The organism is Pseudomonas tohonis (assembly GCF_012767755.2).
GTDB classification, from domain to species: domain Bacteria; phylum Pseudomonadota; class Gammaproteobacteria; order Pseudomonadales; family Pseudomonadaceae; genus Metapseudomonas; species Metapseudomonas tohonis.
Map to the genome: position 1 here is coordinate 3,428,926 of NZ_AP023189.1, position 112,766 is coordinate 3,541,691.

The window sequence follows — 112,766 nt, forward strand, 5'->3', positions numbered from 1 at the left end:
AACGAAAATACCCCGTGGCAACAGGCCGACTGCCACGGGAGACCCGCCTCTAGAGATAGCCCTGTAACGACACCCGCCGTATCCGCCCATCCAGCGGCACCGTCCCGCCGCCGGGAAGGGGCAGGGGGCGGCCGTGGAGGCCCATGCCTTCGCTGACCAGCACGGCGTCGTCGAGCAGGCAGAGGTTGGATGGGGTGTCGAGACCGGTGGCGAGGACACGGACCGTGCCGCTGGCCAGGTCGCAGTGCAGCAGGCGGCCGCTGAAGCGTTCGAAGCCGCCATGCCGCGCCTCGCCTTGCCACTGTGCATCGAGCGGTTGCAGCAGGGCGCGGCAGAGTTCCAGGACCAGCAGGCCTCCACCGGGTGTGAAGGCCAGGCCGGTGGGCAGTTGCAGGCCGTCGACCAGTGGCTGGATGGAGCCGTCTTCCGGCCAGACGCGGATCACCCGGCCGGCCCGCTCGACGAAGTCGATGCCTTGCCGCGTCGGGTCCAGCCGGCGTTCACCGGAGAACAGGCTGACCAGGACGGCGCCGGTGGTGGGCTCGTGCACCAGGGTGACCGGCACGGCGTCCTGGCCCTGGTCCATGTCGGGTATCTGGGCGACGACCCGTTCGCCCCGGTCGTCGAATTCCACCACCTGGTTGGTATCGGGCTTCACCGACAGCCAGGTCCGTCGCCCGGGGTGGAAGCACAGGGCGTTGAGGTTGCCGCGGCTGTGGAACACCGGCGCCGGTGGGTCCTGCCCCAGGTCGAGCACGCGCGAGCCGTCGACGTAGTCGGTGAGGCTGGCCAGGCAACGGCCATCGGCGCAGGCCACGTCGGAGAGCCCCATGATTTCGTCACGCAGCATGCGCACCTGCATGTTCATGGAGCGGTAGCCCCGGGCCACCGGTTTGGGCGCCAGGTAGGCGCCCGGGCTGCCAGGGGACGGGCGCAGCCGGCTGATGCGCCCGCTGAAGGGCGCATCGGGGTGGCCGGAGCCGGCTTCCACCAGCAGCAGGCTGCCATCGGGTTGCCGGCACAGGCCCCGGGGGTTGAGCAGGCCCTCGGCGACGACGACGGTGGGGCGCAGGTCTTCATCGGGGCTGTGGGGGATGTGGATGCTCATGTGCGCCTCCTCAGGGCTGCCAGGGCGTGCTGGTGAGATAGGCCTTGAGCAGGGCCCGCTGGCTCGGCGACATGGAGCGCACCACCGGCATGTAGAGGGTGGTGCCGCGATAGGCATCGGCGGTGCGCGCGACGATGGCCGCGCGGGCGTTCCAGATGGCGTCCTGCTGGTTCAGCGGGATGAAGCGCGACATGGCCGGGAAGGCCAGGTAGTGGAAGCGCAGCACGGCCGGGTAGACCTGGTCCCAGGTGGGGATGCTGCCGGCGGGGATACCGAAGTCGGTGTGGGAGTAGAAGCGGAAGTTGCTGAAGCCTTTGCCATCGCCCAGGGAGAAGGCGAGCTTGGTGTAGCCGGCCTTGGCGTCGGTTCCTTCCTTGCGCGACAGGGGGATCGACACGCTGGTCTGGCCCTGGCTGATCGGGACCGTGGCGCTGTACTGCAGCAGGTTCCAGTTGTTCGGGTCGACGATGGCCCCCGGGAAGGAGGTCTTCAGGGCGATGCTGCCGTTGGCCGGCACCGGCCCTCCCAGGTAGCGCACCTGCAGGTCGAGCGTCACCCCGCCCGGGTACTCGTCCATGTACAGGTTGCGCTGGTCGCTGTAGAGCCGGTAGGCCACTTCGGCCACCGCCAGGGTGGTGTCGTCGACGGTGTTCGGTGCCGTGATGGAAAGGGGCGTGGCCTGCGCCGCCGCCGACTGGGTGGAGGTCAGCGGCAGGTCGACGATGCCGCCATAGAGGGAGTAGTCCACCAGGTAGGGGCTGGTGTCGGGCAGCGTTGCCAGCAGGGTGCTGCCGGCACTGATGCTGACCGGGCCGTAGTCGATGTTCGGGCCAATGGGGCTGGTGATGTCGGTGCGTACCGCGCGGAAGTCGGCCTTGGGGATCAGGTTGACCATGTCCAGGCTCAGCATCGCCTGGCCGCTCTGGCTGTACTGCTGGGCATAGCCCGCACCGCCGGTGCCGCCGTTCACCAGTTGGCGGCCGACCGGGCAGATCAGCGGCTCGCCGGCGAAGGCCGGGGCCAGGGTGCCGATGACCCGGCCGATGCTGGGGTTGGGGGTGTACTGGCCGGCGGCGTAGTCGGCATCGAGCTGCGGCGTGGTCATGCCCGGGCACATCTCGAACATCACGAAACGAACCACGATGCCGGTGGCGCCGGGCGCCTGGATGATGGCCTTGAGCATCGCGCTGCTCTGGTTCCAGCTGACGATGGCGCTGAGCGGGAAGGTGACCTGGAAGGTGCCAGACAGCGGCGATGAGCCCGGGGCGTCATCCTCGCCATTGAGCAGCCGGGGGGCCACGTCGAAGCTGCTGGCCACCACGTCGGCCTGGATCACCAGTTGCGGGTTGCTGGTGCCGCCGATCTGCAGCCCGCCGATGTAGATCTGCGTGGTGATGCCGCTGGAGGGGTCGAGGTCCACCATCATGGGGCCGGAGACCGGGGCCTGGCCGGTCACCGGGTCCCTGGAGCCGAGCAGGTAGACCGGTTGCCCCACCAGGTCGCCCGTGGTGCTGATGGCCCCCGGCGTGCCCTGGGAGCTGACCAGCACGTTCTGCATGTCCACCACGTGCTGGCCATAGTGGTTCCAGCCCCCTGCGGTGTAGTAGTCGCCGGTCGGGGCGTTGATCCATTCATTGAGCTGGTCGTCGCTGTAGCCGGCGGCTTCGGCCGCGACTTGGGAGTTGGGCAGGTCGAACAGGTGCAGCTTGCGATTGCCCTGGGGAATGGTCGGCGAGTTGTTGGGCAGGCTCACGTCGGTGCGGATGCCGCCCCAGAAGTTCAGTCGGGGTCCGTTCAGGATGCTCATGGGTCATTCCTCGTCCTTGTGGGGTGCCGTTGCCGGCGCCTTGGCGAATTTGAACAGGTAGGAGAAGTCCGATTTGTAGGGGCTGTGCACCGGCGTGGCCATGGAGTGGCAGTTCATGCAGCTGCTGTTGGGCTGGATGTAGCTCTCCATGGTGACGTTGGCGGACAGCGCCGGAGTCGGCTGGCCCAGCGGGTTGCTGGGGTTGTCCGGCATCAGCGGCCGCTGGGTGGTGACCAGCTGGTAGTAGCGCAGCACGTTGCTGCCGAGGTTCTGCTGGTAGAGGCCGTTGACGGCGGCCGTGGTGCTGGCGATGGGGGTGACGCGGCTGAGCGGGTCCGGGGTCTGGAAGGTGGCGCCGGGCTTGGGCGTGCACACCAGCTGGCTGCCCTGCTGCTGCCAGTTGCAGGGCGACTGGTTGACGCTGGCCGCCGGCGCGCTGGCGTTGTAGTAGCTGTAGGTGCCGTTGCCGGCAGAGGAACCCGGGACGTTGTCCACCTGCTCGAAGGTGGACCAGATCCACTGCGGGTAGCCCGGTGCCTTGACGATGATGTGCAGGCCCACCAGCCCGAGTGTGGCCGGTGCCGTGCTGCCGGTGGGCTGGCCCTGGGCGTTGAATTGCGCCACCTGGGCCTGGGTGGTCAGGTAGCGGCTGGCGTCGTCCTGGCTGGTGAGTACCCGCCAGGCGGCCTTGACCTCGGTGGCCTGGGCCGGGAAGGCGATGTTCTGCGCCCTGGCCACGGTGTTGGCGTTATAGAAGCCGTTCTGCACGATGTAGTCGTAGGACGCCTGGTTGGCGGAGATGTCGTAGTAGGTTGGGTTGCCCTTCTGGTCGATGAGCCAGCCGCCGACGGCCTGGTCCACGGCCTGTACCACCGAGGTGTTCTTCAAGGCGGCGATGTTGATGATGCCGAGGCTGCGCGTGCCCAGGGGCGAATTCCAGGGGCCGGGGTTGGCGCCGTTGGGCAGGAAGATCTCGCTCACCGTCTTGTAGCTCTGCCAGACACTGGGGCCGGCCCCGCCGAGGGGCTGGCTGCAGTCAGGCTGCCCGCGCTGGCCGGCCATGGCGGGCCAGTTGAGGGCGATGAACAGCCGCCAGCTGTAGTCATCGAAGGCTTGCTGGCTGGCGTTGGCGGCCGGGGCGGTGGTGGGGGGCTGGCACTGTGCGTTGGTCGGTGCGGGCGTGGTGGGGGCGGGTGATTGTTCGCGCAGGTTGCAGCTGGCGCAGGCGAGGGCCAGCAGTGCCAGCCCGGTGAGACGGAAACTTGGATTCATGGCGGCTCTCCTTGCCGGTCAGGGCTTGCGGGACTGGAGCTTGTTCCACTGCGCCTCGGCGCCGTTGTCCTGGGACGCCGGCGGGTTGAACAACTGGCAGGGCTGCGGGTTCACCGGGCACTTCTTCGCCACCTGGTCCCAGGTCTGCGCCGGGTCCGGCTTGTCGGTGCGGAAGTTCACGTAGTTCTGGCTGACGATGGGCGCGTTGGCGACGCTGGCGTCCCCGGAGAAGTAGAACGACTGCGGGTGGCGGAAAAGCGGCTGGCCAGGCGCTGCGCGGGTGGCGTCCTTGTAGAAGGCGTAGCCGAACAGGATCGGCCCCTGGGGCGACTGCACGTCCAGCGCATAGGCCTGCAGGCTGCCGCCCAGGTTCTGGCTGCGGGCCGGGCTGTAGGGCAGGTGCTGGACGAAGTCCTGGCGTGCCGGGTGGTTCATGGGCGAGAAGGAGCAGCACTCGGGCATGTCCTTGGGGCGGTCCTCGTAGGTGAGGAAGAAGGCCTTGTTGCCCAGGGAGACGAAGGAGCAGGTGTAGTTGTTGTCCTTGATCGGGAAGATCGGCAGGCAGTATTTCTCGTAGTGCTCCATCATCGCGCCGTAGCCGTCGCCATCGGCGGGGATGTAGGTGGTGTCGTAGTAGCTGGTGCCCTTGGAGACGGTGTAGTCGGCCGGCTTCAGGGTGCTGGGCGGGTTGCTGTAGGGGGGCGGGTTCTTCTCGTAGTTCTGGGTGACGCGGAACATGGTCCAGTCGCTGATCCAGGTGGCGGGGAAGAACGGATCGCTGGGCTCGCCGGGCTTGCGCTCGGCGATGCAGTTGCCGTTGCTGGCGTCGCACCCGAGGGTGTTGTGCACGCCGTTGGTGAAGAACACGTCGCCTTCGTCATCGGCGGCGAGGGCGGGTTGGCCGAGCAGTGCGAGGGGCAGCAGCCAGGCGAGCAGATGGGTTTTCTTCATGGGGACACTCCTTCGTAACGGGCAGGGCGGGCGAGCGGCGCCGGCCCGCCTGCGGGTTCCAGGTCTACGACGGTTCAGGTCAGGGGCCGGGGCGGGTAGTTGAGCTTCACCAGCTCGTTGGCCCAGCGTTCCAGCACCGCGCGCCGGCTCTGCGGCAGGTCGCGGGTGATGGGCATGGCAAGGGTGCTTTCCTCCTGGTAGGGCTTGCTGACCAGGCGGATCAGCTGGTCGATGGCGCCCTCGATGCGCTGCAGGGAGTTCAGCGGCATGTACTTGTCCATGATCGGGTAGAGGTAATAGAACGGCTCGAAGATGCGCGGGTAGATGAAGCCCTCCCAGATCTGCACCCGCGCATCCTGTTGGGTGCACACCTTGTTCCAGGCCGCGACGAACTCGCCCATCAAGCCGGGCTCGTCCGGCAGCACCCGCAGGGGCGCGAGGAAGTCGGTGTAGGCCTCCGTGTAGTCGAAGCTGAAGGGCACTGCAGGCGCCGCGCCGGGGCCGTCCTGGACGAAGAAGCGCAGGGTCGGGAAGCCGGCGGCGATGGCCTTGACCGTCACCTGCGCGATGCCGTTGGCGTCGGTGGTGATCTGCGTGAGGCTGTAGTCCACCGTGGTGCCGTCGCCCAGCACGCCCGTGCGCGGGATGGACGGGACGTACTGCAGGCAGGGCGCCAGGCTGACGCCGGCCGGGGTGGCCTTGACGTGCTGGTAGTTGATCGTGCCCGTCGAGGCGTCGCTCGCCGGCAGCATCCGCTGCAGACTGCGGCCGGCGCCCTCGCTGACCAGGCTGGCCGGCGCCTGGGTGCCGACGAACTGCGGCAGCAGCGTGGCATTGTTGTTGCGGTTGGCGGGGTCGTCTGTGATCAGCCCGAAGTCCACGTCATTGCTGAAGGCCAGGAAGTAACTGCTGGTGGTCAGCATGTAGGGGTTGTTGTACTCCGCCACCCACAGGGTGGTGCCGGCCGGGGCGGGCAGGCCGTCGTACTGCACCATGATCTGCAGGGTGCGGGTGTCCCCGACGTCGATGAAGGTGCCGCTCTCGATCACTTCGGCGGTCCACATCTGCTGATCGGCGACGAGCACCGGCGTGGCGGGTGCGGTCACCTTGGTCCGTATCGCCAGGGCGCCGGCCTGGAGCTTGTCGGCGGCGCCGGGCAGGGGCAGGTCGACAAGGCCCGAGCGCTTGTCGAAGGCGGCCTGGGCGTACTGCTGGTAGCTCAGGTCGACAAGGCCCTGGAAGTTGCCGTTCTGCTGGATGCCGACCTGGAAGTCGCCGAGCTGCACCCGTTCGCATTCCGGCACGGTCGCCTCGCTGGCCGCCAGGGGATAGAAGGGGAAGCCCGTACCCAGGTCGAGGGACAGCACGTCATCCTGGGCCTGGGCGGAGATCACCCCCAGCGGGAGCGACTTCAGGTTGTGTGTGTTGTCGGGTATCGGTTGCAGGATAGGCGCCGGATCGGCGGCGACGAGCCGGCGGCCTGCCGGGGCCGTGGGGTACTCATCCGCGAACCACAGGCCCAGCACCCCGGAAGTACGGCTGTAGGCCGGGTTGAAGAAGATGTCGGCGACGTTGTCCAGGCCCTTCTGATACATGTCCTGCAGCGCTTGCTGCTGCACGGCCAGGGCCTTCAGGCACTGCTGGCAGTCAGCGCACTGGGGATCGGTTGCGCAGGTGTCGCAGCCGGGCCCGCCAGTGCGGGTCACCACCGGTGGGTAGTCGTTGAAGATGCCGTTGCGGTCGTAGTAGGTCAGGTAGGTGGTGAAGCGGAACATCAGGCCCTTGGCGTTCTGCGCCTCCATCTGTTGCTGCAGGGCCTTGAGCAGGGCCGAGTCGCCCAGCTGCCACTGCAGGTTCTCGCGGGGGAAGCAGGTCTGCCAGGTGGTGGTGACGGTGTTCAGGCCCTGCACGGCCCCCCAGTTGAAATTGAGGAAGCGGTCGAGCATGCGGTAGGCGCGCTTGGCCGTGAGGCCGCAGGTGGCGTCGCCCAGCACCAGGCGGTCGAAGTAGAGCGCGGTGAAGGTGTTCTGCCAGGGGCTGATGTCGACGAAGCGCGCCGGGGTGGGCTTGTCGCTGCCGAAGGGGTTGCCCAGCAACTGGAAGCCCTTGCCCACGATGGGGTCCTGCTCGATGTAGCTGTTGGCCTGCAGCTCGCCGCCGATGACGAGCGAGCGGATGTCGTTGTAGTCCACGGTGCCGCAGGCGTTGTCGCCGAACAGGTCCCATTCCGCGGGGATCTGCGGCAGGCCGCTGTTGGCGCTGTTGTTGGGCACCTGCAACACGTATTCCGGCACCTGGGCCTCGGGCAGCGGGGCGATCAGCCAGGGCAGCACCTTGTCCCGCGCGTTGGCGGGGTTGATGCCGAAGCTCTCCAGGAAGGGCCAGTTCAGGTCCATCTTCGCTGCGTCGTAGAGCGGGTAGATGTCGTTGTTGTTGGCCGTGGGCGGGTTCCAGAACATATGGCCGTTGAGGTAGAGGCGGGGGAAGTTCAAGACGCTCATTGCTGTCCTCCTTGACGCTTCCACTGGGCGCGTTTCAGCGACCAGACGAAGTCCAGTTTGTTGTAGCCGGCGAAGGCCGAATCCGGCAGCGGCTCGGTGGGGTAGACGATCCCGTCCTGCTGCGGCAGTGCGAAGTTGAAGTAGCCCTTCTTCGCCGAATAGGCCGCGGTGTCGTGGCAGGCGAGGCACGAGGACTGGCTCTGGAAGGCCGACTCCAGCTGGGAGTTGGCCAGCAGCTTGGGCGCACCACCCGCCGTGTGCTGCACGCCGATCAGCTCGTACTGGGCGAGGGCCGGGTACTGCGACTGGAAGCTGGCGTTGACCGGTTGCGCGGCGCTGGTGGGCCCGGTGCTGTTGGTCATGGGCTTGGGCGGGATGTCGTTGGTGACGGTGTACTTGCTGTTGTTGCGGTTCTCGAAGGTGGTCCAGGCCCAGTCATCGGTGAGCTTGTTGATGACGTGCATGCCGCTCAGGGCCGCGTAGCCCACCTGGTACTGGCTGCCGTTTTGCAGGTAGTAGGCCTGGACGATGTAGTAGCCGTCGTTGGCCAGGGTCTTCATGAACGCCTGGTCGTTGCCGATCCAGATCCACGAGGTCTTCAGCTCCCAGGCGGCGGCGGGAAAGGCCAGGTTGGCGGTGAGCGCGGCCTGGCCGTCGACGTTGTAGACCCCCTTGTCGACGATGTAGCCGAAGGTGTCCCTGCCCATCAGCAACTGGAAGCGCACCGGCTGGCCCCTCTGCGCCGCCGGCACGTTGCCGCCCATCTCCAGGATCAGGCCGTCGACCTGCTGGGTGCTGTCGAGGTTGTGGAAGGTGCGCGCGGTGTCCATGCCCATGGCCTGCGCGGCCTTGACCACGGCGACCGGCGTGGGCTCGCGCTCTTCATAGGGCAGCGGCTTGCTGCCATCGGGCAGAAATACCTGGTCGGTGGGCTTGAGGCCCTCCCAGACACGGTCGGCGCTGTCCTGGGCTAGTGGATGGTTGAGGCAGACGAACCAGTTCCAGGCCAGGGTCTCGGGGGATTGTTCGAATGCCTTGCGCACCTCTTCGGGCTTGCCTCCGTATTCGAAGAAGGCGGTGCAGTCGAAGGCGGGTTGGCTCTGGGCCTGGGCCAATCCGGCCAGGGCGCTCAGTACTGCAAGGGGAAGGGCTCGTTGCATGGGGTCTCCTTGGCTATGGCCTTGTCGAGAGTTCGGTGCCCCAGGAAGTACTGCAGGAGCAACTGTTTTACCGCGGTGACCGGCAGCCGGTCCGGTAAAGGCAAGTCGCAATCGGTGATGAGCAGCGGGCCATCCTGGTCGCTGCGGGGAAGTCGGCCGTGGCTCCCGCGTACCAGGCGGGTGTCCAGCGGGATCAGGTCCATGTAGTAGCGGAACCCCAGTTTCTTGCGCAGCAGGCGCCGCGCCACCCTGAGCTTGGGCAGGGTGATGGCGGGGTCGATGAACAGCTCCAGCGGGTCGTAGCCGGGCTTGCGGTGGATATCGACGGTGCGGGCGAAGTCGGGCGCCTTGTGGTCATCGAACCAGTACTGGTAGTCGAACCAGTGCCCGGGGGCGGCGATCGCCACCAGGTCGCCGCTGCGTGGGTGCTCCAGTTGCCAGGCGCGCTGCTCGACGCGGTCCAGCACCCGCTCGATGCCGGGTTCGCACTCCAGCAGCCTGCGCACCCTGGGCAGGTCCTGTCCGCGACGCAGGTAGATGTGCGCGACCTGGTGGTCGGCCACCGCGAAGGCCGCGCTGGCGCCCGGGTCCAGCAGCTCCCAGTCGAGGGACTGGCGCACCTGCAGCCAGCCATCGGCACGCAGCAGGCGGTTGATGGAAACGGAACGCTCGACCGCCTCGATGCCGTACTCGGACACCAGCATCACGGCGGCGCCCCGTTCCTGGGCGAAGGCCAGCAGGCGGCCGACCTCGGCGTCGATGGCGCGCACCTCGGCGGCGATGCCGGGGTGCGTGGGGCCCAGGCGCTGCAGGTCGTAATCCAGGTGCGGCAGGTAGACGAGCTGCAGGTGCGGGCGGTTGATCTCGAACTCGGCCATGGCGCAGTCGACTATCCAGCGGCTGGAGCCGATGCCGGCGGCCGGCCCCCAGAAGTGCTGGAAGGGGAAGGTGCCGATGCGCTGCTCGATCTCCTGGTGCAGGCCGTCGGGGGAGGAGTAGAGGCCGAATTCCTTGCGCCCGTCGGCGGGGTAGTGCGGGCGCGGGGTGATGGAGGCGCCGACGTCGGCGTACATGTTGTACCACCAGAACAGCTGGCTGCAGCGAAAACCCGGCAGCTCGCGGGCCAGCACGTCCCAGACCTTCTCGCCCTGGACCAGGGCGTTGGGCTGCAGCCAGAAACGCACCTCGGCCTGGTCGCGGAAGTACCAGCCGTTGCCGACGATGCCGTGCCCGGAGGGCGGCAGCCCGGTGAGCATGGACGACTGCACGGTGGTGGTGACCGCCGGGAACACCGGCTGCATGCCGGCCATGCGCCCACGGCCGAGCAGGGCGTTGATGTGCGGCGTGTTCTCGCCCAGCAGGGCGGGCGTGAGGCCGACCACATCGACCAGCAGAAGGGGCCTGGGCTCAAGCATGTCGCACCTCCCGCAGCGGCTCGCCGGCGAGGACGCCATGCCGTTGCAGCTGCGCCTGCACCCAGTCCAGCTCGGCGGCGATGCCCCTCGCCAGGGCGGCTTCGGAGCCGGGCCGCAGGGCCTCGGGAAGCACCATCCAGCTGTAGGTCTCCACCTCCAGCGCCGGGCGGAAGTCCGGGTGCTGGGCCAGGTACTCGAACACCCGCCCCAGGGCCTGCTGGCTGCCGCCGAGTTCCGGCAGCTGGAAGCGCTCGCTGAACAGGGGCACGTGGAAGTGCACGCGCAGTTCGCTGCAACCGGCCAGGGCCGGGTCGAGGAGGGCGGCGGGCAGGTCCGCCCAGGCCAGCAACTGGCCGCTGCGGTGGCGCGCCTTGACCTGGTGCAGGTAGGTGCCCTCGGCGAAACCACCGAGCACGGCCAGCACCTCCTCGCGGCGTTGCCCGTCCCCGGGCAGGCGGCACACCAGGGCGTTGGAGAGCTGGATCTTGCCGATGGCGATGCCGGCCTGGCGCAGGCACGAAAGGGACGCGTGGCAGTCCTCGAACAGCACCGCCTGGTGGCAGACGTCGAAGCACAACGCCAGGTGGTCATGGTTGGGGTCCCGGGCCTGCCAGTGGGCGAAGAAGGCCAGGGCCTGGTCGGTGTGTTCCAGCACGCAGTCGGGCTCCATCTCCAGGCACAGGCGGATGTTCTTGCCGGTCCTGCGCTTCAGCTGCGCGAGGGCTTCGGTCAGTTGCAGCAGGTGCATCTCCGCGCGGGCCAGGTGTTCGATCGACCAATCGGCGGCATAGCCCAGGGGAACGCTGGAAATCACGCCCTGGTCGCAGTCCTCGGGCAGCGCCTCGGCCAGCAGCGCGGCCAGTTGCAGGCTGTAGTCCAGGCGTGGGGATTCGGACCAGTCCGGCCGGTAGACACCGCTCTTCACGTGGCCGCCATGGAAGCGCCCATGGGGGAAGCCGTTGAGGGAGGTCAGGCGCAGGCCGCTATCTTTCAACAGCGCGAGGAACGCCGCGCGCGGGCCGGGCTGCTGCAGTTCGGCGGCGGCGCGGGCGCTGATCCACAGGCCGCTGTCCTGGTAGGGCAGGCCGCGCTGCCGGCGCACGGCCTGGAAAGGCCCGGCGATGGAGGCGCGCAGGGCGGCCAGGTCATGGGCCGGGTGCACGTTGCCGCAGTAGCCGAGCCGGGGCGGGGTCCATCCCATTGCCGGGCTCATCGCACCACCGGTTCCTGGCCCCGCAGGGCGGAGTTGTCCTGCCATTTTCGGCGCTGGTCGATGGGCAGCAGGGTGGCGACGGCGGCCTTGTCCAGCTGGCCGCTCTGGGCGAAGAAGTCCACCGGGTTGTGGAACAGCACCTGTTCCACCTGGGCTTCGCTGAAGCCTGCCTGGCGCATGGCGTCGGCCGTCTTGGGCACCTTGAGCGGGTCGCTCACGCCCCAGTCGGCGGCGCTGTTGACCACCATCCTCTCGGTGCCGTACTGCTGCAGCAGGGCGACCATGCGCTGCTCGGACATCTTGGTGTTGGGGTAGATGGAGTGCCCGCGCCAGCAGCCGCTGTCGAGCACCAGGGGCAGGGTCAGTTCGTTGAGGTGGTCGATCAGCACGCGGTCTTCGGCGATGCCGACTTCACGGATGACCGCCAGGGTGCGCTTGGTGCCGCCGATCTTGTCGCGGTGCGGGGTGTGCACCAGGACCGGCAGGTCGAACTGCCGGGCCAGCTCCAGCTGCAGGGCGAGGAAGCGGTCTTCCTCCGGGGTGATGTCGTCGTAGCCGATCTCGCCGACGCCGACCACGCCATCCTTCACCAAGTAGCGGGGCAGTATGTCCAGTACCTCGTTGGCCAGCCCGTAGTTGTTGGCCTCCTTGGGGTTGAGGCCGATGGTGCAGAAGTGGTGGATGCCGAACATGCTGGCGCGGAAGCGTTCCCAGCCCACCAGGGTGTCGAAGTAGTCGACGAAGCTGCCCAGGCTGGTCCGCGCCTGGCCTTGCCAGAAGGCCGGCTCGATGACGCCGGTGATGCCGGCGGCGGCCATGTTCTGGTAGTCGTCGGTGGTGCGGCTGACCATGTGGATGTGCGGGTCGAAATAGGTGGGCATGTCGGCGTCCTTTGCGTTGTCGTTATCGGTGTTGGAGAGGCAGCTCGCCGGGCAGCCAGCCGCTTGGCAGGCGCCCCTGGCGGTGATGGGCGTCGAGGCGCTGGAGCTCTTCGGGCTCCAGCAGTGGCCACGCCAGCAGGTGCGAGATGCCAGGTGGCGCGGGGCGGTCGGCGGCCAGGCGCTCTTCCAGCATGTCCAGCGCCAGTTGGTTGAGTTCGCGGCCGCGACGCGGCGCCAGGCCCTGGACGTGGCGCAGGTCCAAATCCATGCCGACGCCCTTGAGCATGAGGAGGTGGAAGGCCCGCTCGGGGTAGTGCCGGGCCGGGTAGGGGTTGTCCAGGGCGAGGGCGGCGAACACCTCGCAGCTGTTGGTGCGCCCGGCGAACAGCGCCAGTTCCAGGCTGGCGCCCTGGCCGTCGAGCCAGTCCAGGGCCCGCAGCGCGGCAGCTTTCTCCTGGTCGTCGCCCCACTCGAAATACCGCTGCAGCAGGGTGGCCCGCCCGGGACCGGCGTCGGCTTCCAGGGCCTGGGCGAGGAGCAGGGCGCGTGCCAGAGCCGCGCGCGTCCACGGCAGGCCGGCCACCGGGGCATCGCCGATCTGGCGTCGGCATGGGCCACTGAGCCGCATCAGCGCCTGTATGTCGGGTTGTGCGGCGAGCCGTTCGCGGGCCTGGTGCCACCAGGCCAGGGCGGGGCCGGTCAATTCGTCGCGCAGGGCCTGGTGCAGGTCGGCGATGCGATCGCTGCCGAGCTGGAGCGTGGTCGGGCTGTTCATGTCGGTTTCACCCATTGCTGCAAGCGCGGCAGCAGGAGGAAGACGCCCACGCAGGCCAGGCTGCCCAGCGGATAGCCGGCGAGGGCCAGGACCATGGCGTCGATCAGCGGCAGCGCGGTCAGCCCCGCGCCGATGAAGGCGCGCACGTTGCGCCGTTCGGGCGCCGCCAGGTGGCGCCGGTAGCTCAGGCCCAGCCAGCCCAGCCACACGAGCAACATGAGCCAGAACCACAGGCCTTGGGCGTAGACCGCCAGGGCCAGCGGGCTGAGCATCAGCAGCACCGGCGCCAGGCTCGCCAGCTGGTTGAGATGCTCCTGCCGGGCCACGTAGGTCAGCCCGCTGATGTAGGTGCCCAGCAGCAGGGCGCACAGCCACAGCGGCGCCGGCGGAGCGGTGAGGCTGGCCGCGGCGGTGAGGTAGAGGGCCGCGCGGCAGCCACCCATGAACCAGACGCTGTGGGCGTGGCGCTTGTGCAGCAGGTTGTAGGCGAGGATCAGCCCGAGCAGCAGGGCCGCGCTGGCCAGCAACCAGCCGGGCCGTGCGATCAACTGGCTCAGGCCCAGCAGCGCGGCGGCGGCCAGCAGCAACAGCGCGGTGCTGGCCAGCGCCACCTGCTGCCGGGTGACCAGCCCGAGGGCGATGGGCCGTGGGTTGTGGTGGCGGCTGTCCCAGTCGGCGTCCATCAGGTCGTTGAGCAGCATGCCGGCCAGGTAGAGGGCGGATGCGGCCGCCAGCAGCAGGGCCCAGGCCAGCGGGGAGGGCGGGGCGAGGGCGCTCGCGCTGCTGGCCAGCAGGGTGGCGGCCAGGGCGTTGGTCCAGACGGTGGGGAGGTTGGAGATGCGCCCGAGGGTCATCCAGGTCCGCAGGCTGGGCATCGGCTGGCTCATCGCGCGTAGCCCTCGGTCCAGACCGGCTCGCGTGGGCCCATCTCGACCAGTCGTTGCAGGGCCAGCTCCATGGTCGGCTGGTCGATCTGGTGGACATCCACGGCGCGGCCGATGCGTTCGAGCATGGGGATGGACAGCTCGCCCCCCAGGTGCTGGCGGAAGTCTTCGAGCCCTTGCAGCACGCACAGGTTGCCCTGGTCATCGCGCAGGGTCAGTTCGGGCGGCGACAGGTTGAAGCCGAGCCGGGCCAGGAGGCCGAGCAGGCGCTGGGCCTCGTGCTCCGCGAGAAGCCCGAGGGCCTTGGCGTAGAAGGCATCCAGGGCCATGCCGACGGCCACCGCTTCGCCATGGCGCAGGCGGTGCTGGCTGAGTTTTTCCAGCTTGTGTGCCGCCCAGTGGCCGTAGTCCAGGGGGCGGCCGTTGCCGCGCTCGAAGGGGTCGCCGCCCCGGGTGATCTGCTCCAGGTGCAGCTCGGCGCAACGGCGGATGGCATAGCGGCTGGGCTCATGGGAGAAGGCGGAGAGGGCGTCGGCGTGTTCTTCCAGCCAGGCGAAGAAGGTCGCGTCCTTGATCGCCGCCACCTTGACCGCTTCCGCCAACCCGGCCAGCTGGTCGCGCCGGGGCAGCCCGAGCAGCAGCTGGAAGTCGTTGATCACCGCGTTGGCGGGCTGGAAGGCGCCCAGGAGATTCTTCTGCTCGAAGGCATTGATGCCGTTCTTCACGCCGACGCCTGCATCGTTCTGCGCCAGCACGGTGGTGGGGATGCGGATCAGCCGCACGCCACGGTGGAAAGTCGCACAGGCGTAGCCCACGGCGTCCAGCAACGCACCACCGCCCAGGGCGAGCACGTAGCAGTGCCGGTCGAGGCCGTGCTCGAGCATCTGCCCATAGAGGCGCTGCAGCACATCGGGCGTCTTGCAGGACTCGCCGGCGGGCACGGCGATGGGATCGGCCAGCAGCTTCAGCTGACTCGCGCGGGACTGGAAATAGCCCTGGATCTGCGCGGCCAGGGCGGGGTTGCTGCGCAGCAGGTCCGCGTCGGCGAAGACCATGGCGCTTGCGGTACGGGTGCCGTTGTCCGTCAGTTGGCGGTGCAGGCAGTCGTTGTTCGCAGCGAACAGGTGCTCGGTGAACAGCACCGGATAGCGGTAGGTGACGGTGAAGGAGCCCTCCAGCTGATGGGCGTCGGAGGCAGCCGTGGTGAGGCCGCGACGGGCCAGCAGGCCACGGCCCGCCAGGAACAACGCCGGCAACAGCATGCTGGCCATCACCGCCAGGAGCAGGACCTGGTCCTCGGCGACGAAACTGCCGAGCGCGCTGTAGACCGCGGCCAGGCCCGCATTGGCCAGGGTGGTGATGACCAGGAAACGTCGCAGCGGATAGCGCTGCATGCCGGCGGCGAGCACCGAGGTTTCCGCCAGCACGGGCACGCCACGCAGGCAGATCAGCGACCAGGTGTTGAGCCGGGTGGGCAGGCGCCCGGCCTTGCGCCAGTCCTCGATGTCCAGCAGCCCGGAGGCGATGCGGAAGTACCCGGCTCCCAGCCAGTAGCCCAGCAACGACCCCAGGCACAGGCCGATGAAGATCACCAGGTAGCCGCCCACGGCGCCCAGTACCGCAACCGCCAGGAGCGAAACCATGCTGGACGGCACCGGCAGCACCACGTCCAGGGCCAGCAACGCGATGACGAGAACGGCGAGGTTGAGCGCACGCACGGGGTCCGCAGGTTGCTGGCCAAGGCTCGCCAGCAGGCGCTGCATGGGCTCTTCGAAAAGGAGGAAGCTGACGATCACCAGCACCGCGAACAGCGCGAGCGACAGGCACAAGTGTTCCCACGGACCTCTACGCGAGAGGACATGACTCATCAGGCGCTTCATCAAGTTCCCTTTGTGCTTCTGGTTGATTTCCCTATCCCCGACGAGGCTGTGCTTCGTCAGGTCCAGCGTTCACGTCCTGAGCGGCTGGGGCGCATGTCCACGGTGACTGCGTAATTGCAACGTAGACAGTGGGGTTATTTTTGCAAGCAAGCGGATGGCGACGACAAAGGCCGAAGACAACGTACTGAAAGCTGCCCGGGCGATCAGGAAATGTCGGGGGCAGTTGCAAGCCACGAAATCCGGGACCTGTGGTGAAGCGCGAATTCGTTTGCGGGATGCAGCGTCAGATATCCGGTTATGGATAGCCGAGAACTGATGAGGAATGGCTCTAGAAAATTGCGGTGGCGGTGACTCAGGCGCGTTACAGAAACAACAGGTGCAGACACACGTTACGCCGAGACAAGGTGACTGTCGTTGGTATCAGCCATGCTGGACCCGCAAGCGAGCAGCGGCAACGTCCAGTGCGTGGTAGATCCTGTCCCGAGCTTCGTCGAATTGTTCCCGGCGTCCGTGCCAGAAAGCACACAGGAACCAATGGATGTCCTTACACATATCGAGAAGTTCTTCCATGGTTCGTGCTGCCTCCAATCGACGGCATAGCGCGTCAATATCTCTGTTGTTTTGCGCTTCGTTATCAAGCGCATACAGCACTTCATCTGGAAGCAGCTCGGTTACATCGCCTAGATCTATATCGAAATTCATCCTTGCTCTCCGGGAAGATGACTCAGGGGAGCAATTTTCTGATCAGTTTGATAGTGCTTGCAACGTGCTGAGCTGTTTAGCAATCGCACTGAAAAAGGGAAGCTTGGGAAATAGCCATTTTTGTGACGATTTTTGAAAAAGTAGACTCATCTAAGTCACTGTTTTAATGGTGTATTTTTTTAAAAAAAGAGACAAAAGATCTCAATGGTGCATTTAGTCTACCTTTTTGGCGATCCCGGTGAACGGCGCATAGCGGAATGAAGCCTCCTATATTTGCGTCGCTGAGGAAAAACATCTAGGTCCATCTAGAATCTGATATCAAGGCATTTATAGCTATCAGCGCTCTATAGAATGGTATTACGACCAAAAAGCTATAAGGTGGCTCGCCTAGATTACTATATTCATTAATACAAGCGCTCTTCTCGCAGCGGGAGGGGAGATGAAAGCCATTGATATAAAAAAGACTTACTGGTTGTGGCCAAAGGTTTGCTGTGTCGCATTGAAAATCAACTCCCTCATTTAGATTTCCTAGTTGTCTCGCAAAAAGATAACTCGAGATTTATTGCCAATATCAAAGAGATCGAATTCATAAACTTAAGTAGCAACGGCGCTTCAGAAGTTGTCTGTGATGACACAGCAAGGCCGTCCACTTTGGAAGAGATCGAAGCTGCGCAAGAGCGGTTCTCTGTAATTGACGATTGGCGCAAGGGGCTTTGCGATATTTCATACGCCATTAGCAAGTTGAGGGTCTCTAGATCTTATTTATTTAAGCTTTCTAAGCAGTATGATGCGGAGGCGGGATATGTTTCTCTATTGCCGCGCAAGAGAGGGCGGCAACCCAAAGAAAGCAGACTGTCGGAGGCTGTTGAGGAGATAATAAAAGAGAGCATTGATGCTGGTTACCACGGAGCTGCGGCCTCTATTTCTGGCGTGTGGCGGGCGGTGGAGAAAGAATGCATTAAGAAACAAGAGAGCGTCCCGTCTCAGACCGCCGTGCGGGCTCGAATAAAAGAGCGAAGTGAACGGGAAATGCACATAAAGAAATATGGTTCGGATTCAGCATCACAGATATTTCAGGCGCGCCCAGGGAAGAAGGAAACTCATCGGCCTCTTGAATTTGTGCAGATGGATCATACGCTGGTAGACGTAATTTTAGTTGATGATGAACGTAGAGAACCCTTGGGCAGACCTTGGCTTACGGTAATTATTGACATTCATACAAGAATTATTCTTGGATATTACCTCAGTCTTCACCATCCATCTACGGTCTCTGTTTCTTGTGCGATTTACCATGCAGCACTACCTAAGCATACATTTTTAAATAGACTGGGTATCGCAGAAGGGAAATACCCTTTTTATGGTGTGCCAACAGTTATTCATATGGATAATGCTAAGGAGTTCAGAAGCACAAAATTCCAAGCTGCCTGTAAGAGAAATCTCATCACCCCCCAGTGGCGGCCGCTCGGTAGAAAACATTATGGGGGACATGTAGAAAGGCTTATCGGCACATTCATGACGACCAAGGTTCATTTTTTACGAGGCACAACATACTCCAACACTCAAGCTCGAAAAGGGTATAACAGCGAAAAAATGGCATCTATGACCTTTTCTGAGTTTGCGAGATGGTTTGCGAATGAAGTTTGTATTTATCACGGACGAAAACACGCTGCTCTTGATTGCTCTCCTGCAAACAAATGGCTCAACCATTTCACTAGGGAAGATGGAAGTGTCTCATATCCTCCCATAGTGGGGAACGCTCTAAATTTCAGATTAGACTTCATGCCAGAAAAAACCAGAGCAATTAGCCCGAAGGGCATAAAATTGCATGGAGGCATATATTGGAGTGGTGCCCTTAGGTCGCTTGTTGGTCAGGGAAAGATGGTGGTGAAGTACGACCCATTTTCTATGCGAATGATTTGGGTTCGTGTGGATGGCGAGTATATACCCATCCATTTCTCGGATGTCACAAAGTCAGATTTTTCACTAGAAGAGTACAATGCCTTCAAAATGGGCAGAAAGGGACGCAGTAACATAAAGCCGGGTTGCCTGGAAGATATGCGCCTGATACCTCTTATGGATGAAAATTCCGCAATTATAGAAAATAGCGAGAAACTAACCAAGCGACAGAAGAAGGCCAATGCAGCAAAGAATATTTATCTAAATGAGCATGGGTTGGCGGGCAATGAGGACGAGCATTTTGTAAGGAAAGAAGCAGCTCGTCCGGACTACTCAAAACGCGCCTCTCGCTTTAAGGAGTGACTACGAATGCTAGAGGGTGAACATCTAGAGCCAGAGCGCCGGAGACTTCTATCGCTCGACGATGCCGCCCGAATAAGAGAAATTCAGAGCGACAGCCTATGGATAGATTATCCATCGTCAGCCAAAGTAATGAAGGTGGTGAGAAATATCCTGTCTGTTCCCGACCGCAAGCAGGCACCATGCTTGCTCGTTAAAGGGGATGGGGGAACGGGGAAATCAAGCATCATAAGGCAAATCAAAGCTTGTAAAGATCTGAGTGGTAGTTTGTTATTTTTAGATCTGAGTCTTAATGCTTTGAACCTGAATATGTATGAACTTTTGGCCGATGCGCTAGGTGTTCCTCTGCCTACGAAAAGGTCATCCCTCCCAAGAAAGGCAACTATGCCTCAAGAACTGGCGGCTGTTCTTCGGCTTAGACAGATTAAGGGTGTCGTTGTAGATGAGATTCATGACTTGCTGCTTACGCAGCGTAATGAACAACTCAGAAGTCTGGTGTGTTTTAAAAGCATGAGCAATGCGCCTTTAGGTGTGTCCATCTTAGGGTTTGGCACGATTGAAGCTAAAAACGCATTGTTTGCTGACAAACAATTCAGTCGACGCTTCCATATTATTGATTTGACTGATTGGTCTGAGACTGAAGAGTTTCGATCTTTTTTAGCTGGGCTAGAGGAAAATATACCTCTGAGGAAGCCGTCGTTTCTAGACAGTGAAGAGACAGTCAGGTTTCTTCTAGAAAAAACGAACGGCCGAATGGATGATGTGCTCAAGCTGATCAGGGCTGCGGCTTGCTATGCAATAGAAAGCAGCGAAGAAAAAATTACGACCTCGCTGCTTCGTAAAGCATTCACAGACCCATGGGGCTACTAAGAATATGAAGGTCTATGGATTTCCAAGAGCACAGCACGATGAGTGTTTTTCCTCTTGGTACTTTAGATGTCTGCAGGTCAGCAACGAAGATGCGCAATTATTAGATATACCAAAATATGCTATTGAGCCTGATTTTTGGCTAACAGGCCAAGAGTCTCTCCGCTATACATATGGTAGCGTTAATGCAAGAACGTTGATGATTTTCTTTCGCGAGCAAAGTTCTTGGGTATTGCCTTGGGAACAGCGAAGAGCCTACTGCCACCATTGCTTTTGTGACGACATTAAAGCTGGCCTAATCCCGTATTGGCGTAAGCGGTGGTGCTACTTGCATTGCCCTATCTGCGCGAAACATACCTGCCAACTTGAGGAATTTTCGGATTTTTCAATAGGAATAGATAAGTCTTGGGCGGCATTTGCTGGCTACTGCAAGAGTGCCGAAAAATCTACTAGCAGGGCGCTGATTTCTCGACCGCCACAAAGAATAATTTTTTTGGCTCTGCAAGTCCAATTGCTGTTAGAGCTCGCTCACAAGAAAAATTGTTTACGTTTGCCAGGTGACTGTGCGGTTTATCATAGCGAAGAAATAAAGACCCTTTGTAGGTTTTTGTTTGAGAGTTTCCTCTATCCTAGGTTTCGCTTTGCAGATCTAGATGGGCTGGCAAGAGGCTGCCAGCGTCATCGGCATCGGCTGGATCCTGTGATGAATTATCAACAAGGTGCTTTACTAGGATGCTCTCTATGCGATATTTTTCCTCGTATATCCGCATTAATTCTAATTGGCTGCGTGCTTGGGGTGTTTCCCGAGCAGCAATTGATAGCTATAGATAGATTACTGCTGATTTCTGACTCACTTCTAAATATAAACCCATTTGATATCGGCAGGCTGGGGATTCGTTTTGATTCTCTCGAGCACCATAAAGCTACGATGACTTATCTGGAAAATCTATCGGCGAGCTTATACAAGCGCATTGAGCCATTTGTTGCAGGAGTCGCCAGAATTTATGCGGTACGTGGTTAAATATATGTCTGGTCAGATTTTTTGGAGTTTTTTATGACTATGGCCTCTGAGCGCTCCCGCGCTGTGGTAAAAGCTCGGGAGTTTTTACTTCAACTGTCTCGTAACAGCGATTTACCGGAGAAGCTCCGTTACGACGCAAAATTTCTCTTGCGTCACTTTCCAACACGAGATGATGTCGTCTTAGCTGGGCGAATAGAAGAGCAGTCTGAGACCTTACCGCTGGGCGCTATGGGCCCAGTCTTTAGCTCTACCTTTACAGAGTAATGAAGGCGGCCACAATGAACGGATTATTCAGCGCTTCCCAGCATCTGGTTTCGTGACTAGCAGACCTAAAGGCTACATAGATGCGATCGTCAGTTAGCTAAGGGGCTAGCCGACTCGCCAGTATGAAGCTCCCACCGATGTTACTCTGGAGCCCAACTAATCATCTGCAGTCCCCACAACCAAAGTTTCCATACCTTGAGTGCACAAGGCGATACTCTTGTTTGAACCTAACGCAGCATAGCTAGCACGAATCAGAGCCTTTCGAGTTGGAGTGCTCTGGCAGTATGGCAATGTGCCGCTTTCACTTAGCGCTGTCCATGACAAAGAGGCATTTGAGGGGGCGGGCTGCTGTGACCGCCAGGATATGGCGACCTGGCTAATAACTGAGCAATTATCTATAGCGAGATAATTACAGATAATTCCTGCGATTCGAAAGCGGCCTGAGGGCAGGAGGTCTCCTCGCAAGGCTCAATTTAGAGCACTTCGGGACAGCGGAGCCGAAGCTTTATTCCGCATCAGCGTGCTCACAACACAGCCACGACTGAGGGCTGGCCGACTGCTCAGCTCGGAAATGCTGTCCCAGAATTGACAAAGGCGGCCTCAAACTCTTGGGCAGGGGCCGAGAATGACACCGATCAAGGCTTCACTGCGGAGACGATGCCGCCACGCCGAGTCTCCTTCAGGTAGACCGTAGATTCGAAACCTCAGCCTGAATATCGCTGAGGATTTGATCTGCTTCTCCCTCCGGTGCCTGTTTTAGATAGGCCAGGATGAGTAAGGCGGCTGGGTGAACCGAAAGAATTGCTGCGACTTGCTCAATCTTATCCAGCGAAGGCTTCCATTTGCCTCGCTCAATGGCACTGATGTAGCTCTGGCTGGGACCCAGTCCTTCCTGGGACAACTCCCTCTGTTGCCGAAGCTTTTTAATCACCAGACCAAGCGCTTCATTCAGTTCCACTTTTGCTGCCTCGCAAAAGGAACGATGAAGCCTTTTCGAGGGCGAATGAGCTATGCTGTATATAGCTTAAATGTGGAGAGCCATCGATGTTCACCACCCACCGACATGCCGAGATTCCAGTCGCGCCAGTATTTGGGGAACCTTACCAGCTGTGGCGCTTTGTTGAGCTCGAGCAGCATCGTCCTTGGTTTTGCGTGACCCTGAACATAGGCAGGGGTAGAGCGAACTGGAGAACGATGTACCTTGTTGCGTCCGAGGCAGAGCTAGAGCAGATGCTGGAGCGTGTCGCTGCCCACGCCAAGGTAGAGGATGTGCAAGTCATCACTCCCGCGCGCCTGAATGGAACCGGCGCATGGCAAATGGAGCCGCTTGCTGAGCTGGTTCGCATCTCCGATACCAATGAAAAGGTACTGGGCTATGACCTCAAAACCGCGTCAGGGGCTATCTACTCGGATAGAGATCACATCAGCTCGTCCGATGTGGGGCGCGCTCAAATCTACCGTTCCACGGTCACCTAACTACACGTGTGATGAGCAGCCTCTCTGAGGAAATCCTCAAGCGAACTCATTGCCTATCTGAAGGAAGCTTGTTGTGGGCTCAAGACCTTCTTCATCTAGGTAGTCGCAGGGCAGTAAATCAGGCCTTATCTCGGCTAGCGAAGAAAGAGCACTTACTACGTGTGGCACGCGGCCTATACGTAGCGCCAGTGGTTAGCCGATTTGGTAGGCGTTCTCCTGCACCGGAGATGGTGATCCGATCCCTTGCTGAAGCAACCCGTGAGGTTATCGTCGTCCACGGTGCGCGGTCAGCCAATGCCTTAGGCTTGACGCGACAGATGCCTGTCCGGCTGATATTCCTCACCAGTGGTAGATCAAGAATCCTGCATTTGGGTAAGAGCGAGATCGTGATTAAGCATGCGCCGAAGTGGCAGATGGCTCTCGGGGCTTCCTTCGCGGGAGAGGCGGTCAGAGCACTGGCCTGGATGGGGCCACTTCACTCACATGAGTCTGCGGCGAAGTTAAAAAAGCTGCTGCCTGCTAGCGAATGGCTGGCACTGCAATCAACAAGATGCCTGCTCCCGGCTTGGATGGCGGAGCTGATCTGACACGCAAGGTGGGATCTCTGAGATATGCCAGTCGGAGCGCTTCATCGTCCCTGGTCACCTGGTTCACCTTCCTGCCGCCGTTCCTGTTCATTCTCGCCGGCGGTCCTCTGGTGGAGTCAACGCACAATGAGCTCAAGTTCACGGCGCCATTGACTGGCATCACGGCGGCCGTGGTGGGCTTGATACTCAACCTTGCACTCTTCTTCGGCTACCACGTGCTCTGGCCTGCTGGTTTCGCAGGTGGCTTCGACTCCGTTACAAGCGGGGAGTGATTCAGGTGTTGGTAGGATGCGCGGCCAGCGGCTTGCTGGTCCATTTGCTGAAGTGATCTGCGGGGAGAAGGACTTCCGAGCTGTGCGGAAGTCCTTGGCACCAAGGCATCAGTGGCAGTGATAGTCACCGGTCTTGTGGTTGCGGTGGCAACCCTTGGAGTCGGTGCCGCCACTGTGGGCCAGCGCCGAGACGGACACGCAGGCGACGAGCAGGGCGAGGAAGGCAGCGGACAGTTTCTTCACGGTAGAACTCCTTTTCTAGTTGGGTGCCAGAGCTGGCCAGCTGACGATATGGCAGCTGGCCACTATCTCGCAACCCCTCCTTTCGGCGTATTCAGGGCCAGCGCCGATGCTGGTCGTCGATCACATAGTCGTGGGAGTGAGTCTTGCCCTCTGCAACGTGCTCGTGGTCTTCCGCGAGGTTGTCATGGGTGTGCTCGATCACTGTCCGATCATGCTCGGGCTTCCAGATCCGGAAGCTGACCACCAAGGAGGTGGCAGCCAAGGCACTCAAGCCTATGAACGAAGCCTGCAGGCTGACATTGGCGCCCAGCCAGCCGGCAAGGGGATAGGTGATCAACCAGCAGGCGTGGGACAGCGCGAACTGGGCGGCGAAGAGGGCGGGGCGGTCCTGCGAGCTGGAAGATCGGCGGAGAATCCTCCCAGAGGGTGTTTGCGCCATCGAGTAGCCCGCGCCCAGGAAGAACCAAAGCCCGAGCATGAAGGTGTAGCTAGGCAACAGGATGCCAATGCAGAGGCCGATCACCAGCGCGCTGGCGCCGCCGAACATCACCTTGCGGTCATCCATGCGATCCAGCAGCCGGGGCAGAATCAGAGCCACCAGCATGGAGCCGCCACCGAAAGCCATCAACGCGGTTGCGGTGGAAGTTTGCGGCAGGCCGAAACGCGATTGCACCAGAACCACGGTGTTCACGATCACCATCGCACTGGCTGAGGCGATGGCGAGGTTCAGCGCGAGCAGGCCGCGTAGACGTGGAGTGGCGAGGAAAATACGCAGCCCCCGTGTCGTCCTGTCGTAGATGCCGCGCTTGGGGCCTGGTTGGGCTGTGGGCAGGGTGACGGAGACGACCATCACCGCCGAAACCAGGAAGCCGACCACGGTGCCGCCGAACAGGCTGTGGAAGCTGACCACTGTCAGCAGCAGGGCCGCCAGCATCGGGCTGATGACGCTTTCCAGATCGTATGCGAGGCGCGACAGCGACAAGGCACGGGTGTATTCGCGCTCATCAGGGAGGATGTCCGGGATAGTGGCCTGGAAGGTGGGCGTAAAGGCTGCGGATGCGGACTGCAGCACGAAGATCAGCACATACACCTGCCAGATCTCAGTGACGAAGGGCAGCAGCAGCGCTACCGCCGCTCGCACCAGGTCCAGGGCTACCAGCATGGCTCTGCGTGGCAGGCGCTCGGCGAACGCTGCGGCGATGGGAGCTACACCGATATAGGCAGTCATCTTGATTGCCAGGGCGGTGCCGAGCACGGCCCCGGCCTGGGCCCCGGCCAGGTCATAGGCAAGCAGGCCCAGAGCGACTGTCGCAAGGCCAGTGCCTACCAGCGCGATGACTTGCGCGATAAAGAGGTGCCTGTAGGTGCGGTTGGCGAGAACGGAAAGCATGTCAGCCCCCTTGTGACGTTGGATGGATCATCCCCTTGGGGGGATTGGTGAAACGGTTGAATTCGGATTGGTGCTACGCCACCACGTACCTGAGCGACGCCAGAGCCAGGAGATGTCCTGGGTAGAAGAAGTAGCCCCAGCGGGTGACGGGCGGGACCTTGAACGGCCAGTCCTTTCTCAGCAGCCAGAGCCCATAAAGGGGAGCACTGAACGCGATGACCGCCACTACGACCGGGTAAGGCTGAATGCCCCACTGCAGCATCCAGCTGTCCCTGTTGTTGGCCATTACGCAAAGGATGGCTGGCAGCAGGGCGCTGAGGCCGGGTTTGCGGATGGCCAGTACCATGGCCGCCGGGATCAGCACGCCACTGACGCCGTACATGAACAGATCATGGAAGGCGACGCTGCTGGCAATGGCTATGGCAGCAGCAACGATGGAAACGGCATTGCGGTGGTAGCAGCCCCAGGCAACGATCAGCCCCAGCAACAGAGTGGGCATGACGCTGAAGGTCGAACTGCCCGATGACAGCATCCTGTAAGGAAGCTCCGAGATGACAACGAACAGCAGCATCCAGGTCAGGTAGCGTACGTTCGCTTCCGTGTAGAGCTCTCCACGGCGACTGCGTGCCACATTCGCAGCGATGGCGAGGCAGAACAGGGGGAATGACAGCCTGCCTATCAGGTAGAGCGGTGCCATGTCGTGCCAGAGGTAGCGCAGATGGTCTAGCACCATGGTTGCCATGCCCAGCCATTTGACGATGTCCAGGCCCGAATCCCGGTTCTGGCGGGCTTCGTTCATGCGAGCCACCCCAGGGTGAGGGTCGTGAGGACCAGGTAACGGGCTGTCTTGGCGAAAATCACGATCAAGAGAAAGCTCCAGAATGGCTCGCGCAGCACACCGGCGAGCAGGGTAAGTGGGTCGCCGATCACGGGCACCCAGCTCAGGAGAAGCGACCACCGGCCATACCGGTGGTAATAACTGCCCGCTCGCTCCAGATCCTTTTCCTTGAGGGGGAACCAGCGATGGGACCCCCAGCGGGAGACGTGTCGTCCGAGCCACCAGTTGACGCTGGAGCCCAGAACATTTCCGAGGCTGGCAACCAGCAACAGAAGCCATACCGTATAGTTCTCTGTCAGCAGCAGGCCTACCAGGACGGCCTCCGACTGCAGTGGCAGCAGCGTCGCGGCGCCGAACGCGGTTAGAAACAGGCCTGCATAGGCCGACATCTCCACTGGTCTTCAGCTAGTAAGGTTGAGCCAGCCATGCCAGCCGACGTACACGCCCACCGCGATGATCAGAACGCTGGACAGGTAGGGTGCCCGACGGGCGACGGCGCTGAGCCAGGGCCAGCGGTTCGAGGCATGCCGTGCGCCCAGCGCTGCGGCGACGCCTACGGCTACCAGCGTGAGGGCAAGACCAATGCTGAAGCACAGAACCAGAACTGCCCCCAGCGCTACTTCCTTCACCTGCAGGCAGAGCAGCAGGACCGTGATAGCAGCGGGGCAGGGGATTAGACCGCCGGTGAGGCCGAACAGGATGACCTGGGTCGTGGTGACGTCGCGGTTGGCGAAACGGCGCTTGATGTCATTGGCATGAGCCCTTTCATGAGCATCCTGATAGCCGTCAGCAGCGAGTTCGAACCCTTCGAGTTCACCATGGTGGTGATGGGCGTGCTCCTTGTACTCGACGTCGTAGTCGTGGGAGTGGCCGCCGTGGCCCAGGCTGACCCGAGCACTGAACTCGTGGGGCTCCGGGATCTCATCGCGGGACTCGAGGAAGCCAACCTGCTGGACGAAGGTGAACGACTGCTCCACGCCATCCGGGCGGCGAGTCATGAGGTGGGTTTCTTGCGTTGCCCAGGGCGAGCCACTGAGTGTCTTGATGCGCCAGCGGGGCGGTACGCCTTCCTCAAAGATCGATAGCTCGATCCGTCCATGCCCGGTATCGATAACCCGAGTTTCGTCATGGGCGTGGTCATGCTGATGATCGTGATCGCTTTCTGCCAACCAGCTGCGTTCACCCCGCCAGGTGCGCCAGAGCATCCACAGGGCGATGGCGATGATCAGTGCGGCAGAGCCCAGTTGAAAGTAGGGTTCGGTGGTCTCCGCATCCAGGCCCTGACCCAGGTACATGCCGCCGACGGCCACTGCCCAGACTACGGCCGTGTGGGAGACGGTAGCTGCCAGTCCGAGCAGGATCGCCTGCTTGGCTGTGCCGCGAATGGCGACGATAAAGGCCGCCATCATCGTCTTGGAATGGCCAGGCTCCAACCCGTGCAGCGCTCCAAGAAGGATGGCGCTGGGGAAATACAGCCAAGCGTGTGCCGCTCCCTGCTGCAGGAGTTGCGAGAAACTGCCCATGGAAGGACCTCAGAGGTATTTGGTGATCTGCTTGAACTCTTCAAGCGGCGCCCGCTCATTGCTGGTCATGGCGCCGATGGTGTGTTCGAGGCAGTGGTCGATGTGATCCTGAATCAGCGTCCGTTTCGCCTGGCATACGGCCTTCTCGACTGCATGCATCTGTTGGGCGATGTCCACGCACTCGCGGCCGTTTTCGATCATGGTGATGATGCTGCGCAGGTGCCCCTCCGCTCGCTTCAGTCGCTTGACGATATCGGTATGGCTTTCGTGGCGATGCCCATGCTCGTGGGTCTGATCAGAACTGCTCATGGTTGACTCGTTGTTTGGTTACCGGTGATGGCATCCTATCCCCCTGGGGGGGATATGGTCAACGAGTCTCATGGACCGGTCGTCAACAAAAAAGGCGCCTTGGCGCCTTGAAGGGCCCATCCCCCAGGAGAGGATGGCGCCAGGAGGAATGGAGACGATCAGGGTTTGTTGATCTGGCCGTCCTTTTCACGAGACAGGGAGCGTTCGGTCTTCTGCTTCTCGGTGTCGTTCTTGTCACCCCAAAGCCGCTTCTGGTCAGCGCGGAATTGCTCGTTCATCTTCAGGGAGCGGTCGTAGCCGTCTTCAGAGAAGGCAGGGGCGCTAGCGCCAGCGAGCAGGGCTCCGAGCAGCATGATCTTGATGAGTTGCATATGAGGTCTCCAGGCAGTATCGGCCTCTGTCGTGAAACCGATTTCATGACCCAGATGCTACTCAGGCGAACCTGACGCCAGCGTGAGGCAAGAATTACAATCCTGATAGTCAAGCCAGTTGCTTGATACATCTGGAGAAGGGCGGGTGCTACTTTCGTCCCTGTAACAATTGGCACTTGATCCTATCCACCCCCAGGGGATAGATTGATAGGCATTCAAACGTGTGCCGATCAATGATGTCCCGTGCTGCTTCCACCCGAATAGCCTTCACTCTGGTATTCGCGCTTTTGATGGCGTGGGTCGGGCACACCTATTCGCTGCTTTCCTCGGCTGGTCAGCAGAACGCTGGCATCGAAGCCCACCACCATTCCCACGATGACGATTCGTTCAGCAACGCCGATATTGGCGACCACTACCACGCGCCTTTCACAGCTGATCACGTCCACGAAACTCCATACCTCGGCTCGCTGATCATCCTGCCCCCGATGAGCGGGCCTGGGCGGCTGCAGTCTTCCCCCCGCTTCACCATGCCCACCGGGCCCATCTTCCTTATCGAGCGCCCTCCGCGCGACACGTCCGTGCTTTGAATCGGGCTGCTTCGCAGCTCTCGTTTTCAGCAATCTAGGACGTAAGCAATGAATGCACTTCTATGGAGTGGCGCGGACGCATTTCTGCGCCGCCCGCTTTTCCTGCTGACCCTGGTCGCGGCGCTGTTGCTGCTCGTGACTCCGGACGCACTCGCCCATGGCGTTGCCGAAGGTGATAAGGGGTTCATCCAGGAGAGCACCGGCGTGATGCTCATGCCGTTTATCTACATGGGCGCCAAGCACATGATCACCGGGTACGACCACCTGCTGTTCCTGTTCGGCGTGATCTTCTTCCTGTACCGCCTCAAGGATGTGGGGCTCTACGTAACGCTGTTCGCCGTCGGCCATTCCGTGACGCTGCTGTTGGGCGTTCTGGCCGACATCAGCATCAGCTCCTACGTGATCGACGCGATCATCGGCTTCTCGGTGGTTTACAAGGCGCTCGATAACCTCGGTGCCTTCAAGCGCTGGTTCGGCGTACAGCCCGATACCCGCGCCGCCACCCTGATCTTCGGTCTGCTCCATGGTTTCGGCCTGGCTACCAAGATCCAGGAGTTCGAGATATCCCCGGACGGGCTGATCGTCAATCTGATCGCCTTCAACGTCGGTGTCGAAATCGGCCAGCTCCTGGCGCTCGGCAGCATCCTCATCCTCATGGGCTACTGGCGTCGCACTGCCAGTTTCTGGCGGCACGCGTATTCCGCCAACGTCGCCATGATGAGCGCCGGCTTCCTGCTGATGGGCTACCAGCTCACCGGCCTGGTCATTTCCCAGTAAGGACAAGACATGTTCAATTCCAAGCTTCCTACCCTCAATGAGCTGCCCAGCAGCAAACAACTGCTCCGCTCCACCGTTATCGCCATGGTCGCCGCCGGTGTACTGCTGGTCACAGTGGTCATGCCATCGGAATACGCCCTTGATCCCACCGGGGTTGGTAGCGCCCTGGGCCTGACTCAGATGGGCGAGATCAAGATCCAGCTTGCCGAAGAGGCCCTGGCGGACGCCGCTGTCGACAGTGCTGCACTGCAGGCAGCCGCTCCGGTTCAGCAAACGGCGCCGGCCGCTCCGGTGGCGCCCGTACAGCCGGCCATCGCGGCAACCCCTGCACCCGCTGCTGCTCCGACGGCACCGAGTGCTCCTGCCAAGGCGGCTGGCCAGCAGCATCAGATGAGCATCACCCTGGCCCCGAACCAGGGGGCAGAAGTGAAGCTGGAGATGCGCAAGGGTGCTCGTGTCGATTTCACGTGGAGCGTGGCTGACGGCGTCGTCAACTACGACACCCACGGCGATCCCTACAACGCGCCCAAGGGTTTCTATCACGGCTATGGCAAGGGCCGTGCGACCCAGGAAGACAAGGGCACGCTGGAGGCGGCGTTCGACGGCAAGCACGGCTGGTTCTGGCGCAACCGTGGCAGCGAGCCGGTAACCGTCACCCTCAAGACCGATGGCGACTACCAGCAGATCAAGCGCGTGATCTGACGTGCTAACGACCGGCTCTTCGGAGCCGGTCACTTTCTCGTCGATGGAGACATACGACCATGATGAAGATCGTCGGGATGATCGTCGTGCTGGCGAGTGTGATTGCCGGCTACATGCTGTCTGGGGGCGCTATTGCGGCGCTCATTCAGCCTTACGAGGTGCTGGTGATCGGTGGTTGCGCCCTGGGGGCTTTCCTCCAAGCAAACCCTGGCGGAACCACGACGCATGTCTTCAAGAAGTCATTGAAGATGTTCGGCAGCCGCTTCAACCATACCTACTACGTCGAGATCCTCACGGCGCTCTACGAGATCCTCAACAAGTCCCGCCGGGAAGGGATGATGGCCATCGAGTCGGACATCGAGGAGCCTGGTTCGAGCCCGATCTTCAGCAAGTACCCGCGCTTGGTGCAGGACACGCGCATGCTGGCGTTCACCTGTGACCATCTCCGGATCATGGCATCCGGCAACATGGCTCCGCACGAGCTGGAGGGGCTGATGGATACCGGCCTGGGTAGCCTGAAGGAGGAGCTGGAGCACAACTCCCACGCGGTGACCCGAGTCGCAGATGGTCTGCCTGGCTTCGGCATCGTTGCCGCGGTACTGGGTATCGTCGTGACCATGGGGTTGCTGGGGGAGGGGGATCAGGCCGCAATCGGCAAGCACGTGGCTGCTGCGCTGGTGGGGACCTTCCTCGGCATCCTGGCCGCTTACGGTTTCTTCGGCCCCCTGGCAACCTGTCTGGAGCACGATGCCAAGGAGGAGTTGAATGTGTTCGAGGCCATCAAGGTGACCTTCGTGGCTGCGGCCTCCGGCATGCCGCCTACGCTTGCCGTGGAGTTCGGCAGGAGCGTGATTCTCCCGGCGCACCGGCCCACCTTCAGTGAGATGGACCAGGCCTTCAGGGGCGCCAAGTAAGGCTCAAAGTGCTTCCAGGCAGCTCGCCAGATCGTCGCCGAGCTTGCCGATGAGTTTTGTGTAACCGTCAGGGCCGGGTTGGATGTCGAAACCGAGGGCATCCAGTTCAGCGAAGCGCACCGGCAGGCCCTGGCTCAGTGTTTCGGCCAGGCGAGGGCGCACAGGGGGCTCGTTGAAGAGGCAGACGGGCCCAGTTGCCTGCAGTCTGGAACGCATCTCCGCTACGTGGCGAGCGCCGGGCTGCACTTCCGTTCCTATCGCTAGAACGCCTCTGTGGTTCAGGCCGTAGGCGTCCTCGAAATAGTCGAATGCCTGGTGGAAGACGAAGAAAGGTCTGTTCTTGACCGCTTCCAGCCGGCTTTTCAGGCGGGCGTCTTCCTTGTCCAGCCGCTCGTTGAATGCGGCGAGGTTGGCCTTGTAGCGGGCTGCCTCGGTGGGGTCTAGCTGGATGAGGTCGGCCGTTACACCAGAGGCGATTACGCGGGCATTGCCTGGATTGAGCCACAGATGCGCGTCGATGGAGCCTGGGCGGTGAAGGTCGTCGTGGTCTTCTTCTTCGGCATGCTCATCCATGCCGCCTGTGGTCAGTTCTCCGAAGTGGCGGATGCGTAGGCCTTCCATGTCCTGTACTGGCACGGTGCGGCCAGTGCGGCCTTCCAGGGCGGGTTGCAGGAAGGTCTCCAGATCGGGGCCGATCCAGTAAACCAGGTCGGCACTGCGCAAGGCTCGCAGGTCGGAGGGGCGCAGGCTGAAGGAGTGCGGCGAGGCTCCTGGTGGGAGCAGTACGCGAGTCTCCCCGGCGCCGTTCTGAATGGCCGAGACGATTAGTTGCAGGGGCTTGATGCTGGTGACGACTTCTACTTCGGCGTGAGCAGGTGATGAGACCAGGCCGGCAAATAGCGATGCGATGAGGGCGGTGGTTGAGGTGCGCATGGATAGAGGCTCTTGAAAAGATATATCATAACATTTACAAGAGCCTCATGCTTCTTTCAGGAGGCCAGTGCAGGGAACTCCAGATAGAAGCGTGTGTAGCCGTTGGTGTCCACTTCGACCCTGGCGCTTCCCTGGTGCAGGCTCATGATGGAGCGCACGATGGCCAAGCCCAGGCCAGTGCCGCCTACGCTGCGTGCACGACTCTTGTCCACCCGGTAGAAGCGCTCGAAGAGATGCGGCAGGTGCTCGTTGCCTATCCCCTGGCCGGGGTTGCCGACCGCGAGACGCACCAGGCCGTCGCGTTGGTCGATCTTCATCGAGACGCTGGCTCCAGGAGGGCAGTAGCGGATGGCGTTGGACAGGAGATTGGAGATTGCGCGCTGGATCATCAGGCGATTGCCTCGTACCAGGCCAGTGCCTGAGTACTCCAGGCTCACTCCTTTTTCGTCGCCGCTGAGGCTGAACAGATCGCCTACCCGTTGCAGTTCGTCATTGAGGGTTACGGTGTCGAACTGAACTTGTGAGGCTGGATGGCTTACGTGCGCAAGGAACAACATGTCCGAAACGATTCGAGTAACCCGGTCCAGCTCTTCGGTGCAGGACTCAAGCACTTCACGGTATTCCTGAGTGGCACGCTGGCGGGACAGGGTCACCTGTGCCTTGCCCATCAGGTTGGTGATGGGAGCGCGGAGCTCGTGGGCCAGATCATCGGAAAACTGCGAGAGCTGCTGAACCCCGTTGTCCAGGCGATGAAGCATGAAGTTGATGCCGTTCGCGAGTTCGCGTAGCTCTGCAGGAAGCTTGTCCGTCGGGAGCCGATGTTCGAGGTTGTCGGTGGAGATCTTGGAGGCAACCCGCAGGAAGCTGGTCAGCGGACGCAGGCCACGACGGACTGTCCACCAGGCCACGATCAGGATCAGCAGGAGCAGGAAGGGGGAGGCGACCAGCGTCCACTTCAGCAGGTCGTCCAGAAGGGCAGCATCCGCTGATTGGTCGATTGTCAGATAGACGCCGACTTCGGTGCCGTCCTTGAGCTGCATGATCTGGGCAGCACTGAGCATCGGTCGGCCGAGTGGGTCGAGCCATTCGTGGAAGGCCAGTTCCTTGTGGGCGGGGAACCGATGGAGCTCGAAGGTGATCGACTTCGAGCCCAGTGTCAGTACGGGCTGGGTGCTTTTCGCTGAATCGAAGATGCTGACGTAGAGGTTGTTATGCCCCATGGCCAGGTCTACCAGCACGTGGGACTTGGAGTTCACGTCGCTCAGGTTCAGGGCGCTGGACAGGCTCTGTGCCACGCCTTCCATCTTGTTGCCGACGCTGGCCTTGGCAATGCGTTCCAGGCCTTGATCGAGCATTACATAGCCAAAAGTGGCAATGAGCGCCACAAGGGCGACGCTCATCAGACCCACCTTGAGACCGAGGCGGGTCGCGAGGCTGTCTGTACTCATGAACGGTCCTCGAGTACATAGCCCACGCCACGCAGCGTATGGATCAGTTTGACGTCGAACGGGTCGTCGATCTTGGCGCGCAGTCGGCGGATGGAGACGTCAATCACATTGGTGTCGCAATCGAAATTCATGTCCCAGACCAGGGAGATGATCTGCGAGCGGGTAAGCACCTCTCCTGCCCGGCTCATGAGCAGGTGCAGCAGGGTGAATTCCTTGGTCGTGAGGTCAATCCTGTTGGGGCCGCGATAAGCACGGTGACGACCGGGGTCGAGCTCCAGGTCAGCTACGCGAAGCGTGGGCGTGTCAGCCACCTCATCCCCACGGCGCAATACGGAGCGCACACGAGCCAGTAGTTCCGGGAACTCGAACGGCTTGACCAGGTAATCATCAGCGCCGCCATCCAAGCCCTTGACCTTGTCACTCACCCGGCCTCGGCCAGTGAGCATCATGACGCGGACGCGGCTCGTTTTCCGGATGTGTTCCAGCACGTCCCAGCCATCGAGGCCGGGGAGGTTCACATCGAGGATGACGAGGCCATAAGTGTTGTGACTGAAAAGATGAAGAGCGTCGACTCCATTCCCGGCCCGATCAACTACATACCCACTTTCTGATAAACCCTGTTGAAGATATTCGGCTGTCTTCGACTCATCTTCTACAACCAGTACACGCATGTTTTGATTCACTCGAATAATTTAAAAATAAGTTGAATTACAAAATTATTAGAATTATCCGGATGGGCCTTTCAATTAGTTGCGGTCCATTGCGTCAAGGCTCATCCATTCCTGTCGAAATGATGCAATACCCAAACTCCGCGTCAGTTTGTCGCACTCTGCGATGGTGCCGTATCGGCAGGCTCTTTCGCTGAGTGAAGTCCTTGTCCTGCGGGGGTCTTGGGCGATTCTAGCGCGAAAAAACTGACCGTGGATGAACCCTACAGATTTGTAATTCAAGCGCCACGTTCCTGACAGTCGCTGGCACTTAGAATTTCCAACGTAGAGAAATTCTACGTCATCAGCTTATCGCGCAATGGGAAGTACGGATGAGTGGAGATGCCACTCGTCATGGTCGGTCCTGCCGCACTGCATCCCATCTCCTTTTACAAGAAACAGGTCGAAATCATGTCCTTTACATGGTGCTGCATGGGAGTTTTCCGATGAAAGTGAATAGACAGTTGGGCTATGTGAAAAGTTTGTCGCTCGCCTGTGCATGTCTCCTGTCCGGAACCGCTCTTGGTGCCGAGAAGTTCACTGTCTCCGAGGAGCAGATGCAGGCTCTCGGAATCAAGCTGATCCCTGTGCAGAACGCCATGGGCGAGGTGCGTAGTCGGTACCCGGCGCAGGTGGTGGTGCCGCCCAAATCGGAGCAGGTCATCAGCTCACCGCTGGAGGGGTTGGTAACTCAACTGCTGGTGGGTGAGTTCCAGGCGGTGAAGCGAGGTGAGGCGCTGGCGCGGCTATCCAGCCCGGCCATGAGCCAACTGCAGTTGCAGCTGTTGCAGGCCTCGGCTCGGGCGACTCTGGCGCGCCAGGCAAACGCTCGTGAGCAATCGCTTTTCGAGGAGGGGATCATCCCCCAGCGACGTGCCCAGGAGTCCCTGGCTGCGTTGAAAGAGGCAGAGGCGACCCTGGCTCAGGCGAAGTCTGAGTTGGCGCTTGCAGGGCTTTCGAAGGAGTCGATGGAGCAGGTCATTCGTACCGGGATCCCCTCGGACTCCATCACTCTGACCGCTACACAGGACGGGATTGTCAGTTCGATTTCGGTACGGCCAGGCCAGCGCGTGGATGCGGCTACCGCGCTGCTCAACGTCACCCAGGTCGACACCCTGTGGCTCGATGTGCAGATCCCCGCGTCGTCGAGCCTGAGTGTCAAGGCTGGTGCTCGCGTTGAAGTCGCCGACAAGCAGGTCTCTGGTCGAGTGCTGAGCCTCAGCCCGACCATCACGGCCAATAACCAGTTCGTAGTGTTGCGCGCTGAGATCGATGGTGCATCGGCAGGTCTGCTGCGCCCTGGTGAGCTGGTGACTGTTGAGATCCCCGTTGAGTCATCTGGCCAGGCCTGGTCGTTGCCGCTCACTGCGGTTGCGCGCAACAAGGACGACTCGGTGATCTTCGTGCGCACCACCGATGGTTTCTTGGCGAAACCGGTGAAGGTACAGGCCAGTGCCGGTCAACTGGTGCGTGTCGAGGGCGATCTCGGCCCGCAGGACCAGGTCGCCGTGAGTGGCGTCGTTGCCCTCAAGGGTGCCTGGCTTGAAGAGGACGGTGAGTGATGCTGAGCCGTCTCGTTCAATTCTCGTTGTCACAGCGGCTGTTCATGCTGCTGGCGACAATCCTCATCGCTGCGGCGGGCTGGTATGCCTACCGCGGTCTTCCCATCGATGCATTCCCTGATGTCGCCAGCACCCAGGTGAAGGTGATCATGAAAGCCCCGGGGATGACCCCGGAGGAAGTTGAAAGCCGGATCGCGGTACCGATCGAAGTCGAGATGCTCGGCATCCCGGACACCAAGATCCTGCGCTCTGTCACTAAGTACGGCCTGGTGGACGTGACCATCGACTTCAAGGATGGCACCAACATCTATTGGGCGCGCCAGCAGGTAGCGGAGCGGCTGGGCAATCTGACTGACAGCCTGCCTGAAGGCATCTCCGGTGGCATGGCACCCATCACCACGCCATTGGGCGAGATGTTCATGTTCACCGTCGATGGTGAATCCATGTCGTTGGTGGAGCGTCGTAGCCTGCTGGACTGGGTCATCCGCCCAGCGCTGCGCATAGTGCCCGGCGTCGCCGACGTCAACTCCCTGGGCGGGCAGGTCCGCACCTTCGAGATCATGCCTGACCCGGTAAGGATGGCCGCCAATGGCGTGAGCCTGGAGCAGCTGTCCGAGGCCGTGAACGGCAACAACCGCAACGACGGTGCCGGCCGCCTGGGGGAGGGTGATGAGGTCCTTCTGGTTCGTAGCGAGGGCAGCATTCGCACCCTGGATGACCTTCGTGCGGTGGTAGTGAGTGCCAACGGCTCTTCGCCCGTGCGGGTGGCCGACCTGGCCGAGGTGAAGATCGGCACGCTCACGCGCTACGGCGTGGTCACCCAGGATGGCAAGGGCGAGGCGGTACAGGGGCTGGTTCTCGGCCTGGCCGGCGCCAACGCCAAGGAAGTAGTCAAGGGCGTTCAACTGAAGCTCAAGGAGCTGGAGGCAACGCTGCCAGAAGGCATCAAGATCACCAGCTTCTACGACCGCTCCTCCTTGGTAGAGAAAGCCGTAGGTGCCGTCTCCAAGGCGTTGCTGGAAGCAACGGTACTGGTGATCGTGCTGCTGGCGCTGTTCCTCGGCAACATCCGTGCAGCGCTTACCGTGGCGCTGGTGCTGCCGCTTGCCGCGTTGATCACCTTCATCCTCATGCGCTTCTTCGGGATGTCCGCGAACCTCATGAGCCTTGGAGGGTTGGCCATCGCCATCGGTATGCTGGTGGATGCGGCCGTGGTGGTGGTGGAGAACATCGTGCAGCGCCTTGCCACCGATACCTCTGAAGGCAAGCTGCCGCGTCTGCACATCATCTATCGGGCCGTGCGTGAAGTGGCGGTGCCGGTGACCTCCGGCATCCTGATCATCATCACGGTATTCCTTCCGCTGCTGACGCTACAGGGGCTGGAAGGCAAGTTCTTCGTACCCGTTGCTCTGACCATCGTCTTCGCGCTTGCTGGTTCGTTGCTGCTGTCTCTGACCGTGATTCCGGTGCTCTCGTCCTATCTGTTGCGCGAGGTGAAGCACGAGGATCCCTGGCTCGCCCGCAAGCTGTTGGCAATCTACGGCCCGGCACTGGAATGGGGGCTGCGCCAGCAGAAGCTGATCGGTGTGATGGCCGTTGCGCTGTTGGTGGTTGCCGGGCTCGTCTACACCCAGGTGGGCAAGACCTTCATGCCGACCATGGATGAGGGGGACCTGATCGTCGGTATCGAGAAGTTGCCGTCGGTAAGCCTGGAGCAGACCGCTGAGCTGGACAAGAAGATCCACAAGGCTCTGATGGGTGCCATTCCGGAGATCCGCGGCATCGTTGCACGAGCTGGCTCCGATGAGATCGGCCTGGACCCCATGGGACTCAACCAGACCGATACCTACCTACTGCTCAAGCCGACCAGTGAATGGCGGATGGACACCAAGGAAGAGCTGATGGACGAGATCCGCAAGGTTCTCGACCCGATGCCCGGTATCGATTACAGCTTCACCCAGCCTATCGAAATGCGCGTATCCGAAATGATCATCGGCGTGCGTGGTGATCTGGCGGTCAAGGTGTACGGGCCAGAACTGGCCAAGCTCAACGAACTCGGTGGGCAGATCGAAGGGCTGCTGAAGACCGTACCCGGCAACCAGGACGTGTACACCGTGCAGAACGACGGCGTGCAGTACCTGCGGGTTGAGATCGACCGCCTGCAGGCTGGCCGCTTCGGTCTCTCCGTGGAAGCCATTCAGGATGCACTGCGTGCCCAGATCGAGGGGCAGCGTGCCGGTACCGTTATCGAGGGCAACCAGCGCACCCCCATCCTCATCCGTGCGGATGAGTCGGTGCGTGCGTCGCCGGCCGAGTTCGATGCCGTTCGTATCACCACCCCGGATGGCAGCACCGTACCGCTGCGCAGCGTCGCCAAGCTGGAGCGTGCCGAAGGTCCGGTGAAGATCGACCGTGAGATGGGTAGCCGTTACAGCGTGGTGATCGCCAATGTCGCAGGCCGCGACCTGGTGGGCTTCGTTGAAGAGGCGAAGGCGCTGGTGGCCAAGAGCGTCGAGCTGCCCAACGGCTACCGCATCAGCTGGGGCGGCCAGTTCGAGAACCAGCAGCGTGCTGCCGCTCGCCTGACTGTGGTCATTCCCGTGGCCTTGGGGCTGATCTTCGTGCTGCTGTTTTCCACCTTCGGCTCCGTGCGCCAGGCGCTGCTCATCCTCAGCAACATCCCGTTCGCCTTGGTAGGCGGCATTGTCGCCCTGTGGCTGACCGGGGAGTACCTGTCGGTACCCGCATCAGTCGGGTTCATCGCCTTGCTCGGTATAGCCGTGCTCAACGGCATCGTCCTGGTGAGCTACTTCAACCAGCTGTACGGCGAAGGCATGGCGTTGCGTGATGTGGTGGTGCAGGGCGCGAAGCGCCGGTTGCGCCCGGTGATGATGACCGCGTCCATCACTGCCTTCGGCCTTGTGCCGCTGCTGTTCGCCACCGGCCCTGGTTCCGAGATCCAGCGCCCCCTCGCCATCGTAGTCATCGGCGGCCTGATCACCGTAACGGCATTGACCCTGATGCTGCTGCCAATCCTTTACCTCCGCTTCGCTCATCCCAAGAGGGAGACCGCTGATGCCTAATATCTGGCTGACCCTGCTTTGCCCACCGAGTCTTGAAGAAAAACTGATCGACCAGTTGCTGGTGACTACCGGCACTCAGGTATTCACCAGCACGCCGGTTGCTGCACATGGTCTCTCCACTTCGGCACTCGACCCCGTCGAGCAGGTGATGGGGAGGGCGCGAGCCGTGCAGATACAGCTCGTGGTTGACCAGGACCACGTCATCCACCTGCTGGACACCTTGCGTGAGCAGTTCCCGAGAACGGGGCTGCGCTTCTGGACGTCACAGATCAACCTGCTCGGAGAGCTCGCGTAATGGAACGACTCCTTCTTCTGATGCTGCTGATGGGGGCCAGTGGTTCTGCTGCCTCGCAGACGCTGCCCATTCAGGAAGCCTTACCAACGTCTATTGCGACATCCCTGCTTAATTCCGACCCTCGGGTAGCGTCGGCGAAGGCAAGCATGGAAGCGGCTCTGCAGGAGGCAGGCATCATCCGGCGCTCGCCCTACGAGACGATCGTAACGGCTACCGGGCAGCAGCGTCGTGTAGATAGCGGCCCCAACTACAACGAGTGGAACGTCGGCGTCGAGCGCACCATCAGGCTGCCTGGCAAGGTGAACGCGGATAACGACATCAGTAACGCTGTGGTTGAGGAGGCGTACGCCGGTTACGGTGAGGCAAGGCACACGGCGGCGCAGGAGCTGATGGCGCTCTGGCTGGACTGGCTTGCGGCCGAGCATGCGCTCGACATCGCCAACAAAGGGCTGGCATCCGCCAAGGAGAGCCTGGCCGCGGTGGAGAAGCGCAGCCGTGCCGGTGATGCCTCGAAACTTGATGTGAGCTTGGCTCGTGCTGAGCAGGCGGAGCTGCTACGGCAGGGAAATGACGCGAAAGTTCTGGCTGCATCCAGTTGGGCGCGCCTGTCCAATCGCTTCCCGGGAATCGAGCGTAACAAGGTCGCACTTCCGGTACCGTCCAAGGAACTGGGCGACATGGAAAGCTGGCGCGAGCGGATTCTGCAGGAGAGTGATGAGCTGCGTCGCGCCGAGGCCACTGCACTCAAGTCGCAGGGGCAAGCCAGCCGTGCCAAGGCCGACAAGATCCCCGATCCGACGCTGGGGCTCTTCACCACTTCGGAGCAGGGCAGCCGGGAGCGGATCTACGGTGTGAGTGTCAGCATGCCGATTCCCAGTGGTACCCGTAGCGCTCGGTACAGCCAGGCACTCTCTCAGGAGGAAGCTGCACGGCAGGATGCAGCCCTGGTCAAGCGTGAGCTGGAGATGCGCATCGCTCGTGATGTCACGCAGGCCTCCGGCGCCTATGACAGCTACATGATTGCGAAAGATGGAGCCGAGGCGATGGCACAGAACGAGGCGCAGATGCAGCGTGCCTACGAGCTGGGTGAGGCCGACCTGCAATCGTTGTTGCTGGCCCGGCGCCAGGCTGTGGCTGCCTCGACAAACGCCTTGAGTGCGCATGTCGAGACGCTGCGGACTCACCTTTCCTTGCTGATCGACGCGCACAAGATCTGGAAACTGGACGAGTCCTGATCCGCTCCAACCGCTCTAAAACACCGGCCGGGCATACCCCGGCCGGTCGTCTTTCAAAATTGTAATTCTTCAATCATCTTGCAGACAGCTCCGGGCAGTAAGGATAGGGGGCGGCCGACTACACGCAGTGCAACAAGAAAACAGGCCGCCACGAATCAACAAGAAACTGCCGATCAAATGGAGCAAACATGAACTCAAAGACCAAGCTGTCGCTTGCCGTCCTCGCGGCACTGGCAGGTATCAGCCCTCTCGCGAACGCCGAAGAGCAAAGCGAGGGCTTCATCGAAGGCAGCAGCCTGACCGTCCTCAACCGCAACTTCTACTTCAATCGTGACAACCGCAACGGCGAGAACGGTGCTGGCGGTGCTGGATACTCCGAAGCCTGGGCGCACGGGATCATCGGCAAGTTCGAATCCGGCTTCACCCAGGGTACCGTTGGCTTCGGTGTGGATGCGTTCGCCATGATCGGCATCAAGCTCGACACGGGTGGCGGTCGCAACGGTGCGCGCAGCTCGTTCGACGTGCTGCCGGTGAACAGCGAGGGTGAGGCTCGTGACGAGTACACCAAGGTTGGGGGCGCCGTTAAGGTCAAGGCATTCGATACCGAGATCAAGGTGGGCGACGTCTTCCCCGTGACCCCTGTGGTCGCCTACGGCGATTCGCGCCTGCTGCCGGAAAGCTTCCGCGGTGTGACCCTCACCAACACCAGCCTCGAAGGCCTGACCGTCCAGGGTGGTCGTCTGCATTCGATGAGCCAGCCTGTCTCCAGCGACATGCGCGATAACTTCGCGACCTTCTACGCAGGCCCGGTGGCGGCACCGTGGATCGGCTACTTCGGTGGCGATTACACCCTGAATGAAAACGTTGGCCTGAGCCTGTACACCAGCCGCCTGAAAGACGCCTGGAACCAGTACTACTTCGGTACCACGTTGAACTACCCGCTCTCCGACAGCCTGTCGCTGATCGGTGGGTTCAACTACTACAAGGCCGTGGACGAGGGCAAGAAGCTGCTCGGTGAGTTCGACAACGATATCTGGAGCGGCAAGATCGGTGTCCAGTTCGGTGCGCACACCGTGGCTCTTTCCCACCAACGCAACAATGGCGACGACGACTTCGATTACCTGCGCCAGGCAGACTCGATCTTCTTGGACAACTCCATCCAGTACAGTGACTTCAACTCTCCGAAAGAGCGCTCTTGGATGGTGCGGTATGACCTTAACATGAAGGAGTACGGTATTCCCGGTCTGTCCTTCATGACTCGTTATGCCAAAGGTACCGACGCCGACTACAGCAACGCCAACAGCGTGTACATGCGCCGTGATAGTGACGGTAACCCGCTGACGAACCAGAAGCGCTGGGAGCGTGATATCGAGGTGAAATACGTGGTGCAGACAGGCTCGCTGAAGGACATGTCCTTCCGCATTCGCCAAGCCAATACTCGCGCCACGCAGTACGAGTCGGATCTGGACGAGTTCCGTCTGATCGTCGAATACCCGATCACTGTCCTGTAACGCAAAAGGGGCCGCAAATGCGGCCCCAACTGAAACTTTCAGAATTGTAATTCTTCAATCACGGTCCTGTCAGTTTCAGTTTCTTATATTGGTATCGCACAGAACGAAACGCATCCCTGGCAGGTTCGCATGGAGTTCTTTGCGCTGGATCTCACCAGATGTACCCATTCACCTTGGTAGCTGATTGCTCCTTTGGAAGAGGTGAATCCTGCGGCGCCTTGCAAAAGGCGCCTTTTTTATTTCTGACAATCAAGTTTCAAATAAGTAATTGTCACGCAACGGTCGTGTAAGGCGCCGGTTGTTAACATCCGTCTGGAATAAACAACCGGAAGAATTACATATGAAACTTGCGAAACTGATTGTTCTCGTGGTTGCACTTGCAAGCACGCCATACACATTCGCAATCAATACCGGCAACTCCACCAGCGCCGAAATCGAAGCGCAGTTCGAGAGGGCCAACCTGAAGGAAACCACCAGCTACGCCGCCCTGGTCAAGCAGCCCATACCTGAGATCAAGGACTACAAGTACGGCATGAAGCTGGATGTCGCTAAGGTCATCTACCGTTCGCCGAGTGTGAAGTACTGCGGCACGGTGAAGAAGCTGCTCAGCTACGCGGACTCCCAAGGCAATCTCCACGCCATCCGCTATCTCGCCCAGGGCGAATGCCAAAACCAGCGTTGATCGCTTGAATCCGATCCTAGGCCAAACCCACCGTTGGAGGTTCCCCATGAAGAAAACCAGCCTTCTTTTCGCCGCCGCCTTGGTGGCGCTGCCTGGCTTGACCATGGCCAAGGGGCAGGAGCTCAAAGGCGTCCGTGAGTACATGCTTAAGGTTTATCAGCAGGAGAAAGCGGCAGAGGCGAGCAAGGCGAAGCAGGACAACGGAATTCAGAAATGACCCGCTTGTGCAAGTCAGTCAGGGCGGGTTGGCGATATTATCATTCGTCGCTTGAGCCTTAGAGTTATCCCTTCCTCGTTGCGCTCAATTACCAGCTAGTCCCCCAAGGACCAGCCAAGTGTCTCTAAAAGCTCTGGGGGGAGCTCAACGACGGCATCTCCGCTACCATCTCCTGGATCTTGGCATACTGCGCGCCAGGTGTTGGGTGTGGCCATTGCTTTGACTCCGCAAGATGAATCCAGTCCAGTATGGCTGTCCATTCCCAAGGAAGCAGCCCCCTGAAACCACTTCAGGTTATCCAGATTGTCTTGTGTACTGCTCGAAACCCACCGGCTGATAGAAAAGGAGCTTCTATGTCCAACGCGATGCAGGCCTTCCAGTACTCGATCAAGGATGCCGAAGAGCTTCTTGAACATTTCGATGCGCTTAACAGCAGCGCGCCTCCAGCAAATGCCGAGGTGCTGAAGCGTGCAGGGCTTGTGATGGCCCTCACTGCCTGGGAAACCTATGTTGAGGATCGCATCAACGAAGCCCTTCGCATTCAACTTCGCTTGATCGCCGGCAGCCACTGTGGAGATTTCATACGCAAGAAGCTCGAAATTGAGCTCAAGCGTTTTCACAACCCTGATTCCAGCAAAACCAAGCAGCTTTTCTTGGACTACTTAGGCGTAGACGTCACGGAAGCTTGGGTCAGTATCAACGCTGATGCTGCAACGAATAGAAAGGCCCTCGACGGCTGGATAGGTAAACGAGGAAGCGCCGTTCACCGCTCAAAAGTGATGCTCAACGGGCCGCCAGCGGCACACCTCGTACGTCGAGATGATTTGGAGCGTGCAATTCGGTTCCTCAGGATGCTAGTAGAAAAAACTGATCAGTATTTAGATCAACAGATGTAGAGGGCCAGCCGCATGCTCATCTGCAAACAAGCTTTGGCTCATGTGGGTGTAGTCGATATCGGTCAATGCGCTCTAGATAGACCAACCACTACAAACGAACGATTCCTGTACGTGGTTGGCCGACTGTAGACGGAGCAAAAGCTGAAGAAGGAAATATTTTGGAGATCATAATTCCCTGCACCCAGTGCTCAGAGGCAGCAGCTGAAAAGAATGGAGGCTTTGGTCCTGATGGCATAGAAATTCTGACTAGAGCAATGCACGTCCAAGATCATGGGCTATACCGAGCCATGTGCCCAGCAGGACATCAGCTTGTGGTGATGCTCGATAATCTCCCCTTCCAGTTGCTTTTCGAAAGCGGTCTGGAGGCTCTTGTGGATGGCTATTTTCGAGAGTCTGTTAGCAGTTTTGCGGCTGCACTCGAGCGCTTATACGAGTTCTCAATTCGCATCCAGCTAAGGTCTGAGGGGGTCGACCCCAAGGCGTTCGAGCGCATGTGGAAACTGGTATCGGTTCAGTCGGAGCGACAACTTGGTATGTATATCGGCGTGCGCACACTGAAAGAAGGTAAGGAACCTCCGACATTAAGTCAATCTCAAATAAAATTCCGCAACCTGGTTATTCATAAGGGGTACTTCCCAAGTGGGGAGGAGTCTTTCGAGTTCGGCTGCTCAGTTTTTAGATTAATTATGGATGAAGTGATGCGACTAGATGCGGTCTACAAAAGCGCAGTTGCTGATGAGACCCTATATCATCGAGTGAGGAATAGTGACCTGCTAAACGAAGGGGAGAATCCGGTGTTTCTTTTTCTTGGTATGGCGGTGGCAGATCGATCTCATCGTACGTTTGCGGACGTTGTAGCTAGGGCGCAGGCGTCGATGCAGAGAAGGCGAGTTAGTTAGCACCCACGCAGAGACTGTCCGAGAGAGGTTTTCCCTGTTGGGTTTATTAAGTCAGAGGCCGATAACACCATATCGTGCACAGGCTGCTTAAATCCACTTGCGAATTCTACATCAACACAGATGGAAGTTTTAATGAGCAGACAGCAGGCAGAAAATGCATTTTCAACGTTGCTCGATCAGAAAATCCGAAGCTTCGTAGCGTCCTTTATTGATAGTTCGCGACAATTGTTTGTGGATGAGAACGGCAAATTGGTGCACTCACAAGAATTTGGCGTATATCGCGAAAAAATCGTAAGTGAGTTCCTCAAGTTGTTCGCCCCTGAACGCATGGGCGTGGATACAGGCTTTGTTGTGAATTCCGGGGGTAAGATCAGCACTCAGTGCGACATCATCCTATTTGATAAGACTGTCACCCCGTTGATTCGGGATGATCATCACCAGCGTTTTTTTCCAATCGAGTCGGTCTGTGCCGTAGGAGAGATCAAGTCACATCTGACCCTGGCGGAGTTGAAGAAATCGCTGCGCAAGCTGGCGAAGCTCAAGTCGCTTCGGGATACGCTCTATCAGCCCGCGTACGCGTATACGCTCAAAGCAGGAGGATTGCATGGCAGCACATTCGAACCCGAATGCGATGAGCGAGACCAGCTCTTCACGTTTCTAATCTGTGAATCCTTCAACTTTGACGTGAAGAAGCACTTGCATGATATCGTTGGCTGTTACAACGAAGAGCCCCCTAAGCATCCCTTCTGCCACCGCCATAACATCATTTTGAGCTTGAAAGACGGACTGATGGCTTACTTGCATCCGAGCGGCGCACTTTGGAGCTTTCCTTCCACCATGCATACGCTAGTCAATCAGGACGGCGCTATCTCGCGCCGAGTTGAACGTAAGCGTCCGGCCAACTCACCTTCCGAACTCCAGCATTAAGGGCGATGGTGTCCGCGTATTTTTAAGCGGACGCGATAGCCCTTATCGCCGGGATTTCCATGCGCCAACGAAGCTCTTACCCCAAACCGTTCAAGGCCCAGGTTGTTCAGGAGTGCCTGCAACCCGGTGCGACCGTTTCCAGCGTTGCCATCCGCCACGGCATCAATGCCAACGTCATTCGCAAGTGGCTACCGCTTTATCGAGATCAACTGCCAGCGGCGTTGCCGGCGTTCGTTCCTGCGAGAGTTACGCCAAAACGACCAGTTGAACCAGCTGTGATTATCGAGCTACCGCTGGGCGAGCAATCGATCACAGTGAAATGGCCAGCTTCCGATCCTGAAGGATGCGCCCGCTTTGTCCGGGGGCTCGCCCAGTGATCCGTATCGATAGTATCTGGCTCGCCACCGAACCCATGGATATGCGCGCGGGCACTGAAACCGCGTTGGCCCGCGTGGTGGCGGTGTTCGGTGCGGCGAAGCCGCACTGCGCCTATCTGTTCGCAAATCGCCGCGCCAACCGCATGAAAGTCCTGGTGCATGACGGCGTGGGTATCTGGCTGGCCGCGCGGCGATTGAACCAGGGCAAGTTTCACTGGCCAGGCATCCGCCACGGCTCGGAAGTTGAACTCGACACCGAGCAACTTCAGGCGTTGGTACTGGGGCTGCCCTGGCAGCGGGTCGGTGCGGGCGGCGCAATCACAGTGCTGTAGCACCGGCCATTAGCCCATCGGTGTATCTGCGCAGAGCGTCTGCTCTGGCACAATCAGCAGCATGAACTCCTCGCCCAATCTCGACCAACTGACACCTGACCAGCTGCGCGCACTGGCCGCGCAGTTGCTCACGCAGGTCGACGTGATGGGCAAGAAAATCCACCGTGATCAGACCATCATTGAGCAGCTCACACACGAAATCGCTTGGTACAAACGGCACAAGTTTGCCAAGCGTAGCGAGCAACTGAGCCCTGACCAGGGTAGCTTGCTGGACGACCTGCTCGACACTGACATCGCCGCCATCGAGGCGGAGCTGAAAGCCGTCAATCCCCCGGTTGCTCCAGCCGAACCCCGCCAACAGCCCAAGCGCACACCGCTGCCGGCACAATTTCCGCGCACTGTGATCCGCCACGAACCGGAGAACACCCAATGCGCCTGCGGCTGCCAGCTGCAACGCATCGGTGAAGACATCAGCGAAAAGCTGGATTACACGCCGGGCGTGTTTACCGTCGAACAGCACGTGCGTGGGAAATGGGTCTGTCGCCAGTGCGAAACACTGATCCAGGCCCCCGTGCCGGCCCAGGTGATCGACAAGGGCATCCCAACCGCCGGCCTTCTGGCTCACGTGATGGTGGCCAAATTCGCCGACCACTTGCCGCTATATCGGCAAGAGAAAATCTTTGGCCGTGCCGGCCTGGCCATCGCTCGCTCGACACTGGCGCAGTGGGTCGGACAAACCGGCGTGCAGCTCCAGCCGCTAGTCGATGCCCTGCGCGAAGCCGTGCTGGGCCAACGTGTGATCCACGCTGACGAAACCCCGGTGCAAATGCTCACCCCAGGCGAGAAGAAAACCCATCGGGCTTACGTCTGGGCCTACAGCACCACACCCTTCGCCGATCTGAAGGCCGTGGTGTATGACTTCAGTCCCAGCCGTGCCGGCGAGCATGCGCGCAATTTTCTTGGTCAGTGGAATGGCAAGCTGGTCTGCGACGACTTCGCTGGCTACAAGGCCAGCTTCGAGCAAGGCATTACCGAAATCGGCTGCATGGCCCACGCCCGCCGCAAGTTCTTCGATCTGCACGCTGCAAACAAAAGCCAGTTGGCCGAACAAGCACTGCACGCGATGGGCAGCCTGTACGAAATCGAACGGCAAGCACGGGACATGAGCGATGAAGAACGCTGGCGAATACGACAGGAAAAGGCCTCACCGATCCTCGATACACTGCATGACTGGATGCTGGCCCAGCGTGATCTTGTGCCCAACGGATCGGCCACGGCGAAAGCCTTGGATTACAGCCTTAAACGCTGGGTAGCGCTGACGCGCTACCTGGAAGATGGAACTGTGCCCATAGACAACAACCAGGTCGAAAACCAGATCCGGCCCTGGGCACTGGGGCGCTCGAACTGGTTGTTTGCCGGGTCGCTACGCAGCGGCAAACGCGCGGCGGCGATCATGAGCCTTATCCAGTCGGCCCGCATGAACGGGCATGATCCGTATGCCTATCTCAAGGACGTGCTGACACGCCTGCCGACGCAGCGGGCGAGTGAGGTCGGCCAACTGCTGCCGCATCAGTGGGCGCCTGCCTGAATCACGCAAGGTGAGTTCGGCGGACGCTTACAGTTGAACGACTGAAGCATAGACTGGTATTAACAATGGAAGAGCAGTCGATTGAGCATCTACGGCACTTCTGTACTCTATTTCACCTTGGGCTTATGTCGGTATCCGTATTCTATACAGATATGGGGCGCTACATTCATAGCAAAGAAGATGTAATATTTTTAGACCTCAATCATGAGTATTGATCGATAGCTCTGGCTCATGCTCGATTCAGATGAAATCGTTACAGAATCAGGCTCGCGATAAAATCTATTAGCTTTAGTTTAGTATCTTAGCGCTATTGATGCTTGGGCCACGACCTAACAGTCACCCAGCTTGGATTATCTTCCAAACCGCCAAAGCTCATTGTCGAGTCGAGATAAGGCAGTGCGCTCCGCTCGTCCTGCCATCCGACATAGTTCATCAGTGCGTGAAGGTTCCAGCCACATGAGAATACCCAGTCGGATATTCCCCTAGAAGCGGTGGGCACATTGTGTTTAAGCGCAGATTGGAGCACTCGAGTCATTGATTGACGCGTTAAGGCCGTCTCGCTCAATTTTCCCCATCTATTGATGGCCTGAAACACCGGACCATGGGTGATATCTGCCACGTCAAGCCAATCTGCATAGGCTTGTACCGGGCATAACCGATTTAGTGCTGGTAGAGAAAAGGCCTGCTCAGCAAAGCGGCGACCAGCCCGGACACGCGGCAGATACACACGTATCGCGACCCTGGGCTCATATTGAATATGTTCAACCCGCAGGCGGCTGAGCTGATCACCATTAAAGCCGCGCCAGAACCCAATAAGCAGCAGCGCGATATCCCGCCGGCATCGCAGCAACTCAGCCCTATCATCAGCTTTTTCAGCTACTCGCGCTTGCATCGCCATCCAGCAATGCACCAACTCCAGTTGATCTAGTTGCGTAGGGGTCGCCAGCTTTGTGGGGGCTGGGTCTGGATGCAGGGTACGAATGCCCTTGAGTACGTCATGAACCACCACTGCATTGGTGGGATCGGCATAGCCTTGATCAAGATGCCAGCGTGACAGCGCAGCCACGTGCAGCTTGAGCACAGAAGTGGCGAGCTTACCTGCATAGCTAACCAAGTACTTGGTAATGTCTGAGGGGGTTGCTGGTAGATACCCACCCCAAACTGCCTCGAAGTGCTCGATTGCCTGCTCGGTCGTTGCGTCAGGCGCTACAGGTCGACGCACAACTGAGGGCAAGCGCAAATTAGCGTCAACTAGCTGTGAAAAGCCGTATTTTTCCCTCATGCCTGCGGACCTCCGTTCAATTGGGTACTGAACAGTTTCTCCCGAGCTTACTAGTCGGATGAGTCCGTGAGATCAGAAGTGGGAGGAGGGGACTGCAACAGCATCGAGGCACGGCTCTTCATAAGGGATCCGGCCTGGAAATACCCCATGACTGTTCCGACACTGCGATGCTCTGTCATGGCCATCACCTCACCTAAGTGCACACCCTGTCGCCCTGCTTCGGTTACAAAGCCTGAGCGTAGGCTGTGTGCTGCCCAGTCACCGTCCAATGACGCCAATTTAGCTCGTCGCTTAACAATCCTAGCCACCTGGTCAGAGGATAGTCCGAAGGGACTAACTTTGCCGCCTTTGTACAGACGCCGAAAAAGTGGTCCCGAATCGGCGGGAGCTGTTGTGAGCCACGCCGACAACGCGTGCGCAGAACGTCCCACCAGGGGTTTTTCGCGTCGCGCTCCGCTGGTTTCGGTTTTGGTAACGCCGAGTGAATAAAGCCAGGTGTTTTCATCCAGCTTCCGCACATCCTCGATCTGAAGCCCGGTTACTTCGGAGCGACGGCGACCGCCGCCACTCCATGCCAGTAAGAGGAGGGCTCGGTCACGAATGCCCCGGGTCCCATCGGTGCAAGTCGCGAGCATGGCCTCCAGTGGCTCGATCACTGCCGCCGTTTTTTTGCGCACGACAGCTCCCTTCCGCACCTGTGCTTTTCGCGCATCGCGTAGCAAAGTTTTTACTGCTGGAGCCTCCGCCGCGATTTCCCAGTCATTGAAGCGATGCCATCTGCCTAGGGCCGACAAGCGATTGCGGACCGTGTTGTAGCTCAGCGGACCCAACTTGGCTTTTACGCCAGCGGTGACTAGAGCCTCATCAATGGCTGGCGGCAACAGATGTTCCCAAGCGCCGTCCTCCAAGGGGCGGGCCATGTGGTCCACCACAAACTGAATGATTACTGACGCGGGAACTGGTGCCGTCGCCAGGGCAAGGCCGAAGCGGAGATGTAGCCAGGCCGCCCAGTAGTTAAGAGCGCCTTGGTAGCTGCGCACGGTGTTGGCGGCTGTGCCGCTAATGACAAAGCCCGCCACGGCCTCCTGGGCGCTTGACGAAAGTGCCTGTGGGTCGAGAGGCACTTCGTCGATTTTCGGCCAATGCATCTGCATTTTTATTACGTCCAACGTATTATATTTCCATAAACGAACAAATAGAGTCTGATAACTGCTTAGTATCAGACCTAATATAGTCTGAGGTGTCATATGGCGGTAGGAGTACCTGAATCGGAAGTTTTCGCAGCTGCAGATGCAGTTCTAGCTCGCGGCGAGCGGCCAACTGTCGAACGAGTTCGTCTCGAGTTGGGGCGTGGCAGCCCGGCGAGAGTGGGAAAACTACTGGATCAGTGGTGGGGACGCTTAGCCGAGCGCCTCAATGGTGAATCTCGTTTACCGGCTCTCCCTGGGGAGGTATCGCAAGCATTTGTTGCCGCTTGGCAGCAGGCAGTGCTTCTGGCTCAAGGTATTGCAGAGCTTGGTTTGAGTGAGCAGCGGCAAATTTTAACGGCTGAAATGAAGAGGATTACCGAGGCCGAAGATCAAGCCAGGCAAGAATCAGCGGCTTATCGGCAGCAGGCCGATGAAGCGGCGGCGGCACGTCAGGCCATTGAGGTTCGATTGGCTGACCTGGAGCTGCTCTTGAAGCAGCGTGGGTTGCAAATTGAGGATCTACAGCTTCAACGTGAGGGGCTGATAGGTGAACGTAACGACGCTCTAGAACACGGGAAAGGCCTGCAGGAGAAATTACAAGCTCTTCAGGTTAAGTCCGAACAAGATCGCGTTGCGCAGGATGCGTATATCCGCAAGGTAGAGGAAAGGGCTCATCGCGAAGTTGATCGCGCTCGGGAGGAGCGAAAAGCCAGTGCGACACAAGCGAAGCTAGTTAGTACCCAGCTGGAAAAGCTGCAGAGGAAGCTGGATAGTGCCCAGGCTGATCTGCATCGGTCGGAACAGCGGATTGCTGCGCAAGAGGCTCGGGCTGACACCTTGGCGCAGCAACTGATACGACTGAGCGAGACCTCGCCGCTGAAGCGAAAGCCGCGCATCAAAAGGCAGGCGCAACCTAGAGCAATTAAAGCAGGCCCCCAACCGCAGTAGATTTATATGGCTGAACAGGCGCCTGTAGCTCAGCTGATTAGGGACGCCTGACGCGCAATGGCAGCGAACGCCAGCACGGGGCAAACTGAAGTCGCCCTGAGTGACAGTTCTTTCATTTTCTGGCCTAGATTGGTAAACGATCAACCTAGCAAGCATCTTTGCCATGCTGTGGTATCCGATGAAGGAAGTAGTCAGGCTCAGGGGGTGATTCACAGCACATGATTGACCGTATAGGGTAGGACATTACATCTCGCATAGTGAGAAACAGCATGTATCAAGTAATAGGTCTCTCTAGGACCCTCACTCTTTTCGCTACCCTTTGTCTGGGAGTCTTTCTGCTGCTTCACAACAGCGATATTCCGGCGCTGTTGTCTGGGCCAGTACCAGATTTGTGGCGTGCAGTATCTTCAAGTGTGGTATTTGGGAGTGTTCTCCTTTACCTGTTTGGGCAGACACCCGCATTCGCATGGCTGTGCAGGCGTACCTTCATTGGCAGACTGTTTCCGCCGATTGACGGTGAATGGGATATCAGCCTGGACTCGAACTGGGGTGTGATGCAGAAATGGTTGGGACAAGGAGATAGTTCCGCGTTACTCACAGTGCACGGGAAGGTGCGTATTAAGTCTCGCTTCTTCAGCGTCACGATGGAGTTCGAATCGCAAGACAAGTACTCCGAATCCAAAACGATAAACGTTTTCGTTCGCCCTAGTGAACAGCTTGGGCTTTTCGAGTTGAACTACATGTTCATCAATTACACCCTGGCTCCCGTCTCTACCGACACCAACACTCACAACGGAGCAGCCCGAGTTATCGTCAAGCAAGCGGACGGAGAGCTATTTATGGAGGGTACTTACTTCACTGACCGAAAGTGGACAGAAGGGCTCAATACAGCAGGGAAGGTTACATTCACTAGAAACAGCGCGGCTTAGGGGGAGGGGAGCGGTGCTGGTCGGTGCGAAATCACAATATGTGGTGTCAATTCACAGCTATTGACCCACATTTGGTATGATGGCACGATAGTGCTCCATACGTGCTGTCATGCTCTGTAGCTGATGCTTGTGAGGTATGGATTGCACCCTTTGGAATTGATGGTGGCGTAGGGTTGCAATCGCGAGATGCGAAATGCAGGAGCGTTCAGTAGTCTCGCTGGGTGGATCAGCAATTGCAGCAGGCACCGTTCATTTAGCGTTTGAGCGGAGGCTTTATGCCAAATTTCAGTCCATTGCTGTTTACTACGACCGGGGAGGCCTGCTTCCTTGATGGGCTCAACCTAACTCCCGACGAGCTTGCTGATATCGATGGCGCTCGGAAGGAAATCAGAAGAGCCTTAAAGGCCGATCTACCCCAGGCGCTTCGTGATGAAGGCTTGGAAGGTGAGATCTGTGAACCACGGTTCTACATCCAGGGCTCGCGGGCCTACAAGACACTCAATAGTCCTTGCATAACACCACCTCAGCAGTCGGATATCGATGATGGTGTATATCTCCCCTTGAGCGTGATGCGGGAGGAGAGCAGTCCCAAGCTTGCGATCACACTGTTCTTCGATGCTGTCATCAATGTTCTTAATCCGATGTGCAGAGTTAAGGGATGGTACACCGAGCGCAAGGATACATGTGTGCGCGTCACAATTTCTGATAGGGCCCACATTGATCTTCCGTTGTATGTGATTCCCGATACCCAGTTTTTGCTGATCAAAGCTAGCATGGAAAGCCGCGGTTATGCAGTTTTCGACAGCGCGATTAATTCGGAGCAGGACAGCTGGAAAAAGGTGCCATCGGATAAAATTTTGCTGGCTGATCGCAAGCAAGGTTGGCGTAAGTCTGACCCCATGGCGATGAAAAACTGGTTCAAGCGAGAAGTTCAAGAGAAAGGGGATCAACTTGTTCGGATCGTGCGTTACCTCAAAGCGTTCCGAGATAAGCAATGGGATGACAAAGGGCCAAGCTCGATCCTTCTGATGGCTGCAGCTTGCCCACTCTTCAAATTCGTCGACAAACGCGATGATCAGTCGCTCTTGAACGTCGTGAAGGGTATTCCGGCGGCGCTGGAAAAGGGCGTCATGAGCCCTATCGACCCCGAGGCATCGCTGACTGCACACATCACCAAAGATGCTATTGCTGAAGCAGTCGAGAAGTTTCGTGATTTCGCACAGCACCTTGAGGGCGCCATCAACGCAACCGATCCACACACAGCTTGTCGTTGGCTGACTCGAATGCTAGGTGACCGGTTCCCTTATGAGCCTCACCGCATGAAGTCGAACCTCGATACGCTGCCTCCATCCATGGCTGCGATCGCGCCGCTTTCGGGACCTGCAGAACCAGTCAAGCGCACCAAGGCAGGTTAGCGGTATGAGCGCCTTGCCGGACGTGGTACGTCATATGACAGAGTGGGGTTTTACCAAGATTGATCCGCAACCGGACTTCGATTGGCTCGTTATGGCTGGCGTGTTGAAGACGGCTACGCAAGGTGAAGCACTCTGTGAGATATGGATAGATCGGTCTTTGGAACTCCGCTTGAGAGTGCGGCTTACACCAGTCCCCGCCCATCTTCCGCGCTTAGTACCTCACTTAGGGCCAAGCGGTTTCTTGTGTTATGTAGCGCCAGGTACTGAGGTTGTCGATGTATATGACCCGGTAGGGCAAACACGTACGTCCTTGCTGCAAGCGACAGACGTACTTGAGCAAATTCTCGCCGGCAGGATGGTTGAGGATCTGCAAGAGGAGTTTTTCCTCTATTGGTATGGCGCCTACTGTATCCATGACGTCGAACGCCGGTCATCAGGTCCACTGGAGATGCTCCAGTTCTCTGATAACAAAATGTACTTGCTAACTGACGATGCAGAACGTAGCCGGCGAAAATTTGCCCGTGAAGGAAGAAAAGTCGAAGCATTTAGTTCAATGGTGGCGATGGTAACGTCAAGCGCGGCACCGAGGCCGTTGCAGACGAACTGGCCACCTAAAACTGTTGAGCAGGTTTTGGATTGGCAGGGTGAATTAGATGATGCTTGTCGGCGCAAGGTGCGTGACAAGATCATCGCTGCATATCGAGAGCAATCGTATGGCATCGTAATCGTTATCGAGGCTCAGAAAACTGGCTATATCTATGGCTTCCTCGTTTACGACCTGCAACGCAACCGCCCTGTAGACCAACGCTCTACTGATCAGCGACTGCCTATCTTCGACTGCCCCATTGAGCCTTTGGAGATGATTCGCCTAGATGATAAGTATGTGTGCGAACGCAATATCCCTGGTCAAACCACTCTTGTGGGTAAACGTATAGGGCTAATTGGCTGTGGCACCATTGGAGGATACCTCGCTGAAATGCTCATGAAGGCAGGAGCAGGCCTTGGAGGGGGCGAGCTCCTGCTGATCGACGATGACTATTTGCTGCCTCAGAACCTAGGTCGACATCGGTTAGGGTTCAATCGAGTTTTCCAAGACAAGGCCTCTGCACTGGCAGATGAGTTGCAGGTATCCATGCCAGCAGTGAAGGTGCGCCCATTTGTCAATAAGGCCCAAAATGTAAATCTCGATGGCCTTGACCTGATCATTGATGCAACTGGAGAGGAGGCATTCGGACATTGGCTTGCCAAGGCAGCTTCCAGCCCACTTTTGCATGTGTGGATTGAAGGAGCTGGCGTGGCTGTTCGCACGTTGACCAAGCAGAACGCCAGGCAAGGCTGCTACCGATGCTTGTTTGAACACAATCGTGAGGGCGGCTTGGTATCTGTGCGCGGTGGTTTGAAGCCGATTTTCGCAGGCCAAGGGTGCGAGGGGCTCTACGTACCGTTTCCTGCGTCCGTTTCGATCCAGGCTGCTGCCTTAGCGTTAGAGGCCGCACTTGCATGGGTTGGGGGTAAGCCATGGCACGCCCTCTCTATTCGGCTGACAGACACAAATCACGAACTGGAAACGACAGACTGCTCGCCCTTGAAGCACCCCGGATGTCCTGTATGCAGTTCGTGAGCACATGGACGGTGCCTGGTACTGATCAACTCGTGTATCTGCAGCAGCAGCCAATGGAGATTTTTAGGCGCTACATTCAGGAGGGAGAGAGTTCGACAGAGGCAGGGGGCATTCTGCTCGGCCATGTACGTGGTGAGCACTTAGAGATAATTGAGGCCACTGAGCCCTCTGCTTGGGACAGACGCTTCAGGTTCCTTTTCGAACGCATGCCATGCTTTCACCACAGGCTCGCAATGAAGCGTTGGAAAGAGAGCGGTGGCCTGATTCGTTATGTGGGTGAGTGGCATACACATCCGCAGAATTATCCAGCGCCCTCATCGATTGATCTCCGCGAGTGGCAGCTTCTTGCAACCGGCAGACGCGATGGCCGACCTATGCTTGCACTTATTGTTGGATGCCTCGATCTGCATATCGAGTACATGTTTGGCTCTGGCAAGCGCCGCATTCTCAAACATTACTGAAATCATTGGCAGGCGTACTCAATGGACACGGGCTGGTGATACAGGCTGCTCAGCACTGCGAAATCAAGCGCGGTCCGTCAGGCAAAGTCTACTTTTTCAGAATTGAGGAGACTCTCGCGCACCAGTGGAGCTATCTAGCCCGTTGATTTTGCTGAGTCTTCTTTTAAAAGTAAAAAGTCTACTTTTTCGAAAATCGTCACAGAGGCCCAGGGCTCAGAGGTTCGCACCTGGGGTTACTCATAATGTAGATTATGTTAAATAGCATATGGATGAGTCTGGCCCATGAACTCGTCAGCCCTCCCTGTTTCGTCAAACGAACGATTTCCCGTCCCTGGGATCGTCGCCAGTTGCACGAATGCTAGAGATGGAAGTCGCCCGCTGCCTCCGGCTGGTACAGCACTTTCCTGATCTCGATCCTTCGCGTCCGATCGGCGATACGCCAGTCGATGGCGTCCCCCTCCTGATAACCCAGGATGGCGGCGCCGATGTCGGAACACACCGAATGCTTCCCGGTACGGCTGTCCGCGTCCTCGGGATAGACCAGGGCCACTTCGATCTCCTCGTCGTCCAGTTGCAGCAAGGCCCTGGAGTTCATCGTCACGACATTGCGCGCCACCTGTTGCGGCTGGACGACCATGGCTCGCTCCAGTTCGTGTTCGAGCTCGACGACGGCCGGGCCTTCCTCGAGCACTAGCAGGCTTTCGAGCCGGGCCTTGTCGATCTCGGTGATGCAGATACCGGTGGCGTCGCTCACGGCACCTTCGCGCAGGAGCTGGAGATAGCGCCCCGCCGTCATGGAAAACGAATGCAATGTCGGCGTCTCGCTCTCGCGCTGAAAGCCGCTGCGCAGAAAGGCTTTCAGCGAACGGGTGTTGTCCGGGTGGATCTTGGCGATGAGCTTCTTGGCCCGCATGTCGAGGAAGGCCAGCTTCATGCCCTCGCGGATGGTGCGGGCGCCCAGGTTCCGGCCCCATTTGCCGCTGTCCCCGATCGCCAGGACGATCTCGCAACACGACCCGCTCTTGATGAGACGGACGAAGCCCACCGGGGTGTCCTGCCGGTCATAGGCCATGAAGAATCGTCCGTCGCCGTTGAACAGATGGGTCAGGATCGGCATCTGGGTCCGCTCCATGGCCTGCTCGATGGAACGGGAGACGTCCCGCGAATCGCTGAGGTAGCTGGTGACGCGCTCATCCTCCAACCAATCCATCAGCTTCAGCGCATCTGCCCGGGTAATTTCAGGGCACAGGGAAATGAAAGGCCTGTTCATCTTCATCCCATTCGTTCGTAAAGGATGAAAGCCCTTCATGGCTAGGCCATGACGGTTCTTTCGGCGACCGGCGACTTTAAGCCATAACGCGAGAATGCCGAACAACCTGTGCGCCATTGCCCCGAGATTAAGCGCTTCCCGACACCTGGACGCGGCATCGGCGGGCTCACGCCCAATCACCCTTGAAGGTACAGCCGTTCGCCACTAGCACACTCGCCCTAATCGACCGCGGTCGGCGCGGGTAATAGAGTCCAGGCCCGCTGAAGGATTCTTGCCATCACAAGGAGTGAAACGTGTCTTCACTGAAGCTCACCCTCATCGCTCTAGCGGCTCTGTCCGTTGGCGCATGCGCAGTCCCCACGCCGACCCATACCGATGACAACGGCGTCCGCGCGGCCGCGCAAAAGCTCATCGGCCAACCGGCCAGCAAGGCCTTCGAGCTGTTCGGCCAGCCCGACCAGGGCATGGGGCCGTCCTCATACGGCAGCGGTGGTTTCTATGCCTGGAACCGCGTACAGACCCACGTGACGCCGGAGCAGGTATTCGTCAGCACCGGCAAGGAATATGTCGGCCAGAAGGAAACCTGGGTGGGCGTCGGCGGTGGTGGCGTCGCCGGCGTGGCGCAGGTCGGCAGCGAGCCGGTGTACCGCGAGACCGGCTACTACGAAAACCGCACCGTGCTCGACTACTTCTGCAGCATCACGCTCTACACGGACGGCAAGGACATCATCACCAACGCCAGCGTGATCAACTGCATGAACTCGCAATGAGCCCCGCGCGCGAGGCAATGTCGCAGGTCCGCCCTCCTCGCATCCCTCCACCGCACCCGCAGGGCCGCCCCGCCCTGCCCTGGCAGCCCCCGCCCAGCGCGGGCCTGCCGCCTCCCGCCCCTCGGCCCACCCCGGTCGCCGCATGTTTTGGCACATGCTTATTCCCAGAAATTATTTATCGAAGGTCATTCGGCGCTTTTAGGATATATATCGATCCACCGGGCCCAGCCCGCTACAGAGACTTGCCCGAGCAAGCGCCTTCCTGCCCTGCGTTGCACACCATCGATGCGCCCTGCCCTCTGCGGGACGCTGGCCTGCAACGAGGATTGATCCATGAGCTTCGACGTTTTCTGGTTCCTGCCGACTTCCGGCGATACCCGTTTCCTTGGCCGTTCCGAGAGTGGCCGCCCGGCCACCAACGCCTACATGCGGCAGATCGCCGTAGCGGCGGACCAACTCGGCTACGACGGCGTGCTGATTCCCACCGGCGCCAGTTGCCTCGACCCCTGGGTGACCGCCGCCAGCCTGGTGCCGGTCACCCAGCGCATCAAGCTGCTGGTGGCCCTGCGCACCACCCTCGGCAACCCCACCGCCACGGCCCGCCAGGCCGCGAGCCTCGACGAGGCCAGCGGCGGGCGCCTGCTGCTCAACGTGGTGCCGGGCGGCGACGCCACGGAGCTCGCCGCCGATGGCGTGTTCCTCGACCATGACGCGCGCTACGCCGCCTCGGACGAATTCCTCACCATCTGGCGCCGCCTGCTGCAGGGCGAGACCGTCGACTTCGACGGCGAGCACCACAAGGTCCAGGGCGCACAGAACTTCTTCCCGCCGCTGCAGAAGCCCTACCCGCCGCTCTACTTCGGCGGCTCCTCGGTGGCGGCCCACGAGCTCGCCGCCAAGCATGTGGACGCCTACCTGAGCTGGGGCGAGCCTCCGGCGGCGGTGGCCGAGAAGATCGCCGACGTACGGGCCCGCGCGGCGAAACACGGGCGCACGGTGCGCTTCGGCGTGCGCCTGCACGTGATCGTGCGGGAGACCAACGAGGCGGCCTGGGCCGCCGCCGACGAGCTGATCAGCCACCTGGACGACGCCACCATCGCCGCCGCCCAGGCCAACTACGCGCGCATGGATTCCGAAGGCCAGCGGCGCATGGCCGCCCTGCACCAGGGGCGGCGTGACAACCTGGAAGTGGCGCCCAACCTCTGGGCCGGCGTGGGCCTGGTACGTGGCAGCGCGGGCACCGCCCTGGTCGGGGACCCGCAGACAGTCGCCGCGCGGCTGCAGGAATACGCCGACCTGGGCATCGAAAGCTTCGTGCTCTCCGGCTACCCGCACCTGGAAGAGGCCTACCGCTTCGCCGAACTGGTGTTCCCGCTGCTGCCCGGCAAAGGCAAGGTCACCACCGAGGGCACCTTCACCGGCGGCGCCTTCGACATCCGTGCCGGCAAGGAGCGGGCCGCCTAGAAAAGGCCGATCCGGGCCCTGTTCATGGGCCCGGTTTCAGACGTTCCACTCGCGCTTGCACGCCATCAGGAACTCGATGAAGGCGCGCAGGCGCAAGGGCATGTGCCGGCCCTGCGGATACAGCAGGGTGAAAGGCCGCGAACGCCCGCCGAACGCCGGCAGCACCTCCACCAGCGTCCCCTCCGCCAGCTCCCGCTCGACGATGAAGCGGTAGGTCTGGAACAGCCCCGCGCCGTGTTTGGCCAGGGTCACGCCGCCGAGCACATCGTCCGAGCAGCAGTAGTTACCCGTCAGCAGCAGCTCCCGCTCCTGGCCCCGTTCGTTGAACAGCCAGGGGATGCGTCGGCCGTTGCTGGGCAGCTCGAACTGGATGCAGTCGTGCTCGGCCAGTTCCTCCAGGGACTGCGGCGCCGGAACCCTGGCCAGGTAGTCCGGGCTGGCCACCACCACCAGGGCGGCGTCTTCCAGGTGCCGGGCGATCAGCGTCGAATCGGGCAACGCGCGCACGCGGATCGCCAGGTCGTAGCCCTCGCCGACGAAGTCGATGTTGCGGTTGCTCAGGTGGATGTCGACCTTCACCCCCGGGCAGCGCTCGCGAAAGCGCGCCAGCACCGGGAGGATGCGGTGGTGACCGTAGGTGGTGGGAATGCTGATGCGCAGCTGGCCCGTCGGCTCCTGCTGGCGGCCCATCATGTCGCGCTCGGCCTCGATCAGCTGGGTCAGCGCCTGGCGGCATTGCTCGAAGTAGCCACGCCCGCTTTCCGTAAGGCGGATGCTGCGCGTCGTGCGCTGGAACAACCGCGTGCCCAGGCGCTCCTCCAGGCGCGAAATGGAGCGGCTGACCGCCGCCGGCGTGACCCCGGCCACCAGCGCGGCCGCCGTGAAGCTGCCTTCCTCGGCGGCGAGGCAGAACAGCTCGATGCTGCCCAGCTGGATGTCTTCGAAATGGCGCTTCACGATTGATTACACCGGGTATCAACTGAAGTTTCCGATCCTACATTTATCCAGCGAAACGGAACAAATACAGTTACCTCACCCCGCCGAACGCCACCGGCCTCGGCGCCATCCGCCCCTACAGAGGAACTCCAGATGCCATTCGTCAACGTCCGCATCACCCGCGACGGCGTCACCCGCGAACAGAAGGCCCAGGTCATCGCCGAGATCACCGACACCCTGCAACGGGTCCTGGGCAAGGACCCGCACCTCACCCATATCGTCATCGAGGAAGTCGACACCGATAACTGGGGCTACGCCGGCATCACCACCACCGAGTACCGCAGGAACCCGCCCGGTTGAGGCCCGCCGGCAAGGCGCAAAAGGGAGGCCCGGCGCCTCCCTTTTTTCCGTCAGCCCTCCTGTTCAGCGTTGCGCCGCCTCATCCCGCTCCTTCAACAGCGCCTGGATCACCGCCTCCTGCTCCGCATAACGCCCCTCCCCCGCATGCATGTGGCGGATGCGCCCCCTGGCATCGATGAAGTAGTGCGCCGGCCAGTACTGGTTGTCGAAGGCGCGCCACACCCGGTACTGGTTGTCGGTGGCCACGGGGTGCCGGATGCCCAGGCGCGCGATGGCCTGGCGCACGTTCGCCTCGACCCGCTCGAAGGGGTATTCCGGCGTGTGCACCCCGATCACCACCAGCCCCTGGTCGGCGTAGCGCTGCGCCCACTCGTTCACATGGGGCAGGCTGTTGCGGCAGTTGATGCAGTCGTAGGTCCAGAAATCTACCAGCACCACCTTGCCGCGCAGCGCCTGCATGTCCAGCGGCGGGCTGTTCAGCCACTGGCTGGCGCCCCCCAGCGACGGCGCGGGGCCCAGGTCGGGCAGCCGCTCGTCCGCGCGGGCGTCGCCGACCAGAGGCTCCAGAAGCTTCGGCAGGTCATCGAGCACCCGAGCTTCGAGACCGGAAGCCAGGGCCGATGAGCCGACGCCGGCCAGTTGCGGGCCGAGCCCGCTGGCGATGCCGACCACCGCCAGCAGCGCCGCCACGCCCGTGCCGCGGCGCAGCCAGCCGACCAGCCGCAGTGACGGCCGCAGGCGTTGCAGCACGCCGCGCCCGAGGAAGACCGCCAGCGCCAACCCCGTCGCGCTGCCCAGGCCGAAGCTGAACAGCAGCAGGCTGGTGGAGGCATTGGGGCCATCGAGCATCGCCCCGGAGAGGACCAGCCCGAGGATCGGCCCCGCGCAGGGCGCCCACAGCAGGCCCGTGGCACAGCCCAGCAGCCAGGCCGCAAGCGCCGACGGCAGCCGCCGTGCCTGGCCGTGCAGGCGCTCGGCCAGCCACAGCCAGGGCCGGGAAAGCCAGTTGGCGACACGGCTGGAAAGCAACGCCAGCGCCGATGAGCCCAGCACCACCAGGGCGACCCAGCGCCCCCAGGTACTGGCCTCGATGGCCCAGTCGGCGGAAACGGCCGCCAGGCTCGCCAGCGCGGCGAAGCCCGAGGCGAGGCCGAGCAGGGTCAGCAGCGTCGAGCTGACCGAACCGCCGGAACGCGACAACAGCAGCGGCAGGACGGGAAGAATGCAGGGGCTGAACAGGGTCAGCACCCCACCGATGAAGGCGATGAGCAGCATGGGCACCTCGGCGCAGGCGATTTCGGGGGCAACGGCTCAGTTGCTGTCCTGGCAGGCCGTGGCGTGCTTCAGGTAGGCGAGACGGTGTTCACGGCCCTGGGAATCCAGGTAGTCCATGCGGGCTTCGACGACCTGGCAGAGCACGGTCGGCGCCTCGTGCAGCGCCAGGACCTTCTGCACATCCAGCTGCATGCCGTAGTGGTACTGCTCGACGGGCAGGGTCTCCGCCGCCTGCAGGCCGGAGCCCAGCAGCGGCAGGACCAGCGACAGGGCGAGGGCGGCGGAACGGGCGAGTGATTTCATGACGATCTCCTGGTGATGGAAGCCGGCCGGGTTGCCGGGCCTCCATTGCAAGGCCAGGGGGTATCGCCACTGTGTCGGAAGCGCCGCCGATTTGCCGCGCCAGGTAACAAACCGGCCCTGTATACACTGCAATACAAAGGGCAGCGGGCAAGCGGGCGCGACGTCGATACACTAGCGCCGACACCCTCCGAGGAACGCTCCATGGACCACATCGACCACATCCTGATCGTCGACGACGACCGGGAAATCCGCGAGCTGGTCGGCAACTACCTGAAGAAGAACGGCCTGCGCGTGAGCCTGGCGGCCGATGGCCGGCAGATGCGCGGCTTTCTCGACGGCAACACGGTCGACCTGATCGTGCTCGACATCATGATGCCCGGCGAAGACGGCCTGAAGCTCTGCCGCGAGCTGCGCGTGGGTAGGCACAGGTCCACCCCGGTGCTGATGCTCACCGCCCGCAGCGAAGAGACCGACCGCATCATCGGCCTGGAGATGGGCGCCGACGACTACCTGACCAAGCCCTTCTCCGCCCGCGAGCTGCTGGCCCGGATCAACTCCGTGCTGCGGCGCACCCGCATGCTGCCGCCGAACCTGCAGATCAGTGAAAGCAGCCGCCTGATCGGCTTCGGCCAGTGGCGCCTGGACACCAGTGCACGCCACCTGCTAGACGCCGAAGGCACCATGGTCGCCCTGAGCGGCGCCGAGTACCGCCTGCTGCGGGTCTTCCTCGACCACCCGCAGCGCGTGCTCAGCCGCGAGCAATTGCTGAACCTGACCCAGGGTCGCGAGGCCGACGTGTTCGACCGTTCCATCGACCTGCTGGTCAGCCGCCTGCGCCAACGCCTGCTGGACGACGCCCGCGAGCCGGCCTGCATCAAGACCGTGCGCAGCGAGGGCTACGTCTTCTCCCTGCCCGTGCAACTGATCGAGCCCCTGTCGTGAGCACCCTCCTCCACTGGCCACGGACACTGGCCGCGCGGCTGATGCTGATCTTCCTCAGCGGCCTGGTGCTCGCCTACGGTATGTCCTTCAGCTCGCAGTTCTACGAGCGCTACCAGACCGGCCGCAGCATGATGCTCAACAACCTGGAAATGGACGTGAGCACCGTCGTCGCCCTGATCGACCGCCTCCCGGCCCAGGAACGCGCGGCCTGGCTGCCGCTGCTGGAGCGGCCGAACTACCGCTACCGCCTGGACCTGGGCCTGCCGGGCACGCCCATGGACATGAGCGCGGCGCCCATGGCCGCCACCTCCATCGAGCGCGCCCTGGGCAAGGACTACGCCTTGAGCTTCGCCACCATCGAAGGGCCCGCGCCGCACTTCCAGGTGCACATGCGACTGCGCGACGGCCACCCGCTGACGCTGGACGTGACGCCCGCGCCCATTCCCATGGCCAAATGGCTGCCATTGATGCTCAGCCTGCAACTGGCGGTGCTGCTGCTGTGCACCTGGCTCGCCGTGCGCATGGCCATCCGCCCCCTCACCCGCCTGGCCGGCGCCGTCGACCAGCTCGACCCGGACACGCCCGCCACGCCGCTGGCGGAGACCGGCCCGCGCGAGGTCGCCCATGCCGCCCGCGCCTTCAACGCCCTGCAAGGCCGCATCGCCGCCTACCTCAAGGAGCGCATGCAGCTGCTGGCGTCGATCTCCCACGACCTGCAAACCCCGATCACCCGCATGAAGCTGCGTGTTGAGCAGATGGACAACACCCCCGAAGTCGAACGCCTGTGGAGCGACCTCGACGAGATGCAGCACCTGGTGCGCGAGGGCGTCGCCTACGCGCGCAGCCTGGACGGCGGCCGCGAAGCCGTCTGCCGCGTGGCGCTGGCCGCCTTCCTCGACAGCCTGGTGCTCGACTACCAGGACAGCGGCCAGGCGGTGAGCCTCGAAGGCCGCACCGGTGCGCTGCTGGAGACGCGGCCGCACGCGCTGCGACGGGTGCTGAGCAACCTCATCGACAACGCCCTCAAGTTCGGTGGCAATGCCGAGTTGCGGGTGCTGGAGGATGGGCCTGGCCGCGTGCGCCTGCAGGTGCTGGACGAAGGCCCGGGGATCGACGAGGCGGAGCTGGAACAGGTCTTCAAGCCCTTCTACCGCGTGGAGGGCTCGCGCAACCGCGACACCGGCGGCACCGGCCTGGGCCTGGCCATCGCCCAGCAGTTGAGCCAGGCCCTGGGCGCCCGCCTCACCCTGCGCAACCGCGAAGGCGGCGGCCTCTGCGCGCAACTGGAACTGGATGTAACGGGCTGAGCCACGGATACACCGGGATACACAGCGCCGCCGGGCGGACACACGCGGGACAAGACCGGCGGCGAGCATGGCCTCACCGCGCGGGCACCCCGTCCAGCGCCCCGATCCCGAGGCATTTCCCATGACGTCACTGGCATCCACACCCTTCAAACAGGCCTGCAACCGCCTCGCCCAACTGGGCGACTTCGGTGCGGACATCCCCCTGCGCCTGTTCCTGGCCTGGGAGTTCTTCGAGTCGGGCCTGGATAAATGGAACGGCGACAACTGGTTCGAGCCGATCAACGCCGCCTTCCCGTTCCCCTTCGACCTGCTCCCTGCCGGGCTCAACTGGCAGCTCTCCATGTGGGCCGAACTGATCGCCCCACTGCTCCTGCTGCTCGGCCTCGGCACCCGCTTCGCCGCATTCGTGCTGATGATCCTCACCGTCGTCGCCATCGCCGCCGTGCACTGGCCGGCGCACTGGTCGAGCCTCGCCGAACTCGCCCAGGGCTACTCCATCAGCGACAGGGGCTACGGCAACTACAAGCTGCCGCTGATCTACCTGGTCGCCGCCCTCCCCCTGCTCCTCAACGGCGCCGGACGCCTCAGCCTCGACGCCCTGCTGCGCCGCAGGGGCTGAATTCTTCCGCCCAATGAAAAGCCCGCGCATCAGGCGATGCGCGGGCTTCTTCTTTGAAATGATGGGTCTCGCTACGCTCGCAGAACGCCGTCCGTAGGATGGGGAGAGCGGTGCGAAACCCATGCTGTGTGGATGACGCTCGCGATGCCCGGCATGACCCCGATTGGTGGACCGTTAAAGCGTGGTCCACCCTAAGCCGCGGACGCCTCCGTGATCGGCCAGTAGTAAAGCATCGCGAATGAATTCGCTCCCACAAGGCAGCCCGCCCCCTCCCACGTCCAGGGCCTTGCTATGGCATTTCCGTAGGGTGGGTAGAGCGAAGCGAAACCCACGCGGTGCAGCGTGACCGAGACACTGGGACTCCCGCGCTTTAGCGTTACGTAACGCTTCGCATATTCGTTACGTAACGATATCCGCTTCTGAATGGCACCGCCTTACTGGCGCGTACCGATCACCACGCCCCGCTCCCGCAAACCCTCCAGCAACGCCAGCCCCTGCGGCAGGATGGCCTCGACCTCCACGCCGATGGCTTCGGCCAGGCCTGCCAGGTGCTGCAACCCGCTGCATTCGCCTTGCTGCAACGACACCAGCAGCGCGTGGGCCAGCGGTGCCAGGCGGGAAAAATGCACCTGCTGATCCATACCGCGCCGGGCCAGCAGCAGCGTCGGCTGCTCCGGCGCCTGTTGCGGCAGGAAGCCCGGGGCGATCTCGTTCACCGGCCAGGCATAGGCCAGCGGCCAGGCCAGGGCCGAGAGCAACGGAACCCCGGCGAGCAGGTCACCTTCCGGGGCATGCGCGCTCTCCTGGCGGTCGCTCAGCAGCAGTGCGCTTTCCACCCACTCGTAATGGGCCAGCTCCACCAGCCAGGGTAACGCCAGGCCATCGCCCCCGCCGCCTTCGAGAAAGCTCACGAACTCCCCGGCCAACTCGGTGAACAGCGGCGTACGGCAGTGATGCTCGGCGTAGAAGCTGCGCACCAGCGCCTGCCAGCGCGCGTCACCCAGGCAGGCACGGAGCACCGGGAAGCCCCCCGCCAGCAGCCCCTCGACATTGCCGAAGAACAGCTGCCGGTAGACCGCCAGGCGCCGTGCCTCGATGCCGGGTGGCGGCGCGTAGCGCTGCGGGTCTCGTACATGCCGGGCCAGGCTCAGCAACTGGGCGTGCAGTTCATCAGCCATGGCGCACCTCCGGCCAGCCGGTGGCGGCGTGCTGCCGCGCGCGGATCTGCTCCACCTCCTCCAGCAGCTCCACCAGGGGCGGGAAGTTGAAGTCGCGCTCCAGCAAGGTCGGCAGCGGGCCGAAGCGCCGGTAGGCCCGCTCCAGCAGGTGCCAGACATCGCCCTTCACCGTCGCGCCGTGGGTGTCGATCTTCAGGTCCGGCGCCTCGTCGTAGTGGCCGGCCACATGCAGGCCGGCCACCCGCCCGGCCGGGATCGCCGCCAGGTAGGCCGCTGCGTCGTAGCCATGGTTGATGGCGTTGACATGGAGGTTGTTGACGTCCAGCAGCAGGTCGCAATCGGCCTCCTCCAGCACCGCGCGGAGGAAGTCGATCTCGCTCAGTGCCTGGTAGGGCGCGGCGTAGTAGGAAATGTTCTCCACGGCGATGCGCCGGCCGAGCACGTCCTGCGCCTGGCGGATGCGCGCGGCGACGTGGTGCACTGCCTCCTCGGTGAACGGCAGCGGCAGCAGGTCGTAGAGCTGGGCCTGGTCGGAGCAGTAGCTCAGGTGCTCGCTGAAGCAGGCCACGTGGTGGCGGTCGAGGAAGCGCCGGGTCTGCCGCAGCAGCTCCAGGTCCAGCGGTGCCGGGCCGCCCAGGGACAGCGACAGGCCGTGGCAGCTCAGCGGGAAGCGCTCGGCCAGTTGCGCCAGGCCATCGCCGAAGCGGCCACCGACGCCGATCCAGTTGTCCGGCGCGCATTCGAGGAAGTCCAGGGCGCCGGCGTCCATCGCCAGCAGCTCGGGCATCAGGGCGCGGCGCAGGCCGAGGCCGGCGCCGTGCAGGGAGGCTGTGTTCATGAGGGGGCTCCAGAAAGCGCGAACCCTCCCGGCCAGGGGCGCAGGAGGGTTCTTGGGGGGCGTGGGCGGCGGCTCAGTCCTTCGCCTGGCTCATGTGGGTGAACAGTTCCGCCGGCACTTTCTTGCCGTTGGAGAGGTACTGGTTGCTGCGGAACCTGTACACCTCCGCCTCGGACAGGTAGCCATCGCCATTGGCGTCGATCGCCTTGAACTCCTTGCCGCCCTTCGGCGCCACCGCCAGCAGCTCGGCGAGGGAGACGCGGCCGTCGTGGTCGGTGTCGGTGCGGGCGAACGAGGCGTCGCCGCACTTGCCTTCACCGCATTTGCCCTCCCCGCACTTGCCTTCGCCCTGGGTCGCCTTGGCGCTGGCGCCGCTGGAGCCGCATTTGCCTTCGCCACACTTGCCTTCGGCGGCCTTGTCGGCGGCGGCCAGCTGGTAGCCCTGGGGCAGAGCCTCGACGGCGAAGGCGGCGGACGAGGCGATGTTGAGGCCGCCGGCCAGGGCCACGGCGAGCAGGCCGATACGGGATGTGTTCGCGAGCGGGGTGTGGGACATGGTGCTTCTCCGGATACAGGGCGCGGGCGGTGCCGCGCTGGGCATGCCACGGGTGGCGTTGGAACCCTGGAACCCGCAGCCAGGCTGCATGGGTTCGGGGTTGGGGCTATTTCGCCCGCCCCCTGTATCCGTGGCGTATCCGTGAGGGGGCGCATTTGTAAGCCAGCCCGGGGCGCGGGCCGCGAGATACAGAGCGATACACGCCACCCCGCCCGTTCACGGTCTATTCCGCCACGAGCGCCTCGCGCAGGCGCTCGAAGGCCGTGGTCGCATAGCCCTCGCGCCAGACCAGCAGGGTGTCCACCGAGAGCGCCGGCAACGCGGTCACCGGCGGGCTTTCGCGATACAGCGCGAGGAGCGAGCGCGGCACGATGCCTGCGCTGTCGCCCGCACTGACGCACGCGAGGATGGCGTGGTAGGAGCCCACCTCGCGCACCTGCAAGGGCGCGCCTCCCTGCGCGCGGTGCTCGCCCAGCCAGCGCTCGGCGAGCATCCGGTAGGTGCAGCCCCGGGCGAAGCAGGCCAGCGCGCCGACGCGAAGGTCCCCGGGCGATGCCGGCGGCGGGTGATCGGGCGGCAACAGCATCACCAGTTCCTCATTGAAGGCCGGCATGGCGCACAGGCCGCGCTCCAGCGCCTGGCCGTGCAGGTCCTCGCGGCGCAGCGCATCGGGGTGCGCCACCAGGGCGCAATCGAGGCGGCTGGACAGCACCCCCTCGATCAGGGCCTGGCTGGTGCCGGTCGAAACCTCCAGGGCGACCCCTGGGTGAGCGCGGTGATAACGCGCCAGGATCGGCGGCAGCCTGCTGGCCGCCGTGCTTTCCATGCTGCCCAGGCGCAGCGTCCCGCCCGCCACGCCCGGGTGCATGGACTGCCGTGCCTCCGCCGCCAGTGCCAGCAGCCGCTCGGCATAGGCGAGGAATTCGCGGCCCTTGTCGGTGAGCGTCATGCGCTTGCCGTCGCGCAGGAACAGGTGCACGCCCAGTTCGTCTTCCAGTTGCTTGATGCGCGTGGTGACGTTCGACTGCACCCGCTGCAGGTGCTGGGCGGCACGGGTCACGCTCTGCTCGTCGGCGACGGCGCGAAAGATCTCGAGGCTGGTCAGGTCCACTTTCAATCTCTTACAGAGAACAAGTTGATCTGAATATTCTCATTATGAGATTTTACGTCAAGCCAACCCTTGACCCAGAGGCCTGCCGACACATGCTGATCACCGAACTGTTGGGGATCGAGATCCCCCTCATCCAGGCGCCCATGGTGGGTGTCTCCACGCCGAAACTCGCCGCTGCCGTGTCCAACGCCGGTGCGCTGGGCTCCATCGGCATCGGCGCCAGCACGCCCGAGCAGGCCCGGGCGATGATCCGCGATACCCGCGCGCTGACCGCCAAGCCGTTCAACGTCAACCTCTTCTGCCACGCGCCCGCCCAGCCCGACCCCGCGCGTGAACGGGCCTGGCTGGAGCACCTGCGCCCGCTGTTCGCCGAATTCGACGCCGAACCGCCGGCCGCGCTGCGCGAGATCTACCGCAGCTTCCTCGACGACCCGGCCATGCTCCAGGTGCTGCTGGAAGAGGCCCCGGCCGTGGTCAGCTTCCACTTCGGCCTGCCGCAGCAAGGCTGGATCGACCAGCTGAAGGCTCGCGGCATCCGCCTGCTCGCCACCGCCACCAACCTGGCCGAGGCGCGGCTGATCGAAGTGGCCGGAATCGACGCTATCGTCGCCCAGGGCGTCGAAGCTGGCGGCCATCGCGGTGTGTTCGAGCCCGAGCAGGATGCGCTGATCGGCACCTTCGCCCTCACCCGCACCCTGGCCAGCCGGACCCGCCTGCCGGTCATCGCCGCCGGCGGCATCATGGACGGCGCCGGCATCCGCGCGGCGCTGCAACTGGGCGCCAGCGGCGCGCAGCTCGGCACCGCCTTCATCCTCTGCCCGGAATCCGCCGCCAACGCCGCCTACCGCGCAGCCATGCAAAGCCCACGGGTCGAGCGCACCGCCCTCACCGCGGCCATCTCCGGGCGCTCCGCACGCGGGCTGCCGAACCGGCTGTTCAGCGATGTCGGCCACCCCCAGGCCCCTGCCCTGCCCGACTACCCCATCACCTACGACGCCGCCAAGGCCCTGCACGCGGCCGCCTCGGCCAAGGGCTGCGACGACTACGCCGTGCAGTGGGCCGGCCAGGGCGCACCGCTGGCCCGGGCATTGCCCGCCGCCGAACTGGTGGCCACCCTCGCCGGTGAACTTGCGTGACGTAGGGGCGTGCTTGGAATTGGGTTCGTAGGGGTAGCGCTGCGCCGTAGGTCGGCGCCGAGCGCAGCGAGGCCCAACGGAGCGTGGCTCGGCTGCGCTGCGTTGGGCTTCGTACCTCAACCCAACCTACCCCCGTGGCAGGACGTAGCCCGGGACACACACGGACGTAAAGACAAAAAAGGGAGGCTCGAAGCCTCCCTTTCTCATCACCTCCTGGTCACCAGGTCCCGCTGCTCATCCCGCCGTCCACCGCCAGCACCACGCCCGTGGTGAAGCCGGCGCCGGCGAGGTACAGCACTGCCGCGGCGATCTCCCCAACCGTGCCGATCCGCCCCGACGGTGCCAGGCCGTTGAGGAACTCGCGGTTGGCCGGGTCGTGCATCGGCGTCTCGATGATGCCGGGCGCCACCGCGTTGACCTGGATGTTGTGCGGCGACAGCTCAAGCGCCAGCGCGCGGGTCATCTGGTTGATGCCGCCCTTGATCAGCACCGGCAGCGCCGCGGGCACCCGGATGTTGGGCTGCAGGGCCACGGCGGCGGAGATGTTGATGATGCGTCCGCCGCCCCGTGCGGCCATGTGCGCGGCGGCCACCTGGCTGCTGTAGACCACGCCCTTGAGGTTGGTGTCCAGCAGCGTTTCCAGGTCTTGCGGGCTGTAGTCGATGAAGGGCTTGGGCAGGAAGAAGCCGGCGTTGTTGACCAGCACCTCGACGCTGCCGAACGCCTCCAGCGCCGCGGCGAACACCCTGGAGGCGGTGCCCGGGTCGGCGACGTCCCCGGCCACGCCGATGAACCCGGCCGGGTCGCCCAGGCTCGCGGCGGCTTCACGCAGGCGCTCGGCGGTACGCGCGGTGCCGACCACGTTGTAGCCCTGGTCGATGAAGGCGCGGGCCAGGCCCAGGCCGATGCCGCTGGATGCGCCGGTGATGACGACGGTCTGCTTGCTCATGTTCGGTTCCTCTCAGATGGCTCGTGTCGTGGCAGCGGTCGCGCCGCGTTGCCGTTGCAGCGCACTGTATTTGTGAGCATCGAGCCGAAAAATCCGCCATGGATCACTTCAGTTGATACGCCAGGTAATCAATCGACCGGCGATGCGGGCGGCGGATGAACGCGGGCGACCGGATTTTGGCCGGAGTCGCCGTGGCGGGGAGCGCGCGCGTTGGCCATGCTGAGCACGCCCATGACAACGACAAGAGGTGGCCCCGATGTTCGAGTTCTTCCATGTCCATCCCAGCGTCAACCGCGCCCTGGAGACGCGCCACTTCCAGGCCGTGCCCGCCACCGGCGCACTGGGGGCCGACGTCAGCGGTGTCGACCTGAAGCGGCTCGACGGCGAGGGCTTCGCCGAACTGCGCCAGGCGTTGCTGCATCACAAGGTGCTGTTCATCCGGGACCAGCAACTGGAGGTCGAAGACCTGGAACGGGTGACCCTGGCCTTCGGCGAGTTCGGCCGCGAGCCCTATGTGAAGGGCATGGCCGACCACCCGAACGTGGTCCATGTGGTCAAGGAAGCCGACGAGAAGAGCCCCGTGGTGTTCGGCGGAGCCTGGCACACCGACTGGTCTTTCCAGGCCAGGCCGCCAGCCTTCACCCTCCTCTACGGCAAGGACATCCCGCCCTTCGGCGGCGACACCTTCTTCGCCAACCTGGCGCTGGCCCACGACTGGCTGTCCCCGCCCCTGCGGGCATTCCTCCAGGGGCTCGACGCCATCCACAGCCCCGAGCGCGCCTATGGCGTCGGTGCGGCGCACAACAGGATGCTGGAGAACATGGACAACCGCTTCGGCGAAGCCACGGACGACGAGGTGCGTAGCCACCCGCTGATCACCCGCCACCCGGAAACCGGGCAGCAGGTGCTCTTCGTCAACCCGGCCTACACCAGCGGCATCGAAGGGCTGCGCCCCACGGAGGCGACCGCGCTGCTGACCCACCTGTTCGGCGTCGCGGCCCAGCCGACCTTCACCTGCCGCATGCGCTGGAGCCCCGGCACGCTGGCGATCTGGGACAACCGCAGCACCTGGCACCTGCCGATTTCCGACTACCACGGCATGCGCCGCGAGATGTACCGCACCACCGTGATCGGCGAGGCCCCCACCCGCTAGCCCCGCAGGGGGCTGCGCGCCGGCAGCCCCCGCACGCTTCAGTCGCTGTAGTAGCCGGTCACCACCAGGTAGTGGCCGACCTTGCGCAGCAGCGCGTGCTTGTACTCCACCTTGCCGGTCACCGGGTTCTTCCAGCGGTACTCGTAGTCGCCCTGGTCGGCCTTGGCCATCAGCTCGAGGATCGGCGCACCCACCGGCTTGCCCTCGGGGTCGTCGATGGTGGCGAAGTCAACGCCCACCAGGCGCAGGTTGTAGCCGTGGGCGACGTAGCGGCGGTCCTGCAGGTCGACGACGAACAGGTACAGGTCGTCCTCGCGGAATGCCGGCGACAGCGCGTTGATCGCCTTGATGCTGCCGGCCGCGTCGGCCTGCATCGCCTTCACGGCGCGCGCCAGGAACTGATGCGCCTGCTCGGGCGTGGCCCGGGGCAGGTAATGGCCGACGGCGATGATGCGCTCGCCAACCCGGCGGAAATACACCTCCTTGCGCTCCACCCGGCCGTCGCGCCAGTTCTTCCAGCGGTATTCGGCGGTCTGCACGCCCTGCTGCTCGGTGGTGGCCAGCACCTTCTGGAAGGCCTCGCGCAGCTCGGGCTCCAGCACCTGTGACACGTCCCGGCCGATCAGCACGGCCGAAGGACCGCCGCTGGCCAGCATCACGCCGTGGGTATCCACCACGAACACGTAGCGATCGTCCTCGATGAACTCGCCCTGCCGGCTGAACGCCGCCAGCGCCGCGTCGCCCTGCTTCTGGTAATAGTCGACCGCACGGTCCAGCAAGGCGCGCGCCTTCTCGGCGTCCGCCGCCGGGTCTGCCGACGCCAGCCCGGTGAACGCCAGGCAGAGGGCCAGGGCAATGGTTCGGAACATGGATGCAACTCCTCGCGCCAGGGGCGACGACAGCGGCCGGTTGGCCTACAGGGAAGAATTCCTTCCACATTTTCGTACAGGCTCCGGATAACGCCAGGCGCTCGCCAGGAATTCGAGGCGATCTGCTGCGAACGAGGATGGATTCGGGCGTCTTCGCATGCCCTGGCAATGGAATTGCCGATGGTCGATGCGGTGTTTTGGACGATGGCGTGCGAGGCGATTTGTCTCTACCCTGACACACTTTCAGGAAGAATCACCCGCTGCTGTGCGCAGGCAGTCGATTTCCGAAGCCGTGTCGCCAGGTCGACGTGCCGTCGATGGCGTCTGGCTTCCCCGAGAACAAGACAATAAACGGATGTCCGAAGAAAACCGTTCCGAATGCATCATCGTCGCCGACGATCACCCCGTATTCCGCGATGGCCTGCGGCGTATCGTCCAGCGCGTGCTCCCCACCGCCCGGGTGGAGGAAGCCGGCAGCATGGACGAGGTACTGGCCCTGGCCCGTGAGGGCGAAACGCCGAGCATGTTCATCCTCGACCTGCTCTTCCCCGGGCAATCCGTCGAGGCCATCGGCGCGTTGCGCCAGGCCTTCAAGCGCAGCTCCATCGTCATCGTCTCCATGGTCGACAGCCAGAAGGCCGTGGACGAGGTGATGGCCGCCGGTGCCGACGGCTTCATCGGCAAGGCCACGGCACCGGACGAGGTCGGCGAGGCCTTGCTGGCCATCCGCGACGGGGACTTCGTGGTGCGTTTCGGCGAGACCGGCCTGCTCGCCAACGACGCCGGGCTGACCCAGCTCACGCCCCGCCAGCAGGACGTGCTGCGGCTGATCGTCGGCGGCCTGTCGAACAAGGAAATCGCCCGCGAGCTGGATATCTCCCCCTTCACCGTGCGCATCCACGTCTCCTCGCTGCTCCGCGCCCTGGGCGTCAACACCCGCGCCGCCGCTGCGGCCAAGGCCGCCAAGGCGGGCATCTGATTTCGTAGGTTGGCGCCGAGCGCAGCGAGGCCCGACACGCGATATCCGGCCCGGCCCCAGGCTGTTTCTGTAGGAGCGGCTTCAGCCGCGAAAGACCTTCCCCAGGCTTGTGGCCGCGAGTAGCCGGATGCTCCTATCGCGAATGAATTCGCTCTGTCTGCGTTAGGTATCGCCAGAAGGTTTCGAGCTCAGTTGATTGCCGAGCTTTGCTGATGGTTCCTGTTTCGCCTTGCCGGGCGAGTCCCTTTTCCAATCGCTGGAACGCCAGCCCGGTGAAAAGGAACCAAAAAACTTGCCCCTGCATACGGGTCTGGCTTCGCCAGACTTCCCTCACTCCATCATCGTTTCAGGGGCCCGGCGTAACGGGCCATCCATGGCCCGGTACGCCTCTCGCGACATCCATGTCGCTCAACCCCTGAAACGACGATTGCGCTCGGCCTCCTGAAGGGGCGTTTGGCCGCCGCTCCAACCTCTTCGCCAAAATCTTCATCGATGTGCGCATCACGCTCGGTGCGCAACGGCTTCGTAGGATGGCGTAGAGCGAAGCGAAACCCATGCGGTGGGCCTGCCAGGAATCCAGAAGAGCCCTGAAAGCGCCGCTCTCGTGAATCCACAACAGCTAACGCAGACAGAGCGAATGGACTCGCTCCCACCCAGGGTGCTACGCCTCAACCCGCCGCGGCCGTCTCCGGCATGCCCAGCTTCAGCGCCATCAGCACCGAGCGCAGCTCGGCCGGGTGCAGGGGCTTGGAGAGGATCGGGATGTCCGGGTCGGCCACCAGCTCCTGCACCCGCTTCACCTCGTGACCGGTGATCACCACCGCCGGCACCTTCCAGCCGCTGCGGGCGCGGATGCGTTCGATGCAGTCGGCCCCGGTGGTCTCGGTGTCGAGGTCGAAATCGGTGATGACCAGATCGCACTGCACCTCGCCCGGCGGCAACGAAGGCCGTGCCTCGACGACGCAGCCCCACTTCTCCAGCAGCGTCGCCGTAGCGCGCAGCACGGCGCCATCGTCCTCGATGAGCATCACCCGCAGGCCGTCGAGCATGCGCAGCGGCAGCGACGAGCGCGCCGGCAAAGGCGCCTGGCGCGGCGCTTCGCAGCCTTGCAGGCCTTCGATGGCCACGCTGGTGCCTCGCCCCAGGCGCGAGGCGATGCGGATATCCAGGCCCATCAGTTGGGCCAGGCGCTTGACGATGGCCAGGCCCAGGCCGACGCCCTCGATGTCGCGGTCACGCACCTGGCGCACCCGGTAGAACTCGTCGAAGACATTGGCCAGGTGCTGCGGCGGAATACCGCGACCCTGGTCGTGCACCTCGATGGCGATGCGCCCGTCGCGCCGCCGGCAGCCAAGCAGCACGGGGCGGCCAGGCGCGTACTTGAGGGCGTTGGAGAGAATGTTCTGCACCATGGTCGAGAGCAGGTGCGGGTCGGCCTGCACGTGCAGCTGCGGCGGCACCCGCAGCTGGATGCGCACCCCGGCCCAGCGCGCGGCCTCGGCGTTCTGCCGCACCAGGTCCTGCAGCAGGGCCTCCAGCGCCACCGGCTGGGTGCGCGGCACCACCTTGCCACCATCGAGGCTGTACATGTCGAGGATCGAGCGGAACAGCTGGGAAACGCTGTGCAGCGACTTGTCGATGCTGTCCACCAGCTGGCGCTCCTCATGGCCCAGGTCGGCGTCGCGCAGGCACGCGGTGAACAGGCTGATGCTGTGGATCGGCTGGCGCAGGTCGTGGCTGGCCTGGGCCAGGAAGCGCGACTTGGCGAGGTTGGCCGCGCTCTCCGCCTCGGTGGCCCGCCGCGCCTGGCCCAGCAGGATGTTCACGTAGGCCGGCACGATGATGGTGGTCACCACCAGCGTCAGCACCATGTAGGGCTGCTCCTGCCAGTAGGGGTTGAGCGCGGTGATCACCGCCAGTGCCACCAGTGCCAGCAGGGTCGAGACCGCCAGGTAGCGCGAACCGAAGCGCAGGCCGTTACCCACCGTCACCCACAGCAACAGGCCATAGGCCGGGAGCATCGCCGGCCCGCCGACGATCATCGAGAAGCCGATGCCGGCGTAGTCGTGGACCATGGAGAACAGCCGGCGCGAAGGGTACACGCCCGGCCGGCGCACGATGAGCGTCAGCAGCACGAAGGAAACGGCCAGGAACAGCGTGTTGTAGATGAGGATGGGCAGCGCCTTGTCTTCCGGCATGCGGCCGATGAGCTCGGCCACTGCGGTGTAGAGCGTGGCGAGGCTGGCGATGACCAGCCGGACGACGGCCTGGGAGCGTTCGGTGTCGAGTGCGCTACGGCGAAAAGCGGGCATGCAACATCCTTTCTGCCTGGGCGGGCCAGGTCTGGTCCTTCCTGAAGGGTGCAACCTTATGCGTCGCGGTCGCCGCTGATCAAGCGGCACGGCACCTCGCTGACCGATGGCGCGCGGCCACCGTTGATCATTCTCCTCGAACCCTTCCGGACGCCGTGGGCCGTATTCCAAGTAACCCACAGCACCTGGAGAACTCCATGAGACTGAACAAATTGACTGCCTTCATCCTCACCGGCTGCCTGGCCGGCGCCTCCCTCACCGCACTGGCCGAGACCGATGGCGGCACCGGCCCCACCGTGCCCGGCCCGAGCACGCCCAGCTCCCCGACCTCCCCCTCGACCGACAGCGGCACCGGCTCGGGCACCCAGTCGCCCGGCAATGGCGTCGGTGGCCCCAGTGCGCCCGGCGGCACCGGTACGGGTGGTACCGGCACGGGCAGCGGCACCGGTGGCCAGGGCGGCGCTCCGACCCCGGGCACCGATGGCAGCGGCACGGGAACCGGCACGGGGACCGGTGGTACCGGCGGCTCGGGAACCGGTGGGACGGGCACGGGTGGCACCGGCTCCGGGACCGGCGGTGCGGGCACCGGTGGCATGGGCGGCAGCGGCACCGGCGCCCCGGCAGGAACCGGCGGCACAGGTGGCTCGGGCTCCTCGGGCGGCAGCGGCAGCGCCTCCGGCGGTTCCAGCGGCAGCCAGTGACCCCTTCCGGCAACCACGCCCTGCGGCGTGGTTGCCGTCTCCTCCCCCATCCCGCTCCCCCAGCCGGAACGGGCCCCTTCCTAGTCGATCCCCATCGCCAGGGCCCTGGCCTCGGCGGCACAGTCGCGACCGGCCACCGCCCCCTGTCCGCGGACGGCCATCAGTTCGCTCCTGGCCATGGCGAAATCCGCCTGGAAGGTCGGGTCGCCATGCAGGCGTGCCAAGGCGGTGGCGCCTATCTCGCGGCCCTCGCGGATATCGCTGTACCAGTGCACGTTGCACACCATGCGGCTTTCCGAATAGGCCCGGCCTCGGGCCCAGAGGGCGTCGCTGCGTTCCGGGGCCAGCTCGCTCAGCAAAAGTGCCCAGGCCCAGCCGATGGCGCTGTGCCCGGAGGGATAGGAACCATCCTTCGCCAGCTTGGGCTCATCCGCCGGGGTGCAGCTGGGTTGCCGGTTGAATACGAAGGGGCGGGTCCGGTTGTAGCGCGTCTTGGCGCCGTAGGTCGCGAGGCCCGCATCGGCCAGGGTCCGGCGCAGGAGCCGGTACAACGCCGGTGTCTGCTGCTCGTTGATGGGCGCATCCAGGGCACAGGAGAAGGTGTCGGCGGCGGCGGGAAACTTCAGGTCGGCATCGCGGATCGCCAGCTCCCAGCGCGCACCGCCACGCAGGGCCTGGCTTTTTTCAGCCAGGTGCCGGTCCAGCAGGAAGGCAGGCGTGTCCGCCGCAGGGGGTGGCGGCAGCAGCGCCAGGCTATCGGGCAGGTCCTCCTTCTGCAGATAGCCCACGAGGTAACCCGGTCGGAGTTCTGGAATCCGTTGCTGCGGGTCAGGTTGCCCGGCTTCGCTCGGGTTGATCAGCGCCAATAACGACAGGCTGAGCAGGTATTTCGATAACTGACGGTACATAGGGATGACCTCCAGGCAAGTTGGAGCCGTTACAGTGCGTTCCGCCTTGAATCAGCGGATGGCCCACGAGTAATTGAACATCAGGCGTATATCGTCGGTGTCGCGCTGGAAGTTGATGGCGTGATTGGAACGAAAGACCGCACTGCGCAAGCGAATACTCAAGTCCTTGAGCGGGCCGTCCTGCACCACATAGCGCAGTTCATTATCCAGCTCCCAGGATTTGCCGATCTTGCGGGTCCCGATGATCTCGGCATGGTCGCCGAACATATAACGGCTATTGAGACTGAGGCCGGGTAATCCCAGGCCGGCGAAGTCGTACCCGTAGCGCAATGCCCAGGAGCGCTCCTTGGCATTGGCGAAGTCACCGAGTATCGACAGGTTGATCAGGTTGGCGTCCGAACCCAGGAGGTAGGCATAGCCGGTGCCCCCCATCATCCGCTGGTAGGCCACGCCGAGGCCGTGGCCGGCGTAGGCATACCCCAGAAACCCCTGCAGGGCCCGGTTGTCGATCTTGCCGCCCCTGGCGCCGCCCTGGTCACGCATGAGGCTCAAGCGCAGATCGCTGCTCAAAGCCCCGGCCCCCAGGGCGCCCTTGTGGCTCAGGGCGAAGACCTGCTGGCGGTAGATGTCCGCCAACTGGGCGATGTGGTAGCGGCCCAGCCAGTGCCCCTGGAATCGGTAGTCGACCCCGGCCGTGTCGAAGTGCTCCGCCGTCGCGCCATGCCCCTGGAAGCGCCGGTTCAGGGTGTTCAGCCGCAGTGGCGCGTACTGCGTGGCGTTGCGCTGCATGACCCGGCTCAAACGCCCTGCGGTCAGCTCCAGGTTCTCGAACTCGGCTGACGTCAGCAGCCCGCCTTCGAATAGCTGCGGGAACAGGCGGCCATCGTTGGGCTTGAGTGTCGGCAGGACCGGCGGCGTAAACGCCCCCAGCTTGAGCTGGGTCTTGCCGGACTTGATCTTCCCGGCCAGGGCCAGCTTCGAATAGTCATCCTTCGCCCGGCCACTGCGGTCCACCTGCAGCAACCCGGTACCGGTGCTCCCCGGCGTCGAGTCCAGCTTGATGCCGAGCATGCCGACGGCATCGACCCCAACCCCCAGGCTGCCTTCGGTGAAGCCCGAGTCCAGGCGCAGGATGAAACCCTGTGCCCACTCCTCGCGGTCGGCAGCGCGGCCCTCGCGAAAGTCCCGGTTGAAGTAGTAGTTGCGCAGGTCCAGCCGAGCGCTGCCGTCGTCGATCAGATCGGCCACCGCCGGCATGGCGAGCATCCCTGCACACAGCAGGGTCGAATAACGGCTTAGTTGAAGGGGCAAGTATCTAGAAGGCATTGCATCGTCCTCTTTTATTGTTGTTCTTGGGTCAAGGCGACAGGCGGAATTTTTATTGTTCATTCGGTGGCGATATATATAAGCGCCACGCCGGCCAGGTACTCTCCAGGTTATTGAAAAGGGTTTTATTTACCGCACGCCGTCTTGAACGAGCGAAGCCGAGACTAAGTTGCAGGCGAACTTAAACAAGAACCATCAGCCCCATGAATGAGGCCATACGTGAATCAACCCGATAATTACCGGCTCGCGCCACGCACGTGTCATATCAGGGGAATTTCCGAGTGTTCTTTGAGTGTGAAACTTGTAAGTAATTTAAATCCTGATGTCAGAACTTACTTACTTGAAGAACGGGGCCTGATTGCCAGCAGGCTCGGGCTCCGCCGAGCCATGATGGCCAAATACTAGCCATCGTCATCCCTTCCCTTTAGTCTTCGCCCCACCCGCCCCTCCCTCCCTTCCTGCGGGCCCTTTGAGGACTCACCATGCAACGGACCCTGGCGATCGCCCGCAACCTTTCCCTGTGCCTGGCTTTCGGCCTGGCCGCCACCCAGGTTCACGCCGCCGGCGCCCTGGCCATCGACAGCAACCAGGGCCTGCAATACGGCTTCGCCTACGACTACCCGGACCTCTCCCAGGCCCAGGACCGCGCGCTGAGCGAGTGCGGCAGCGGCTGCGAGGTGGTGCTGGACTTCGAGAGCGGCTGCGCCGCCTACGCCGCCGACCAGGTCAACGGCTCCACCGCCTATGGCTGGGGCGCCGACTTCAACGCCGGCAATGCCCAGGCCCGCGCCATTTCCGAATGCCAGGAACGTGGCGGAAACGCCTGCGTGGTGCGCAGCTGGGGTTGCAACAGCGAGTGATCGCGGTGGGCGCCGCCGGCTGATCCGGTGCGCGCCGAATGCCCACGCCGCCCGTGATTTCCTCGTGCACGGCCCTGCGGCAAAACGCCACGAACGGCCACTCCCGAGCGGCCCGATGACCTGCTAAAGTCGCCGCCCATGAAATTCACCCGCACCGAACGCCCGCTGATCGCCTGGATGCTCTACGCAAGCGTCCTGTTCAGCCTGTTCGCCTGCGGTATCCACCACGGCCAGATGAGCGGCCTGGCCCTCAGCGGCCTCGGCGGCGCCTTCTGCTCGGCCAACGACACCCAGGGCGCCGGGATCGACGACAGCGGCAAGCAACTGCCCCAGCTCGCGGCCCAGTACAGCTGCCCGCTCTGCTCCTCCTTCGCCCCCGCCGTGGCCCTCAGCAGCCTCGGCTGGCAGATCGACGCCTTCCTCGGCGTCCCCGCCACCCCGCTGGATGCCCACAGCTGGCCGCAACCGCCGCCGCGCGAGCTCTGGCCCTCCCTCAACCCCCGCGCCTCCCCCGCCTCTTCCTTGCTCGCCTGACCACCTGGCGCTCCCGCGCCGGATCACCCGTGCACACTCGACAAGGAAGAGCCGATGAACCCGAAACACACCTGCCTGGTGCTGCTGGCCTGTGCCTGCTCGCCCGCCTACGCCCAACACGCCAGCGCCCCCCCTGGAACTGCCCGCCAGCACCATCAGCGCCGACCGGGAAAAGCCCGGACTGGACCTCGATGCCGCCGCCGAAGGCACCTCGCGCCTGGGCCTCAGCCCGCGCGAGAACCCCGCCTCGGTGGCCATCGCCGACCGCGAGAAGATCGAGCGCATCGGCGCGCGCAACTTCCTCGATGTCGCCAACGCCCTGCCCGGGGTCAACGCCTCGGCCCCGCCCGGCTGGGGCGGCTACGTGGCCTACCGCGGCTTCAACGGCGCCCAGGTCAACCAGCTGTTCAACGGCATCAGCCTGCAATACACCAGCGCCAACCGCCCGGTGGACGCCTGGATCTACGACCGCGTCGAGCTGATCGGCGGCCCCTCCTCCTTCCTCCATGGCAGCGGCTCGGTGGGCGGCAGCCTCAACTACGTCACCCGCCTGGCCAGCCGCGAGAACAGCGGCGAGGCGCGCATCCGCTATGCCCGCTTCGACGACCGCGAGGTCTCCATCGGCGTCAACCGCGTGCTCAACGATGGCCCCGGCCCGCACCACTACGCGCGCCTGGACTACAGCCGCAACGACGGCAACGGCTACATCGACCGCCAGGAGCGCGGCGCCGGCAACGTCGCCTTCTCCCTGCTCAGCGACCTCACCGACAACCTCTCCCACACCCTGGCCATCGAATACCTGGAGGAGAAGGAAGACAGCCCCTACTGGGGCGCGCCGACCCTCAACCCCAAGGCCGGCGAACTGAAGATCGACCGCCACGACCGCTTCTCCAACTACAACGTCGAGGACGGCCGCTACGAGCAGCGCACCCGCTGGCTACGCTCGATCACCGACTACCGTTTCGATGACGCCAGCAGCCTGCGCAACACCTTCTACCACTACGAAGGCCAGCGCGATTACCGCAACCTGGAGACCTATCGCTACACCGCCGGCAACAGCGCCATCCAGCGCACCGGCGCCTACCTGCAGCGCCACGACCAGGAGCTCAACGGCAACCGCCTGGAGCTGCTGCACAAGGGCGAGCTGTTCGGCCGGGCCAGCGACTGGGCCTTCGGCCTCGACTACAGCGTCAACCAGCAGGCGGTCTACCCGCGCTCCCCCTCGGCGATCTTCGACACCGTTCTGCCCGGCGCCTTCGACCCCGGCCATTTCGACGACATCCCCGGCATGGCCGGCGGCCTGGTCAAAGCCCGCAGCAACGAGGTGCGCACCACCTCCGGCTTCGCCGAGAACCGCCAGCAGCTCACCGACGAACTGGCCCTGGTCACCGCCCTGCGCTACGACCACATCGAGCTGGACGCCACCAACCACGGCGCGGTCAGCGCCAACGCGCCAGCGTCCTTCGAGCGCCGCTGGGACGCCGTCACCGGCCGCGCCGGGCTGGTCTGGCAGTTCACCTCCGACGCCAACCTCTACGTGCAATACAGCACCTCGGCCGAACCGCCGGGCGGCACCCTCACCGGCGCCAGCTTCACCCAGGTCCGCGACTACGACCTGAGCACCGGGCGCCAGGTGGAAGTGGGCAGCAAGCTGGACTTCGATGAAGGCCGTGGTTCGGCGACCGTCGCCGCCTACCGCATCGTGCGCAAGGACTTCCCCATCGCCGACGCCAACAACCCCAACAGCACCGTCCAGGCCGGCCAGCAGACCTCCGATGGCATCGAGATCGCCGCCTCCTACCGGCTCACGCCCGCCCTGACCGTCGAGGGCAATTTCGCCTGGGTCGATGCGCGCTTCGACGAATTCAACGAAGTGGTCAGCGGCGCCAACGTCTCGCGCAAGGGCAAGACCCCGGTCAACATCCCCGATCGCCTGGCCAACCTCTGGCTGACCTACGAGCTGGCCGAGGACTGGCGCACCGGCGTCGACGCGCGCTACGTCTCATCGGTCTACGCCAACAACGCCAACACCCAGTGGGTGCCCTCCTACACCCTCTACGGCGCCTTCGTCGAACACCGCCTGAGTGCCGACACCAAGGTCACCGCGCGCCTGCGCAACCTCACCGACGAGGTCTATGCGCGCTTCATCCACCAGACTGGCGCGCAGTACTACCTGGGCGAACCACGCAGCCTGGAGCTGGCCCTGGACATGCGCTTCTGAGGGCCGCTGGATGAAACGCCACCTGTACCTCTGGCACCGCTGGCTGGGCATCGGCCTGTGCCTGTTCATGGCCCTGTGGTTCGTCTCGGGGATGGTCATGCTCTTCGTCGGCTACCCCAAGCTGACCCAGGCCGAGCGCCTCGCCCCGCTGCCGCCCCTGGCGGCGGGGTGCTGCGTGGAGCCCGCCGTCGCACTGAAGGCCACGGGCCGCAGCGAGGCGCCGCTGAGCCTGAGGTTGACGAGCATCGCCGGCGAGCCGCGCTACCTGCTCGGCTACCGCGACGCCAACCTCGCGGTGGACGCCCGCGACGGCAGCCTGCTCGCGCCCCAGGGCCCGTTGCAGGCCCTGGCCAGCGCGCGGCAGTTCAGCGGTGCCGAGGCCCATTACGTGGATGAAGTGAACGAGGACCTGTGGAGCCACAGCCGTGCCCTGGACGCCGACCGCCCGCTGCACAAGGTGCGGGTCGACGACGCGGCGCGCAGCCTGCTCTATGTCTCCTCGCGCACCGGCGAGGTGGTGCGCGACGCCAGCCGTGCCGAACGCGCCTGGAACTACCTGGGCGCCTGGCTGCACTGGCTCTACCCGCTGCGCGGCGGCGTGCTGGATGGCATCTGGGCCAATATCGTCATCTACCTGTCCCTGGCCGCCACGGCGATGGCCGTGCTGGGCGCCGTGGTCGGCCTGCTGCGCTGGCGCTTCTCCAGGCCCTACCGCAGCGGCTCGCGCTCGCCCTACCCGGCCGGCTTCGCCCGCTGGCACCACCTCACCGGGCTGGGCTTCGGCCTGCTGCTGATCGCCTGGATCTTCAGCGGCCTCATGTCCATGCGCCCCTGGCACCTCACCGAAGGGCGCTCGCCCCTCGCCGCACGGGATTTCCAGGGCGGCGAGCTGCAGGCCGGCGCCTTCAAGGTCGGGGTCGACGAGGCCCTGCAACGCTTCCGGGAAGCCGGCCTGGAACCGGCGGAGTTGCAATGGCGGATGCTTGGCGGCGTGGCCTACCTCGGTGCGCTGGATGCCCGGGGCGACAGCCGCGTGTTGCCCCTGGCGGAAACGGGCCCTGCCCTGGCGCAACTGCCCCGTGGCACCCTGGAAGCCGCCGCGCCCCGGCCCGCGGCGCAAGCCACCTGGCTGGAGGCCTACGACGCCTATTACTACCCGCGCGGCGAAGCCAGCATGTACGGCGGCCAGCCGAAGCGCCTGCCGCTGCTGCGCCTGGCCTTCGACGACCCCGGCCACAGCTGGGTGCATATCGACCCCCACAGCGGCGCAGTGCTGGATGTGCTGGACGACAACCGCCGCGCCGGTCGCTGGCTGTTCAACCTGCTGCACAGCTGGGACTGGCAGCCGCTGCTGGAACGCCCGTTGCTGCGGGAGGTGCTGATCATCGCCTTCAGCCTCGGCGGCCTCGCCATCAGCGTCAGCGGCGTGGTGATCGGTTGGCGACGGTTGCGGCCCAAGCGCCGGGCGCTGCGCCCACCAGCGGTTTCAAGGGGGCTCATGCGCCAGCATTGATGCGGATGACAACGGGACGGTCGAGGGCTCAGGCGCTCAACCGCTCCCGCAGCCGCCCGAGCATCCCCAGCAGGCTGCCCACCTTCTCCCGTTCGCGCGCCTCGCGGGGCGCCTCGGCCTGGCGGGCCAGGGCCTGCTGCGGTTGCGCACGCCAGGCCTGGGCCTGGTCGGCGGCGGCCTTGAGGCCCTTCTCGAACAGCCCGCGGCGGATCGGCTTGGGCAGGTAACGGAAGATCTGCGCCTCGTTGATCAGCTTGAGCAGCGCCTGGGTGTCGCGGAACGGCGTCACCACCAGGCTGAGCAGCCGTGGATGGGCCTGGGCCAAGGACTTGAGCAGTGGCGCGGTGTCTTCGCCGACGAACTTCAGGTCGCCCACCAGCAGGTCCACCGGCTCGTCGTTGAGCATCGCCACGGCCTCGCCCAGGTGGCGCGGACGCAGCAGGCGGTGGCCACCGTCCATGCAGAAGTCGGCGACGCTGGCCAGGGTCTCCGGGTCCTCGTCCAGCAGCAGCACGCTCAACGCAACGGGCTTGGTAGCGACAGGCAGCGGCGCGACCGGAACCAGCACCTGGCGCCCGGCGATCTCCGCCGCCTGGCGCAGGGTGAAGGCCATCTCCTGCGGGTCCCAGGGCTTGGTCAGGTAGCGGAAGATGCCGCCGCTGTTCAGCGCCTCCACCGCCGCATCGAGATCGGAGTAGCCGGTGAGCAGGATGCGCAGGCAGTCCGGCGCCATCTCGCGCACCTGGGTCAGGAGCTCGGCGCCGCTCATCTGCGGCATGCGCTGGTCGCTGACGACGATGTGCACAGGCTCCCGGGCCAGGCGCTCCAGGGCGCGCAGCGGGTCGCTTTCGGTGACCACCTCGTAGTCACGGCGGAACTGCAGGGCGAGGCTGCGCAGGATGCGCTCCTCATCGTCGACGAACATCACGCGGATGGGCGAAGTCATGGGCTCAGGCGCTCCGTTTCATTTCACGGGCCTGCACGCGCGGCAGGCGGATGAAGAAGCGCGTGCCGCGCCCCACTTCAGAGGCCACGCGAATGCTGCCGCCGTGGTCCTGGATGATCTTGTAGCTGATGGACAGGCCCAGCCCCGTGCCCTCGCCCACCGGCTTGGTGGTGAAGAAGGGGTCGAAGATGCGCCGCACCACGTCCGGCGCCATGCCGCAGCCGCTGTCCTGCACCGAGATGCACACCCACTCCGCCTCGGCCCAGCTCTTGAGCTGGATGCGACCGAAGCCGACCGTGGCCTGGGCGGCATTGGTCAGCAGGTTGAGCAGCACCTGGTTGATCTGCGACGGCGCACAGGCCACGCGCGGCAACTCGCCGAGCTGCTGGACCACCTCGGCCTTGTCCTTGATGTGGTTGCGGGCGATCAACAGCGCGCTGCGGATGCAGTCGTTGAGGTCCACTTCCTCGCTCATGGCGCGGTCCAGGCGGGCGAAATCCTTGAGCCCGGCCACCAGCTCGCCGATCTGCTCCAGGCCGTAGAGGGTGTCGCCGAACAGCTGGCGCAGGTCCTCGGCCAACAGCTCCGGCGCCACCTGCTCGCGCATCGCCGCGGCGGCGTCCAGGGCGTCGCCCAGGCGCTGCTCGTCGCAATCCGGGTCGCGCAAGCAATCGGCCAGGGCGGCCTGGCTGCGGGCCAGCTCGGTGAGCGGCGCGGTGAGCTGGTCGAGCAGTTGCACGTTGTTCTTCACATAGCCCAGGGGGGTGTTCAGCTCATGGGCGACGCCGGCGACCATCTGCCCCAGGGAGGCCATCTTCTCCGACTGCACCAGCTGGGCCTGGGATTCCTTGAGGTCCACCAGCGCCTTGCGCAGCACCTGGTTGCGCTGGGCGATGCGCAGCTCCATGGCCTTGAGCAGGTCGAGCACCGTGCCCAGGCCCTGGTAGCGGCCCTCGCCGTCCACCAGGATGAAGTCCTCGGTGATGGGGTACTGCAGCTCGGCGGTGATCTGCTTGGCCGCCTGTTCCAGGCTCATCTCCAGGCTCAGTACCAGGGGCGATCCGTTCATCACCTCGCTCACCGGGCGGCGCCCCCAGAGGTCGCGGCCGAAGCGCTGCATGAAGATGTCCTGCAGGGCGTAGCGGCTCACCAGGCCCAGCGGCCGGTCCTCGGTATCCACCACCGGCAGGGAAAGGAAGTTCTTGTGCTCGGCGGTCAGCAGCCGGTCGGCCACATCGCTGATGCTCATCGCCGGTTCCAGCCCCGCGACGGGTTTGAGCAGGCGCGCCAGACTGCTTTCGGCTGCCATGATCCAAGGCTCCTTCCACTGAGAATGGGCGTCATTCAAGCAGTGACAGGTTGCCATCATGTGACAGCTGTCTCATTTCCCTTACACCTGGATTCACAGGCCGGCCGCCGGGGTGGCGTAGAGCTAGCCGGCAGCACCGCCGGTGGAGGTAAAGAGCGACCTCCACCCTACACAGTGGTCATGTCCATGCGATGAGCCGCCCTGTGGGAGCGAATTCATTCGCGATGCGCAGCCACCAGCAGCTCCGAACCACCCCGTAATGTAGGGTGGACCGCGCTCCATCGGTCCACCATGCGGGCTAGCCGGCAGCGCCGCCGGTGGAGGTAAAGAGCGACCTCCACCCTACACAGTGGTCATGTCCATGCGATGAGCCGTCCTGTGGAAGCGAATTCATTCGCGATGCTTCTCAATGGAAATCCCGGCTGCGCACATCCAGCCCCGCCAGCAGCGGGCTGAGGTCGTGCAGGCGACGGGCGATGAGGTGGCGCACGCCGTCCTTGGTCTCCAGGCGGCCGTCCACCTGCAGCATCTGCGAGCCCACCAGCACGCGGCGCTGGCGTACGGCGATGTCGTGCCAGACCACCACGTTGACCATGCCGAACTCGTCTTCCAGGGTGACGAAGACCACCCCGCTGGCGGTCTGCGGGCGTTGGCGGCCCTTGACCAGGCCGGCCACGCTCACCGCCTGGCCATGTTCAGTGTTGGCCAGGTCGCGCGAGCTGCGGCAGCGCCGCCTGGCCAGGGCGCCGCGCAGCAGGGCCAGGGGATGGGGGCCGAGGGTGGTGCCCAGGGTGTCGTAGTCGGCGTACAGGTCCTCGCCCCGGCTGGGCAGCGGCAGGTCCACCGGCAGCTCGGCCTGCTGCGGCAGGCCGGCGAACAGCGGCAGCTCCTCCTCCACCGCCGCCACCGCCCAGCGCGCCCGGTGGCGATGGCCGGCCAGGCCGCGCAGGGTGCCGGCATCGGCCAGGCGTTCGCGGGCACGGGCATCCAGGCGGGCGCGGTGGCAGAGGTCGGCCACGTCGTCGAAGGCGCGGACGGCGCGGGCGGCGGAGATGCGCCCGGCCGCCTCCTCGTTGAAGCCCTTGACCATGCGCAGCCCCAGGCGGATGGCCAGGCGCCCGCGCGCATCGGGTTCCAGGTCGCAATCCCAGTCGCTGTGGCGCACATCCACCGGGCGCACCTCGATGCCGTGGCGGCGGGCGTCCTGCAGCACCTGGTCGGGGGTGTAGAAGCCCATGGGCCAGCTGTTGACCAGGGCGCAGGCGAAGATCGCCGGCTCGTGGCACTTGAGCCAGCTGCTGGCGTAGGCCAGCAGGGCGAAGCTGGCGGCATGGGACTCGGGGAAGCCGTAGCTGCCGAAGCCCTTGATCTGCTCGAAGAGGCGCTGGATGAATGCCAGCTCGTACCCCTTTTCCAGCATGCGCTCGGTCAGGCGGATGCGATGGGGCTCCAGGCCGCCATGGCGCTTCCAGGCGGCCATGGAGCGGCGCAAGCCGTCCGCCTCCTCGGCCGTGTACTCGGCCGCCACCATGGCGATCTGCATCACCTGTTCCTGGAACAGCGGGACACCGAGGGTGCGCTGGAGCACCGTCTTCAGCTCCTCGGAGGGATAGTCCTCGTTTTCCTCCTTGTTCCGCCGCCGCAGGTAGGGATGGACCATGTCCCCCTGGATCGGCCCCGGCCGCACGATGGCCACCTGGATCACCAGGTCGTAGAACTCTTTCGGCCGCAGGCGCGGCAGCATGGCCATCTGCGCGCGGGACTCGATCTGGAACACGCCGATGGTGTCGGCGCGGCTGATCATTTCGTAGGTGGCGGCGTCTTCCTTGGGCAGCTTCGCCAAGGTCAATTTCCTGCCGCGATGGCGCTCGATCAGCCCGAAGCAGCGGCGCAGGGTGGTGAGCATGCCCAGGGCCAGCACGTCCACCTTGAGCAGGCCCAGGGCGTCGAGGTCGTCCTTGTCCCACTGCACCACGGTGCGCTCGGCCATGCTGGCGTTCTCCACCGGCACCAGGGTGTCCAGCGGTGCCTCGGAAATGACGAAGCCGCCCGGGTGCTGCGACAGGTGCCGGGGAAAACCGATCAGTTCCTGGGTCAGCGCCAGCACGCGGCGCAGCACCGGGCTTTCCGGGTCGAAGCCGGCCTCCAGCAGGCGATCCACGGGCGGTGCGTGGTCACTCCAGCTGCCGCAGCAGTCGGCCAGGGCGTTGACCTGGTCCGGCGGCAGGCCCAGTGCCTTGGCGATATCCCGCACCGCCCCGGTGCCGTGGTAGGTGCTGGCCACGGCGGTGAGCGCGGCGCGGCCGCGACCATAACGGCGGAACACGTACTGCATCACCTCCTCGCGGCGCTCGTGCTCGAAGTCGACGTCGATATCCGGCGGCTCCTTGCGCTCCTTGGACAGGAAGCGCTCGAACAGCAGGTTGAAGCGGCTCGGGTCCAGCTCGGTGATGCCGAGCACGAAGCACACCACCGAGTTGGCCGCCGAGCCGCGGCCCTGGCAGAGGATGTGTCGGCTGCGGGCGAAGCGGACGATGTCGTGCACCGTGAGGAAGTAGCTCTCGTAGCCCAGCTCCTCGATCAGTTCCAGCTCGTGGCGTATCTGCTCCAGCGCCTTTTCACTGGCTTTCCCTCCCCAGCGCCAGGCGATGCCTTCCGCCACCAGCTGCCGCAACCAGCTCACCGGCGTATGCCCCTCCGCCACCAGCTCGCGCGGGTACTGGTAGTTGATCTCGCCCAGGTCGAAGCGGCAGCGCGCGGCGATCACCAGGGTCTCGGCCAGCAACGCCGGCGGGTAGAAGCGCTCCAGCACCGCCCGTGAGCGCAGGTGGCGCTCGCCGTTGGGGAACAGCCGCTGCCCGGCCTCGGCCAGGGTGCAGTGGTGGCGGATGGCGGTCATGCAGTCCTGCAGGGCGCGGCGGCCCCGGGCGTGCATGTGCACGTCGCCCGCCGCCACGGCGGGGATGGCCAGTTCACCGGCCAGGGCCTGCAGGCGGGCCAGCCGGCCGGCGTCGTCCGGCCCCCGGTGCAGCTCCACCGCCAGCCACAGGCGCCCGGGGAAGCGGGCCCGCAACCAGCGGCCCTGCTCCTCGTCCGCCGGCTCGCCGGGCAGCCAGAGGGCCAGCAGGCCATCCAGGGCGCCGTCGAAATCCTCCGCCAGCAGGCGGTATTCACCCTTGGCAGCACGCCGCCGGGCCCGGGTGATGAGCCGGCACAGGTGCTGGTAGCCGGCGAGGCTTTCCACCAGCAGCACCAGGCGCGGGCCGTTGTCGATGCTCATCTCGCTGCCGACGATCAAGGGCAGCTCGCTCGCCTTGGCCGCCTGCCAGGCCCGCACGATGCCGGCCAGGGTGCATTCGTCGGTGATCGCCAGGGCCACGTAGCCCTGCTGCTTCGCCCGCTCGAACAGCTCGGCGGCGCTGGAGGCCCCGCGCTGGAAGCTGAAATTGGACAGGCAGTGCAGCTCGGCGTACCCGGCGCTCATGCGAACCACCCGAGCAGGGTGAAGGGGCCGATCTCCCCCGCCGGGCACCAGGCCCAGGCGCGGCGGCCGTCGCGGGTTTCCAGCTGGTAGTAATCGCGGCGCTGGTCGTCGCCATCCCACCAGCCGGATTCCACCCGCTCCGGCCCGGCGAGGATGCGCGGGGCGAACTCGCGCAGCGGCTGGCCCTCGCGCAGCAGCCAGCCGGGCCGAGGCGGCCCCTGCAGCAGCGGCCCGGCCTGGCCGTCCACACCCAGGCGCCAGGCATGCTCGGGGCGGTGGTCGGCATGGGCCTTGAGGCCCTGCACGGCGTCATCGCCCAGGCGCGCGCGCAGGCGTTCGCGCAAGGCCTCCCAGGGCAGGTTCTGCTGCGGTCGCGGGTCGAACAGTTCGCGGTGCTCGGGCACGAAGCGCGGCAGGTCGCGGGCCACCAGGCGCAAGGCGCGCACCGGCGCCACCACCTGCAGTTGCTCCAGGCGCCCACGGGCCAGCTCGAAGAGCATCGCCGGGTCGCGCTCGGCACCCAGCAGGCCCACCGGCACCTGGCTGTCCGCCTGGCTGGCGTGCTGCAGGTGCAGGACGAAGCGCTGCACACCGCTGTCGCGCCCGGCGAGGAAGGCGGCGAGGTCCGAGGTAAGGCGGCGCAGGGGGAACAGCAGCGCCTGGTTCGATTCCACCTCGAAGTTGAGCTCGATGCGTGCATCGAATTCATCCGGCGGCAGGTAGCAGACCAAGGCCACGGCGCGGCGCCCCTGCAGTTCGTCCAGGTGCTGCAGCACCCGTGCGGGGAAGCGCTTGGCCAGGGTCTCGCGGGGCAGCGCCAGGACCTGCTTCATGCGCCGCAGCCCCATGCGTCCCAGGGCCGTGGACACCTCCGGCTCGAAGCCGGCCCGCTCCACCGGCATGCGCTCCAGCGCCTCGTGCAGGGCTGCGCCCTCTTCCACCGCCAGGCCGTCGTGGATGTTGGCCAGCATGCGTGCCGCCACCGGATTGGGCGCCACCACGATCCGATGACGGAAGCCGAGCGCCGCCAGCTCCTCGCGCAGGCGCGCCTCGAAGCGCGGCCAGGGCCCGAACAGCGCCAGGCTGGAGGCGATCTCCAGCAACAGCACGCGGGGGTAGCGCAGGCTGACATGGGAGCTGAAGCCGTAGCCCCAGGCAGCGAGAAAGCGCTGCCAGTGCTCGATCTCCCCGGCGTCGTACTCGGCCTGGGCGAAGTCGCGGGCCAGCGCGTGGGCGGCGGTCAGGCCCATGCCCGGGCGCAGCCCCAGGGCCCGCGCGGCCGGGTTGACCGCCTGCAGCACGCGGCGCTGGGGCGTGCCGGTGACCAGGGCCAGGGGCGCTTCGGGGTCGTCGCGGCGACGCAGCACGGCGTCCAGCGCCAGCTGCGGCAGCAGGATGCAGGCCCAGCGCATCAGTGCCCCGCAAGGGCCAGGGTGCCGGTCGGCGCCAGGCCACCCCGGCACTTGAGCACGCGCACCCGGCCCGGGCCGTCCAGTGCCAGGCGCAGGGCGGCGGGCGACGGGTTGAGGGCTTCCTGCAGGGGCCGATAGGCGAAGCCCAGGGTCTGCCCGGTTTCCGCCGCCACCTGCAACCGGCGCAGGGCACGGTCGTCCGCCTGGCGCGGCCAGCAGAGCACGGCGCCGCAGCTGCCCGAGCGCAGGCACTGCTCGGCCGCCCAGAGGGCGTCGCGGCCCTCGACCTCGACCAGCACCAGCCAGCGCAGATCCACCCCCGCGGCCTGCCAGGCCTGGGGGTAAGGCAGGTAGGGCGCGCCTACCAGCACCACCCGTTCGGCGCTGGCGGTGAGCCGCGCCAGGGTCGGCCAGAGCAGGTGCAACTCACCCAGCCCCGCGCCCGGCACGAGGATTTCGCTGAGGGCCGACTCCGGCCAGCCGCCCGAAGGCAGCGCCGCATCCAGCGCGCCATGCCCCGTGGGTTGCGCACCGACCGGCAGCGCACTGGCCTGGCCCTTCCAGACGCGCCGCTCGTCCAGCAGCGCGTCGAGGGCGACCACGGCGCCCATCAGGCGCCCTCCCGGCGAAGGCGGCCCGTGAAGGCGAAAGGAAAGGAGGCAGGCATGGGAAGCTCGGCACGAATTACTGTATGCACATACAGTAATTGAGGCGAATGCCTACGGCAATGCTCTACACACGCCGTAGGACGAGTGGATCATCCACTGGCGCGAATGCCCTGCGCGCGGGACCGGCGAAACCGGAGGAAAGGCTAACGGCGCGCCGATGCCCTGCGATAGCCTAGGCGCTCACGGCCTGCGGATGAGCCCGCGATGCAGCAACCCCATCACAGCCCCCCCGGTCTGGAAGACGCCGACCAGCGTGCCCTGGTGCGGCTGATCTTCGCCTCCACCGCCCTGACCCTGGCCTGCTTCTCGGTGCTGCAGTTCCTCGCCGGCAACCTGCTCCTGTCCCTGCTGGAGATGACCACCACCGCCCTGCTCGGCTGGGCCTGCCAGCGCATCCGCCACGTCCGGGTGCTCACGCCCTGGCTCTACGCCTACCTGCTGCCGACCTTCAGCTTCCTCCTCTACATCATCGTCATGCCCGGCGCCTCGCCCACCGCCTTCGTCTGGATCTACCTGGTGCCGGTGCTCTCCTACCTGCTGCTGGGCAAGCTGCGCGGCTTCCTCCTGGCCATCCCCTATCTGGTCCTGGCGGTGATCGCCTACCTGCTGCGTTTTCCGCCACAGCCCGACGCCAAGGGCCTGATCGACCTGGGCAACGCCATGCTCTGCGGCCTGCTGATCCTGGCCTTCATGCACATCTACGAGGCCCGCCGGGCGATCGCCCACGCCCAGTTGCGGCGCCTGGCGCAGAGCGACGCCCTCACCGGCGTGGCCAACCGCGCCTTCTTCCAGCAGGCCCTGGAACAGAGCATCCGCGACGCCGAGCGCACGGGCGCCGGCCTGGTGCTGGTGGTGCTCGACGTCGACGACTTCAAGCAGGTCAACGACCGCTGGGGCCACGACGCCGGCGACCAGGCCCTGCGCCATATCTGCCAGCGCCTGCAGCAACGGCTGCGCGCCACCGACCTGATCGGCCGCCTCGGCGGCGAGGAGTTCGGCCTGCTGCTGGGCCGGACCACCCGCGACGACGCCGCGCGCCTGGTCGAGGAACTGCGCCACGACCTGCAGCGCTCGCCGCTGCAATACGGCGAGCACGGCATCCCGCTGTCCGCCACCTTCGGCCTGGCCGAATGGCGGACCGACGGCCACAGCGGCGACGAGCTCTATCGCCGCGCCGACAAGCGCCTCTACCAGGGCAAGGCCCAGGGTCGCAACCGCCTGGTGATCAGCGACTGCGTGCCCTGATCGGCCGCGCCACTGCCGCATGGCGGGATTCCCCTAGGCCACCCTAGGGGCCACCCCGATTTCGACGAAGCAGCGCACCCCCTATCGTTCCCGGTATCACTCCACTACCGGGACTCTGCCGTGCTGGCCTATTCCGTTCTCTGGTTCGCCCTCCTCCTCGGTCTCGCCGGCCTGGGGCTGGAGATGCCCTGGGTCGCGGGAGCCGGTATCGCCCTGGCCGCCGTCGCCGCCCTCCTCATGCGCCCCCGCGCACCGGTGGTGGTGGAAGCGGCGCCGACCCGCGTCGAGCCGCCGCCCACCGACTGCCAACCCCTGCTCAGCGCGGTACTGCCCGCCTGGGGCCAGAACATCGGCCAGGTGCGCGAACTGGTGAGCGGCAACGTCAGCCAGCTGTTCGGTCGCTTCGCCAGCCTGGCCCAGCGCCTCGACCAGACCCTGCAACGCTCCGAGAACGTGATCGGCGGGGCCGGCGTCACCGACAACCTGCGCCAGGCCCAGCAACGCCTGGACGAAGTCACCACCGCCTTCCACCAGGCCACCGCCCACAAGAACGAGCTGCTGGCCACCATCGGCCACCTCAACAGCTACGCCAGCGAATTGCAGAGCATGTCCAAGCACGTCCAGGACATCGCCAGCCAGACCAACCTGCTGGCCCTCAACGCGGCCATCGAAGCGGCGCGCGCCGGTGACTACGGGCGCGGCTTCTCGGTGGTGGCGGACGAGGTGCGCAAGCTCTCCAGCCTCTCCGCCGAAACCGGCCAGCGCATGGTCGAGAAGGTCGGCGAGATCAACCAGGCGATCCGCTCCACCGTCAGCGCCGCCGAGGAGCTCTCGGCCAGCGAGGAAAGCAACCTGCGCTACCTGGACCAGGTGGCCGGCGACATCATGCAGGGCCTCAGCGCCAACCTCGACGAACTCACCGACACCTCCCGCGAGCTGCAGCGCGACGCCCGCACCACCCAGGCGGACATCCAGGAGATCGTAGTCAGCCTGCAGTTCCAGGACCGCACCGACCAGATGCTCGACCACCTGCAGAACGACCTCGAGCGCCTGCTGCATGCCCTGCGCGACCAGGACCCGATCATCGGCCAGCCGCAGCGCTGGCTCACCGAGCTGCGCCGGCAGTTCACCACGGACGAAGAGCGCACCGGCCGTCGCGGCCAGCCTGCGCAGAACAGCGAAGTCACCTTTTTCTGATCATTGGAGGCCCCATGGCCAAGACCATCCTGATAGTCGACGACTCCTCGTCGATGCGCCAACTGGTGAAGATGACCCTCGGCGGCGCCGGCCACCAGGTCATCGAAGCCGTCGACGGACGCGACGCCCTGACCAAGCTCAACGGGCAGAAGATCAACCTGATCATCAGCGACGTGAACATGCCCAACCTCGACGGCATCGGCCTGGTCAAGGAGATCAAGGCGCACAAGGACTACCGCTTCACCCCCATCGTCATGCTCACCACCGAGAGCGAGCAGAGCAAGAAGGCCGAGGGCCAGGCCGCCGGTGCGCGCGCCTGGATCGTCAAGCCGTTCCAGCCCCAGCAGTTGCTGGCCGCCGTCGAAAAGCTGGTGGGCTGAGATGCTCGCCATCGAGTTCGACACCGCCGCCAGCCCCGCGCGCCTCGCCCTGGGTGGCAGCCTGACCATCTACGAGGTGGCCCAGGCCCATGGCGAGCTCCTGGCCCTGCTCGCGGCCAATGCCCGGGTGGAAGCCTGGCGCCTGGACCTCGCCGAGCTGGAGGAACTGGACAGCGCCGGCGTGCAACTGCTGCTCGGCCTGCGCCGCCAACTGGTGCTGGCCGGCAACACGGTCGAGGTGGTGAACCTGCAAGGCGCTGCGCTGGAAGTCGTCAGCCTGCTGCGCCTCGACGTGCTGCTGCCCGGCGAGCAGCCGGCAGCGGCCTGAACGGAGGCGCCCGATGCTCAACGGAGAACAGTGGAGCCAGCTGCTGCTGGGCTTCATCGAAGAGGCCCGTGACCTCGGCAAGCAGGCCGAGGAGTACCTGCTGCAACTCGACCAGCAGCCCGACGACGCGGCCGCCATCAACGGCCTGTTCCGGGCCATGCACACCCTCAAGGGCTCGGCCGGCCTGTTCTCCCTCACGCCCCTGGTGAGCTTCACCCACCACCTGGAGAACCTCCTGATGGCGGTGCGCGACGGCCACCGCGCGCTCGACCCGTCGCTGGTCTCGCTGATGCTGCGCTGCCTCGACGAGATCGTCTCGATGATCGCCCTGATCGACCCGGAAACCGGTGAGCTGCCGGTGGACGAACAGCACCAGACCGAGCTCCTCGGCGAGCTCGCCGCCCACCTCGGCGCGGCCGCCCCGGCGCACGCGGCGCCCGCCGAGGCCACGCCGCCTGCCGAGGCCGGCTCGGCCAGGGACGGTGCCTGGCACATCTCCCTGCGCTTCCATGCCGACCTGCTGCGCAACGGTTTCGACCCCATCGCCTTCGTCCAGTACCTCGGCCGCCTGGGCGAGGTGCTGCACCTGCAGGTGATCGACGACGCCCTGCCGCCCCTGGCCGAGCTGGACCCGGAAAGCTGCTACCTGGGCATGGAGATCGACCTGCTCAGCAACGCCACCAAGGCCGAGATCGAGGACGTCTTCGACTTCATCCACGACTTCTGCACCCTGCGCATCCTGCCGCCCGACAGCGCGCTGGACGACTACATCCGCCTGATCCAGGCGCTGCCCGAGACCGACCAGCGCATCGGCGCCATCCTCGTCGCCAGCGGCCTGCTCACCGAGCACGAACTGGCCCAGGGCCTGGCCCTGCAGGCCGGGGCCGCCGAACTCAAGCCGGCCCTGGGCGCGGTGCTGGTGGAAGAAGGCATCGTCGCCCCGCAGGCGGTCAACGCCGCCCTGGCCAAGCAGAAGAGCTCGCGCGAGCGCAAGGTCCAGGAAAGCAGCCAGATCCGCGTCGCCGCGCACAAGCTCGACGAGCTGATCAACCTGGTCGGCGAGCTGGTCATCAGCGCCGCCGGGGCCCAGTTGCAGGCGCAGATGCACGGCAACGCCCTGTGCCTGGAAGGCGCGCAGACGGTCAACCAGCGCGTCGAGCAGATCCGCGAGGCGGCGCTGAAGCTGCGCATGATCGAGATCGGCGACACCTTCAACCGCTTCCACCGCGTGGTGCGCGACGTCAGCCAGCAACTGGGCAAGGACATCCGCCTGGAGATCCGCGGTGCCGAGACCGAGCTGGACAAGTCGGTGATCGACAAGCTCGCCGATCCCCTCACCCACCTGGTGCGCAACGCCATCGACCACGGCATCGAATCCGCCGAGCAGCGCCTGGCCGCCGGCAAGAGCGCCGAGGGCCGGCTGAGCCTCAACGCCTTCCACGAGTCGGGGATGATCGTCATCGAGGTGGCCGACGACGGCCACGGCCTGAACACCGCGCGCATCCGCGAGAAGGCCATCGCCCGTGGCCTGATCGATGCGCAGGCGAACCTGCCCGAGCACGACATCCAGCGGCTGATCTTCGCCGCCGGTTTCTCCACCGCCGACAACGTCTCCGACCTCTCCGGGCGCGGCGTCGGCATGGACGTGGTGCGCAGCGCCATCGACGCCCTGCGCGGCAGCATCGAGATCGACTCGCGGCCGGGCCTGGGCTGCACCTTCCGCATCCGCCTGCCGCTGACCCTGGCGATCATCGACGGCTTCCTGGTGAGCCTGGGCGAAGAACACTTCGTGGTGCCGCTGGACATGGTCACCGAGTGCCTGGAGCTGGAAGACGGGCAGCTGGCCGAGGCCGCCTACGGCTACCTCGACCTGCGCGGCCGGCCCCTGCCCTGCATCGACCTCGCCGCGCATTTCGAGCTGCCGGTGCAGCGCGGCAAGCGGCGCAACATCGTGGTCGTCAGCCTGGGGCGCCAACAGGCCGGGCTGGTCGTCGACAACCTGCACGGCGAGCTGCAGACGGTGATCAAGCCGCTCGGCCTGCTGTTCCAGCACCTGGAAGGCATCAGCGGTTCCACCATCCTCGGCTCCGGGCAGGTCGCCCTGATCCTCGATATCGCCAGCCTGTTCCGCCACCTGCAAGGACGCGTCGACGCCGACGCCCGTACCCTTTCAACCCAACCGCGCCCCGACCTCGCGGGCTCGTAGGAGAACACCGCCATGCAATTCATCAGCAACCTGAAGATCGGCGTAAGGCTGATCGCCGGCTTTTCCCTGGTGGTGCTCCTGACCGCCGTGGTGGGGGTCCTGGGCATCGTCAACCTGGGCAAGGTCAACGACCTCTCCGACCAGATGTACAGCCGCGAGATGGCCGCCCTGGAAACCATGATGAACGCCAACATGGACCTCATCTACATGGGCCGCCACCTGCGCAGCAACCTGCTGTCGTCTTCCCAGCAGGAGCGTGACGCCACCGCCGCGCAGGTCCACGAGGCGATGAAGAACCTGCACGAGAACCTCGACAAGGCGCGCGGCAGCTTCGAGAGCGAGCAGTCCCTCGCCAAGCTCGCCGCCCTCGACACGCAACTGGCCGAATACGAGAAAATCGTGCTGCAGATGCTCGAGGCGAACAAGAACGCCGCCCTGGCGCAGAGCACCGAGGCCACCGCGCTGATGCCGCAGCTGCGCGCCCAGGGCAATGCCGCCGACGCCACCATCAGCGAGCTGGTGGTGCAGAAGAAATCCCGCGCCAAGGACGCCAACAGCACCATCACCGACATCTACGAGGGTTCGCGGACCCAGATGATCGCGCTGATCCTGATCGCCGCCGCAGTCGGCTTCGCCATCGGCATCCTTGTCACCCGCTCCATCTCGCGTCCGCTGAACCGCGCCATGGGCGTGGCCAACAGCCTGGCCGAGGGTGACCTGACGGTGAACGTCGAATCCGAAAGCCGCGACGAGACCGGGCGCCTGCTGGCCTCCATGCAGCACATGACCGAGCGCCTGCGCAGCGTCATGGCCGACGTGCGCAGCGCCGCCGACTCGCTGTCCTCGGCCTCCGAGGAAGTCAGCGCCACCTCGCAGTCCCTCAGCCAGGCCGCCACCGAACAGGCCGCCAGCGTCGAGGAGACCACCGCCTCGGTCGAGCAGATGTCCGCCTCCATCGCGCAGAACACCGAGAGCGCGCAGATCACCGACGGCATCGCCGGCAAGGCCGCCAACGACGCCGTTCAGGGCGGCCAGGCGGTGCGCGAGATGGTCCAGGCCATGAAGCAGATCGCCGACAAGATCGGCATCATCGACGACATCGCCTACCAGACCAACCTGCTGGCCCTCAACGCCGCCATCGAGGCCGCCCGCGCGGGCGACCACGGCAAGGGCTTCGCGGTGGTCGCCGCCGAGGTGCGCAAGCTCGCCGAGCGCAGCCAGGTGGCCGCCCAGGAGATCGGCGGCGTGGCCAGCAACAGCGTGCAGCTGGCCGAGCAGGCCGGCGCCCTGCTCGACCAGATCGTGCCCAACATCCAGAAGACCTCCGACCTGGTGCAGGAGATCACCGCCGCGTCCCAGGAGCAGACCACCGGCGCCGCGCAGATCAACATCGCCATGGGCCAGATGAACCAGATCACCCAGCAGAACGCCTCCGCCTCCGAGGAACTGGCGGCCACCGCCGAGGAGATGAACGCCCAGGCCAGCCAGCTGCAGGAGCTGATCGGCTACTTCCGCCTGGAGAGCGCCGCCCACGCCAGCAAGCTGCCCGTGGTGCGCAACGACCGTGGCCCCGGCAACGTGCGCGAACTGCGCCGCCCGGCCCCGCGCAAACCGAACCAGCCGCTGGCCGATGAAGGCCAGTTCGTCAGCTTCAACTGAGGAGGCGGCATGAACGAAGCCAAGGCCATGGTGCCGGTGGCCTTGCCCACCAGCATCCAGCACCTGTCGTTCCGGGTGCGCCAGGCGCGCTACGCCCTGCCCATCGACCTGGTGCGCGAGATCATCGAGTACGGCCAGGTGACCACCGTGCCGATGATGCCGCCCTTCATCCACGGGGTGATCAACCTGCGCGGCAACGTGGTGCCGGTGCTGGATCTGGCGGCACGCTTCGGCTTCGAGCTGAGCGTGCCGAACAAGCGCACCTGCATCGTCATCATCGAGCTGAACCTGGATGACCAGCAGCAGCGCATCGGCCTGGTGGTGGACGCCGTCGACGCGGTGCTGGACATCGAGTCCGACAAGGTCGAGCAGGCACCGCCGTTCGGCGCCGGCATCCGCACCGACTTCATCGCCGGCATGGCTCGCGATGAGCGCGGCTTCACCATCATCCTCGACGTGCGCCGCGTGCTCTCGCTGGACGACATCCGCCAGCTGAGCCTCGCCCAGCAGGCCGGCTGATGCCCACCAGCCACCTGCCCAAGCTCAGCGACAGCGACTTCCGTCGCCTCCAGCAGATGATGCTGGAGGCCTCGGGGATCCGCATGGCCGAACAGAAGCGCACCCTGATGGCCGGCCGCCTGATGGGCCGCCTGCGCGCCCTGGAGCTGGACAGCTACGGCGACTACATGAAAGTGCTCGACGATCCCGCCTCCCAGGAGGAACGGCGCACCGTCATCGACCTGCTGACCACCAACGAGACCTACTTCTTCCGCGAGCCGCAGCACTTCAAGCTGCTCGGCGAATGGGTGGCCCGCCAGCGCCGCCCGCTGCACCTGTGGAGCGCCGCCAGCTCCTCCGGCCAGGAGGCCTTCAGCATGGCCATGACCCTGGCCGAGAACGCCCGCACCCAGGACTGGTCGATCTTCGCCAGCGACCTCAGCCGCCGCGTGCTGGAAAAGGCGCGCCTGGCCACCTACCCCATGGAGCAGGCGGAGAACTTCCCCACCGGCTGGCTCAAGCGCCACTGCCTCAAGGGCGTGGAGGAAAGCGAGGGGCTGTTCCGCATGAGCCAGACCCTGCGCCACCGGGTGGCCTTCGCCGAACTCAATCTGACCCGGCCGATCCCCAGGGAGATCGGCCCCTTCGACGTGATCTTCCTGCGCAACGTGCTCATCTACTTCGGCCAGGAGGAAAAGCGCGCCATGGTCGCGCGCCTGGTGGAGCGCCTCCGCCCGGACGGCCTGTTCTTCATCGGCCATGCGGAAAGCCTGCATGGCTTCAACCTGCCGCTGCGTGCAGTGCGGCCCTCGGTATTCCAACGCACATGAGCCCGCTCAGCAGACCCGCCCCGAACCCGATCAAGGTGTTCATCGTCGACGACTCCGCCCTGGTGCGGCAGGTGCTCACCGCCTGCCTGGACAACCACCCCGGCATCCAGGTCATCGGCCAGGCCGCCGACCCGCTGTTCGCCCTGGACAAGATGCGCAAGCAGTGGCCCGACGTGCTGGTCCTCGACGTCGAGATGCCGCGCATGGACGGCATCACCTTCCTGCGCAAGATCATGGCCGAGCGGCCCACGCCCTCGATCATCTGCTCGACCCTCACCGAAGCCGGCGCGGCCATCACCCTCGAAGCCCTGGCCGCTGGCGCCGTCGGCGTCTTCACCAAGGCGCGCCAGGGGCTCAAGGACAGCCTGCAGCAGCTGTCCGGCGACCTCATCCGGCAGATCGAGCTGGCCGCCCGCAGCCACCCCCATGCCATGCCGCGCAGCGCGCCACCCCCACCCCCGGCCAAGGCCACGCCGGCGGCGGCTCCGGCCGACCCTTCGGCACGCCCCACCGGCTACGCCACCACCGACCGCGTGGTCGCCCTGGGCACCTCCACCGGCGGCACCCAGGCCCTGGAGGTGGTGCTGCGCCAGCTGCCGGTGGATTGCCCCGGCATCGTCATCGTCCAGCACATGCCGGAGAAGTTCACCGCCGCCTTCGCCCAGCGCCTGAACAGCGTGTGCGAGATCGACGTGCGCGAAGCCCGGCACATGGACCGCGTGCGCCCGGGGCTGGCCCTGGTCGCCCCCGGCGGGCACCACATGCAGCTCAAGCGCAGCGGCGCGCAGTACTTCGTCGAGGTGCTCGACGGCCCCCACGTCAACCGCCACAAGCCCTCGGTGGACGTTCTGTTCCGCTCCGTCGCCCGCCACGCCGGGCACAACGCCCTGGGCGTGATCATGACCGGCATGGGCGACGACGGCGCGCGCGGCCTGCTGGCCATGCGCGAGGCCGGCGCGCGCACCGTGGCCCAGGACGAGGCCAGCTGCGTGGTCTTCGGCATGCCCAAGGAAGCCCTGCGCATGGGAGCGGCGCAGAGCACCGAGCCCCTGGCCAAACTGTCGGAGGTGATCGTCCGCTATGCGCGCGGCCCGGCGGCCGACAAGAACGCGGAGGCCGCAAGATAGAGGCGTTTCAGGCGATAAACGGGCCACTTTGATGCTGGCCCGGTGCTACCGTCCGTCCGGTAAGCCCGGGCGAACCTTCGTGTCGGATGCTACTCCGTACCTGTAGGCCTGCTCTTTTTCAGGGCGGCCTGCAATTGGAGAAATGCATGAACGACGCGTTGCGCAAGGAGCGCCCATGACCTGTCGCCTGTTGCTGGCCGACGACCACGCACTCATCCGTGTCGGCGTCCGAGCCATGGTCAACGATCTGGAGGGTTACGAAGTAGTCGGAGAAGCGGAGGACGGCGAGGAAGCCGTCGTGATGGCCGAGCGCCTGAAGCCGGACATCATCCTCCTCGATATCTCCATGCACGGCGTGGACGGCCTGGAGGCCCTGCAACGCCTGGGTACGCGCGTGCCCGAGGCCCGCGTGCTGATGCTCTCGATGCACACCGACGCCGAGGTGGTCCTCTCCGCCCTGGAGAAAGGCGCCTACGGCTACCTGCTCAAGGACGCCGCCATGGTCGAGCTCGCCCTCGCCCTCAAGGCCGTCGACCGGGGCCAGCGCTACCTCAGTTCCGCCATCGCCCAACCGGTGATCGAACAGGCCCTGAACCGCCAGCATGGGAGCGAGGACCCCGGGCTCACCCAGCGCCAGGTGGAAATCCTGCGCCTGATCAGCCGTGGCGCCTCGACCCGCTCCATCGCCGACGGCCTCGGCCTCAGTGTGAAGACGGTGGAGGCCCACCGCGCGCAGATCATGAAGCGCCTGGACATCCACGACGTTCCCGGGCTGGTCCTCTACGCGGTGCGCAAGGGCATCATCAGCCCGGACGACTGAGGCGGCGGGCGCGTCAGGAGTCGGAGCGCACCTCTTCCACGGGCCCGCTCACCGCCACCTCCTCATCCGCTTGCGCGCCGAAGGTGGCCCGCAACCAGCGCCCCACCTGGCACGCCGCCAGGGTCCGGGTGCTGCAGGCACCGCTGGCCAGCGCCTGGCGCAAGCCATCGATATCGGCGCCCTCGACATAGGCGATGGCGTCATCCATCAACCGCGCGTCGCCGAAGCCACCGGCCTTCATCTCCGCCAACGCATCGGCACGGCTCCAGCCCTGCACCACGGTGCGGTACATGGCCGCCATCAGCCCGGTGCGATCGCGGCCGTGCTTGCAGTGCATCAGCACCGGGCCCTGCGCCTCGGCCCGCTGCAGCACACGGAGCACACGCAGCACGTCCACGTCGTCGACCCGGTCGGCGTGCAGCGGGATGCTCACCCGTTGCACCTGGGCATCGCCCAGCCAGTTTGCGTCGTCCTCCTTGATGAAGCTCACCACCGTGCGCACCCCCAGGCGCTGCAATTGCGGCAGGTCGCCGGAATCCGGCAGCGCGCTGCGGTACAGCTGCGGGGTCATGCGGTAGAGGTTGAAGCCCCGGTCCACCGGCACCGCCCAGTCCTGCCGCGACAGCAGCGCTCCCGGCTCCGGCACCTGGGTGTTGCCCTGGGCCAGCGGCACGCACAGCGAAGCGACGGCCAGCAGGCCGGCGAAGAACAGCGAGATACGAGGTCCGGGCGTCATGGCGCGCTCCTGCAAGGTTCGCCACTACCCTCGCGCACCGCCCGTAAAGGCCAGATCAAGAAGACGTGAAAAATTTGTCAGCCGCCCCACCGGTGCGAAAGCCTGCAAGGGCGAGCGCCGGGGCGATTTCATTGGCTCGGCCTGCATTGGCGCTTGTGAAGGTGATGCGAAGCCTCAAGCACGGTGTTTTCCGGGGCATTCATGCCCCCTTGTCGCGCCCACCGCATGGGTTTCGCTTCGCTCTACGCCATCCTACGGAAGCCGCCAGCCGCGGTAGTGATGCGCACATCAATGTGAAGTATCGAGCACCGACGTTGGAGCAGTCGCCAAACGCCCCTTTCAGGAGGCCGAGCGCAATCGTCGTTTCAGGGGTTGAGCGACATGGATGTCGCGAGAGGCGTACCGGGCCATGGATGGCCCGTTACGCCGTGCCCCTGAAACGATGATGGAGCGAGGGAACCCGACGCAGTCGGGCCGTATGCAGGGGCAAGTTTTTTGGTTCCTTTTCAACGATTGGAAAAGGGACTAGCCCGGCAAGGCGAAACAGAAAACCTCAGCAAAACTCGGCAATCGGCTTGGCCAAAAACCTTGATGCAGCGAACCCCGCCGGCCCTGTGCAACGGCCAATTCGACGGATGTCCGACAATCGCCACACCACGCCGGGCCGAGCTGTTCTAGAATCAGCGTCGAATCACGCTACAGTCCCGCCCATGGATATCCAGAGCCGCACCCTTCTCCTGCGTTCCCTCCTCGCCCAGCTCAGCGAGGACTCCCCCCGTGATGCCAGCACCCTGGAAGGCGACCCGGCACGGATCATGATCGGCCTGCGCGATCTTCAGGAACTCGGCCTGATCAGCGGCCAGCTGCAGCGCAGCGAGCAGAGCGATGGCCAGGGCCCGCTGCTGGCCAGCGCCACGGGCATCACCCTCACCCGCCGGGGCGCGGCCTTCAAGGCCGAGCCCTGAACCCCGCGCGCATCAGTTCGCCGAGGACAGCTCGGTGCCCTGGCTGACGTTCATCGACTCGTAGGGCCGGTTGTCGAACTGGTGGTACTTCTCCAGCCAGGCGGCATAGGCCTGGCCGTCCCCCGCATAGCGACCCGAGCTGGAATAGCGCGGCGCATCGCCCTCGACCAGGCGGCGCTCGATCATCGCCGGGTAGGCCGGGTGCTTGCGGGTGGTGAAGAGATAGACCGAGCCGTCGCGCTCGTTCTTGATGATGGTCACCTGGTCCGACGACGAATAACGGACTTCCGGCAACGCCAGCGCCTCATCGAACGCCGCCTGCCACTGCTGCACGCTGATGGGCTCGGGCAGCGGCTGCACGGCCGGCTGTTCGTTGGCCTGGGAATCGCCCGCGCCGAACAGGCCGAGCAGCATTGCGAATAACTGGTTCATGGTCTTGCTCACCGGGAATGGGAGTCACAGAGGTTCAGAGGGACGTGGCCGGGGTCGGTTCAGGAAATTTTCGGGGGCTCGGCGCGGGGGCGCTCGGCAGTCCGCTGGGTGGGTCGGGGCGGCTGCGCTTCCCGCGCGACGGCCAGGCCGACGCGGCGACGCGGGATGCGATAGCGACCGTGCGGGTGAGCCCGCTTCCAAGACCGTGCCTCCAGCCCGAACGCCAGCAGGATGATGAGAGGCGCATAGCTCACCCGATTCACATGACGGAATGATGACGAAGTGCCATCCACCCCGGCTCCGGGCCCTCCGTCGCGCCCGTGGCCCTGAACTATTCCCCGCACCGGGGTTCGATCTCTTCAACGGTGTCGCGCCATCCGCGTGTGCCGAGCCCCGACCGCAACCGCGAAGCCCCCACCCCGGAGGACCCCATGGCCACCCTCGGCACCCGCCCTTCCCCCCTCGCCCGCCTGCTCGCCCTGCTGCTGTCGCTGATCGGCCTCGCCCTGCTGATCGGCGGCATCCGCCTGGTCTGGGTCGGTGGCTCCTGGTACTACCCGCTGGCCGGCGCGGCCCTGCTGCTGACCGGCTTCCTGCTGTGGAACGGCCTCGGCTCGGCGCTGCTGGTGTTCGCCGCGATGCTCATCGCCTCCACCGCCTGGGCCCTCTGGGAAGTCGGCCTGGACTGGTGGCAACTGGTCCCGCGTCTGGCCCTGTGGTTCGGCTTGGGCGTGCTGCTGTTGCTGCCCTGGACGCGGCGCGGCCTGGCCGGCGGCACCTCGCCGGCCAACGGTGGCGCGCTGCTGGTGGCGGTGCTGCTGGCCGGCGCCGTGGCGCTGCTCAGCCAGTTCACCGAACCGCACCGCCAGGAAGGCGAGATCAGCCGGGCCGACCCCGCGCCCGCCGCCGGCGAGCCACCCATGCCCGAAGGCGACTGGCAGGCCTACGGGCGCAGCAATGCCGGCGACCGCTACTCGCCCCTGGCGCAGATCACCCCGGAGAACGTCCACAAGCTGGAGCTGGCCTGGAGCTACCGCACGGGCGACCTGCCCGGCCCCGACGACCCGCAGGAGACCACCGCCGAGAACACCCCGCTCAAGGCCAACGGCATGCTCTACGTGTGCACCCCGCACAGCCAGGTGATCGCCCTGGACCCGGACAGCGGCCGCGAGATCTGGCGCTTCGACCCGAAGATCAGCACGCAGCACGCCGACAGCTTCAAGGGCTGGGCGCACATGACCTGCCGCGGCGTCGCCTACCACCAGCAAGACACCCCCAGCGACGGCAAGCGCTGCGAGCGGCGCCTGTTCCTGCCCACCGCCGACACCCGCCTGATGGCTCTGGACGCCGATGACGGCAAGCCCTGCGAGGGGTTCGGCGACAAGGGCTCCATCGACCTCACGCGCGGCATCGGCAGCTTCACCCCGGGTGGCTACTACTCCACCTCGCCGCCCGGCGTCAGCCGCGACCTGGTGATCATCGGCGGCCACGTCACCGACAACGTCTCCGAGGACGAGCCCTCGGGCGTGATCCGCGCCTACGACGTGCGCGACGGCCACCTGGTGTGGAACTGGGATGCCGGCAACCCCGACGACACCGCCCCGCTGGCTGAGGGCCGCACCTACACCCGCAACTCGCCGAACATGTGGTCGGTGATGAGCCTGGACGAGCAGCTCGGCCTGCTCTACCTGCCCATGGGCAACCAGACCCCGGACCAGTGGGGCGGCCGCCGTACCCCCGCCTCGGAGAAATACAGCGCCGGCGTCACCGCCCTGGAGATCGCCACCGGCAAGGTGCGCTGGACCTTCCAGATGACCCACCACGACCTCTGGGACATGGACGTCGGTGGCCAGCCCACCCTGGTCGACCTGCCGCCGCAGAAGGCCGGCGATGCCCCGCGCCCGGCGCTGATCGCCTCCACCAAGCAGGGCAGCCTCTACGTGCTCGACCGGCGCACCGGCGAGCCCATCGTCCCGGTGAAGGAAACCCCCGTGCCCCAAGGCGCCGCCAAGGGCGACTTCACCGCGCCGACCCAGCCCATGTCGGCCCTCAACCTGATGCCCCCGCCGCTGCAGGAACGCGACATGTGGGGCGGCACGCCGATCGACCAGATGCTCTGCCGCATCACCTTCCGCTCGCTGCGCTACGAGGGCATCTACACCCCGCCCTCCGAGCAGGGCAGCCTGGTCTATCCGGGCAATTTCGGGGTCTTCGACTGGGGCGGCATCGCCGTCGATCCGGTGCGCCAGATCGCCTTCCTCAACCCCAGCTACATGGCCTTCACCTCGAAATTGATCCCCGAAGGCAGCGCCGCCGATGAACCTGCGCGCAAGAGCGAGATCGAAGGCGTACAGCCGAACAAGGGCGCGCCCTACGGCGCCCTGCTCTCGCCGCTGCTGTCACCCCTCGGGCTGCCCTGCCAGTCGCCGCCCTGGGGCTACGTCGCGGGCCTGGACCTGACCACCATGAACGTCGCCTGGAAACACAAGAACGGCACGGTGCGCGACAGCTCGCCGATCCCCATCCCGCTGCCCATGGGCGTGCCCAGCCTGGGTGGCAGCGTGATCACCGGCGGTGGCGTCGCCTTCCTCGCCGGCACGCTCGACCAGTACCTGCGCGCCTATGACGTGCGCACTGGCGAGCAGCTCTGGGAAGGCCGCCTGCCGGCCGGCGGCCAAGCCACGCCCATGAGCTACACCGGCAAGGACGGTCGCCAGTACGTGCTGATCGTCGCCGGTGGCCACGGCTCCCTGCACACCCGCCAGGGCGACCATGTCCTGGCCTTCGCCCTGCCCAAGGAATGATCGATGCCGCGAAACGTACCACTGCTCTTCTGCACCATGACCCTGCTCGCCGGATGCGCCGGGCGCCCTCCCGCCGACACCACCCAGCTGCTGGTGGGCTGTACCGGCGAGGTCTGCCCCGGCATCCAGCGCTTCGCCTTCGACGGCGCCCAGGGCCGGCTGACGGAACGGCCGCTGCAGACCCTGCCCAGCGCCAACCCCTCGTGGCTGGTGCTCTCGGCGGACGGCAGCCAGCTGTTCGCCACCAACGAGAACCCACCCCAGGGGCGTGACCCGGCCGGCCAGGTCAGCAGCTTCGCCATCGGCGGGGGCACCGAGCGCAGCCTCACGCCACTCAGCCAGGTCGCGACCCGGGGTGCCGAGCCGACCCATGCCAGCCTCAGCGAAGACGGGCGCTTCCTCTTCGTCGCCCACTACAGCACCCGGCCCACGCCCGGAGGCAGCCTCGCGGTGATCCCGGTCACGGCCCACGGCACCCTGGGCGCCGTGGCCCAGCAGGTGCGCCAGAGCTTTTCCCGGCGCGGCTCGCAGCGCCAGGGCTCCTCGCACCTGCACGCGGCGGTGCTGGCCGGCGGCTACCTCTTCGTCACCGACCTGGGCGCCGACAAGGTCTACGCCTATCGCTACGACGGGGAAAAACCGAAAAAGCCGCTGCAGGCCGCCAGGCCCGGCGCCTTCGCCCTGCCCAAGGGCAGCGGCCCGCGCCACCTCGCGTTCGACAAGAGCGGCACGCGCGCCTACCTGACCCTGGAGCTGTCCAACCAGATCGCCATCCTCGGCCGCGACGAGGCCAGGCTGGAGCAGCAGGGCCTGGTGGACCTCGACCCGCCCGGCGCCAACGCCGAGGGCGACCGCCGCCTGGGCGCCATCCACCTGTCGCCGGACGAACGCTTCCTCTACGTCGCCCGCCGTGGGGTGGAGAACCAGATCGTGGTCTATGCGGTGAGCCCCGCCGACGGCAGCCTCAGCGAAGTACAGCGGCACGCCAGCGGTGGCGAAGAGCCTCGCGAATTCACCTTCGCGCCGGACGGGCGCTTCCTGCTGGTGGCCAACCAGAAGAGCGACAGCGTGGCGGTATTCGCCCGTGATCCGCAGAGCGGCCTGCTGGTGGAGCAGGTGCAAAGCATCAGCGCCCCCGCCCCCAGCGCGCTGCGCTTCGTGCCCTGATCAGGCGGCCAGGGCCAGGCCCTGGCACTGCCTCGCGCACTCCTCGCAGACCTGGGCCAGCCGCTGGCAGTGCACCAGGTCGTGGCGCTGGCACTCTGCCGCGCACAGCCTGCACAGGCTCGCGCAGAACAGGCCGAATCCGATCACCTGGGCGCTTTGCCGCTCCACCAGCTCCTGCATCAGCAGGCAGCTGTCGGCGCATTCGCGGCTCAACTCGATGCAACGCCCCAGGTCCTCGCCGGACTCGTCCAGGCGACTCTCGGTGACGCACTGCGCGCATTCGCTGGCGCACACCAGGCAGGCTTCGGCACAGGCTTGGATCTCGGCATTCATGGGCATCTCCATCCAGGGGGCTCATCTACTTCGGCCCCGCCCTGGCGCGGCGGTTCAGGAGATTTATGTGCGCCGTAGGTTGGGCGGAGGCACGAAGCCCAAGGCAACAGAGCCGAGCCCCGCTCCGTTGGGCCTCGCTGCGCTCGGCGCCAACCTGCAACGGCCAGGGCAATCCATCCGAACCCATCGCCAGGCACCGGGTCACTAACAGGGTCATCGCGATCCCGGAGGTTCCCCATGCTCGAAAACTGGCTACCGTACCTGCCGCTGCCCGAACTCAGGGTCCTGCTCACGGCCCTGGTGGTGATGCTGGGCCTCAGCCTGGTCGCTCGCGGGGTCATGCGCGTGCTGGTCCGCCTGGCCAAGCCGGTGCTGTTCCTGCGCGAGCTGCTGCAACGGGTGCGCCGGCCGCTCTACCTCCTGCTGCCGCTGCTGGGCCTGCAGACGGTGTGGAGCGCCGCGGACGACGACCTGCTGTTCATCGGCCCGCTGCGCCAGCTCACCTCGATGGCCATCATCGGCACCTTCACCTGGCTCGGCCTGCGCGCGGTGGACGCGGTGCAGCAGGTGATCCTGCTGCACAACCCCGTGGACATCAGCGACAACCTGCGCGCCCGGCGCATCCAGACCCAGACCCGCGTGCTGGTGCGCACCCTGAGCTTCTTCGTGCTGCTGTTCGGCGCCGCCACCATGCTCATGACCTTCCCCACCGCGCGGCAGTTCGGCACCAGCCTGCTGGCCTCGGCCGGGGTCGCCGGGCTGGCGGTGGGCTTCGCCGCCAAGCCGGTGCTGGGCAACCTGATCGCCGGGCTGCAGATCGCCATCACCCAGCCCATCCGCCTGGATGACGTGGTGATCGTCGAGAACGAATGGGGGCGCATCGAGGAGATCACCGGCACCTACGTGGTGGTGCGCATCTGGGACGACCGCCGCCTGGTGGTGCCGCTGCAGTGGTTCATCGAGAACCCCTTCCAGAACTGGACGCGGGTCAGCTCCTCGATCACCGGCGCCGTGGTGCTCTGGGCCGACTACGAAATGCCGCTGGACCCGCTGCGCCAGGAGCTGGAGCGCCTGTGCAAGGAAGCCCCGCAACTCTGGGACGGGCGCGTCAGCGTGCTGCAACTGGTGGACGCCACCGAGCGCTCCATCCAGCTGCGGGTGCTGGTCAGCTCCATCGACTCCTCGCGCAACTGGGACCTGCGCTGCTACCTGCGCGAGAACCTGATCAACTTCATCGCCCACCGCTACCCGCACTGCCTGCCGCAGCTGCGCGCCGAACTGTCCCGCAGCGCCGCGCCGGAACTGCGGGACCGCCACCCGGAACCCATCGTCGAGCCCGAGCGCCAGCCGCCGGTGTGAGTCAGCCGCCGGCCGCCTCGATGGGCAGCTTCGCGGCGACGGCCTGGCGCAGACGCTCGTAGTAGTAGGGCAATTGCAGCAGGCCATGCCGGGCGGCCGCCTCGCGCACCTGGTTGCGCTCGCCGTCGAAGCGCAGGTGCTCGCTGACCACCCACGGCTCGCCGTCCATCAGCATGGCGCAGGCGAAGCACACCAGGCCGTCCATCTCGCCTTCGGCCTCGGCCAGCCCGGTGTTGGCCAGCGCCACGTTGGCTTCGCTGTTGTCCAGGGCGCCCAGGGCCATCTCCCGCGCCACCTCTTCGCTGGTCAGGCCGTAGCGGGCGATGGTGCCCGGGTCCACGCCCAGGCATTGCTGCTTGGCCTCGGGCGAATAGGCGACATAGCCCCGATCCAGCACCGCACCGCAACCGGGCACCCCCGCCAGCAGGGACGCCATCATCCCCCCGGTGCAGGATTCGGCGGTGACCAGGGACAGCTGGTACTTCTCGAGGAAACTCACAACCTGCTCGACGCTCTGCATGACGGCCTCCGGGGAATATGTCTGTGCCTGTGTAGAGGCTTAGGGAGGCGCCGGAGCGGCCGAGTTCCCACTATCCACCGGCACAGGCGACGGGCGCGCTCGCAGCCGCCGCTCACTCCAGACGTAGGGGTGTGCTGCGCGCACCTGGGGCTCGCCGGGAGCACCGCCCTACAAAAGTATCGCGAGTGTTGCTGGAGGTTCTGGCCGAGCCGATTGCCGAGTTTTGCTGATGTTTCTGGTTTCGCCCCCCGGGCGAGTTTCTTTTGGCAGTCGCCCCAAAAGAAACCAAAAGGGCTTGCCCCATCATCCGGCCCGACTGCGTCGGGTGCCCTCACTCCGTCGTCGCTCTGGGGGCCGGCGCGATGGGCCATCCATGGCCTGGGGCGCCTCTCGCGGCATCCATGCCGCTCGTCCCCCGGCGCAACGACTGCGTTCGGCCTCCTGGAGGGGCGTTTCCGCTGCTCCAACCTCTTCGCCGGAATCTTCATCGGTGTGCGCATCACGCTCGGTGCGCATGGCTTCCGTAGGATGGCGTAGAGCGAAGCGAAACCCATGCGGCGGGCCTGCCAAGCACCCAGAATGCCCCCGAAAGCACGGTCCTTGAACCTTCTCGTTGGTTCCACTACAGCGTGAATTCGCTCGAACGAGGAGCCGGTGGAAACCGGGGGCGCGCCCTGGCGCTTGGCTGCCGACAACCCTCATCGGCAACGTTCCCCGATAGCCGGGCGGAGGGAAAAATAGTCGAAACTTCTCCGCTCCGCGCCCAGTCAAGGCTTATGTGGGGATGTGACGTCTGTGCTGGGTTTCCAAACTCATCTTTCCATCTGGCACCGGCTCGACAGGCGGTGCAGGAACGATGACCCGCGCACGGACGGTGAGACTGCATCCCCCTATTCAGGGATTTTGGATAGCGGAGGATGATATGGGAAATGCTGTAGCGAGCGCTCAGCTCGGGGGTTTGAGTTCCGTGACCAATCGCCCCCAGCTGCATGTTGAAAGCCTGCACGCCAACAAGAAAAGAATTCTGTTCGTCACCTCGGAGTTCGCCGACCTGGTCAAGGTCGGCGGCCTGGGGGACGTTTCCGCTGCACTGCCCAGGGCCCTGGCTTCCCGACATGACGTTCGCGTTCTCATCCCCGGCTACCGGCAGGTGCTGGAGAGCGGCAACCCGATCCGCGTGATCGGCCGGGTGCCGGGGCATGCCGCCCTGCCCGCCTGCCGCATCGGCCGCATGGATCTCAAGGACGGCCTGATCGTCTACGTCATCATCTGCCCCGAGCTCTACGAGCGCGAAGGCACGCCCTATGGCGACGCCGAGGGCCGCGACTGGCCGGACAACCACATCCGCTTCGCCCGCCTGGGCCTGGCCGCCGCCGAGCTGGCTGCCGGCACCGCCTGCCTCAGCTGGTGCCCGGAGCTGATCCACGCCAACGACTGGCCCGCCGGGCTCGCCCCTGCGTACATGGCCTGGCGCGGGCAGACCACGCCCAGCGTGTTCACCATCCACAACCTCGCCTACCAGGGCCTGATCGACCCGCAGTGCAGCCCCGAACTCGGCCTGCCGCCGGAAGCCTGCAGCCACGAAAGCATGGAGTTCTACGGCAAGCTGTCCTTCCTCAAGGCCGGCATCGCCCACGCCAGCCACGTGACCACCGTGAGCGAGAACTACGCCCACGAGATCACCACCGAGGACTTCGGCTGCGGCCTGGAAGGCATGCTCAAGCACCGTGTCGACCAGGGCCAGCTCAGCGGCATCACCAACGGCATCGACGAGAGCTGGGACCCGCGCACCGACGAGCACCTGGTGGCCAGCTTCAGCGCCCAGCTGTGGCAGGGCAAGCGCGAGAACCGCGAGTACGTGGAGAAGCTCTTCGACCTGGAGCCGGGCGACGGCCCCCTGTTCGCCGTGGTCTCGCGCCTGGTGCAGCAGAAAGGCATCGACCTGACCCTGGAGATCGCCGACGCCATCGTCGCCGGCGGCGGCCGCATGGCCATCATCGGCCGTGGCGAGCCGGCCCTGGAGTCGGCCATGCAGGACCTCGCCCAGCGCCATCCGCGCCGCATCGGCGTGCACGTCGGCTTCAACGAGACCGATGCCCGGCGCATGTTCGCCGGCAGCGACTTCCTGCTGATGCCTTCGCGCTTCGAGCCCTGCGGCCTGAGCCAGATGTACGCCCAGCGCTTCGGCTCGCTGCCCATCGCCCGGCGCACCGGCGGCCTGGCCGACACCATCGAGGATGGCGTCACCGGCTTCCTGTTCCGCGAGGCCGATGCCGCCAGCTACCTGGATGCCGTGCAGCGTGCGCTCAACGTCTACCGCCACCCCGAGCTGCTCAATGCCATGCGCTGCCAGGCCATGGCCTCGCCGCTCTACTGGCACCAGTCGGTCAAGCCCTACGACCGCCTCTACAAACGGCTGCTCAAGGCCGGCTCGATGACGCTGCAGGCAGGGGGTCAGGCTTGATGT

Annotated in this window: 106 protein-coding genes and 1 pseudogene (1 of these 107 running past the window's edge); 58 read left to right on the forward strand and 49 right to left on the reverse strand. The window is 64.1% G+C overall.

Translation table 11 applies throughout. The annotated features are described in order from the left end of the window. Positions 1-49: 49 nt before the first annotated feature. The 13 genes from HSX14_RS15695 to HSX14_RS15755 form a co-directional block, all read right to left on the reverse strand. The gene (locus HSX14_RS15695) at positions 50-1,108 is read right to left on the reverse strand and encodes a hypothetical protein (protein WP_173175367.1); all 1,059 of its coding nucleotides are present in this window, start codon (positions 1,106-1,108) and stop codon (positions 50-52) included. 10 nt (positions 1,109-1,118) lie between these two features. After that, positions 1,119-2,915 (reverse strand): hypothetical protein, encoded by a 1,797-nt coding sequence (locus HSX14_RS15700; protein WP_173175365.1) that lies wholly within the window; start codon positions 2,913-2,915, stop codon positions 1,119-1,121. Positions 2,916-2,918: 3 nt separating this feature from the next. Continuing rightward, the gene (locus HSX14_RS15705; RefSeq protein WP_173175364.1) at positions 2,919-4,187 is read right to left on the reverse strand and encodes a hypothetical protein; all 1,269 of its coding nucleotides are present in this window, start codon (positions 4,185-4,187) and stop codon (positions 2,919-2,921) included. A gap of 18 nt (positions 4,188-4,205) precedes the next feature. Beyond that, entirely contained in the window at positions 4,206-5,138 is a 933-nt protein-coding gene (locus tag HSX14_RS15710) for a hypothetical protein (protein WP_173175362.1), read from the reverse strand. Between the two features lie 74 nt (positions 5,139-5,212). Continuing rightward, positions 5,213-7,639 carry a hypothetical protein gene (locus tag HSX14_RS15715; protein WP_173175360.1) on the reverse strand — a complete coding sequence of 809 codons (2,427 nt, stop codon included), beginning with the start codon at positions 7,637-7,639 and terminating at the stop codon, positions 5,213-5,215. Beyond that, complete coding sequence (locus tag HSX14_RS15720) at positions 7,636-8,799, reverse strand: hypothetical protein (RefSeq protein WP_173175358.1); 1,164 nt, start codon at positions 8,797-8,799, stop codon at positions 7,636-7,638. The genes HSX14_RS15715 and HSX14_RS15720 overlap by 4 nt, the downstream gene beginning before the upstream one ends. Continuing rightward, the gene (locus tag HSX14_RS15725; protein WP_173175355.1) at positions 8,769-10,214 is read right to left on the reverse strand and encodes an alkaline phosphatase family protein; all 1,446 of its coding nucleotides are present in this window, start codon (positions 10,212-10,214) and stop codon (positions 8,769-8,771) included. Before HSX14_RS15725 ends, HSX14_RS15720 begins: the two co-directional genes overlap by 31 nt. Continuing rightward, positions 10,207-11,427, reverse strand: coding sequence for a metabolite traffic protein EboE (gene eboE, locus HSX14_RS15730; RefSeq protein ID WP_173175353.1), 1,221 nt, complete (start codon positions 11,425-11,427; stop codon positions 10,207-10,209). The genes HSX14_RS15725 and eboE overlap by 8 nt, the downstream gene beginning before the upstream one ends. Next, on the reverse strand, positions 11,424-12,308 hold the full coding sequence (locus HSX14_RS15735; RefSeq protein WP_173175351.1) for a TatD family hydrolase: 885 nt from the start codon (positions 12,306-12,308) through the stop codon (positions 11,424-11,426). Before HSX14_RS15735 ends, eboE begins: the two co-directional genes overlap by 4 nt. Before the next feature lie 22 nt (positions 12,309-12,330). Continuing rightward, on the reverse strand, positions 12,331-13,083 hold the full coding sequence (locus HSX14_RS15740; RefSeq protein WP_228723446.1) for an EboA domain-containing protein: 753 nt from the start codon (positions 13,081-13,083) through the stop codon (positions 12,331-12,333). Next, complete coding sequence (locus tag HSX14_RS15745; protein WP_373874689.1) at positions 13,080-13,958, reverse strand: UbiA family prenyltransferase; 879 nt, start codon at positions 13,956-13,958, stop codon at positions 13,080-13,082. The genes HSX14_RS15740 and HSX14_RS15745 overlap by 4 nt, the downstream gene beginning before the upstream one ends. Positions 13,959-13,966: 8 nt before the next feature. Beyond that, entirely contained in the window at positions 13,967-15,847 is a 1,881-nt protein-coding gene (locus HSX14_RS15750) for a 3-dehydroquinate synthase (protein ID WP_173175345.1), read from the reverse strand. 420 nt (positions 15,848-16,267) lie between these two features. Beyond that, on the reverse strand, positions 16,268-16,549 hold the full coding sequence (locus HSX14_RS15755; RefSeq protein ID WP_173175343.1) for a hypothetical protein: 282 nt from the start codon (positions 16,547-16,549) through the stop codon (positions 16,268-16,270). A 474-nt stretch (positions 16,550-17,023) separates the two neighbouring features. On the opposite strand from HSX14_RS15755, the gene HSX14_RS15760 reads away from it, so the two are divergent. From HSX14_RS15760 to HSX14_RS31470, 4 genes are read left to right on the forward strand one after another with little or no spacing between them, the layout of a single operon-like run. Then, a complete protein-coding gene (locus HSX14_RS15760) occupies positions 17,024-18,808 on the forward strand; it encodes a Mu transposase C-terminal domain-containing protein (protein WP_173175341.1) in 1,785 nt (594 codons plus the stop codon). A 6-nt stretch (positions 18,809-18,814) separates the two neighbouring features. After that, complete coding sequence (locus HSX14_RS15765) at positions 18,815-19,675, forward strand: TniB family NTP-binding protein (protein WP_173175339.1); 861 nt, start codon at positions 18,815-18,817, stop codon at positions 19,673-19,675. Between the two features lie 4 nt (positions 19,676-19,679). Further along, a complete protein-coding gene (locus HSX14_RS15770) occupies positions 19,680-20,693 on the forward strand; it encodes a hypothetical protein (protein ID WP_173175337.1) in 1,014 nt (337 codons plus the stop codon). 39 nt (positions 20,694-20,732) lie between these two features. Beyond that, on the forward strand, positions 20,733-20,957 hold the full coding sequence (locus tag HSX14_RS31470) for a BPSL0761 family protein (protein WP_308116834.1): 225 nt from the start codon (positions 20,733-20,735) through the stop codon (positions 20,955-20,957). 679 nt (positions 20,958-21,636) lie between these two features. On the opposite strand, the gene HSX14_RS15775 is transcribed toward HSX14_RS31470, so the two are convergent. Next, positions 21,637-21,915 (reverse strand): helix-turn-helix domain-containing protein, encoded by a 279-nt coding sequence (locus tag HSX14_RS15775; protein ID WP_228723447.1) that lies wholly within the window; start codon positions 21,913-21,915, stop codon positions 21,637-21,639. An 86-nt stretch (positions 21,916-22,001) separates the two neighbouring features. Here HSX14_RS15775 and HSX14_RS15780 point away from each other — a divergent pair, with 86 nt between their 5' ends. The 3 genes and pseudogenes from HSX14_RS15780 to HSX14_RS15785 form a co-directional block, all read left to right on the forward strand. Beyond that, the gene (locus HSX14_RS15780) at positions 22,002-22,433 is read left to right on the forward strand and encodes a hypothetical protein (RefSeq protein WP_173175335.1); all 432 of its coding nucleotides are present in this window, start codon (positions 22,002-22,004) and stop codon (positions 22,431-22,433) included. A gap of 11 nt (positions 22,434-22,444) precedes the next feature. After that, entirely contained in the window at positions 22,445-23,020 is a 576-nt protein-coding gene (locus HSX14_RS31220) for a DUF6088 family protein (RefSeq protein WP_228723448.1), read from the forward strand. Between the two features lie 44 nt (positions 23,021-23,064). Next, positions 23,065-23,348: pseudogene (locus HSX14_RS15785) on the forward strand (chromate transporter); the annotation flags it as partial. A 52-nt stretch (positions 23,349-23,400) separates the two neighbouring features. Here HSX14_RS15785 and HSX14_RS15790 read toward each other — a convergent pair. The 8 genes from HSX14_RS15790 to HSX14_RS15825 all read right to left on the reverse strand — a co-directional run bounded on the left by HSX14_RS15790 (position 23,401) and on the right by HSX14_RS15825 (position 28,412). After that, positions 23,401-23,535 (reverse strand): YHYH domain-containing protein, encoded by a 135-nt coding sequence (locus HSX14_RS15790; protein WP_173175333.1) that lies wholly within the window; start codon positions 23,533-23,535, stop codon positions 23,401-23,403. A gap of 91 nt (positions 23,536-23,626) precedes the next feature. After that, the gene (locus HSX14_RS15795) at positions 23,627-24,925 is read right to left on the reverse strand and encodes an MFS transporter (RefSeq protein WP_173175331.1); all 1,299 of its coding nucleotides are present in this window, start codon (positions 24,923-24,925) and stop codon (positions 23,627-23,629) included. 73 nt (positions 24,926-24,998) lie between these two features. Beyond that, complete coding sequence (locus HSX14_RS15800; RefSeq protein ID WP_173175329.1) at positions 24,999-25,724, reverse strand: TraX family protein; 726 nt, start codon at positions 25,722-25,724, stop codon at positions 24,999-25,001. Further along, positions 25,721-26,152 carry a YqaA family protein gene (locus tag HSX14_RS15805; RefSeq protein WP_173175327.1) on the reverse strand — a complete coding sequence of 144 codons (432 nt, stop codon included), beginning with the start codon at positions 26,150-26,152 and terminating at the stop codon, positions 25,721-25,723. Before HSX14_RS15805 ends, HSX14_RS15800 begins: the two co-directional genes overlap by 4 nt. Before the next feature lie 12 nt (positions 26,153-26,164). Beyond that, on the reverse strand, positions 26,165-27,286 hold the full coding sequence (locus HSX14_RS15810; protein ID WP_173175325.1) for a nickel/cobalt efflux transporter: 1,122 nt from the start codon (positions 27,284-27,286) through the stop codon (positions 26,165-26,167). A gap of 9 nt (positions 27,287-27,295) precedes the next feature. Continuing rightward, on the reverse strand, positions 27,296-27,595 hold the full coding sequence (locus tag HSX14_RS15815; RefSeq protein ID WP_173175323.1) for a metal-sensing transcriptional repressor: 300 nt from the start codon (positions 27,593-27,595) through the stop codon (positions 27,296-27,298). Between the two features lie 158 nt (positions 27,596-27,753). Beyond that, positions 27,754-27,966 (reverse strand): hypothetical protein, encoded by a 213-nt coding sequence (locus HSX14_RS15820; protein ID WP_173175315.1) that lies wholly within the window; start codon positions 27,964-27,966, stop codon positions 27,754-27,756. Positions 27,967-28,196: 230 nt separating this feature from the next. Beyond that, positions 28,197-28,412, reverse strand: coding sequence for a hypothetical protein (locus tag HSX14_RS15825; protein ID WP_173175313.1), 216 nt, complete (start codon positions 28,410-28,412; stop codon positions 28,197-28,199). Between the two features lie 189 nt (positions 28,413-28,601). On the opposite strand from HSX14_RS15825, the gene HSX14_RS15830 reads away from it, so the two are divergent. The 3 genes from HSX14_RS15830 to motA are packed head-to-tail and all read left to right on the forward strand — an operon-like array spanning position 28,602 to position 30,946. After that, on the forward strand, positions 28,602-29,330 hold the full coding sequence (locus HSX14_RS15830; protein WP_173175311.1) for a HupE/UreJ family protein: 729 nt from the start codon (positions 28,602-28,604) through the stop codon (positions 29,328-29,330). Between the two features lie 9 nt (positions 29,331-29,339). After that, positions 29,340-30,032, forward strand: a complete 693-nt coding sequence (locus HSX14_RS15835; RefSeq protein ID WP_173175309.1) for a transmembrane anchor protein — start codon at positions 29,340-29,342, stop codon at positions 30,030-30,032. Positions 30,033-30,091: 59 nt separating this feature from the next. Next, the gene (gene motA, locus HSX14_RS15840) at positions 30,092-30,946 is read left to right on the forward strand and encodes a flagellar motor stator protein MotA (RefSeq protein ID WP_173175307.1); all 855 of its coding nucleotides are present in this window, start codon (positions 30,092-30,094) and stop codon (positions 30,944-30,946) included. Positions 30,947-30,949: 3 nt separating this feature from the next. Here motA and HSX14_RS15845 read toward each other — a convergent pair whose 3' ends face one another. From HSX14_RS15845 to HSX14_RS15855, 3 genes are read right to left on the reverse strand one after another with little or no spacing between them, the layout of a single operon-like run. Next, complete coding sequence (locus tag HSX14_RS15845) at positions 30,950-31,879, reverse strand: zinc ABC transporter substrate-binding protein (protein WP_173175305.1); 930 nt, start codon at positions 31,877-31,879, stop codon at positions 30,950-30,952. Between the two features lie 56 nt (positions 31,880-31,935). Further along, on the reverse strand, positions 31,936-33,327 hold the full coding sequence (locus HSX14_RS15850) for a heavy metal sensor histidine kinase (protein WP_173175296.1): 1,392 nt from the start codon (positions 33,325-33,327) through the stop codon (positions 31,936-31,938). Further along, a complete protein-coding gene (locus tag HSX14_RS15855; RefSeq protein ID WP_173175294.1) occupies positions 33,324-33,998 on the reverse strand; it encodes a heavy metal response regulator transcription factor in 675 nt (224 codons plus the stop codon). Before HSX14_RS15855 ends, HSX14_RS15850 begins: the two co-directional genes overlap by 4 nt. Positions 33,999-34,480: 482 nt before the next feature. Between HSX14_RS15855 and HSX14_RS15860 the strand changes: the two genes are divergently transcribed. The 13 genes from HSX14_RS15860 (at position 34,481) to tnpC (ending at position 47,638) form a co-directional block, all read left to right on the forward strand. After that, the gene (locus HSX14_RS15860; RefSeq protein ID WP_173175292.1) at positions 34,481-35,596 is read left to right on the forward strand and encodes an efflux RND transporter periplasmic adaptor subunit; all 1,116 of its coding nucleotides are present in this window, start codon (positions 34,481-34,483) and stop codon (positions 35,594-35,596) included. Beyond that, the gene (locus tag HSX14_RS15865) at positions 35,596-38,679 is read left to right on the forward strand and encodes an efflux RND transporter permease subunit (protein WP_173175290.1); all 3,084 of its coding nucleotides are present in this window, start codon (positions 35,596-35,598) and stop codon (positions 38,677-38,679) included. The genes HSX14_RS15860 and HSX14_RS15865 overlap by 1 nt, the downstream gene beginning before the upstream one ends. Then, positions 38,672-38,974 carry a DUF3240 family protein gene (locus HSX14_RS15870; RefSeq protein WP_173175288.1) on the forward strand — a complete coding sequence of 101 codons (303 nt, stop codon included), beginning with the start codon at positions 38,672-38,674 and terminating at the stop codon, positions 38,972-38,974. The genes HSX14_RS15865 and HSX14_RS15870 overlap by 8 nt, the downstream gene beginning before the upstream one ends. Then, entirely contained in the window at positions 38,974-40,209 is a 1,236-nt protein-coding gene (locus HSX14_RS15875) for a TolC family protein (RefSeq protein WP_173175286.1), read from the forward strand. Before HSX14_RS15870 ends, HSX14_RS15875 begins: the two co-directional genes overlap by 1 nt. Positions 40,210-40,397: 188 nt before the next feature. After that, positions 40,398-41,720 carry an OprD family porin gene (locus HSX14_RS15880; protein ID WP_173175284.1) on the forward strand — a complete coding sequence of 441 codons (1,323 nt, stop codon included), beginning with the start codon at positions 40,398-40,400 and terminating at the stop codon, positions 41,718-41,720. A gap of 340 nt (positions 41,721-42,060) precedes the next feature. Continuing rightward, on the forward strand, positions 42,061-42,402 hold the full coding sequence (locus HSX14_RS15885) for a DUF2790 domain-containing protein (protein WP_173175282.1): 342 nt from the start codon (positions 42,061-42,063) through the stop codon (positions 42,400-42,402). Positions 42,403-42,448: 46 nt separating this feature from the next. Then, complete coding sequence (locus HSX14_RS15890; RefSeq protein ID WP_173175280.1) at positions 42,449-42,619, forward strand: hypothetical protein; 171 nt, start codon at positions 42,449-42,451, stop codon at positions 42,617-42,619. A 353-nt stretch (positions 42,620-42,972) separates the two neighbouring features. Further along, positions 42,973-43,515, forward strand: a complete 543-nt coding sequence (locus HSX14_RS15895; RefSeq protein ID WP_173175278.1) for a HEPN domain-containing protein — start codon at positions 42,973-42,975, stop codon at positions 43,513-43,515. Positions 43,516-43,673: 158 nt separating this feature from the next. After that, entirely contained in the window at positions 43,674-44,414 is a 741-nt protein-coding gene (locus HSX14_RS15900; RefSeq protein ID WP_173175276.1) for a hypothetical protein, read from the forward strand. A 132-nt stretch (positions 44,415-44,546) separates the two neighbouring features. Then, positions 44,547-45,341, forward strand: coding sequence for a DUF6602 domain-containing protein (locus HSX14_RS15905; protein ID WP_173175274.1), 795 nt, complete (start codon positions 44,547-44,549; stop codon positions 45,339-45,341). A gap of 59 nt (positions 45,342-45,400) precedes the next feature. Beyond that, positions 45,401-45,718 (forward strand): IS66-like element accessory protein TnpA, encoded by a 318-nt coding sequence (gene tnpA / locus HSX14_RS15910; RefSeq protein WP_003282986.1) that lies wholly within the window; start codon positions 45,401-45,403, stop codon positions 45,716-45,718. Continuing rightward, the gene (tnpB, locus tag HSX14_RS31225) at positions 45,715-46,050 is read left to right on the forward strand and encodes an IS66 family insertion sequence element accessory protein TnpB (protein ID WP_003282984.1); all 336 of its coding nucleotides are present in this window, start codon (positions 45,715-45,717) and stop codon (positions 46,048-46,050) included. Before tnpA ends, tnpB begins: the two co-directional genes overlap by 4 nt. Positions 46,051-46,111: 61 nt before the next feature. After that, a complete protein-coding gene (tnpC, locus tag HSX14_RS15920) occupies positions 46,112-47,638 on the forward strand; it encodes an IS66 family transposase (protein WP_175384242.1) in 1,527 nt (508 codons plus the stop codon). 307 nt (positions 47,639-47,945) lie between these two features. Here the strand turns inward: tnpC and HSX14_RS15925 are convergent, their stop codons facing one another. Then, a complete protein-coding gene (locus HSX14_RS15925; RefSeq protein WP_173180239.1) occupies positions 47,946-48,920 on the reverse strand; it encodes a site-specific integrase in 975 nt (324 codons plus the stop codon). 50 nt (positions 48,921-48,970) lie between these two features. Beyond that, on the reverse strand, positions 48,971-50,074 hold the full coding sequence (locus tag HSX14_RS15930; protein ID WP_173180237.1) for a site-specific integrase: 1,104 nt from the start codon (positions 50,072-50,074) through the stop codon (positions 48,971-48,973). 93 nt (positions 50,075-50,167) lie between these two features. Here HSX14_RS15930 and HSX14_RS15935 point away from each other — a divergent pair, with 93 nt between their 5' ends. The 5 genes from HSX14_RS15935 to HSX14_RS15955 all read left to right on the forward strand — a co-directional run bounded on the left by HSX14_RS15935 (position 50,168) and on the right by HSX14_RS15955 (position 55,484). Then, a complete protein-coding gene (locus HSX14_RS15935; protein ID WP_173180235.1) occupies positions 50,168-51,058 on the forward strand; it encodes a DNA-binding protein in 891 nt (296 codons plus the stop codon). 269 nt (positions 51,059-51,327) lie between these two features. Next, complete coding sequence (locus HSX14_RS15940; RefSeq protein ID WP_173180233.1) at positions 51,328-51,987, forward strand: hypothetical protein; 660 nt, start codon at positions 51,328-51,330, stop codon at positions 51,985-51,987. Positions 51,988-52,262: 275 nt separating this feature from the next. Beyond that, on the forward strand, positions 52,263-53,402 hold the full coding sequence (locus HSX14_RS15945) for a CBASS cGAMP synthase (RefSeq protein WP_173180231.1): 1,140 nt from the start codon (positions 52,263-52,265) through the stop codon (positions 53,400-53,402). A 4-nt stretch (positions 53,403-53,406) separates the two neighbouring features. Next, on the forward strand, positions 53,407-55,023 hold the full coding sequence (locus tag HSX14_RS15950) for a ThiF family adenylyltransferase (protein ID WP_173180229.1): 1,617 nt from the start codon (positions 53,407-53,409) through the stop codon (positions 55,021-55,023). Continuing rightward, the gene (locus HSX14_RS15955) at positions 55,011-55,484 is read left to right on the forward strand and encodes a Mov34/MPN/PAD-1 family protein (RefSeq protein ID WP_173180228.1); all 474 of its coding nucleotides are present in this window, start codon (positions 55,011-55,013) and stop codon (positions 55,482-55,484) included. Before HSX14_RS15950 ends, HSX14_RS15955 begins: the two co-directional genes overlap by 13 nt. Before the next feature lie 358 nt (positions 55,485-55,842). Here the strand turns inward: HSX14_RS15955 and HSX14_RS15960 are convergent, their stop codons facing one another. Then, positions 55,843-56,754: a bifunctional GNAT family N-acetyltransferase/nucleoside diphosphate kinase regulator gene (locus tag HSX14_RS15960; RefSeq protein WP_228723624.1), complete on the reverse strand. Its 912-nt coding sequence runs from the start codon at positions 56,752-56,754 to the stop codon at positions 55,843-55,845. Positions 56,755-57,047: 293 nt separating this feature from the next. On the opposite strand from HSX14_RS15960, the gene HSX14_RS15965 reads away from it, so the two are divergent. Beyond that, positions 57,048-57,524: a hypothetical protein gene (locus tag HSX14_RS15965; RefSeq protein WP_173180227.1), complete on the forward strand. Its 477-nt coding sequence runs from the start codon at positions 57,048-57,050 to the stop codon at positions 57,522-57,524. A 333-nt stretch (positions 57,525-57,857) separates the two neighbouring features. Then, positions 57,858-58,988: an FMNH2-dependent alkanesulfonate monooxygenase gene (ssuD, locus tag HSX14_RS15970; RefSeq protein WP_173180226.1), complete on the forward strand. Its 1,131-nt coding sequence runs from the start codon at positions 57,858-57,860 to the stop codon at positions 58,986-58,988. 36 nt (positions 58,989-59,024) lie between these two features. Here ssuD and HSX14_RS15975 read toward each other — a convergent pair whose 3' ends face one another. Further along, positions 59,025-59,945: a LysR family transcriptional regulator gene (locus tag HSX14_RS15975; protein WP_173180225.1), complete on the reverse strand. Its 921-nt coding sequence runs from the start codon at positions 59,943-59,945 to the stop codon at positions 59,025-59,027. Between the two features lie 132 nt (positions 59,946-60,077). Here HSX14_RS15975 and HSX14_RS15980 point away from each other — a divergent pair, with 132 nt between their 5' ends. After that, positions 60,078-60,284, forward strand: coding sequence for a tautomerase family protein (locus tag HSX14_RS15980; RefSeq protein WP_173180224.1), 207 nt, complete (start codon positions 60,078-60,080; stop codon positions 60,282-60,284). 63 nt (positions 60,285-60,347) lie between these two features. Here HSX14_RS15980 and HSX14_RS15985 read toward each other — a convergent pair whose 3' ends face one another. Together HSX14_RS15985 and HSX14_RS15990 are read right to left on the reverse strand one after the other, a co-directional pair. Beyond that, positions 60,348-61,559: a cytochrome c biogenesis protein DipZ gene (locus HSX14_RS15985; RefSeq protein WP_173180223.1), complete on the reverse strand. Its 1,212-nt coding sequence runs from the start codon at positions 61,557-61,559 to the stop codon at positions 60,348-60,350. 36 nt (positions 61,560-61,595) lie between these two features. Further along, positions 61,596-61,862: a DUF2790 domain-containing protein gene (locus HSX14_RS15990; RefSeq protein WP_173180222.1), complete on the reverse strand. Its 267-nt coding sequence runs from the start codon at positions 61,860-61,862 to the stop codon at positions 61,596-61,598. A gap of 201 nt (positions 61,863-62,063) precedes the next feature. Here HSX14_RS15990 and HSX14_RS15995 point away from each other — a divergent pair, with 201 nt between their 5' ends. From HSX14_RS15995 to HSX14_RS16005, 3 genes are all read left to right on the forward strand, one after another. After that, positions 62,064-62,804 carry a response regulator gene (locus HSX14_RS15995; RefSeq protein WP_111264459.1) on the forward strand — a complete coding sequence of 247 codons (741 nt, stop codon included), beginning with the start codon at positions 62,064-62,066 and terminating at the stop codon, positions 62,802-62,804. Positions 62,805-62,845: 41 nt separating this feature from the next. Beyond that, positions 62,846-64,111 carry a sensor histidine kinase gene (locus HSX14_RS16000; protein WP_173180241.1) on the forward strand — a complete coding sequence of 422 codons (1,266 nt, stop codon included), beginning with the start codon at positions 62,846-62,848 and terminating at the stop codon, positions 64,109-64,111. Between the two features lie 121 nt (positions 64,112-64,232). Further along, the gene (locus tag HSX14_RS16005) at positions 64,233-64,730 is read left to right on the forward strand and encodes an HvfX family Cu-binding RiPP maturation protein (protein WP_173180221.1); all 498 of its coding nucleotides are present in this window, start codon (positions 64,233-64,235) and stop codon (positions 64,728-64,730) included. Between the two features lie 434 nt (positions 64,731-65,164). Here the strand turns inward: HSX14_RS16005 and HSX14_RS16010 are convergent, their stop codons facing one another. The 4 genes from HSX14_RS16010 to HSX14_RS16025 form a co-directional block, all read right to left on the reverse strand. Next, positions 65,165-65,908, reverse strand: coding sequence for an HvfC family RiPP maturation protein (locus tag HSX14_RS16010; protein ID WP_173180220.1), 744 nt, complete (start codon positions 65,906-65,908; stop codon positions 65,165-65,167). Further along, the gene (locus tag HSX14_RS16015) at positions 65,901-66,746 is read right to left on the reverse strand and encodes an HvfB family MNIO-type RiPP peptide maturase (protein WP_173180219.1); all 846 of its coding nucleotides are present in this window, start codon (positions 66,744-66,746) and stop codon (positions 65,901-65,903) included. The genes HSX14_RS16010 and HSX14_RS16015 overlap by 8 nt, the downstream gene beginning before the upstream one ends. 73 nt (positions 66,747-66,819) lie before the next feature. Next, positions 66,820-67,302, reverse strand: coding sequence for an HvfA family oxazolone/thioamide-modified RiPP metallophore (locus tag HSX14_RS16020; RefSeq protein WP_173180218.1), 483 nt, complete (start codon positions 67,300-67,302; stop codon positions 66,820-66,822). Between the two features lie 223 nt (positions 67,303-67,525). Beyond that, positions 67,526-68,413 (reverse strand): LysR substrate-binding domain-containing protein, encoded by an 888-nt coding sequence (locus HSX14_RS16025; RefSeq protein WP_173180217.1) that lies wholly within the window; start codon positions 68,411-68,413, stop codon positions 67,526-67,528. Positions 68,414-68,505: 92 nt separating this feature from the next. Between HSX14_RS16025 and HSX14_RS16030 the strand changes: the two genes are divergently transcribed. After that, positions 68,506-69,549 (forward strand): NAD(P)H-dependent flavin oxidoreductase, encoded by a 1,044-nt coding sequence (locus HSX14_RS16030; RefSeq protein WP_173180216.1) that lies wholly within the window; start codon positions 68,506-68,508, stop codon positions 69,547-69,549. Between the two features lie 217 nt (positions 69,550-69,766). Here HSX14_RS16030 and HSX14_RS16035 read toward each other — a convergent pair whose 3' ends face one another. Further along, complete coding sequence (locus HSX14_RS16035; RefSeq protein ID WP_173180215.1) at positions 69,767-70,498, reverse strand: SDR family NAD(P)-dependent oxidoreductase; 732 nt, start codon at positions 70,496-70,498, stop codon at positions 69,767-69,769. Between the two features lie 256 nt (positions 70,499-70,754). Here HSX14_RS16035 and HSX14_RS16040 point away from each other — a divergent pair, with 256 nt between their 5' ends. Then, complete coding sequence (locus tag HSX14_RS16040) at positions 70,755-71,651, forward strand: TauD/TfdA dioxygenase family protein (RefSeq protein WP_173180214.1); 897 nt, start codon at positions 70,755-70,757, stop codon at positions 71,649-71,651. A gap of 38 nt (positions 71,652-71,689) precedes the next feature. Here the strand turns inward: HSX14_RS16040 and HSX14_RS16045 are convergent, their stop codons facing one another. After that, complete coding sequence (locus HSX14_RS16045) at positions 71,690-72,520, reverse strand: cache domain-containing protein (RefSeq protein WP_173180212.1); 831 nt, start codon at positions 72,518-72,520, stop codon at positions 71,690-71,692. Between the two features lie 355 nt (positions 72,521-72,875). Here HSX14_RS16045 and HSX14_RS16050 point away from each other — a divergent pair, with 355 nt between their 5' ends. Next, positions 72,876-73,499, forward strand: coding sequence for a LuxR C-terminal-related transcriptional regulator (locus HSX14_RS16050; protein ID WP_173180210.1), 624 nt, complete (start codon positions 72,876-72,878; stop codon positions 73,497-73,499). A 668-nt stretch (positions 73,500-74,167) separates the two neighbouring features. On the opposite strand, the gene HSX14_RS16055 is transcribed toward HSX14_RS16050, so the two are convergent. After that, entirely contained in the window at positions 74,168-75,811 is a 1,644-nt protein-coding gene (locus HSX14_RS16055) for a hybrid sensor histidine kinase/response regulator (protein ID WP_173179906.1), read from the reverse strand. Positions 75,812-76,008: 197 nt separating this feature from the next. Here HSX14_RS16055 and HSX14_RS16060 point away from each other — a divergent pair, with 197 nt between their 5' ends. Beyond that, the gene (locus HSX14_RS16060; protein ID WP_175384261.1) at positions 76,009-76,512 is read left to right on the forward strand and encodes a hypothetical protein; all 504 of its coding nucleotides are present in this window, start codon (positions 76,009-76,011) and stop codon (positions 76,510-76,512) included. 80 nt (positions 76,513-76,592) lie between these two features. On the opposite strand, the gene HSX14_RS16065 is transcribed toward HSX14_RS16060, so the two are convergent. Next, positions 76,593-77,420 (reverse strand): acid phosphatase, encoded by an 828-nt coding sequence (locus HSX14_RS16065; protein ID WP_173179908.1) that lies wholly within the window; start codon positions 77,418-77,420, stop codon positions 76,593-76,595. Positions 77,421-77,471: 51 nt separating this feature from the next. Continuing rightward, entirely contained in the window at positions 77,472-78,746 is a 1,275-nt protein-coding gene (locus tag HSX14_RS16070; RefSeq protein ID WP_173179910.1) for an OprD family porin, read from the reverse strand. Between the two features lie 482 nt (positions 78,747-79,228). Here HSX14_RS16070 and HSX14_RS16075 point away from each other — a divergent pair, with 482 nt between their 5' ends. From HSX14_RS16075 to HSX14_RS16090, 4 genes are all read left to right on the forward strand, one after another. After that, positions 79,229-79,606: a DUF4189 domain-containing protein gene (locus tag HSX14_RS16075; RefSeq protein ID WP_173179912.1), complete on the forward strand. Its 378-nt coding sequence runs from the start codon at positions 79,229-79,231 to the stop codon at positions 79,604-79,606. A gap of 138 nt (positions 79,607-79,744) precedes the next feature. After that, on the forward strand, positions 79,745-80,140 hold the full coding sequence (locus tag HSX14_RS16080) for a DUF2946 family protein (RefSeq protein ID WP_173179915.1): 396 nt from the start codon (positions 79,745-79,747) through the stop codon (positions 80,138-80,140). A 91-nt stretch (positions 80,141-80,231) separates the two neighbouring features. Continuing rightward, a complete protein-coding gene (locus HSX14_RS16085; RefSeq protein WP_173179917.1) occupies positions 80,232-82,361 on the forward strand; it encodes a TonB-dependent receptor in 2,130 nt (709 codons plus the stop codon). A 10-nt stretch (positions 82,362-82,371) separates the two neighbouring features. Next, the gene (locus HSX14_RS16090) at positions 82,372-83,874 is read left to right on the forward strand and encodes a PepSY domain-containing protein (RefSeq protein WP_173179919.1); all 1,503 of its coding nucleotides are present in this window, start codon (positions 82,372-82,374) and stop codon (positions 83,872-83,874) included. 28 nt (positions 83,875-83,902) lie between these two features. Here the strand turns inward: HSX14_RS16090 and HSX14_RS16095 are convergent, their stop codons facing one another. The 5 genes from HSX14_RS16095 to imuA form a co-directional block, all read right to left on the reverse strand. After that, on the reverse strand, positions 83,903-84,820 hold the full coding sequence (locus tag HSX14_RS16095; protein WP_173179921.1) for a response regulator: 918 nt from the start codon (positions 84,818-84,820) through the stop codon (positions 83,903-83,905). A gap of 4 nt (positions 84,821-84,824) precedes the next feature. Next, positions 84,825-86,129, reverse strand: coding sequence for a sensor histidine kinase (locus HSX14_RS16100; RefSeq protein WP_275672291.1), 1,305 nt, complete (start codon positions 86,127-86,129; stop codon positions 84,825-84,827). Positions 86,130-86,535: 406 nt separating this feature from the next. After that, a complete protein-coding gene (locus tag HSX14_RS16105; RefSeq protein WP_173179923.1) occupies positions 86,536-89,613 on the reverse strand; it encodes an error-prone DNA polymerase in 3,078 nt (1,025 codons plus the stop codon). Beyond that, complete coding sequence (locus HSX14_RS16110) at positions 89,610-91,025, reverse strand: Y-family DNA polymerase (RefSeq protein WP_173179925.1); 1,416 nt, start codon at positions 91,023-91,025, stop codon at positions 89,610-89,612. The genes HSX14_RS16105 and HSX14_RS16110 overlap by 4 nt, the downstream gene beginning before the upstream one ends. Continuing rightward, positions 91,025-91,636: a translesion DNA synthesis-associated protein ImuA gene (imuA, locus tag HSX14_RS16115; RefSeq protein ID WP_173179927.1), complete on the reverse strand. Its 612-nt coding sequence runs from the start codon at positions 91,634-91,636 to the stop codon at positions 91,025-91,027. The genes HSX14_RS16110 and imuA overlap by 1 nt, the downstream gene beginning before the upstream one ends. A gap of 261 nt (positions 91,637-91,897) precedes the next feature. On the opposite strand from imuA, the gene HSX14_RS16120 reads away from it, so the two are divergent. The 10 genes from HSX14_RS16120 to HSX14_RS16165 all read left to right on the forward strand — a co-directional run bounded on the left by HSX14_RS16120 (position 91,898) and on the right by HSX14_RS16165 (position 101,983). After that, positions 91,898-92,938: a GGDEF domain-containing protein gene (locus tag HSX14_RS16120; RefSeq protein WP_173179929.1), complete on the forward strand. Its 1,041-nt coding sequence runs from the start codon at positions 91,898-91,900 to the stop codon at positions 92,936-92,938. A 237-nt stretch (positions 92,939-93,175) separates the two neighbouring features. Further along, positions 93,176-94,135, forward strand: coding sequence for a methyl-accepting chemotaxis protein (locus tag HSX14_RS16125; RefSeq protein ID WP_228723625.1), 960 nt, complete (start codon positions 93,176-93,178; stop codon positions 94,133-94,135). 14 nt (positions 94,136-94,149) lie between these two features. Beyond that, positions 94,150-94,515 carry a response regulator gene (locus HSX14_RS16130; RefSeq protein WP_021221682.1) on the forward strand — a complete coding sequence of 122 codons (366 nt, stop codon included), beginning with the start codon at positions 94,150-94,152 and terminating at the stop codon, positions 94,513-94,515. Between the two features lies 1 nt (position 94,516). Then, positions 94,517-94,843: an STAS domain-containing protein gene (locus HSX14_RS16135; protein ID WP_173179931.1), complete on the forward strand. Its 327-nt coding sequence runs from the start codon at positions 94,517-94,519 to the stop codon at positions 94,841-94,843. A gap of 13 nt (positions 94,844-94,856) precedes the next feature. After that, positions 94,857-97,049 carry a chemotaxis protein CheA gene (locus tag HSX14_RS16140; protein ID WP_173179933.1) on the forward strand — a complete coding sequence of 731 codons (2,193 nt, stop codon included), beginning with the start codon at positions 94,857-94,859 and terminating at the stop codon, positions 97,047-97,049. 12 nt (positions 97,050-97,061) lie between these two features. Beyond that, positions 97,062-98,708: a methyl-accepting chemotaxis protein gene (locus HSX14_RS16145; RefSeq protein WP_173179936.1), complete on the forward strand. Its 1,647-nt coding sequence runs from the start codon at positions 97,062-97,064 to the stop codon at positions 98,706-98,708. 9 nt (positions 98,709-98,717) lie between these two features. Beyond that, a complete protein-coding gene (locus tag HSX14_RS16150) occupies positions 98,718-99,227 on the forward strand; it encodes a chemotaxis protein CheW (protein ID WP_228723449.1) in 510 nt (169 codons plus the stop codon). Beyond that, complete coding sequence (locus HSX14_RS16155; protein ID WP_173179938.1) at positions 99,227-100,036, forward strand: CheR family methyltransferase; 810 nt, start codon at positions 99,227-99,229, stop codon at positions 100,034-100,036. Before HSX14_RS16150 ends, HSX14_RS16155 begins: the two co-directional genes overlap by 1 nt. After that, positions 100,033-101,163, forward strand: coding sequence for a protein-glutamate methylesterase/protein-glutamine glutaminase (locus HSX14_RS16160; RefSeq protein ID WP_173179940.1), 1,131 nt, complete (start codon positions 100,033-100,035; stop codon positions 101,161-101,163). Before HSX14_RS16155 ends, HSX14_RS16160 begins: the two co-directional genes overlap by 4 nt. A gap of 175 nt (positions 101,164-101,338) precedes the next feature. Then, entirely contained in the window at positions 101,339-101,983 is a 645-nt protein-coding gene (locus tag HSX14_RS16165; protein ID WP_173179942.1) for a response regulator, read from the forward strand. Between the two features lie 13 nt (positions 101,984-101,996). Here HSX14_RS16165 and HSX14_RS16170 read toward each other — a convergent pair whose 3' ends face one another. Further along, the gene (locus HSX14_RS16170) at positions 101,997-102,719 is read right to left on the reverse strand and encodes a phosphatase domain-containing protein (RefSeq protein ID WP_173179944.1); all 723 of its coding nucleotides are present in this window, start codon (positions 102,717-102,719) and stop codon (positions 101,997-101,999) included. Positions 102,720-103,429: 710 nt separating this feature from the next. Between HSX14_RS16170 and HSX14_RS16175 the strand changes: the two genes are divergently transcribed. Continuing rightward, positions 103,430-103,684, forward strand: a complete 255-nt coding sequence (locus tag HSX14_RS16175; protein WP_173179946.1) for a hypothetical protein — start codon at positions 103,430-103,432, stop codon at positions 103,682-103,684. A gap of 12 nt (positions 103,685-103,696) precedes the next feature. Here HSX14_RS16175 and HSX14_RS16180 read toward each other — a convergent pair whose 3' ends face one another. After that, complete coding sequence (locus tag HSX14_RS16180) at positions 103,697-104,116, reverse strand: hypothetical protein (protein ID WP_173179948.1); 420 nt, start codon at positions 104,114-104,116, stop codon at positions 103,697-103,699. A gap of 431 nt (positions 104,117-104,547) precedes the next feature. Between HSX14_RS16180 and HSX14_RS16185 the strand changes: the two genes are divergently transcribed. Then, positions 104,548-106,920, forward strand: coding sequence for a glucose/quinate/shikimate family membrane-bound PQQ-dependent dehydrogenase (locus HSX14_RS16185; protein ID WP_173179949.1), 2,373 nt, complete (start codon positions 104,548-104,550; stop codon positions 106,918-106,920). 3 nt (positions 106,921-106,923) lie between these two features. Continuing rightward, positions 106,924-108,087, forward strand: coding sequence for a lactonase family protein (locus HSX14_RS16190; RefSeq protein ID WP_173179951.1), 1,164 nt, complete (start codon positions 106,924-106,926; stop codon positions 108,085-108,087). Here HSX14_RS16190 and HSX14_RS16195 read toward each other — a convergent pair whose 3' ends face one another. After that, complete coding sequence (locus HSX14_RS16195) at positions 108,088-108,420, reverse strand: four-helix bundle copper-binding protein (RefSeq protein ID WP_173179953.1); 333 nt, start codon at positions 108,418-108,420, stop codon at positions 108,088-108,090. It lies immediately after the preceding gene. Positions 108,421-108,657: 237 nt separating this feature from the next. Between HSX14_RS16195 and HSX14_RS16200 the strand changes: the two genes are divergently transcribed. After that, entirely contained in the window at positions 108,658-109,779 is a 1,122-nt protein-coding gene (locus HSX14_RS16200) for a mechanosensitive ion channel family protein (protein ID WP_173179955.1), read from the forward strand. Between the two features lies 1 nt (position 109,780). Here HSX14_RS16200 and HSX14_RS16205 read toward each other — a convergent pair whose 3' ends face one another. After that, positions 109,781-110,299, reverse strand: a complete 519-nt coding sequence (locus HSX14_RS16205) for a CinA family protein (protein WP_173179957.1) — start codon at positions 110,297-110,299, stop codon at positions 109,781-109,783. Positions 110,300-111,221: 922 nt separating this feature from the next. On the opposite strand from HSX14_RS16205, the gene glgA reads away from it, so the two are divergent. Both glgA and treZ read left to right on the forward strand, forming a co-directional pair. Next, the gene (glgA, locus tag HSX14_RS16210) at positions 111,222-112,763 is read left to right on the forward strand and encodes a glycogen synthase GlgA (RefSeq protein ID WP_173179900.1); all 1,542 of its coding nucleotides are present in this window, start codon (positions 111,222-111,224) and stop codon (positions 112,761-112,763) included. After that, on the forward strand, positions 112,763-112,766 hold the start of the coding sequence (gene treZ / locus HSX14_RS16215) for a malto-oligosyltrehalose trehalohydrolase (protein ID WP_173179898.1). The gene runs 1,763 nt beyond the window's last position; only the first 4 of its 1,767 coding nucleotides appear in the window; it begins with the start codon at positions 112,763-112,765; the stop codon falls past the right edge of the window. Before glgA ends, treZ begins: the two co-directional genes overlap by 1 nt.

Excerpts from the sequence above, each read along its gene's own strand:
- HSX14_RS15895 (WP_173175278.1), top strand. The coding sequence starts at position 42,973 with ATGTCCAACGCGATGCAGGCCTTCCAGTACTCGATCAAGGATGCCGAA.
- HSX14_RS15935 (WP_173180235.1), top strand. The coding sequence starts at position 50,168 with ATGGCGGTAGGAGTACCTGAATCGGAAGTTTTCGCAGCTGCAGATGCA.
- HSX14_RS15750 (WP_173175345.1), bottom strand. The coding sequence starts at position 15,847 with ATGAAGCGCCTGATGAGTCATGTCCTCTCGCGTAGAGGTCCGTGGGAA.
- HSX14_RS15960 (WP_228723624.1), bottom strand. The coding sequence starts at position 56,754 with ATGAACAGGCCTTTCATTTCCCTGTGCCCTGAAATTACCCGGGCAGAT.
- tnpA (WP_003282986.1), top strand. The coding sequence starts at position 45,401 with ATGCGCCAACGAAGCTCTTACCCCAAACCGTTCAAGGCCCAGGTTGTT.
- HSX14_RS16000 (WP_173180241.1), top strand. The coding sequence starts at position 62,846 with ATGCTGATCTTCCTCAGCGGCCTGGTGCTCGCCTACGGTATGTCCTTC.
- HSX14_RS16195 (WP_173179953.1), bottom strand. The coding sequence starts at position 108,420 with ATGAATGCCGAGATCCAAGCCTGTGCCGAAGCCTGCCTGGTGTGCGCC.
- HSX14_RS15830 (WP_173175311.1), top strand. The coding sequence starts at position 28,602 with ATGAATGCACTTCTATGGAGTGGCGCGGACGCATTTCTGCGCCGCCCG.
- HSX14_RS15850 (WP_173175296.1), bottom strand. The coding sequence starts at position 33,327 with ATGAGTACAGACAGCCTCGCGACCCGCCTCGGTCTCAAGGTGGGTCTG.
- HSX14_RS15880 (WP_173175284.1), top strand. The coding sequence starts at position 40,398 with ATGAACTCAAAGACCAAGCTGTCGCTTGCCGTCCTCGCGGCACTGGCA.
- HSX14_RS16065 (WP_173179908.1), bottom strand. The coding sequence starts at position 77,420 with ATGTACCGTCAGTTATCGAAATACCTGCTCAGCCTGTCGTTATTGGCG.
- HSX14_RS16125 (WP_228723625.1), top strand. The coding sequence starts at position 93,176 with ATGCGCCCCCGCGCACCGGTGGTGGTGGAAGCGGCGCCGACCCGCGTC.
- HSX14_RS15735 (WP_173175351.1), bottom strand. The coding sequence starts at position 12,308 with ATGCCCACCTATTTCGACCCGCACATCCACATGGTCAGCCGCACCACC.
- HSX14_RS15805 (WP_173175327.1), bottom strand. The coding sequence starts at position 26,152 with ATGTCGGCCTATGCAGGCCTGTTTCTAACCGCGTTCGGCGCCGCGACG.
- HSX14_RS16020 (WP_173180218.1), bottom strand. The coding sequence starts at position 67,302 with ATGTCCCACACCCCGCTCGCGAACACATCCCGTATCGGCCTGCTCGCC.
- HSX14_RS15980 (WP_173180224.1), top strand. The coding sequence starts at position 60,078 with ATGCCATTCGTCAACGTCCGCATCACCCGCGACGGCGTCACCCGCGAA.
- HSX14_RS15845 (WP_173175305.1), bottom strand. The coding sequence starts at position 31,879 with ATGCGCACCTCAACCACCGCCCTCATCGCATCGCTATTTGCCGGCCTG.
- HSX14_RS16015 (WP_173180219.1), bottom strand. The coding sequence starts at position 66,746 with ATGAACACAGCCTCCCTGCACGGCGCCGGCCTCGGCCTGCGCCGCGCC.
- HSX14_RS15950 (WP_173180229.1), top strand. The coding sequence starts at position 53,407 with ATGAGCGCCTTGCCGGACGTGGTACGTCATATGACAGAGTGGGGTTTT.
- HSX14_RS16100 (WP_275672291.1), bottom strand. The coding sequence starts at position 86,129 with ATGGCAGCCGAAAGCAGTCTGGCGCGCCTGCTCAAACCCGTCGCGGGG.
- HSX14_RS16165 (WP_173179942.1), top strand. The coding sequence starts at position 101,339 with ATGACCTGTCGCCTGTTGCTGGCCGACGACCACGCACTCATCCGTGTC.
- HSX14_RS15860 (WP_173175292.1), top strand. The coding sequence starts at position 34,481 with ATGAAAGTGAATAGACAGTTGGGCTATGTGAAAAGTTTGTCGCTCGCC.
- HSX14_RS16155 (WP_173179938.1), top strand. The coding sequence starts at position 99,227 with ATGCCCACCAGCCACCTGCCCAAGCTCAGCGACAGCGACTTCCGTCGC.
- HSX14_RS16005 (WP_173180221.1), top strand. The coding sequence starts at position 64,233 with ATGACGTCACTGGCATCCACACCCTTCAAACAGGCCTGCAACCGCCTC.
- HSX14_RS15875 (WP_173175286.1), top strand. The coding sequence starts at position 38,974 with ATGGAACGACTCCTTCTTCTGATGCTGCTGATGGGGGCCAGTGGTTCT.
- HSX14_RS16055 (WP_173179906.1), bottom strand. The coding sequence starts at position 75,811 with ATGCCCGCTTTTCGCCGTAGCGCACTCGACACCGAACGCTCCCAGGCC.
- HSX14_RS15885 (WP_173175282.1), top strand. The coding sequence starts at position 42,061 with ATGAAACTTGCGAAACTGATTGTTCTCGTGGTTGCACTTGCAAGCACG.
- HSX14_RS16145 (WP_173179936.1), top strand. The coding sequence starts at position 97,062 with ATGCAATTCATCAGCAACCTGAAGATCGGCGTAAGGCTGATCGCCGGC.
- HSX14_RS15985 (WP_173180223.1), bottom strand. The coding sequence starts at position 61,559 with ATGCTGCTCATCGCCTTCATCGGTGGGGTGCTGACCCTGTTCAGCCCC.
- glgA (WP_173179900.1), top strand. The coding sequence starts at position 111,222 with ATGGGAAATGCTGTAGCGAGCGCTCAGCTCGGGGGTTTGAGTTCCGTG.
- HSX14_RS15890 (WP_173175280.1), top strand. The coding sequence starts at position 42,449 with ATGAAGAAAACCAGCCTTCTTTTCGCCGCCGCCTTGGTGGCGCTGCCT.
- HSX14_RS16035 (WP_173180215.1), bottom strand. The coding sequence starts at position 70,498 with ATGAGCAAGCAGACCGTCGTCATCACCGGCGCATCCAGCGGCATCGGC.
- HSX14_RS16105 (WP_173179923.1), bottom strand. The coding sequence starts at position 89,613 with ATGAGCGCCGGGTACGCCGAGCTGCACTGCCTGTCCAATTTCAGCTTC.
- HSX14_RS15700 (WP_173175365.1), bottom strand. The coding sequence starts at position 2,915 with ATGAGCATCCTGAACGGACCCCGACTGAACTTCTGGGGCGGCATCCGC.
- HSX14_RS15810 (WP_173175325.1), bottom strand. The coding sequence starts at position 27,286 with ATGGGCAGTTTCTCGCAACTCCTGCAGCAGGGAGCGGCACACGCTTGG.
- HSX14_RS15800 (WP_173175329.1), bottom strand. The coding sequence starts at position 25,724 with ATGAACGAAGCCCGCCAGAACCGGGATTCGGGCCTGGACATCGTCAAA.
- HSX14_RS15905 (WP_173175274.1), top strand. The coding sequence starts at position 44,547 with ATGAGCAGACAGCAGGCAGAAAATGCATTTTCAACGTTGCTCGATCAG.
- HSX14_RS16190 (WP_173179951.1), top strand. The coding sequence starts at position 106,924 with ATGCCGCGAAACGTACCACTGCTCTTCTGCACCATGACCCTGCTCGCC.
- HSX14_RS16050 (WP_173180210.1), top strand. The coding sequence starts at position 72,876 with ATGTCCGAAGAAAACCGTTCCGAATGCATCATCGTCGCCGACGATCAC.
- HSX14_RS15995 (WP_111264459.1), top strand. The coding sequence starts at position 62,064 with ATGGACCACATCGACCACATCCTGATCGTCGACGACGACCGGGAAATC.
- HSX14_RS15715 (WP_173175360.1), bottom strand. The coding sequence starts at position 7,639 with ATGAGCGTCTTGAACTTCCCCCGCCTCTACCTCAACGGCCATATGTTC.
- HSX14_RS15710 (WP_173175362.1), bottom strand. The coding sequence starts at position 5,138 with ATGAAGAAAACCCATCTGCTCGCCTGGCTGCTGCCCCTCGCACTGCTC.
- HSX14_RS15795 (WP_173175331.1), bottom strand. The coding sequence starts at position 24,925 with ATGCTTTCCGTTCTCGCCAACCGCACCTACAGGCACCTCTTTATCGCG.
- HSX14_RS16080 (WP_173179915.1), top strand. The coding sequence starts at position 79,745 with ATGAAATTCACCCGCACCGAACGCCCGCTGATCGCCTGGATGCTCTAC.
- HSX14_RS16170 (WP_173179944.1), bottom strand. The coding sequence starts at position 102,719 with ATGACGCCCGGACCTCGTATCTCGCTGTTCTTCGCCGGCCTGCTGGCC.
- HSX14_RS16095 (WP_173179921.1), bottom strand. The coding sequence starts at position 84,820 with ATGACTTCGCCCATCCGCGTGATGTTCGTCGACGATGAGGAGCGCATC.
- HSX14_RS15780 (WP_173175335.1), top strand. The coding sequence starts at position 22,002 with ATGTTCACCACCCACCGACATGCCGAGATTCCAGTCGCGCCAGTATTT.
- HSX14_RS16130 (WP_021221682.1), top strand. The coding sequence starts at position 94,150 with ATGGCCAAGACCATCCTGATAGTCGACGACTCCTCGTCGATGCGCCAA.
- imuA (WP_173179927.1), bottom strand. The coding sequence starts at position 91,636 with ATGGGCGCCGTGGTCGCCCTCGACGCGCTGCTGGACGAGCGGCGCGTC.
- HSX14_RS15765 (WP_173175339.1), top strand. The coding sequence starts at position 18,815 with ATGCTAGAGGGTGAACATCTAGAGCCAGAGCGCCGGAGACTTCTATCG.
- HSX14_RS15755 (WP_173175343.1), bottom strand. The coding sequence starts at position 16,549 with ATGAATTTCGATATAGATCTAGGCGATGTAACCGAGCTGCTTCCAGAT.
- HSX14_RS15955 (WP_173180228.1), top strand. The coding sequence starts at position 55,011 with ATGCAGTTCGTGAGCACATGGACGGTGCCTGGTACTGATCAACTCGTG.
- HSX14_RS16160 (WP_173179940.1), top strand. The coding sequence starts at position 100,033 with ATGAGCCCGCTCAGCAGACCCGCCCCGAACCCGATCAAGGTGTTCATC.
- HSX14_RS15770 (WP_173175337.1), top strand. The coding sequence starts at position 19,680 with ATGAAGGTCTATGGATTTCCAAGAGCACAGCACGATGAGTGTTTTTCC.
- HSX14_RS15725 (WP_173175355.1), bottom strand. The coding sequence starts at position 10,214 with ATGCTTGAGCCCAGGCCCCTTCTGCTGGTCGATGTGGTCGGCCTCACG.
- HSX14_RS16075 (WP_173179912.1), top strand. The coding sequence starts at position 79,229 with ATGCAACGGACCCTGGCGATCGCCCGCAACCTTTCCCTGTGCCTGGCT.
- tnpC (WP_175384242.1), top strand. The coding sequence starts at position 46,112 with ATGAACTCCTCGCCCAATCTCGACCAACTGACACCTGACCAGCTGCGC.
- HSX14_RS16175 (WP_173179946.1), top strand. The coding sequence starts at position 103,430 with ATGGATATCCAGAGCCGCACCCTTCTCCTGCGTTCCCTCCTCGCCCAG.
- HSX14_RS15695 (WP_173175367.1), bottom strand. The coding sequence starts at position 1,108 with ATGAGCATCCACATCCCCCACAGCCCCGATGAAGACCTGCGCCCCACC.
- HSX14_RS15940 (WP_173180233.1), top strand. The coding sequence starts at position 51,328 with ATGTATCAAGTAATAGGTCTCTCTAGGACCCTCACTCTTTTCGCTACC.
- HSX14_RS15990 (WP_173180222.1), bottom strand. The coding sequence starts at position 61,862 with ATGAAATCACTCGCCCGTTCCGCCGCCCTCGCCCTGTCGCTGGTCCTG.
- HSX14_RS16200 (WP_173179955.1), top strand. The coding sequence starts at position 108,658 with ATGCTCGAAAACTGGCTACCGTACCTGCCGCTGCCCGAACTCAGGGTC.
- HSX14_RS16205 (WP_173179957.1), bottom strand. The coding sequence starts at position 110,299 with ATGCAGAGCGTCGAGCAGGTTGTGAGTTTCCTCGAGAAGTACCAGCTG.
- HSX14_RS16180 (WP_173179948.1), bottom strand. The coding sequence starts at position 104,116 with ATGAACCAGTTATTCGCAATGCTGCTCGGCCTGTTCGGCGCGGGCGAT.
- HSX14_RS15865 (WP_173175290.1), top strand. The coding sequence starts at position 35,596 with ATGCTGAGCCGTCTCGTTCAATTCTCGTTGTCACAGCGGCTGTTCATG.
- HSX14_RS15705 (WP_173175364.1), bottom strand. The coding sequence starts at position 4,187 with ATGAATCCAAGTTTCCGTCTCACCGGGCTGGCACTGCTGGCCCTCGCC.
- HSX14_RS15820 (WP_173175315.1), bottom strand. The coding sequence starts at position 27,966 with ATGCAACTCATCAAGATCATGCTGCTCGGAGCCCTGCTCGCTGGCGCT.
- HSX14_RS16120 (WP_173179929.1), top strand. The coding sequence starts at position 91,898 with ATGCAGCAACCCCATCACAGCCCCCCCGGTCTGGAAGACGCCGACCAG.
- HSX14_RS16110 (WP_173179925.1), bottom strand. The coding sequence starts at position 91,025 with ATGCGCTGGGCCTGCATCCTGCTGCCGCAGCTGGCGCTGGACGCCGTG.
- HSX14_RS31220 (WP_228723448.1), top strand. The coding sequence starts at position 22,445 with ATGAGCAGCCTCTCTGAGGAAATCCTCAAGCGAACTCATTGCCTATCT.
- HSX14_RS16090 (WP_173179919.1), top strand. The coding sequence starts at position 82,372 with ATGAAACGCCACCTGTACCTCTGGCACCGCTGGCTGGGCATCGGCCTG.
- HSX14_RS16070 (WP_173179910.1), bottom strand. The coding sequence starts at position 78,746 with ATGCCTTCTAGATACTTGCCCCTTCAACTAAGCCGTTATTCGACCCTG.
- HSX14_RS31470 (WP_308116834.1), top strand. The coding sequence starts at position 20,733 with ATGGCCTCTGAGCGCTCCCGCGCTGTGGTAAAAGCTCGGGAGTTTTTA.
- HSX14_RS16045 (WP_173180212.1), bottom strand. The coding sequence starts at position 72,520 with ATGTTCCGAACCATTGCCCTGGCCCTCTGCCTGGCGTTCACCGGGCTG.
- eboE (WP_173175353.1), bottom strand. The coding sequence starts at position 11,427 with ATGAGCCCGGCAATGGGATGGACCCCGCCCCGGCTCGGCTACTGCGGC.
- HSX14_RS15720 (WP_173175358.1), bottom strand. The coding sequence starts at position 8,799 with ATGCAACGAGCCCTTCCCCTTGCAGTACTGAGCGCCCTGGCCGGATTG.
- HSX14_RS16185 (WP_173179949.1), top strand. The coding sequence starts at position 104,548 with ATGGCCACCCTCGGCACCCGCCCTTCCCCCCTCGCCCGCCTGCTCGCC.
- HSX14_RS15930 (WP_173180237.1), bottom strand. The coding sequence starts at position 50,074 with ATGCAGATGCATTGGCCGAAAATCGACGAAGTGCCTCTCGACCCACAG.
- motA (WP_173175307.1), top strand. The coding sequence starts at position 30,092 with ATGATGAAGATCGTCGGGATGATCGTCGTGCTGGCGAGTGTGATTGCC.
- HSX14_RS15870 (WP_173175288.1), top strand. The coding sequence starts at position 38,672 with ATGCCTAATATCTGGCTGACCCTGCTTTGCCCACCGAGTCTTGAAGAA.
- HSX14_RS15740 (WP_228723446.1), bottom strand. The coding sequence starts at position 13,083 with ATGAACAGCCCGACCACGCTCCAGCTCGGCAGCGATCGCATCGCCGAC.
- HSX14_RS16030 (WP_173180216.1), top strand. The coding sequence starts at position 68,506 with ATGCTGATCACCGAACTGTTGGGGATCGAGATCCCCCTCATCCAGGCG.
- HSX14_RS15945 (WP_173180231.1), top strand. The coding sequence starts at position 52,263 with ATGCCAAATTTCAGTCCATTGCTGTTTACTACGACCGGGGAGGCCTGC.
- HSX14_RS16150 (WP_228723449.1), top strand. The coding sequence starts at position 98,718 with ATGAACGAAGCCAAGGCCATGGTGCCGGTGGCCTTGCCCACCAGCATC.
- HSX14_RS15835 (WP_173175309.1), top strand. The coding sequence starts at position 29,340 with ATGTTCAATTCCAAGCTTCCTACCCTCAATGAGCTGCCCAGCAGCAAA.
- HSX14_RS15815 (WP_173175323.1), bottom strand. The coding sequence starts at position 27,595 with ATGAGCAGTTCTGATCAGACCCACGAGCATGGGCATCGCCACGAAAGC.
- HSX14_RS16060 (WP_175384261.1), top strand. The coding sequence starts at position 76,009 with ATGAGACTGAACAAATTGACTGCCTTCATCCTCACCGGCTGCCTGGCC.
- ssuD (WP_173180226.1), top strand. The coding sequence starts at position 57,858 with ATGAGCTTCGACGTTTTCTGGTTCCTGCCGACTTCCGGCGATACCCGT.
- HSX14_RS16040 (WP_173180214.1), top strand. The coding sequence starts at position 70,755 with ATGTTCGAGTTCTTCCATGTCCATCCCAGCGTCAACCGCGCCCTGGAG.
- HSX14_RS15925 (WP_173180239.1), bottom strand. The coding sequence starts at position 48,920 with ATGAGGGAAAAATACGGCTTTTCACAGCTAGTTGACGCTAATTTGCGC.
- HSX14_RS15855 (WP_173175294.1), bottom strand. The coding sequence starts at position 33,998 with ATGCGTGTACTGGTTGTAGAAGATGAGTCGAAGACAGCCGAATATCTT.
- HSX14_RS16135 (WP_173179931.1), top strand. The coding sequence starts at position 94,517 with ATGCTCGCCATCGAGTTCGACACCGCCGCCAGCCCCGCGCGCCTCGCC.
- HSX14_RS16140 (WP_173179933.1), top strand. The coding sequence starts at position 94,857 with ATGCTCAACGGAGAACAGTGGAGCCAGCTGCTGCTGGGCTTCATCGAA.
- HSX14_RS16010 (WP_173180220.1), bottom strand. The coding sequence starts at position 65,908 with ATGGCTGATGAACTGCACGCCCAGTTGCTGAGCCTGGCCCGGCATGTA.
- HSX14_RS15745 (WP_373874689.1), bottom strand. The coding sequence starts at position 13,958 with ATGCCCAGCCTGCGGACCTGGATGACCCTCGGGCGCATCTCCAACCTC.